A 114,106-nucleotide genomic window follows, 5' to 3' on the forward strand; every position below is an offset into this window, starting at 1 on the left:
AGGCAGTTTCCCACGACATTACTCACCCGTCCGCCACTCGTCAGCAAAGAAGCAAGCTTCTTCCTGTTACCGTTCGACTTGCATGTGTTAGGCCTGCCGCCAGCGTTCAATCTGAGCCATGATCAAACTCTTCAATTTAAAAGTTTGATGCTCAAAGAATTAAACTTCGTAATGAATTACGTGTTCACTCTTGAGACTTGGTATTCATTTATCGTCTTGCGACGTTAAGAATCCGTATCTTCGAGTGCCCACACAGATTGTCTGATAAATTGTTAAAGAGCAGTGCCGCTTCGCTTTTTCTCAGCGGCGCGGGGTGTGCATAATACGCTTTCCCGCTACAGAGTCAAGCATTTTTTTGCTTTTCTCTGCCGGAATTCTCAGGAGAATCCCGCTGACCCGGCGGCGTGTTTGCCGTTGTTCCGTGTCAGTGGTGGCGCATTATAGGGAGTTATTCTGAGCTGACAAGAGGAAATTTAAAATAATTTTCCGAATGCGCAACATTCAACCAAATCAGCCTGAAACTGCCAGTTTTTCGAGCGTTTTGAAGCCGTAACGCTGTAAAACGGGTAATAACTGTTCAGCTTCTGGCGTCATGGCCATGCAAAAGGCAATGTTCGCATCGGCAGATTTTGCCTCAGGAGCTTCATGTTCCAGCAGCCAGGCCGTTCGGCGGGCAATCGCTGCGCCAGAATCCACCAGCCGGGTTCCCTCTGGCAGCACCTTTAACAGTTCTTCTTGTAGTAGAGGAAAATGGGTGCAACCCAGAACAACGGTATCTGGCGGCTCTTTCATTCTTAACCACGGGCGCAGGATACGTTTTAGCGTATCCAGAGAGATTTCTTCGCCATGCAGCTTCGCTTCAGCCAGCTCAACCATTTCTGCCGAGCCCAGCATCTCTATCTGACATTCATTAGCGAAACGCGCAATTAGCTCGTGGGTATAAGAACGTTTTACCGTACCACGAGTTGCCAGCAATCCGACAATGCCATTAGCTGTCAGGCGTGCCGCTGGCTTAATTGCCGGAACGACACCGACAACCGGGAACGCAAACTTTTCGCGTAATGCAGGAAGTGAGACGGTACTGGCGGTGTTGCAAGCGACCACAGCCAGCGCAAGGGGATAACGCTCTTGCACTGCGGTGACAATTTCCACCACACGCTCAACAATAAACTCTTCGCTTTTTTCGCCATACGGGAAAGCGACGTTATCGAAAGCATAAATGTAATGGAGATCCGGTAAGAGATGCCGGATCTCGTCATAGACCGACAACCCACCGACGCCGGAGTCAAACACCAGCACGGTGGGACGTGGTTCAGAAGGTGTAGCTGCCAGACAAGGTGTATTCCCGTCCTGCAGTTTGGTAGCCATAGACTGTCTCATAATCTTTGTCGAACAGGTTGGCTATTTTACCACGAACTGTCAGGTGAGAGGTGACCGGATACGCAACCGCAAGATCCCACAAGCTCACACCGCCCATTTTAACGGTTTGATAAGGATAAGATGAGTAATCCTTATCATAGCGAGAGCCTAAATACTGATAAGTAATCCCCCAGTCGAAGTCATACAGCTGCCAATCGAGCTGGTATTTCACCTGCTGTTTAGCACGGCGTAACAACGGCGTGTCAGTAATCGCGTTACGGGCATCAACATAATCGTAACTCACAGTATGCGTCAGTGGTCCGGTATCAAAATTGGCGGTCGCCTCGACACCTTTAATCCGCGCTTTCCCTTCGTTGTAATATTTCAGGATATGGTCGTCATAATCGATTAAGTCACTAACGTCGTTACGATATCCGGAAATACGCCAGTTCACTCCTGCTGTTAAACCTTCAAACGCGCCTTCCCACTGTTTGCTTTTCTCAGGGTCCAGATCCGGATTACCGTAGAAGCCGTACAGTTGTCCAAGATTTGGTGCCTTATAAGATGTCCCATAGGAAGCGATAAAACGATAACCTTCGATGAACTCCCATCCGACGCTGGTTTGCCAGGTTCCATGACGACCAAACTGTGAGTTATCGTCGCTGCGTGCTGCGCCTTCAAAGGTAAAATCGCCAACTTGTTGCAGCCCGGTCAGATAGATGCCGGTATTACGTTGATCATATCCATCCTCAACGTAACCTGTACCCGGCGTCGTAGTCTGTTTCTGCCAGTCGACACCCGCGCCAATACTACCGTGACCAACGATGACATTGTTTGCCCACTGGACGGTGTATTGCTTCATCTCATCGAGCGTCGCCGACGAATCATAACGACCATAATGCGGATCGTAGTTGTAATCTTTGCTATGGCTATAGCTAGTAATGAGTTGTGATTTAATCAGTTCGCCGTTATAGCGCAGCCCGGCGTCCCAACTTTGACTATAGAGTTTACGGGTATCGACCAATGGTGAACCCGGAGAATAATACGCGTCATAATTGGTCCGATTATCATAGCCATAGCCACGTACAAAGCCGCTCCAGGCATCGGTAAAATTATGTTCCAGCGCACCATAAAGCGTTTTACTTAAGAAACCATCGTTATCAGGCTGCGCTTGCATTCCTGTATTGCCGTAAGCGACAACATCATAACCATGGGTATAAGCGTAATCGCCCAACAGAGTTACCCGTGTCTTATCCCCCAGTTGTTGCTGCGTAGAGACATCATAGTTCTGATAACTATGGCTTCCCCACCCCGCTGAAATTTCCGTTCCAGGTTCATCGCGCGTCGTGATGATATTCACCACCCCGCCTATTGCATCAGAACCATAAACGGCGGAACGCGGCCCACGGATATATTCGACACGCTGAACAAGTGCAATGGGGAATTGACTAAGATCGGCTGAACCACTCACCCCTGCCAGATTCAGGCGTACGCCATCAATTAACACCAACACATGACTGGCATTTGTGCCACGAATAAAAATAGAAGAAAGCTGACCTGAACCGCCGTTTTGGGTGATATCCACGCCCGGAAGACGGCGCAGCACATCATTAACCGAGGTCGACTGCCAGCGGTCGATATCCTGACGCGTCACAACGGTGGTTGGTGCAAGTACAGTGCTGCGCGGCTGTTCAAAACGGTTAGCAGTAACAACGAGAGTATCCGGGCTGATATCCTGTGCCCAAGCGGAAAAGGCTGTGACAGAACACGCCGTCAGCAGCGAAGCTTTTTTAATCATTGTAAAGCATCCACAATAGAAGAAGGATGCCGCAGGTTTCATCAATATTACGCGATGATGAGAACCAGATGCGACGTTGGCCGGCAGGTCTTCGGGCTTGGAGGGGTATCTGAAGATACAAAGAGATGATGACTTCCCACCGGATGGCAGTGTCCGCATAACGCAATCATCGCACCTTTCCTTACCGCTGCGCGTCAGCTCCAGATTCGCACTGGATTCCCTATTAACTCACAGGACCGGCAAGTGGATGCTACAGGTTGTAACAACTTACTGTCCAGACGTAGCTCACAAATAGGAATTCATCAAGATCTGGACATCTGATGAGCAATCCCTACAATCGCCGCGTACTTTAATTTTTCAGGATACATCATGACCCCCGAACACCTTCCAACAGAACAGTATGAAGCGCAGTTAGCCGAAAAAGTGGTACGTTTGCAAAGTATGATGGCACCGTTTTCTGACCTGGTTCCGGAAGTGTTTCGCTCGCCGGTCAGTCATTACCGGATGCGTGCGGAGTTCCGCATCTGGCACGATGGCGATGACCTATATCACATCATTTTCGATCAACAAACCAAAAGCCGTATCCGCGTGGATAGCTTCCCCGCCGCCAGTGAACTCATCAACCAGTTGATGACGGCGATGATTGCGGGTGTGCGTAATAATCCCGTTCTGCGCCACAAGTTGTTCCAGATTGATTACCTCACCACGCTGAGTAATCAGGCGGTGGTTTCCCTGCTGTACCATAAAAAGCTGGATGACGAATGGCGTCAGCAGGCGGAAGCCCTGCGCGATGCGTTGCGCGCGCAGAATCTGAATGTGCATCTGATTGGTCGGGCAACGAAAACCAAAATCGCGCTGGATCAGGATTACATCGATGAACGTCTGCCGGTCGCCGGAAAAGAGATGATCTACCGTCAGGTAGAAAACAGCTTTACCCAGCCAAACGCGGCGATGAATATTCAGATGCTGGAATGGGCGCTGGACGTAACCAAAGGCTCAAAAGGCGATTTACTGGAGCTATACTGCGGCAACGGTAACTTTTCATTAGCGCTGGCGCGTAATTTTGATCGGGTATTAGCCACCGAAATCGCCAAGCCGTCGGTCGCCGCCGCGCAATACAACATCGCAGCTAACCATATTGATAACGTACAAATTATTCGTATGGCGGCAGAAGAATTTACTCAGGCGATGAATGGTGTGCGCGAGTTTAACCGCCTGCAAGGGATCGACTTAAAGAGTTATCAGTGCGAAACCATTTTTGTCGACCCACCGCGCAGCGGTCTGGACAGTGAAACCGAGAAAATGGTGCAGGCGTATCCGCGTATTCTGTATATCTCCTGCAATCCGGAAACATTATGCAAGAATCTGGAAACATTAAGCCAGACGCACAAGGTTGAACGTCTGGCTCTGTTTGATCAATTCCCCTACACGCACCATATGGAGTGCGGCGTATTACTGACCGCGAAGTAAAACCCATGCCGGATGCGCCAGCATCCGGCATGATTCCGATTACTCAGCAACTTCCTGCTTACGGTTACGCATCTTCGCGCCAATCCAGAACACCATAATGACGGACAGCACAGCCGGGAAGAAGTTAGAACCGATATCCGGATATTCCGCACGAACCACAGTGCTATAAAGCAGAACGCCGAGAATAAAACAGGCAGCAGCCAGACCCGGCAAGCCGACCGGCATAGTGCGATTAAGATAACGTTGATGCAGGCAGTAAACCGTCAGCACCAGGGAAATAATCGGGAATACAGAAAATGGCACAATGGAGCTAAACAGCGCTGCGAAAGTACCATTAATCGATAAGCCAGCAACTAACGCCAGCAGCAGCGTACCTCTATCTTGATTTGCTTGTTTCATTACTCGTCCTTCACATTTCCCGGAATAATTGCGGTTTTCTCTTGTTCACGGCGATACCAGTAATAAGCCCCTTTCGAAATCATTCGCAGTTGCAGTACCAGTCGCTCTTCTAATTGCCGACGTTGTTCGACGCCGACATCCAACGCCTCGGCACCCGCGCTGAAGACAATCGTCACCATTGCTTCGGCTTGCGCTTCAGTAAACGCGCGAGGCATATGGTTTTCGAGTTCAAGATAGTCCGCAAGTTCCGCAATGAAGTGCTGAATTTCACGCGCAACGGCGGCACGAAACGCGGCGGAGGTGCCGGAGCGTTCCCGCAATAATAACCGGAAGGCGTTAGGATTATTACCGATGAACTCCATAAATGTGGATACCGAGGTACGGATCACACTCCCGCCTTTAGCGATACGCTGACGCGCCTGGCGCATAAGCTGACGCAGCATCAAACCACTCTCGTCAACCATGGTCAGACCCAGTTCGTCTACGTCGCGGAAATGCCGATAAAAAGAGGTGGGAGCAATGCCCGCTTCACGCGCCACTTCACGTAAACTCAGGCTGGCGAAGCTGCGTTCAGCACTTAATTGGCTAAATGCGGCCTCTACCAGCGAACGTCGGGTTTTTTCTTTTTGCTGCGCTCTTACGCCCATCACGATGTCTGAATCCTTGCCAAAAGTACTGCTGGCACTATACCAGAGAATGAACATACTGGATTGCTCCAGTGTTGTGAATGAACGGTAGCGCAATAAAACACATTTACTGCAACTCTTTAGCCGGTTCTTTTACAAACAGCAACGCCAGCATAGACAGCAATGTGCCCCCGCCCAGATACCACGCCGGAGCCGTCAGGCTATCCAGTAACACGATGGATTGCGTGGCGAAATATTGCGCAAAACCGCCGAAGATTGCTACGCCAATGCTATAAACCAACGCGAAGCCTAATGCCCGAATCCGTTTCGGCAACAGTTCGGAAATCAGCAACATTACCGGTACCCCACCAAGCGTGGTAAAGCTGACCATCACGAAAACGACCGTCAGCAACATGCCGGGACTGGGGTAATTCACCAACAGCCAGAACGAAGGCCAGCTACAGATCAGAACCATCACACGAGAGATTAAAATCAGTTTTTTACGCCCGACCGAATCACATAGCATCCCCACCAACAGCGCGCCCACAAACGTAATTACCCCCGCCAGTAACATCGCTGCATGAGAATAGTGTTGAGGCATTGCCAGATACTTCGCCGCCCAGGTGCCATAGTAAAAGAGGGAAATATAGGTTGCTACCGTGCTACCGATAGCGAGTAAAACGCCGTTAATGATAATCGCTTTATGTTGCAGGAGCAGAGAGAACGCGCTTTCGCTGGCAGCAGCTTTTTTATTGTGTACAGGTTCAGGTACGTCATTTTCCAGGCTCAGACGCAACCAGCAACCGATCGGTGCTAATAACACGCCAATAAAAAATGGCACACGCCAGCCCCATTCTGCCATTACGGTTTCTGAACCTGTGGCGAACGGTAGCCAAGTGCTCAGACCTAAAGCGACAACACCACCAAAGGTCGTTGCCAGCCCCTGGGTCGCCAGCGACCAACTGCTGTAAAAACCGCGACGATTTGCCGGAGCTGATTCAACCAGTAAAGACATTGAGGCGCCGACTTCACCACCTGCCGCAACACCCTGAATCAGACGCGCCAGTACCAGCGTCGCCGTTCCCCAATAGCCCGCCGTTGCATAGGTCGGCGCAATGCCAATCATCAACGTGCCGAGGCTCATCAGGGCAATGGTGAACACCATCGCGGGTTTGCGTCCGAAACGATCGGCCCAGGCCCCGACGATAATTCCACCAAGCGGGCGCATAAAAAAACTCACGCCAAACGTTGCAAATGCCAGTAACAGCGCGACATTGTGATCGGCACTGGGCGGGAAGAAAAGCGTACTGATATAGACCACAAAAAAGTTGTAAACGCCAAAATCAAAAAATTCGAGCGCATTGCCAAACGCCGAAGCAAAAATCACCCGCTTACCGCTAGGCTTTTTCTTCACAATCACGCTTCCATTTACGATCGCCGTCATTCCATGTTCCTTGCCAGAAAGTGTTGTTGTGTGTTGTTTTATTTATTGCAGCCAGGCTTCTACCAGTGCGCCCCAGTAGCTGCACGCCGGGACCAGACTTGCATCGTTGAAGTCGTAGCCCGGGTTATGCACCATGCAGGAACCTTCCCCGACATCGCCATTACCGAACAGCAAAAAAGCGCCTTTCGGCTGGGCTTCCAGCATGAAAGAGAAATCCTCACTGCCCATCAGGGGCTTGATGCCAAACTCGGCCCGATCTTCACCAAACGTTTTACACGCCACCTGCCAGGCGAAGCGCGCCATCTCCTCGTCATTCACTAATACCGGCGTACCGTTAACATGCGTAACCTCAGCCGTAGCGCCAAAGCTGACAGCCTGGGCTTGCGCCAGAGCCGGAATACGGGTCAGTAGAAGTTGTCGGGTATCGCGGCTAAGAGAGCGGACGCTGATTTTCATCTCAGCACTGTCAGGAATGACGTTAGCGGCCTCACCCGCAACAATGCTGCCAACGGTAATTACCGCCGCTTCCAGCGGATCGACATTGCGCGACACAATGCTTTGTAATGCAGTGGTGATATGTGCCGCGACCAGCACCGGATCGATGGCTTTGTGAGGAATTGCGCCATGCCCTCCACAGCCACGAACTGTGATGTGGAACTGATCCATTGACGCCATTAGCGCCCCTGGCTGGAAGAAAAACTTGCCAACCGGCAAGCCCGGCATGTTGTGCATCCCGAAAATGACATCGCAGGGGAAGTGGTCAAAAAGACCTTCTTTGACCATAATCTCGCCGCCGTTAATCATCTCTTCTGCGGGCTGGAAGATAAGACGTAACGTGCCGTTAAAACGACGAGTTTCGGCAAGATAACGTGCAGCTCCTAGTAATATCGTGGTATGGCCGTCATGCCCGCATGCGTGCATTAAACCGGGATGTTTACTGGCCCAGGGCTTGCCACTATTTTCATAAATTGGCAGCGCATCCATATCCGCCCGCAGGCCAATACTTTTCTCTCCGTCGCCCACTCTTAACGTGGCCACTATCCCCGTCGTCGCCAGTCCTTGCTCTACCTCATAGCCCCACTGGCGCAGCTTTTCCGCAACCAGAGCACTGGTTTTAAATTCCTGTAATCCCAGCTCCGGGTTTTCATGGATCTGATGGCGGATCTCGCGCAGTTCTTCCTCAAACCCACGAATGTAGTGTTCGATCATCGACTATTCCTTTATTCACTTATAAACAGGTTAATTAACGGATTTTATTGATGGTATAAATATAAATAAGGCATCAATATAAAATATTTATATGTTTGTTTTATAAGAATATTTAACATAGACAATAACAAAAAAGCACACTTCGGCAAGATAAAACTATCAGCCATAATAAAAAGCAATTAATAGTGAATAAATAAAATAAGAAGGAGGAAGACAAAGCAAAGGCCGCTCACGATATAGCCAGATAAATGACGGGGATCAATTGGCTTACCCGCGATAAAATGTTACCATTCTGTTGCTTTTATGTATAAGAACAGGTAAGCCCTACCATGCCACATTCCTACGATTACGATGCCATAGTAATAGGTTCCGGCCCCGGCGGCGAAGGCGCTGCAATGGGCCTGGTTAAGCAAGGTGCGCGCGTCGCAGTTATCGAGCGTTATCAAAATGTTGGCGGCGGTTGCACCCACTGGGGCACCATCCCGTCGAAAGCTCTCCGTCACGCTGTCAGCCGCATTATAGAATTCAATCAAAACCCACTTTACAGCGACCATTCCCGACTGCTCCGCTCTTCTTTTGCCGATATCCTTAACCATGCCGATAACGTGATTAATCAACAAACGCGCATGCGTCAGGGATTTTACGAACGTAATCACTGTGAAATATTGCAGGGGAACGCTCGCTTTGTTGACGAGCATACGTTGGCGCTGGACTGCCCGGACGGCACGGTCGAAACATTAACCGCAGAAAAATTTGTCATAGCCTGCGGCTCACGCCCTTATCATCCAGCAGACGTCGATTTCACCCATCCACGCATTTACGACAGCGACTCAATTCTTAGCATGCACCACGAACCGCGCCATGTACTTATTTACGGTGCTGGAGTGATCGGCTGTGAATATGCGTCGATCTTCCGCGGTATGGATGTAAAAGTAGATCTGATCAATACCCGCGATCGCCTGTTGGCGTTTCTCGATCAAGAGATGTCAGATTCGCTCTCCTATCACTTCTGGAACAGTGGCGTAGTGATTCGTCACAACGAAGAGTACGAGAAGATCGAAGGCTGTGACGACGGTGTGATCATGCATCTGAAGTCGGGCAAAAAACTGAAAGCCGACTGTCTGCTCTATGCCAACGGTCGCACCGGTAATACCGATTCGCTGGCGTTACAGAACATTGGGCTGGAAACTGACAGTCGCGGACAGCTGAAGGTCAACAGCATGTATCAGACCGCGCAGCCGCACGTTTACGCGGTGGGCGACGTGATTGGTTATCCAAGCCTGGCTTCAGCGGCCTATGACCAGGGGCGCATTGCCGCGCAGGCGCTGGTAAAAGGTGAAGCCACCGCGCACTTGATTGAAGATATCCCTACCGGTATTTACACCATCCCGGAAATCAGCTCCGTGGGCAAAACTGAACAGCAGCTGACCGCGATGAAAGTACCGTATGAAGTAGGCCGCGCCCAGTTTAAACATCTGGCGCGTGCACAAATCGTTGGCATGAACGTGGGTACGCTGAAAATTTTGTTCCATCGGGAAACAAAAGAGATTCTGGGGATCCATTGCTTTGGTGAGCGCGCTGCCGAAATTATTCATATCGGTCAGGCGATTATGGAACAGAAAGGTGGCGGCAACACCATTGAGTACTTCGTCAACACCACCTTTAACTACCCGACCATGGCGGAAGCCTATCGGGTAGCGGCATTAAACGGCTTAAACCGCCTGTTTTAACGCTTTATCGAAATGGCCATCCATTTTTGCGCGGATGGCCTCTGCCAGCTGCTCATAGCGGCTGCGCAGCGGTGAGCCAGGACGATAAACCAGGCCAATGGTACGGCGTGGTTCCGGCTTAATGCACGGCAGATAAACCACGCCATCGCGTTTGCGTTCTGGCGGTACAGCCAGCGCAGGCAATAAAGTGATCCCGCTACCTGCGGCTACCATGTTGCGCAGCGTCTCCAGACTGGTCGCGCGGAAGTGTGTATCTTCATCCGCTCCAGCTTCAAAGCAGAAGCCCATTGCCTGATCGCGCAGACAGTGACCATCTTCCAGCATCAGCAGTTTTTCCCCTGCCAGATCGGCCATCGGCACGCATTCGCGATTAGACCACGGGTGATCTTCATAGACTGCCAACAACATGGGTTCATCAAACAACGGTACTTCAATGAATGCTTCGCTCTCTTTCACCAGCGCGAGGATCACGCAGTCGAGTTTGCCACTGTCCAGTTGCGCCAGTAACTGATGGGTCTGCGCTTCATGCAGATACATTTCCAGCTTCGGAAAGGTCTGGTGCAGCATCGGGATGATATGCGGCAACAGGTAAGGCCCAACCGTAGGAATCAAACCAATATGCAGCGGCCCGGACATCGTCTCCCCCTGCTGGCTTGCCATCTCTTTAAGGACTTTCACCTCGCGCAGCACGGTACGCGCCTGATCCACCAGTAGCATTCCCGCCTGGGTGAATAACACTTTACGGCTGGTCCGCTCCAGCAACATCACGCCCAGCTCATCTTCCAGCTTACGAATTTGCCCGCTAAGCGTCGGCTGGCTAACGTGGCAGGAATCTGCCGCACGGCGAAAATGGCGGTGCTCGGCCAATGCCACCAGGTACTCAAGATCACGAATATTCATTATCCATCCTCCATCGCCACGATAGTTCATGGCGATAGGTAGCATAGCAACGAACGATTATCCCTATCAAGCATTGTGACTGATAATTGCGCACAGAAACGGAGCGGCACCTCTTTTAACCCTTGAAGTCACTGCCCGTTTCGAGAGTTTCTCAACTCGAATAACTAAAGCCAACGTGAACTTTTGCGGATCTCCAGGATCCGCTTTTTTTTGCCATAAAAAAGCCCGGCGATAAGCCAGGCTCAAATTTGTACATATAAATGTTCTTACCCCAACCGCGCCCTTGCAAAAGCAATCGCCTGGGCCACCTGCTGCGGTGAGACGCCGCCTTTTGCCGCACGCTTGTCGAGGCACGATTGTAGCGACAGAATCGGATAGACATCTTCGCCAATCACGTGGCTGAATTTCTGCAACTCACTGAGCGGCAGATCTTCCAGCGGTTTGCCCTGACGAATGGCTTCCACCACCGCTTCACCAACAATATGGTGCGCCTCGCGGAACGGTACGCCTTTCGCCACCAGGTAATCCGCCAGTTCAGTGGCGTTGGCGTAACCTTGCTGCGCCGCTTCCTGGCAACGCGGACGTTTCACCTGAATGCCGTCCAGCACCAGCGCCGCCATATGCAGGCAATCCAGCCAGGTATCGAGCGCGTCGAACAGACCTTCTTTGTCTTCCTGCATATCTTTGTTGTAAGCCAGCGGCAAACCTTTCAGCGTCATCATCATGCCGGTTAACGCGCCCTGCACACGACCGCATTTACCACGAATCAGCTCCAGCGCATCCGGGTTTTTCTTCTGCGGCATTAATGATGAACCGGAAGTCACGCGGTCAGAAAGCTCGACAAACCCCGCCTCGCCGGTATTAAAGAAAATCAGATCTTCAGCAAAACGCGACAGATGCACCATGCCAATAGCGGCAGCAGAAAGCAGTTCCAGCACATGATCACGGTCAGAAACGCTGTCGAGACTGTTACGGGTCGCCGAAGCAAAGCCCAGCCAGCCTGCTAACTGTTCACGGTCGATTTCATAGGCCGTTCCCGCCAGTGCGCCACAGCCTAACGGGCTGACATCCAGACGCTTAAGCGCGTCCTGCAAACGGCTTTCATCACGCGCCAGCATCTCAACGTAGGCCAGGCACCAGTGCGCGAAAGTCACCGGTTGAGCGCGTTGCAGGTGGGTGTAACCCGGCATCACCGCGTCCTGATTGTTCTGCGCGGTCTCGACCAGAGCGGATTGTAACTGCCGGTTAGCCGTCAGTAACTCGCTAACGGTATCTTTGCACCACAGTTTCAGGTCAGTCGCTACCTGATCATTACGGCTACGCCCGGTATGCAGTTTTTTGCCTAACTGGCCCACTTTGTCGATCAGTTTGCCTTCCACCCAGCTATGGATATCTTCGGCATCGCTTTCAAGGATTTGTTGTGGCCTGGCGCGAACATCTTCCAGCAGCACGTTCAGCGCCTCTTCCAGTTGCGCCTGCTCTTCTGCGGTTAACACGCCGACCGTTACCAGGGCTTTGGACCAGGCCACAGAGCCAACAATATCCTGCTCCGCCAGACGGTAATCAAAACGCAGTGAGTCGTTGAATTGTTTGAACCGCTGATCTGCTGCCTGGGTAAAACGCCCGCCCCAAAGTGCCATAACTCTGTTTCCTTATGTTGAAATTCAATGCCGGAAAGCGACGTCTCCGGCCAACAAAACTTAAGCTAAAATCCGCGTACCCATCGGCATACCGTTAAACAGTGCCGGAAGCTGTTCCGCATGACGCCAGGAGGCGATATCTACCGGACGGCCCAGCGTGCGCGCAGCATCCAGCGCCGCGTTCACTTTTACAATCATGCCGTCGGTAATAATGCCCTGCTCAATCAGTTGTTCCGCTTTCGCGGCGGTCATTTCGGCAATGCGTTGCCCTTTACCGTCGAGAATGCCGCTGACGTCGGAGAGCAAAATCAGATCTGCGCACAGCGTTGCCGCCAGCGCCGTCGCCGCCTGGTCGGCATTGACGTTCATCAGTTGCCCTTCGTCCGTTACGCCAATGGAGCTGACCACTGGCAGATAACCGTTTTCCAGCAACGTATTGATAAGCTTAGGCGAACCTGGCTGCGCCAGTCCAACATGGCCTAACTCTTCATCAAGCTGGGTCACTTTGACGCTGTCGCCGTCACCGAGAAACAAACCTACGGCCGCAATCTGATGTTTCTTCGCCCATGCCAGCAGGGTTTTATTTGCCGTTCCCGCCAGCGCTCCGGTGATAATGTCTATCTGATCCGCAGGCGTCACCCGCAGGCCGTTTTTCTTTTTCACCGGCAGATTCAGCCCTTTCATCAGCTCATCCACCACGCAGCCGCCGCCGTGGACAATCACTAGCGGACGCTGATGTGACTCACGATATTTCACCAGTGCGCTGAACAGCCGTTCCAGCGCCTCTTCGCTATCCAGCAGTACGCCGCCCAGCTTGATAATTAATGGATTCATCATTGCACCCTTAAATAAGAGACTGCGTTTGGGCATAGCCGAAACGAATATTGGCACACTGGATTGCCTGTGCCGCCGCGCCTTTCAGTAAGTTATCTTCGGTCGCCACAATAATCAGATGCTCGCCCTGAACGGCAAATCCGATATCGCAAAACGGCAGCCCGACGACATTTTTTAGTGCCGGAACGCCTTTGTCATACAGACGCACCAACGGTTTATGCGCATACGCCTGCTGTAATGTCTGCGCCACTTGCGCCTGACTCACGCCCGGTTTCAGGCGGCAGGTAATGGTTTCGAGAATACCGCGCGGGAAATTGCCCAGATGCGGGGTGAAGATGACGTCAGCACCGAGATGCGTAGCGATCTCCGGCTGGTGGCGATGGGTAAAGATGCCATACGGTTGCAGACTAACTTCACAAAAACTATTTGAAATCGCTGCCTTACGTCCTGCACCGCTCACGCCGCTGGTGGCGTTGATCACCGGCCACTGATTGAGGTCAAGAAGATCGGCATCAATCAACGGTTTCAGCGCCAACTGTGCCGCCGTCGGATAACAGCCTGGCACCGCAATCAAGTTCGCTTCTTTTAATTTATTACCGCACCACTCCGCCAGACCGTAGGCTGCCTGTTCCAGCAGTTCCGGGTATTGATGGGTAAAGCCGTAATATTTTTCATAGAAGGTGGCGTCGTTAACACGAAACGCGCCGGAAAGGTCGAACACCACGCAGCCCGCTTCAAGAAACTGCGGCGCTAAATCGTGGCTAACTTCATGGGCGGTGGCGAGAAACACCACGTCCACCCCTGGGCTAAACTCGCTGATATCCGACATCGGCTGCAACGGCAGATCAACGATGCCTTTTAGCTGCGGATGCAAATCGGAGATTAACTTTCCCGCATCATTGCTTTGCGCTGAAACAGTCAAAGCGGTTATGTTCATATGCGGATGGCGATTTACATAGGTCACTAGCTCTGCGCCAGCGTAGCCGCTGGCACCCACAATCAGCGTATTTAACATCGGGGCTATTCACCTTCTTATGTCTGGTTGCCAGGTTAAACGTAAAACATTCACCTTACGGCTGGTGGGTTTTATTACGCTCAACGTTAGTGTATTTTTATTCATAAATACTGCATGAATATTGATACTATCATGACCAGAGGTGTGTCAACAATGAAAAACAAATTACCGCCATTTATCGAGATTTACCGCGCTCTGATTGCCACACCTTCAATAAGCGCTACGGAAGAGGCACTCGATCAAAGCAATGCAGATTTAATCACTCTGCTGGCGGACTGGTTTAAAGATTTGGGCTTCAATGTGGAAGTGCAGCCTGTGCCAGGAACTCGCAACAAATTTAATATGCTGGCAAGTACCGGACAGGGGGCTGGCGGCTTGTTGCTGGCGGGGCATACCGATACGGTGCCATTTGATGACGGTCGCTGGACGCGCGATCCGTTTACACTGACGGAGCATGACGGCAAGCTTTACGGCTTAGGCACTGCCGACATGAAAGGCTTTTTTGCGTTTATCCTTGATGCGCTACGCGATGTCGACGTCACGAAACTGAAAAAACCGCTCTACATTCTGGCGACTGCCGATGAAGAAACCAGTATGGCCGGAGCGCGTTATTTTGCCGAAACTACCGCCCTGCGCCCGGATTGCGCCATCATTGGCGAACCGACGTCGCTGCAACCGGTACGCGCGCATAAAGGCCACATCTCAAATGCCATTCGCATTCTGGGTCAGTCGGGCCACTCCAGCGATCCGGCGCGCGGAGTTAACGCTATCGAACTGATGCACGACGCCATCGGCCATATTTTGCAGTTACGCGATAACCTGAAAGAACGTTATCACTACGAAGCGTTTACCGTGCCATACCCCACGCTCAACCTCGGGCATATTCACGGCGGCGACGCCTCTAACCGAATTTGCGCCTGCTGTGAGTTGCATATGGATATTCGACCGCTGCCGGGCATGACACTTAATGAACTTAATGGCCTACTCAACGACGCGCTGGCTCCGGTGAGCGAACGCTGGCCGGGTCGTCTGACGGTCGAAGAGTTGCACCCACCGATCCCAGGCTATGAATGCCCGCCAAATCATCAACTGGTTGAAGTGGTTGAGAAATTGCTCGGTGCAAAGACCGAAGTGGTTAACTACTGTACCGAAGCGCCGTTTATTCAAACGTTATGCCCGACGCTGGTTCTAGGGCCTGGCTCAATTAATCAGGCTCATCAGCCTGATGAATATCTGGAGACGCGGTTTATTAAACCCACCCGTGAATTGATTACCCAGGTGATTCACCATTTTTGCTGGCATTAAAACGTAGACCGGATAAGGCGCTCGCGCCGCATCCGGCACCGTTGCCAAACTCCGGTGCCACAATAATGTCGGATGCGATGCTTGCGCATCTTATCCGACCTACACCTTTGGTGTTATGTATGGCGATTTTTTAACATTCCCATAAGTTACGCTTATTTAAAACGTCGTGAATTTAATGGCGTAAATTCCTGCTATTTATTCGTTTGCTGAAGCGATTTCGCAGCATTTGACGTCACCGCTTTTACGTGGCTTTATAAAAGACGACGAAAAGCAAAGCCCGAGCATATTCGCGCCAATGCGACGTGAAGGATACAGGGCTATCAAACGATAAGATGGGTGTCTGGGGTCATATGAACGAACAATATTCCGCATTGCGTAGTAATGTCAGTATGCTCGGCAAAGTGCTGGGAGAAACCATCAAGGATGCGTTGGGAGAACACATTCTTGAACGCGTAGAAACTATCCGTAAGTTGTCCAAATCTTCACGCGCTGGCAATGATGCTAACCGCCAGGAGTTACTCACCACTTTACAAAATTTGTCGAACGACGAGCTGCTGCCCGTTGCGCGTGCGTTTAGTCAGTTCCTGAACCTGGCCAACACCGCCGAGCAATACCACAGCATTTCGCCGAAAGGCGAGGCTGCCAGCAATCCGGAAGTGATCGCCCGCACCCTGCGTAAACTGAAAAACCAGCCGGAACTGAGCGAAGACACCATCAAAAAAGCAGTGGAATCTCTGTCGCTGGAACTGGTCCTCACGGCTCATCCAACCGAAATTACCCGTCGTACACTGATCCACAAAATGGTGGAAGTGAACGCCTGCTTAAAGCAGCTCGATAACAAAGATATCGCCGACTACGAACACCACCAGCTGATGCGCCGCCTGCGCCAGTTGATTGCTCAGTCCTGGCATACTGATGAAATCCGTAAGCTGCGTCCAAGCCCGGTAGATGAAGCCAAATGGGGCTTTGCCGTAGTGGAAAACAGCCTGTGGCAAGGCGTACCAAATTACCTGCGCGAACTGAACGAACAACTGGAAGAGAATCTCGGCTACAAACTGCCCGTCGAATTTGTTCCGGTCCGTTTTACTTCGTGGATGGGCGGCGACCGCGACGGCAACCCGAACGTCACTGCCGATATCACCCGCCACGTCCTGCTGCTCAGCCGCTGGAAAGCCACCGATTTGTTCCTGAAAGATATTCAGGTTCTGGTTTCTGAACTGTCGATGGTTGAGGCCACCCCAGAACTGCTGGCGCTGGTTGGCGAAGAAGGTGCCGCAGAACCGTATCGCTATCTGATGAAAAACCTGCGTTCTCGCCTGATGGCGACACAGGCCTGGCTGGAGGCGCGTCTGAAAGGCGAAGAGCTGCCGAAGCCGGAAGGTCTGCTGACGCAGAATGAAGAACTGTGGGAACCGCTCTATGCTTGCTACCAGTCACTTCAGGCGTGTGGCATGGGTATTATCGCCAACGGCGATCTGCTCGACACCCTGCGCCGCGTGAAATGTTTCGGCGTACCGCTGGTGCGTATTGATATCCGTCAGGAGAGTACCCGCCATACCGAAGCGCTGGGCGAGCTGACCCGCTATCTCGGCATTGGCGATTACGAAAGCTGGTCAGAGGCCGACAAACAGGCGTTCCTGATCCGCGAACTGAACTCCAAACGTCCGCTGCTACCACGCAACTGGCAACCAAGCGCCGAAACGCGCGAAGTGCTCGATACCTGTCAGGTGATTGCCGAAGCGCCGCAAGGCTCTATTGCCGCCTACGTGATCTCGATGGCGAAAACGCCGTCCGACGTACTGGCCGTCCACCTGCTGCTGAAAGAAGCGGGTATTGGATTTGCGATGCCAGTCGCACCGCTGTTTGAAACTCTCGATGACCTGAACAACGCCAACGATGTCATGACCCAACTGCTAAATATCGACTGGTATCGCGGTCTGATTCAGGGCAAACAGATGGTGATGATTGGCTATTCCGACTCAGCAAAAGATGCGGGCGTGATGGCGGCCTCCTGGGCGCAATATCAGGCACAGGACGCGTTAATCAAAACCTGCGAAAAAGCGGGTATTGAACTGACGCTGTTCCACGGTCGCGGCGGTTCCATTGGTCGCGGCGGCGCACCTGCCCATGCGGCGCTGCTGTCGCAACCGCCGGGAAGCCTGAAAGGCGGCCTGCGCGTGACTGAACAGGGCGAGATGATCCGCTTCAAATACGGTCTGCCAGAAATCACCGTCAGCAGCCTGTCGCTGTACACCGGAGCGATTCTGGAAGCCAACCTGCTGCCACCGCCTGAGCCGAAAGAGAGCTGGCGTCACATTATGGATGAACTGTCGGTCATCTCCTGCGATGTCTACCGCGGATACGTGCGTGAAAACAAAGACTTTGTCCCTTACTTCCGCTCCGCTACGCCGGAACAGGAACTGGGTAAACTGCCGTTAGGTTCACGCCCAGCGAAACGTCGCCCAACCGGCGGCGTCGAGTCTCTGCGCGCCATTCCGTGGATTTTTGCCTGGACACAAAACCGCCTGATGCTCCCCGCCTGGCTGGGCGCGGGTACGGCGCTGCAAAAAGTGGTGGAAGATGGCAAACAGAGCGAACTGGAAGCCATGTGCCGCGACTGGCCGTTCTTCTCAACGCGTCTGGGTATGCTGGAAATGGTATTCGCCAAAGCAGATCTGTGGCTGGCGGAATACTATGACCAACGCCTGGTCGACAAAGCACTGTGGCCGTTAGGTAAAGAGTTACGCAATCTGCAAGAAGAAGACATCAAAGTGGTGCTGGCGATTGCCAACGACTCCCATCTGATGGCCGATCTACCGTGGATTGCCGAGTCTATTCAGCTACGAAATATATACACTGACCCGCTGAACGTACTGCAGGCAGAGTTGCTGCATCGTTCGCGCCAGGCTGAAAAAGAAGGCCAGGAGCCAGATCCCCGCGTCGAACAAGCGTTGATGGTCACTATTGCCGGAATTGCAGCTGGTATGCGTAATACTGGCTAACCCCCCTCCTCTATCAACCCTCGTGCAATAGCGCGAGGGTTTTCTGAAATACTTCTGTTCTAACACCTTCGTTTTCAATATATTTCTGTCTGCATTTCACCCAGATTCTGGATATCCCTTCAGATATCCTTAAGGTTTTGTCCTTACATTCGGCGCTATTATCCAAAACGGGTTCTTACTATGCATTCCACTGAAGTCCAGACTAAACCCATTTTTAGCTGGAAAGCCCTGGGTTGGGCACTACTCTACTTTTGGTTTTTCTCTACCCTGTTACAGGCCATTATTTACATCAGCGGCTACAGCGGCACCAACGGCATTCGCGACTCGCTGCTGTTCAGTTCGCTGTGGTTGATCCCGGTATTCCTCTTTCCGAAGCGGATTAAGATTATCGCAGCAGTAATCGGCGTAATGCTGTGGGCGGCGTCTCTGGCAGCGTTGTGCTACTACGTCATCTACGGTCAGGAGTTCTCGCAGAGCGTTCTGTTTGTGATGTTTGAAACCAACACCAACGAAGCCAGCGAGTATTTAAGCCAGTATTTCAGCCTGAAGATTGTGCTTATCGCGCTGGCCTATACGGCGGTGGCAATTTTGCTGTGGACGCGCCTGCGCCCGGTCTATATTCCAAAGCCGTGGCGTTATATCGTCTCTTTTGCCCTGCTTTATGGTTTGATTCTGCACCCTATCGCCATGAACACGTTTATCAAACACAAGCCGTTTGAGAAAACGTTGGATAATCTGGCATCTCGCATGGAACCTGCCGCGCCGTGGCAATTTCTGACCGGTTATTATCAGTATCGTCAACAACTGAACTCACTGACGAAGCTGCTGAATGAAAATAACGCATTACCGCCACTGGCTAATTTCAAAGACGAATCGGGTAACGAACCGCGCACCTTAGTGCTGGTGATTGGCGAATCGACCCAGCGTGGACGCATGAGCCTGTACGGCTATCCGCGTGAAACCACGCCGGAACTGGATGCGCTGCATAAAACCGATCCGAACCTGACGGTGTTCAATAACGTGGTCACATCGCGTCCGTACACCATTGAAATCCTGCAACAGGCGCTGACCTTTGCCAACGAAAAGAACCCGGACCTGTATCTGACACAGCCGTCGCTGATGAACATGATGAAACAGGCAGGTTATAAAACCTTCTGGATAACCAACCAGCAGACGATGACTGCCCGCAACACCATGCTGACGGTATTTTCGCGCCAGACCGACAAGCAGTACTACATGAACCAGCAACGTACGCAGAGTGCGCGTGAATACGACACCAACGTGCTGAAGCCGTTCCAGGAAGTGCTGAAGGACCCTGCGCCGAAGAAACTGATCATCGTTCATCTGCTGGGTACGCATATCAAATACAAATACCGTTACCCGGAAAATCAGGGCAAGTTTGATGGCGATACCGATCATGTTCCGCCAGGATTAAGCGCAGAAGAGCTGGAGTCATATAACGATTATGACAACGCTAACCTGTATAACGATCATGTGGTTGCCAGCCTGATTAAAGACTTTAAAGCAGCAGATCCGAACGGATTCCTGGTTTATTTCTCTGACCACGGTGAAGAGGTTTACGACACGCCGCCACACAAAACTCAGGGGCGTAACGAAGACAACCCGACGCGTCATATGTACACCATTCCGTTCCTGCTGTGGACGTCAGAAAAATGGCAGGCGACTCATCCGCGTGATTTCTCGCAGGATGTTGATCGCAAATACAGTCTGGCGGAACTGATCCACACCTGGTCAGATTTGGCGGGCTTATCTTACGACGGTTACGATCCAACCCGTTCAGTGGTGAATCCGCAGTTCAAAGAAACTACCCGCTGGATTGGTAACCCGTATAAGAAAAATGCGCTGATCGATTACGACACTCTGCCGTATGGCGATCAGGTGGGTAATCAGTAATTATCAGCCAGATGCTATTTGCCGGATGCGACGCTTGACGCGTCTTATCCGGCCTACAGATCGCGGCGGTAGGTCAGATAAAGCGTTTACGCCGCATCCGGCAATACAACTGCCGCAATGTTTACATCGAACGCCCCTCAGGCCACACTTTTCAGGTGGCCTTTTTTCATAATGCCAGTTACTGTTTTCCCGTCTACATACCTAAGGGAATAACATGTATCACGACGTCAGCTATCTGCTCTCCCGCCTGATAAACGGCCCGCTGTCGCTGCGCCAGATTTACTTTGCCAGCAGCAACGGCCCGGTGCCCGATCTTGCGTATCAGGTCGATTTTCCACGGCTGGAAATAGTGCTGGAAGGTGAGTTTGTTGATACCGGCGCTGGAGCAACGTTAGTTCCCGGCGATGTGCTGTACGTTCCCGCTGGCGGCTGGAATTTCCCACAATGGCAAGCCCCCGCCACCACTTTTAGTGTGCTGTTTGGCAAACAGCAACTCGGCTTCAGCGTCGTGCAATGGGATGGCAAGCAATATCAAAATCTGGCGAAGCAGCACGTCGCCCGACGCGGCCCGCGCATTGGTTCTTTTCTGCTACAAACGCTCAATGAAATGCAAATGCAGCCACAGGAGCAGCAAACGGCAAGGCTGATCGTCGCCAGCCTGCTTAGCCACTGCCGCGATTTGCTTGGCAGCCAAATCCAGACAGCCTCACGCAGCCAGGCACTATTCGAAGCTATTCGTGATTATATCGACGAACGCTATGCCTCCGCGCTTACCCGCGAATCTGTCGCACAGGCATTCTATATTTCGCCAAATTATCTCTCGCACCTGTTTCAAAAAACGGGGGCCATTGGTTTTAACGAATACCTGAATCACACGCGACTGGAGCACGCTAAGACGTTATTGAAAGGCTATGACCTGAAGGTAAAAGAAGTGGCGCACGCCTGCGGCTTTGTCGACAGCAACTACTTCTGCCGTCTGTTTCGTAAAAATACCGAACGCTCGCCGTCGGAATATCGTCGGCAGTACCACAGCCAACTGACAGAAAAACCGACTACTCCAGAATAAGATGGGTTTGCTGCGGCGCAGAAAGCACTTTACGCACCGCGCTCATCACCCGCTGCGGCTCACGCAGGAACGCGTAGATACTGCATTGCACGTAGCGACAATGTTCAAATCGCTCGGCACCAGCAAGCTCGATATCCGTAATCAACAGCGCAACATCCGCCCGGCGGATATCCTCGTCCGCTAAACGATTCTCCGTTCCCAGCGCGCCCTGGGTTTCAATGCTGACGCCCCACTTCTCTATCTGACATAATTTTTCCAGCCGTTCCGCCGCCATATAAGTATGCGCCACGCCGCTCACGCAGGCGGTTACTGCCACCAGGTATGCCATTTTAACCTCCCACGGTAACCTGAAATCCGGCCCGTTCTGCCATTTCGCGCATTGTTGCCACATCGGCTGACGACGGCGCTGAAACCTCTTTCATCGACCATGTTTTCCCCAGCAAGCGGTATTTCGGCTCGCCGTACTGATGAAACGGTAACAGATGGATCTGCCTGATATTCAGCGGGATCAGCACGTCCAGCGCCTGCTGCATATTCTCCCGGCTGAGCGTGAAACCGGGGATCAGCGGCAAACGCGGGATCACGTTGACCCCCTCACTCACCAGCAAACGCAAGTTCTCCAGCACGCGTGGCAGATTCATCTTCACCACATCCCGCGCCTGAGTCGCGTCCATAATTTTTAAATCGAACAACACTTCATCGCACAATTTCGCCAGCGGCAACAGTTTGCTGGCTGGCGCGTCTCCGGCAGTTTCGATGGCGCATGACACACCCCACAACCGCAGTCGCTGTAAAAAACGGGTAGCAAACTCCGCCTGCATTAATACTTCGCCGCCAGAAAGCGTGACGCCGCCGCCGGACGTGCGAAAGAAAACGTCATCTTTCATCACTTCCCGCTCCAGCGCGTCAAGGCTGATATCGCGACCAATCCGTTCAAACGCACCGGAGGGGCATTCATCCGCATCGCGCAAACATTTCGCGCAGTGCAGGCATTTCGCCTCTCTGCGCACCGTCTGGATTTTGCCGGAGATCGACTCCGGGTTAGCACACCACGGGCAAAGATGCGGACAGCCTTTAAAAAAGACCACCGTACGAATGCCCTCGCCGTCATTCAGCGAATAACGCTGAATGTTGAAAATGCGCGCCACATCATCGTGGCGCGTTTCTACAACGTTACAGCTGATGCGCAGTCCGGCGGATGATGTCATCCTGGATCTCCTTCGACAGTTCGACAAAGAAGGCGCTGTATCCGGCAACGCGTACCACCAGCCCCGCATAGTCCTGCGGGCGTAATTGGGCTTCACGTAACGTGTCGGCGTTCACTACGTTAAATTGAACATGCTGCAACTTAAGCTGGGTAAATGCCCGTAAGAAGTCGGCCAGTTTGCGTAATCCCGCTTCACCTTCCAGGGTCGCCGGAGTGAATTTCACGTTCAGCAACGTCCCGTTAGAAAGCAGCGTGTTATCGAGCTTACTGACTGACTTCAGTACCGCCGTTGGCCCTTGCCCGTCCTGACCCAGCATGGGTGACAAGCCGCCGTCTGCCAGCTGTTCCCCGGCAAAACGACCGTCTGGCGTCGCGCCAACCACCGATCCCAACGGGACGTGAGCAGAAACGGTATACGATCCCGGCGTGAAGTAGCCGCCGCGCGGGTTCTGGTATTTTTCCACTTCTTTGCAGTAATGGCGTAACAGTTCGGCGCTGATGTTATCCACCTCGTCGATATCATTACCGTATTTCTCGAAGCGGTTAATTAAGCGAGCGCGGACTTTTTCACCTTCTGGCGTTGCGAAGTTAGCTTTTAATACCGACAGCAATTCGTCAAAACTTAAACGCTGTTGTTCAAAAATCATCCCTTTCAACGCATGGAGAGAATCGCTCAGGTTGGCGATACCGATCCCCTGTACGCCGGAGAAGTTATAACGCGCGCCGCCATCGGTAATATCGCGGCCTTTCTCCAGACAATCGCTGATAAACGACGAGAGCAGCGGTACAGGTGCCCAGTCACGGTGACCGATATCGCAAATATTGCTGCCCTCAACCATCAGGGTGATGTAGTGGCTGATCTTGGCGCGGATCTGTTCCAGCAAACCTTCATAACTCAGCGCAGCATTGCCTTCATTTTCATGCAGGCAGATTTCCATCACTTTCAGCAGGTTAAACATCGCGATGTCATGCAAGCCGTAGGTTCTGCCGGGAATAGATAATTCCACACAGCCCACTACGGAATAGTCGCGCGCATCTTCCAGCGAAACGCCACGGTTGAGGAACGCTGGCACCACCACTTCATCGTTAAAGATTTGCGGAATACCTGTGCCGAGGCGAATGGTTTCTGCGGTTTTCATCAGGAACGGCGTGTCGATCAAGGCGTTAGTGCGCACGCCGAGGTTCGGTTGCGGTAATTGCACGCTTTGATAGGCGTCGAGACAGAGGAACGAAAGCACGTTCACCGCGCTACGTCCATTCTCGGTTAACCCGCCGAGCAGTGCGGTATAGCCGGTCGGGAAACCTGCGAAATAACGCGCGCTACTGGTGGAGCGCAACAGCACGATGTCGTTGCATTTCACCCATAAAGATTCGAGCAGTTCTTTCAGGAACGCCGGATCTTCGCCCTGGGTTAATGATGCCTGATAGAACGGCAACATATACTGGTCGAAGCGCCCCAACGATAGCGAACTGGCGTTGGATTCGTATTGCAGAATGATGTTCATGTACCAGAATAACTGGCACGCCTGCCAGAACGTCTGCGGCTTATGTTCGGCGTTATGGCGGGAGATCTCCGCAATGGTCAGTAACTCTTCGCGACGCTGAGCATCCGGGCAGTTTGCCGCCATCGTTTCCGCCAGTTCGGCGTAACGCAGAATGTGTTTCTGCGAGGCTTCGAGCAGTAACAGCGCTGCCTGATAAAAGTGATTCTCCGGCTGTTGCTGACAATGTTGCTGCATCTGCGCCACCAGCTCCCCCAGCCCGTGATTCAGCAGGCGCGGGTAATCAATAATAATGTGCCCCTGACCTTTATCCGTCTGGTTGATGCTGAAAATCTGCGTGCTGGTCGCGGCTTTTACTTCATCCGTCATCTGCCCGTTGATGAAATCTTTCATCGAACGTTTTTCCCAGTACGAGAACAACTCTTCGCGGTAGATACGTTTATCTTCTTCGCTAATGGCGAAACGGTCTTGCGGGCGCGTCGGGAATTGATCCAGCTCTTTCAGCAACCAATAAGGGTCCATTTCCGGCGACATAATCCCGGCGCGCGGTTTTACGGTGCGGTTACCGGCAATCAGTTCTTCATCACGAATCGAAATTTCAACATGTTCAAGGATATACGCTGTCGCTTTCGCCCGGCGCAATATCACTGGCTCGCCTTCGGTTTGCCGATGGCTGGCGGTATAAAGCAGCGCCCGCTCTAGCGAGATTTCACGGGTATTGGCAAACAGTGCAGTTTTGAGGCGAGAGATACGATTCGTCATGAGGAACTCCTGTGGGAAAGCGAACCCGCCCTTACGGGCGGGATAAGAACTTAAGCGGTTTGTGTCAGATGAGCTTCAATTTTGCTCATAATGGCGTCAGCGCGTTTAACCGCGTCGCTGATATTGACGCGCACGATGGTCTTGCCTGCAAAACGCTCTTCAAATTTGATGCCGATATCTTTGGTCAGAATCACCATATCGGCGCTCGCCACGTCTTCCGCAGTCAGTTCATTTTCCAGACCAATCGAACCCTGAGTTTCTACTTTTACTTCCCAGCCTTTCGCTTTCGCGGCACTTTCCAGCGCCTCTGCCGCCATATAGGTATGGGCAACACCTGAAGGACATGCGGTTACTGCAATAATTTTCGTCATGGCTCGTTCCTCAATTAATTAATTTCAAAATCCAGATCCAGGTCGTCTTCCTTCTCATCAGTCGAAGACCCATTTTTACGCGCCAGACTTTTCAGCACGTTAACGCAGATAGCCGTTGCTACAGCCCCAACAGCCACTGCCGCGATGTAACCCAACTTGCCTTCAACCACCGGCAGCACAATCAGACCACCCCAGCCTGCATAGCACTGCGCACCTACCATTGCAGCGGTCACCGTGCCACAGACAGTCCCCACCATAATGGAAGGAATGACACGCAACGGATCGGCGGCAGCGAAAGGAATCGCCCCTTCAGTGACGCCAACACAGCCCATTACCAGCGCCGCTTTACCGGTTTCGCGCTCTTCTGCGGAGAAATTTTTACGACCAATCAGCGTTGCCAGCCCCATGCCCAGCGGCGGAACACAGATCCCCACGGCAGCAATTGCCACCACGGTATAAACACCCTGAGCAACGCAAATCAGCATGAACGCATAGGCCACTTTGTTAACCGGGCCGCCCATATCGAACGCCAGCATCAGCCCCATGATCACCGCCAGCATCACCACGCTGCCTTGCTGCATCCCCTGAAGCCACTGAGTCAGGCTGTTGGTTAACGCACCGACAGGTTCCCCCAGCCCCCACATCATGACGCCAGCGGTAATCAGTGTGCCGACGATTGGAATGATGAAGATTGGCATCACCGAGCGCAGAACTTTATGCACCGGAATTTTCTTCAGGTAATGCACCACAATGCCGCCGATAATCCCGGCGATCAGCGCACCAAAGAAGCCCGCGCCAAAGCTGTTGCCAACCCAGGCACCGATAGCGCACGGGGCCAGCGCAGAACGTTCTGCAATGGAATAACCGATGTAAGCGGCGAGGAAAGGCACCATCAGCGTTAAACCCGCAACACCGATATCAAACAGTTTTTTCAGATTCGGATCGGCTACGGCATCCGGCACTGCACCTTTGCCATACAACATGACGGAAACCGCCAGCAAAATACCGCCCGATACCACGAAGGGAATCATGTGTGAAACGCCCGTCATTAAGTGCTGACGAGTGTTTTTCAGGATCTGTACCAACTCATTCATAAGTCGCTCCCAGGCTTACCCAAGCCTATGTCCATATTTTTTGATGGGAGAAACAATAGGCAATCGCAAGCAGGTCAAACAGTGGATAAAAAGGCCATTTACTGGACTTTTGTAATGTCAGTACAAAAATGCGATCCGCCTCATAACTTGCGTTAACTCGGAATCATGGCGGAATGGCGCGTCTTGTGAGACGCGTCGCAAATTGGCGGTTACATTACATTTGTCCAGCTTTTGGCAGATTTGTCACATGGCAGGTCGTTGCCATGCGCTCTTATCCTGTAAACAGAAAACCGTACCGGGAGAGAGGCAATGGCCCTGATTGTGGAATTTATTTGTGAGCTGCCTAACGGCGTACATGCGCGTCCGGCAAGCCACGTTGAAACGCTGTGTAATACTTTTTCATCTCAAATTGAGTGGCATAACCTGCGTACTGACCGTAAAGGCAACGCCAAAAGCGCCCTGGCGCTGATTGGCACCGATACACTGGTGGGCGATAACTGCCAGTTACTGATTTCCGGGGCTGACGAACAAGCAGCACACCAGCGCTTGAGCCAGTGGTTACGTGATGAATTCCCCCACTGCGACGCGCCGCTGGCAGAAGTTAAATCTGACGAGCTGGAGCCGCTGCCGGTTTCACTCACTAATTTGAATCCGCGCATTATTCGCGCCCGCACCGTATGTAGCGGTAGCGCAGGCGGCATTCTGACGCCAATATCTTCTTTAGATCTCAACGCGCTGGGTAATCTTCCCGCTGCCAAAGACGTCGACGCCGAGCAATCCGCACTGGAAAACGGCCTGACGCTGGTGATGAAAAACATTGAGTTTCGTCTGCTGGATAGCGACGGTGCCACCAGCGCGATTCTGGAAGCGCACCGATCACTGGCTGGCGATACTTCCCTGCGCGAACATTTACTGGCAGGCGTCAGTGCCGGATTAAGCTGCGCCGAAGCGATTGTCGCCAGTGCGAATCACTTTTGCGAAGAGTTCGCCCGTTCCAGCAGTAGCTACCTGCAAGAACGTGCGCTGGACGTACGCGACGTCTGCTTCCAGCTGCTTCAGCAAATCTACGGTGAACAACGCTTCCCGGCACCGGGCAAGCTGACGCAGCCCGCCATTTGTATGGCTGATGAACTGACCCCCAGCCAGTTCCTCGAACTGGATAAAAATCACCTCAAAGGTTTGTTACTGAAAAGCGGCGGCACTACGTCACATACGGTAATTCTTGCTCGTTCGTTCAACATTCCGACGCTGGTTGGTGTGGATATTGATGCCCTTACTCCATGGCAGCATCAAACGATTTATATCGACGGCAACGCCGGGGCAATTGTGGTTGAGCCAGGGGAAGCCGTAGCCCGTTATTATCAGCAAGAAGCCCGCGTACAGGACGCTCTGCGTGAGCAACAGCATGTCTGGCTGACCCAGCAAGCACGTACCGCTGACGGTATCCGTATCGAAGTCGCGGCGAACATCGCCCACTCCGTGGAAGCGCAGGCCGCATTTGGCAATGGCGCGGAAGGCGTTGGTTTGTTCCGTACTGAAATGCTCTATATGGATCGCACCAGCGCACCGGGCGAAAGCGAGCTGTACAACATTTTTTGTCAGGCGCTGGAGTCCGCCAACGGGCGCAGCATTATTGTGCGCACTATGGATATTGGCGGTGACAAACCCGTTGATTATCTGAACATTCCCGCAGAAGCTAACCCGTTCCTCGGTTATCGCGCGGTGCGTATTTATGAAGAATACGCCTCGCTGTTCACCACACAACTACGCTCGATCCTGCGCGCCTCTGCTCACGGCAGCCTGAAAATCATGATCCCGATGATCTCCTCAATGGAAGAGATCTTATGGGTGAAAGAAAAACTGGCAGAAGCCAAACAGCAGCTACGTAACGAACACATTCCGTTTGATGAGAAGATCCAGCTCGGCATTATGCTGGAAGTGCCGTCGGTGATGTTCATCATCGATCAATGCTGCGAAGAGATTGATTTCTTTAGTATCGGCAGTAATGACCTGACGCAATATCTTCTGGCGGTGGATCGCGATAACGCTAAGGTTACTCGTCACTACAACAGCCTGAATCCGGCATTCTTACGGGCGCTCGATTACGCTGTACAAGCAGTGCATCGCCAGGGCAAATGGATTGGTTTGTGCGGTGAACTGGGGGCGAAAGGTTCCGTGCTGCCGTTGCTGATTGGTTTAGGTCTGGATGAACTCAGCATGAGCGCCCCGTCAATTCCGGCAGCGAAAGCGCGAATGGCGCAGCTTGATAGCCGCGAATGCCGCCAGTTGCTCAACCAGGCAATGGCCTGCCGAACTTCGCTGGAAGTGGAACACCTGCTGGCGCAATTCCGTATGACGCAACAGGACGCACCGCTGGTCACCGCCGAATGCATCACGCTGGAAAGCGACTGGCGCAGCAAAGAAGAAGTGCTCAAAGGCATGACCGATAACCTGCTGCTGGCTGGCCGCTGCCGCTATCCGCGTAAACTGGAAGCCGACTTGTGGGCGCGCGAGGCCGTTTTCTCTACCGGTCTGGGCTTTAGTTTTGCCATTCCACACTGCAAATCAGAACACATTGAGCAATCCACCATCAGCGTGGCGCGTCTGCAAGCACCGGTGCGCTGGGGCGATGATGAAGCGCAATTCATCATTATGTTAACCCTGAACAAACACGCTGCGGGCGATCAGCATATGCGCATTTTCTCGCGCCTCGCTCGTCGCATCATGCACGAAGAATTCCGTAACGCGCTGGTTAACGCCGCCTCTGCCGACGCTATCGCCAGCCTGCTGCAACATGAACTGGAACTGTAAAAGGAAACATCATGGAACTGTATCTGGACACCGCTAACGTCGCAGAAGTCGAACGTCTGGCACGCATATTCCCCATTGCCGGGGTAACAACTAACCCGAGCATTATCGCTGCCAGCAAGGAGTCCATCTGGGAAGTGCTGCCGCGTTTGCAAAAAGCGATTGGTGATGAAGGCATTCTGTTTGCTCAGACCATGAGCCGCGACGCGCTGGGGATGGTGGAAGAAGCGAAGCGCCTGCGCGACGCCATTCCGGGCATCGTGGTGAAAATCCCGGTGACTTCCGAAGGTCTGGCTGCCATTAAGATGCTGAAAAAAGAGGGTATTACTACACTTGGCACCGCAGTGTACAGCGCCGCGCAAGGATTGCTGGCCGCGCTGGCAGGGGCAAAATACGTTGCTCCGTATGTTAACCGCGTAGACGCCCAGGGCGGAGACGGCATTCGTACGGTTCAGGAGCTGCAAGCGCTGTTAGAAATGCACGCGCCAGAAAGCATGGTGCTGGCTGCCAGCTTTAAAACACCACGTCAGGCGCTGGATTGTTTGTTGGCAGGATGTGAATCCATCACACTGCCCTTAGATGTAGCGCAACAAATGCTCAACACCCCTGCGGTAGAGTCAGCTATAGAGAAGTTCGAACACGACTGGAATGCCGCATTTGGCACTACTCATCTCTAAAGGAGCAATTATGGACCGCATTATTCAATCACCGGGTAAATACATCCAGGGCGCTGATGTCATTAATCGCCTGGGCGAATACCTGAAGCCGCTGGCAGAACGTTGGTTGGTTGTTGGCGATAAATTTGTATTAGGTTTTGCTCAGGCAACCGTCGAGCAAAGCTTTAAAGATGCCGGGCTGGTAGTAGAAATTGCGCCGTTTGGCGGTGAATGTTCGCAAAATGAGATCGACCGTCTGCGTGGCATCGCGGAGACTGCGCAGTGTGGCGCAATTCTCGGTATCGGTGGCGGAAAAACCCTCGATACTGCCAAAGCGCTGGCACATTTCATGGGTGTTCCGGTAGCGATCGCACCGACTATCGCCTCTACCGACGCACCGTGCAGCGCATTGTCTGTTATCTACACCGATGATGGTGAGTTTGACCGCTATCTGCTGCTGCCAAATAACCCGAATATGGTCATTGTCGATACTAAAATCGTCGCGGGCGCACCTGCGCGTCTGTTAGCAGCGGGTATCGGTGATGCGCTGGCGACCTGGTTTGAAGCGCGTGCCTGCTCTCGTAGCGGCGCAACCACGATGGCGGGCGGTAAGTGTACTCAGGCGGCGCTGGCGCTGGCTGAACTGTGCTACAACACCCTGCTGGAAGAAGGCGAAAAAGCGATGCTTGCCGCCGAACAGCATGTAGTGACTCCGGCGCTGGAGCGCGTGATTGAAGCGAACACCTATTTGAGCGGCGTTGGTTTTGAAAGCGGTGGTCTGGCGGCGGCTCATGCGGTGCATAACGGCCTGACCGCTATCCCGGATGCGCATCACTATTATCACGGTGAAAAAGTGGCATTCGGTACGCTGACGCAGCTGGTTCTGGAAAACGCGCCGGTTGAGGAAATCGAAACCGTAGCTGCACTTAGCCATGCGGTAGGTTTGCCAATAACTCTCGCTCAACTGGATATTAAAGAAGATGTCCCGGCGAAAATGCGAATTGTGGCAGAAGCGGCATGTGCAGAAGGTGAAACCATTCACAACATGCCTGGCGGCGCGACGCCAGATCAGGTTTACGCCGCACTGCTGGTAGCCGACCAGTACGGTCAACGTTTCCTGCAAGAGTGGGAATAACCTACTCCAAACTCCCGGCTTGTCCGGGAGTTTGAACGCAAAATTGCCTGATGCGCTACGCTTATCAGGCCTACGTAATCTCTGCAATATATTGAATTTGCGTGCTTTTGTAGGCCGAATAAGGCGTTCACGCCGCATCCGGCACTCTGTGCCAGTAATCTGAAACTCCCACGTTGATTGGGAGTTTTTCATCCGCTTCTGGACATTTTCTCCACAGAACAATCGTTAGCCCGGAAAGTCGAATCTGTGACTCTTATTTTCACGGATGAAACAGATGAAAGCTTCACTGGCGCTGGTCAGCCTGCTAACAGCATTTACCAGCCACTCCTTAAAATCTCCCGCCGTTCCACCAACCGTGGTACAAATCCAGGCCAACACCAACCTTGCCATCGCAGACAGTGCCAGACAGCAAATCGGCAGCACGCTATTTTACGATCCGGCGTATGTGCAGCTTACCTATCCTGGCGGTGATGTCCCGCAAGAACGCGGGGTATGTTCCGATGTGGTGATCCGCGCCTTGCGCAGCCAGAAGGTCGATTTGCAGAAACTGGTGCACGAAGATATGGCGAAGAATTTTGCCGATTATCCGCAAAAGTGGCAGTTAAAGCGCCCGGACAGCAACATCGATCACCGTCGGGTGCCTAATCTGGAAACCTGGTTTACCCGCCACGATAAAACACGCCCCACCAGCAAAAACGCCGGTGACTATCAAGCGGGTGATATTGTCTCCTGGCGACTGGACAACGGGCTGGCACATATTGGGGTGGTGTCAGATGGCTTCGCCCGCGACGGTACGCCGCTGGTGATACATAACATTGGCGCAGGCGCGCAGGAAGAAGACGTGCTGTTTAGCTGGCGAATGGTGGGGCATTATCGGTATTTTATTAAATAAGAGATCGCCCCACATGAAGAAAAAATTCAGATCCTTTTTACACTGACAGCTTCTTTTTTCTTACGGCTCACCAGCGCCAGTGCCAGCACAATCAGCACAATACCGCTACCCTCAACCGCGCCAGGATTCTCACCGAGCAGCCACCAGGAAAAGAGTACGCCGCAAACGGGAACGGCCAGTGTGCTTAAGCTGGCAATACTGGCAGGCAAGTTTTTCAATACAAACAACCATAAGCTCCACGCCAGCGCCGTCGCCAGAATCGCACTGTAGGCCAGCGCCCAGAACACGGTGGGTTGCCAGTCAATTTCACGTTGCGGCACCAGTAAAGCGACCACACTCATCACCAGCGCCGCATACAGCATCTGCCAGGATGTTAACGACAATAAATCCACGCGCGGATGACGGGCATACAGACGTTTAGCAACAATCGCGCTCGCCCCCCAACTAACACCGGAGAGGATTGCCAACATGGCACTTTTCATCGAAGAGAAATCGAGTTGCCACGGCTGCAACACCAAAAATAAGCCGAAAGCGGCAATCATAATCGCGAAATATTGCCCACGTCGCAGGCGTTCACCGAGAAACAACGCGGCGAAAATCACCACCCAGAACGGCATGGTATAGCTCAGGATCGCCACTTTCCCCGCTCCACCGCTGACCAGCGCCCACTGTGCCAGGCCAACCATCCCGCAGGTTTGTAACAGGGCAATGGCTAAGGTGTATTTAAACGGCGTCGGGCGCATTCCGCGACCACGTAACAAAAGAACGATGAATAAAACGAGAGCGCCGAAAATGCAGCGTAAGGCGGTGAAGTCGAAGGCACCGATGTAGCTGGTGACTTGCTTCATGAAAATCCAGCTATAACTCCAGATAAGTGTGAGCGCAACCAGGCCACTGATTGCCAGTGGGTTGCTCTTTCCTGCGGCAGACATGAGAGATCCAGTGTGTAGTTTTCCTGTGGACACTATACGCCGGTAAAGAAACTTCAGCGACTGCCTGAAAGGCAGTCGCTGAAGAAGGTCAGATTACAGCAGGTCGAAACGGTCGAGGTTCATCACTTTCACCCATGCTGCCACGAAGTCTTTTACAAATTTCTCGTGGGCATCGCTGCTGGCGTAAACTTCTGCCAGTGCACGCAGAACGGAGTTAGAACCAAATACCAGGTCCGCACGGCTGGCGGTGTATTTCACTTCACCCGTTTCACGATCACGGCCTTCGAACAGCTCTTTCGATTCGTCGGTCGCTTTCCACTTGTAGCGCATATCCAGCAAGTTCACAAAGAAGTCATTGCTCAATACGCCCACACGGTCAGTGAAGACACCGTTTTTGCTGCCATCGAAGTTGGCGCCCAGCACACGCATCCCGCCCACCAGCACAGTCATTTCTGGTGCAGTCAGCGTCAGTTGCTGCGCTTTATCGATCAGCAGTGATTCAGTGGTAGCCTCGCCCGACGCAGCGCGATAGTTACGGAAACCATCAGCAACAGGTTTGAGCAGCTCGAACATCTCGATATCCGTCTGATCCTGACGTGCATCTACGCGACCTGGTGTGAACGGAACACTGATGCTGATACCCGCAGCACTCGCCGCTTTTTCGACACCAACAACACCGGCGAGAACAATAATGTCAGCGAGTGAAGCCGTGTGTGAGGATTTATAGATCCCCTCCAGCACCGGCAATGCGCGTGCTGCTGCGGCATTAACCTCCCAGTCGCGCTGCGGAGCTAATGCCAGACGCGCACCGTTGGCACCGCCACGTTTATCCCCACCGCGGAAGGTGGAGGCAGAAGCCCAGGCAACAGAAACCAGCTCGCTCACAGAGAGACCAGACTCAGCAATCGCCGTCTTCAGGTTAAGGATATCTTCCTCGCTCGGGTTGAAGAACGCATGTGGCAGCGGATCTTGCCAGATCAGATCTTCTTTCGGCACTTCCGGTCCGATGTAACGAGATTTCGGCCCCATATCCCTGTGCGTCAGTTTGAACCACGCACGGGCAAAGGCTTCGTTGAACGCTTGCGGATCGTCAAGGAAGCGACGTGAAATCTTCTCAAACTCTGGATCAAAACGCAGCGTCAGGTCAGTGACCAACATCGTCGGCTTACGTTTCTTCGACGGATCGAACGGATCCGGGATAATTTCCGGTGCATCTACGGCTTCAAACTGGATGGCGCCTGCCGGGCTACGAGTCTGTACCCACTCATACTTGAACAGGTTTTCGAAGAAATAGTTGCTCCACTGGGTCGGCGTCTGGGTCCAGACCACTTCCAGACCTGACGTAATGGCATCGGCACCGACACCGGAACCAAAATCACTTTTCCAGCCTAAGCCCTGGTTTTCGATCGGGGCCGCTTCTGGATCAGGACCTACGTGCGTTGCCGGGCCTGCGCCGTGAGTTTTACCTAACGTATGACCACCCGCGATCAGCGCAACGGTTTCTTCGTCGTTCATCCCCATATTGCCAAATGTCGCGCGAATAGCTGCAGCCGCAGAAAGCGGTTCGCCACTGGCATTTGGTCCTTCCGGGTTAACGTAAATCAGCCCCATTTCGGTTGCTGCTAATGGGCGTTTTGCCAGTTCTTCCGGGTTACGGTGGGCAAGCCAGGTTTTTTCATCACCCCAGTTTACGTCGAGATCCGGTTCCCAGACGTCTTCACGACCGGCACCAAAACCGAAGGTACGGAAACCGGAGTTTTCCAGCGCCACGTTACCCGCGAGGATAAACAGGTCGGCCCAGGAGATTTTCTGACCATATTTTTGTTTGATTGGCCACAACAGACGACGCGCTTTATCCAGGCTGACGTTATCCGGCCAGGAGTTGAGCGGTGCAAAACGTTGCTGACCACGACCCGCGCCGCCGCGACCATCGATTGAACGGTAAGTCCCCGCGCCGTGCCAGGCCATACGAATAAACAGACCAGCGTAGCTGCCCCAGTCTGCTGGCCACCACGGTTGAGACTCTGTCAGCAGATCTTTCAGATCTTTTTTCAGGCCGTAGTAATCTAGCTTGCTAAATTCTTTGCGGTAGTCGAAGTCCTCACCCAGTGGGTTAGAACGGTTAGAATGTTGGTTTAACAGGTCAACACGGAGTTGTTTTGGCCACCAGTCATGAGTGGTTGTTCCCGCACCGGCGCTCTGGTCATGACCGCCATGATGGAACGGGCATTTTCCGGCTGCTGTTGTGTTATGGATATCGTCTGACGTGCTCATCAATATACTCCCTCTACAGTGTTACCCTTACGATACACAGCGTTAGAGAGAAGTTATAATTGAATTAATCCACGGATGCGATAGTTGGGATCTTACATATCATTAGTTAAAGAGATGTAGATCAAATTGATCTTAAATAAGCCTTTTTGATTATGTCCGATTACGGACAAATACCTTATAAAAAAGGGTTTTATCCCTGTTTTCTCTCTGTTCTTTTAAGGAATGAAGGAGAAAAAGCGAGTCAATAGTTTTACTTGTCTGCCCCCTCGCTTCGAGGAGGCATTTTGTGCTTTGTTTTAATTTTGTGATCACCGTGTGATTTTTACAGAAACCAAAGCACTTATAAACCAGGTCGAACACCCAGCGTATGGCAAATCGCGTAACTCATTTCAGCGCGGTTAAGCGTATAGAAGTGGAAATCTTTCACCCCTTCACGGCTTAAAATCTTCACCATATCCATCGCAATATTCGCACCCACCAGCTTGCGGGTTTCGGCGTCATCATCCAGACCATCAAACATTTGCGCCATCCACGCCGGAATGCGTACGTTGGTCATGTCAGCAAATTTCTTCGCCTGTTTAAAGTTAGAGACGGGCAAAATGCCAGGAATAATTTCCACATCGATACCCGCCGAAACACAACGATCGCGAAAACGCAGGTAGCTTTCGACATCAAAGAAGAATTGGGTAATCGCGCGATTGGCGCCGGCGTCCACTTTGCGTTTCAGGTTAAGCAAATCCGCCTGGGCGCTTTTTGCTTCCGGGTGAACCTCCGGATACGCCGCCACGGAGATATCGAAATCCGCGACGTCTTTTAATAGCGTCACCAGGTCAGAGGCATACATTTCCGGCTTACCGCTTCCCGGCGGCAGGTCGCCACGCAGCGCCACGATATGGCGAATACCGTTATTCCAGTAGTCGCGGGCGATGGTCCGCAGCTCGTCAGGCGTCGCATCAATGCAGGTGAGATGCGGTGCAGCCTCCAGACCCGTACGGTCTTTAATGCCTTTAATGATGCTGTGCGTACGGTCGCGCTCGCCGGAGTTTGCGCCATAGGTCACTGAAACAAATTTCGGTTTCAGGCTGCTAAGACGATCGATGGAGTTCCACAGGGTCTGCTCCATTTCACTGGTACGCGGCGGGAAAAATTCGAACGAAACATTAATCTGCCCCTGGACTTCGGCCAGGCTCTGATTCAGGGCATCCCGCTGGCTGGCGTGAAAAAAGCTCATACCTTACCTCATCAATCGCTTGTCGTTATATGTTGTGTTGTGAACATCTATCCATTTAGACGTCCAGATGTAAAGATGAAGGAAAAGCCGAGGGGCGTCAACCGAAAAATACCCGATGATGGTGAGGAATAATCAGTGAAGATGAATTTTCTTCATTTGAATGTGGGAGTAGATGGGTTCTCTCGCATTATCGCGCGCGAAGTAATGAATAAACGGATAAGCCATCGGCTTCAAATTTATTTAAATAAGAGTTAATTAATATGCTCGTCAGTGTTAGCTGGACACTTATTTAAATAAAACAAATAGATACCATAATTTGCATTCAATACTGCATGTTTATTATTTGAACTACTTCAAACTATTAACAATTTCTCCAAAATTATGTTGCAGAGCAATTATGCATCCCCCACGATAAGTAGAACGTTCTACTAGAACGTTCTACTTATACAAAAAAAGACTAATTCGCGCAGATTTATGCGCTATTCGGGGGAAATCAGCATGAATCTGATGTCGAGTTTCGTGAAGTCACTTTCTAAATTGTCGATGATTGGTCGCGCCCTAATGCTGCCAATTTCGCTTCTGCCTGCCGCTGGGCTGTTACTGGCGTTCGGAGATAAATTCCATTTGCCGTTGATGATGAATGCAGGCGGCATTATTTTTGATAACTTGCCGATGCTTTTTGCTATCGGTTCCGCCGTAGGGCTGGCTTCTGAATCGGGAATTGCGGCGTTATCCGCAGCCGTTTCCGTTTTTGTCACCAATATCACCATCAGCACCGTACTTAGCATCACGCCAGAAATGGCCGGGCAAGGCGGCAAATACGCGATGGTGGTGGGTATCCCCACATTGCAAATGGGCGTTTTTGGCGGCCTGATATGCGGGATTCTGGCAGCGTGGTGTTACAACCGTTTTCATACCATGCAATTGCCAGAATTCCTTGGTTTTTTCTCTGGAAAACGCTTTGTCGCTATCGCGACGGCTTTTCTCTCCTTCATTCTTGGTCTGTTACTGCCCTATGTCTGGCAACACATTCAGTCAGGAATCGATGCATTATCGGTTATCGTTAATGGTAACAACCAGGCGGCATCGACCTTTATTTTTGGTGTAACTGAACGGGCGCTCATTCCGCTTGGCCTGCACCACATCTGGTATCCGTCGTTTTGGTATTCTTTTGGGGATTACACTACCCATGCCGGGCAAATGATTCACGGCGATCAGACGATTTGGTTCAAGATGTTGGAAGAAGGGGTGAAATCATTTAGCAGCGACAGTTATCATGACGCCGGTAAATTTATGCAAGGCGAATTCCCCCTGATGCTGTTTGCCCTGCCTGCGGCGTGCCTGGCGATGTACCATGAAGCGCACACAAAGAATAAGAAAATTGCCGCCGGTATTCTGTTCTCTGCCGCATTAACCTGTTTCCTGACAGGTATTACAGAACCCGTTGAATTTACCTTTATTTTCGTGGCACCGGTACTGTACGTATTCAACGCGATAATGGCTGGCCTCTCCTATATGGCGATGTATCTGCTCCATGCCCACATTGCAAAATCCTTCTCGGCAGGGCTTATCGATTATATTTCGTTTGGCATCCTGCCATCCTTTAACGGCTACAAAACCAACTTCCTGAGCGCCATTATCGTCGGCGTGCCAATGGCGGTGATCTACTACTTCACCTTCCGCTTTGTTATTCGTCGTTTTGATGTAAAAACGCCTGGTCGCACCGAAACTACGGTTAGCGCTAATGATAAAACCGATGACGAACTGGCAACAGAAATCATCACGCTGCTTGGCGGTCAACAAAACATTAAATCGGTAGGCTCCTGCATCACGCGTTTACGTCTGGAAGTCTCTGATAAAGAAGCGGTGGATCAGGATGGTCTGAATAATATTGGCGCCCGTGGCGTGGTTTTTGTCGGCAATAACGGCATTCAGGTCATTTTTGGCGCGCGAGCGCAATTTATCGCGCAAACCATGTCGACGATGATCGGTAAATAGCCTTAAGATTACTCGATGTCAGAGGTTCTGGTCCCTGACCAGAACCTTCTTGCTATTTAAAGAATCAACGTTGTTCAGGGAGTGAGTTTGAAGAAAGTCAGCATAATTGATGTTGCCAAAAGAGCCGGTGTTTCCGTCTCTACCGTGTCGCTAGTGCTGCGCCAGAAAGGGAAAATCTCAGAGGCGACCATCGGGAAAGTTCATGCTGCTATTGACGAACTGGGCTACGTGCATAATGTTGCCGCCGCCAATTTACGTTCCCACACGTCAAATATTATCGGACTGATTTTACGTGATTTTAGCGATAGCTTTTCCATCAAAGTGATGGCCAGTATTGTTCAGGAACTGGAAGCCAGGGGCTATATGGTATTCCTTGGGCAACCACAGAACGAACATGAACATCTTGAACGTTGTTTACTTTCCTTCAAGCAACAAGGTGTTGCCGGAGTGATTTATCTGGCTTCCGATGCGCATCGTGAAACCCTCCCCACACTAATCCGCCAGTGTTCGCTTCCCCTTGTTGTCGCGTCACAAACGCCTATCAAAGATGAGTGCAACCTGGTGTTGCGTGACAACCAGCAGGCAGCAAGTCTTGCCACACGTTATTTAATTGAGCGCGGCCATCGTTACATTGCCTATCTCGGTGGCAGAGAAAGTGATCTTATTCGTCAGCAGCGACTGGTTGGTTTTCGCCAGACCCTGGCAAAATTTGGCATTGCTGGTCGTGACGAGTTCACGCCAGCCTGTGACGGTGACACCTGGGCTGCCAGCATGGCAACGCGCCAGCTGCTGGAAAATAACAACGCCATTACCGCCCTGCTCTGCCATTCGCCCGACGCTATGATTGGCGGCATCAACGGCATACATCAGGTGGGGCGCACCGTCGGGAAAGACGTCTTTCTGACCCAGCAGGTAGCGCTAATTGGTTTTGAAGATATGCTGCATATCAACCTGACCTCTCCTGTTTTCACCTATGTATCTTCCGCCAGTGAAGAAACCGGACGCCAGGCAGCGACCCTGATGATTCGCAAATTAAAAGACCCGGATTTGCAAACCCAAAGAATTGCGCTTTCCGGGCAACTGGTGGTGCGGGAATCGGCGTAATACAAATGCCGAATGAGATATACGTCGATATCATCATCCGGCAATAAGGTGTAAACCAACTCAATGCGTATGTTTACTTGATATCTTTCACTCGCATACCGTTGAGCTGTTCATCCGTGATGGTATTGCCCGCTTTGAAGTAATCAACCACGGCGTGATAAACGTAATAACCGCCCGTTGTGTTACGCGCTTTCCCTTCGGTAAAGGCGGTGAAACCATCTCCACCATCAGCAAGGAAACTTTGAGTAGCAATAGGGTAAACCGTCGCATCTTCAATCGGTTTGCCATTCAGAGTCAGTGAGATAACCCGCTGACCAACCGGCTTACTGCTGTCGTACTTCATTTCCAGGCCTTTCGATACCTGTAAAACGCCATTACTTAAACTTGCGCCGTGTTCCATCAAACTGCGTAATTGTTTACCCGTGAGATCCATCGTCACCAGTTCGTTGGGGAACGGGAAGGTACTGATGACACCGCCCATCGTAATCGCCCCTGCGGGGATCTCATTGCGAATACCGCCAGAGTTGGTTAAAGCCAATTGGGTGTTTTTACCCGCCGCTACCAGTAAAGCGTCAGCCGCCAGGTTCCCGAGGGATGCCGATTCACCATAGGCACGTTTTAATTCAACCGGCGATTGCGCCACCGTTTGTTGCACCACTTCATCAAGCTTTTTATTCCAGCCGTCAATCACCTGTTTCGTTTGTGGATCGGGCTTCCACTCGTCGGCGTAAATGGTTTTAAGCTCGAAGCTTTTCACCGTAAATTTATGCGGCTTCTCTTTGTAGTCGAGAACCAGTTTACCCACATCAATCCCGCCGCTGTCCGTCGAGAGGATCAGCGTATTGCCGACTTTAATCGGTTCCGGTGTACCCACATGCGCATGTCCGGTGATCAAAATATCCAGCCCTTTCACCTGACTTGCCGTCTGAATATCTTTATCCAACGCGCGACGCACATCCGTGCCTCCCATACTGGACTGGCGGGCCGGAACACCTTCGTGGATCAGGGCGACGGTCAAATCAACCTTGCCTTTGAGTTCATCGATATAACGTTGTAGCCATTTAATTTCATCGCGCGCCTCAATACCCACTCGCGTGGCAGCGGATACCGTGTCATTAAAGGCAAATACACCGTGCAAACCTATAACGCCAATTTTCACGCCGTCTTTTTCGATGATGGTATAGGGCTTATCCCAGAATGATTTACTGCTGTTCTGATAAAAAATATTGCCCTGCACAATAGGGAATTTTGCCTGACTCAACTGTAATAATGTGTTGTCCCAGCCGTGGTCAAATTCATGGTTGCCTATTGTGGCGACATCAAACGGCATGGTATTCATAATATCGATAATAGCTTTGCCTTTGGTCAGGCTGCTGATATAGGGCCCGGTAAAATAGTCACCCGCATCAAAAAACCATGTCGCTTTATTTTTTGCTTTTTCTTGTTTAACCAGCGTAGTGATATTTGCCCAGCCGCCAATATCTCGTTTACCGTCAGCAATCCACGGCACTTTATAAGGCTCTACATGTGCATGGAGATCGTTGGTATAAATGATAGTGACATCTTTGGCGCAAGCCCAGAACGGCAGTGTTAATGCGATACCCGCAGCAAGTATTTTAATTTTCATAAATAGTCCCTTTCAGTGATTTAAAGGATTGCTACATTACGTTCTGAAAGAGTTATTTATGTGAGAGTAATCACATCCACAAGGGAGCGTTGCCGGACAAAATCAACGACCTTGTGAAATCGTTGGTGATATATGTCGACTCTGTTTACGATTAATGCCTGCAAGTCGTTTGGTTGCCGTAATTTAGGACGGTCAACATCGACAGATTACAGCTGGCCTGACTATCGACTGGGTTATGCAGCATTGCACTGCCGGGCATGTGGAAGCTACCCACCGTTGTTTGACGAACAACAATTTCGTGACTGGTTGTCAGTTCACTTATCTACGTGGGCCTCTGAAAAGGGCCATTTCTGCCCGGTATGTTATGGCACAGAGACGATTTGTTATGGTCACAATCCACGAGGTTCGCAACGCATTCAATGCCGTAACTGCAAAAAGGTCTGGACGCCCAAACAATATCAGAAAGAAATAACGTCTCCAGAAATAATCGAAACGGTTGCTCTTCTGGTGCCATTTCAGGGAGCCAGCGGCGGGCAGAAACTGTATGTTTTAATGAGTTTCGATGCTATTCACGGAAATATTCTTCATCTCTCTACTAATTACACGCAGCATCAAGCGGGAGAAAGCCTGCATTACCGATTTAAAGGAAAAGCAGAATCAGAGCTATACGATAGCAATATCGTACACCGCGTTGATATGCGCGAAGCACAATTTCTACGCCGCAGTCAGTTTGATGAAATTCAGTATGGCAGCGCAGCGCTCAAGCGCAATGCCAAAGGCGCTATTCTGCGTCCGGTTATCACTGCACACGGGCATTTCAGAGTACTGAATATTTTATTCCCGACAGTTAAAACTCATGTTATTTCACACGAGTGTTTTTTAAGAGGCGCAATTATTACGGTCTGGGCTGATCTGTTTCGCCTACAGCAAGGTGAAATTTGGTTCATTGAAGAGGAAATAACTGACTGTACCAATAATATGCCCTGGCGTTTTCAGGGAACAACTTATCACGGCTGGTGGAAAAATCAGTGGCAACTCTGGGAGCAGGGAAAAAATCGTAAAATGGTATGTGCATTAACGGGCGGAAAGAGTAGCAAAGCTGAAATGCTCTCTTTGGCAACCAGCAGAGAATTTATCCACTGGCTACATAAACAAGCAGTATTTACTCACAGCACCCCGCTTTCCGCAGGGCGCGTTACGCAAATACTGCTTTCTCTGGCTCAGGATTACAACAACTGCGCCAGACGGTTGATATCCGACTGAATCGCCCCGGCGGTGACATCACGCCCTGCGCCTGGTCCGCGGATCACCAGCGGATTATCGCGATACCAGCGGCTTTCGATGGCAAAGACGTTATCGCACGGCAGCAAAGAAGCCAGTGGATGATCTTCCCGCACCGCTTCCACGCCCACACGCGCTTTGCCATTGGCATCGAAACGCGCCACGTAGCGCAGCACCAGCCCCATTTCGCGGGCCGCTTCCAGCCGTTGCACCATCTGCTCGTTAAGTTCATCGCCATTTTCAAAGAAATGGTCGATGCTGCCGCCTTCGCAATGGGCAGGCACCAGCGACTCCACGCGTACCTGGTCCGGTTCAATGTTGTAACCCGCTTCACGCGCCAGAATCACCAGCTTGCGCATCACGTCTTTGCCAGAGAGATCGTCACGCGGGTCAGGTTCGGTTAAGCCCTGCTGCCAGGCCTGATCCACCAGCTCGGTAAATGGCACGCTACCGTCGAATTGCAGGAACAGCCAGGAGAGCGTGCCGGAGAAGATCCCGCTGATCGACAAAATGGTATCGCCGCTGTCGATCAGATCGCGCACGGTATGGTTGATCGGCAAGCCCGCACCAACGGTGGCGTTGTATAGCCAGTGACGCCCGGTTTTTTCGAAGGCGTCGTGGATCTGGCGATATTTGTTGCTGTCGCTTGCTCCCGCCAGTTTGTTGGCACTGATGACGTGGAAACCGTGGCTGGCGAAATCGAGATATTGATCGGCCAGCTGCTGGCTGGCGGTAACGTCCAGCACCACTAAATCATCATACGGATGGGCGCACATCCACAGGAACAGCGACTCTTCATCCTGCTCGACGGCTTCGTCGTTGAAGAAGGCTAACGCGCGGCTGGCGTCCAGGCCTTCGTAGCTCAACAGGCTGCGGCGGCTGTCCACCACACCTGCCAGCACAAATTCAAAGCCGGTACGTGCCGAGAGCGTACTCTGCTCACGGGCGAACAGTTCCAGCCAGCGGGAACCGATATTGCCCTTGCCGAACAAGACCAGGCCGATGCGTTTTTCTGCGCGGAAGACGGACTGATGCAGGCCCTGAATCAGGCTTTCGGTCGGTCCGGTGCGCAGTACTGCTACCAGGCTGATGCCGTCATCGGACTGCCAGGTAAATTCGACCGGCTGGCCTTTCAGCTGCTGCCAGAAGCGGTGGCAATGCAGCGGGTTACGGGTGACGCCTGCCCCGACCATCGCCACCAGCGCCAGCCCCTGACGCAGGCGCAGTTCACCAGGTAATCCCGCTTCGTCGAGGATTTTCAGTGCACTGTCAGCGACTTCTGAGGTGTAGCAAAATTGCAGCAACTGGCGATCGTTATGCACGCCAACCGCCAGTGGACGCACTTGCGCGCGTTTCAGGATTTGGTCGATCTCTTTATGCGCCAGTTTGAAATCCTGACTGGTAGGCACCTGAAACTCAATTAAACAGACATCATCGTGGCTGGTGACAATACGCGCGCCAGTACCGGAAGCCAGCACGCGTTCAATGCGCGTGGAGCCTTGATCCGGCGTGTAGCTACAGCGCAGTTGCAGGTCGATTTCACTACCGGATACAGGCTGTAAAGTACGGGCATGAAGAACGGGAGCCGCCAGACGCGCCAGTTCGCTGGCTTCATCCAGACGCAGCAACGGCAGCAGGCAGGCATCTTTCACTTTACGCGGGTCGGCACTGTATACCCCGGCGACGTCGCTCCAGATGGTTACGCGAGAAACGCCCGCCAGCGCACCGATTTGTGTCGCGGAATAGTCGGAACCGTTACGCCCCAGCAGCACCGTTTCACCGGCGTTGTTACGGCTGATAAACCCGGTCACCACCAGACGTTTGCCCGGATGTTGTACCAGTAGCTGTTGCAGCAGCGGGTAAGAAAGCCCTTCATCAACCTGCGGCTGCGCGGCGCGTTCAGCGCGTAAAAACTCGCGGGCATCAAGCCAGGCCGCAGGCAGCCCTTGTTGATTAAGCACCGCAGACATCAGGCGCGCCGACCACACTTCCCCGTGGCCCACCACTTCTGCATACACCGCATCGGTGATACCGCTGTCGAGCAACGCCGCCAGGCGTTCCAGATCGCTGACAAAAGCGCTAATGAGGCTATCGGCTTCTTCGGCGGGTAACAAGCCGCTAATCAGATCGCACTGATAGCGACGCAGCGTTTGTTGAACCTGATGCGCAGAGAGACGATCGGTCTGGCTTAGTTTCAACCAGTTAATCAACTGGTTAGTGGTGCTACCGGCGGCGGAAACCACCATCATATCGTCAGGCTGAGAGTACTCCGCCATAATGCCCGCGACACGCAAATAACACTTCACATCAGCCAGACTACTGCCACCAAATTTATGCAGTTGACGACCTTTCGCCCCTGCCTGCGCAATCACACTCATTTTTACCCCTTGTTTGCAGCCCGGAAGCCATTTTCCAGGTCGGCAATTAAATCTTCGCCATCTTCAATACCGGTGGAGATACGCAGCAGCGTCTCGGAGATCCCGGCGGCAGCACGCGCTTCTGGCGCCATGCCTGCATGTGTCATGGTTGCGGCGTGAGAGATTAAACTTTCCACTCCCCCTAATGATTCCGCCAGCGTAAACAACGACAGCCCGCCCAGGAAACGACGCAGCGTCTGCTCATCGCCATCCAGTTCAAAACTCAACATTGCGCCAAAGCCTTTTTGCTGGCGCGCGGCAATTTCATGCCCCTGATTTTCCGGCAGCGACGGGTGATACAGTTTTTTCACCAACGGCTGGGTTTGCAGATATTTCACAATCGCCTGCGCGTTGCGCTGGGCCAGCTCCATACGCGGCACCAGCGTTCGCAACCCGCGCAGTAGCAGATAGCTGTCAAACGCGCCGCCCGTCACGCCAATATTGTTTGCCCACCAGGCCAGTTCGGTGACAACGTCCGGGTCTTTAGCAATCACCACGCCAGCCACCACATCTGAGTGACCGTTCAGATATTTCGTACATGAATGCAACACCAGATCGGCACCCAATGCCAGCGGATTTTGCAATGCCGGGCTTAAGAAGGTGTTATCCACCACGCTCACCGCCCCGACTTCCCTTGCCAGATGGCAGATTTTCGCAATATCCACGACGCGTAACAATGGATTACTTGGGCTTTCTACCAGCACCAGTTTAGGTTTTTCTGCCAGTGCCGCCCGCAATGCCTGCTCATCGCCTTGATCAACAAACAACACGCGATAGCAACCGCGTTTCGCCAGGCTGTCGAACAGGCGATAGCTGCCGCCGTAGCAGTCGTGCGGCGCAACCAGCAGATCGCCGGGTTTCAAAAAGACGGTAGTCACCAGGTGGATCGCGGACATGCCAGTATTAGTAAGCACCGCGCCAGCACCACCTTCCAGTTCTGCCAGCGCCCGCTGAACCACATCGCGCGTTGGGTTGCCGCGACGCGAGTAATCATGCGCGCGCGGTTCGTTAAATCCGGTAAAGTTATAGGTGCTGGAAAGATGGATCGGTGGGACAACGCAACCATACTGTTCGTCGTCATTTAACCCGCTACGCACTGCGATGGTGGCCTGTTTACGCGTCATGTGATGAAGTTCCCTGGGCTTTGTCGGTGAAATGTCAGCCACCAGAGTAAACATTGTGTTAATGGACGTCAATACATCTGGACATCTAAACTTCTTTGCGTATAGATTGAGCAATTCCCCAATAACCGTTAAAATTACATGCATTATCACGCCGACAGGTGCATTACACGATGTCACGGTAGCGCCTGTACGGTAAACTATGCGGGTTTATGGCCATTACCCACATTAATTGTGTGGTCTGGTTTCAATTTATTGACGAAGAGGATTAAGTATCTCATGGCTGAATGGAGCGGCGAATATATCAGCCCATACGCTGAGCACGGCAAGAAGAGTGAACAAGTCAAAAAGATTACGGTTTCCATTCCTCTTAAGGTGTTAAAAATCCTCACCGATGAACGCACGCGTCGTCAGGTGAACAACCTGCGTCACGCTACCAACAGCGAACTGCTGTGCGAAGCGTTTCTGCATGCCTTTACCGGGCAACCTCTGCCGGATGATGCCGACCTGCGTAAAGAGCGCAGCGACGAAATTCCGGAAGCGGCAAAAGAGATCATGCGTGAGATGGGGATTAACCCGGAGACGTGGGAATACTAATGCGGAAAAGAGCGGCGCGGAGTGGAATCGCCTGATGCGCTACGCTTATCAGGCCTACGTCATATTGCAATTTATTGAATTTGCACGAACTTGTAGGCCAGATAAGGCGTTCACGCCGCATCCGGCATAAACAACGAGCACGTTGTCTGCGACCCACCGCTTTTTATACATGGACGTTTAACTATGAAAAACAGGCTGCTGATCCTCAGCCTGCTGGTTTCTGTACCTGCCTTTGCCTGGCAACCACAAACCGGCGACATCATCTTTCAGATCTCTCGCTCATCGCAAAGTAAAGCGATCCAACTGGCAACTCATTCCGATTACAGCCACACCGGTATGCTGGTGATACGCAACAAAAAGCATCGGTGATGAAAGTAAGCGAGTGGGCCAATCACATCGTGGCTGGCCCTAAAACTTAGCTTTTTTGGGTCTGAAGCTCTGGTTGATACGTCTCAGCATCATTTTGACGTTGTTTTTCCATAGCGATCGCACCAAAGTGCGTTAACGTACAGAAAATGATGCAACAGATAACACCAGCAAGCAGAAGATAAAAACCACCATCCCAACCAACCTCATCGACCATAATACCAAACAGGCTTGTACCAAGCGTCGCTCCAAGAATATAGCTCATGAAACCACGCAAACCGACAGCGGAGCCCACGGCAAAACTGGGAACAATTTCCATGGTCTGAACAGAGGCCAGGAACTGCGGAACATAGATAAGGCAGCCCACGCAAGCAGCGAAAATAGTAATAGAGAGTAGAGAATCGCTTTTCCAGTAGCCCAACAGGCAGAAGAAAATCAATACCATACTGATAATCGCTGGCGGCATACGGCGACCATGAAATAATTTATCACTCAACCAGCCAGCAAATAATGTCGTTGGAATAGCCGCCCATTCGAAGATTAAAAATGCCGTACTCATTTCGGTCTTCGTAAAATGCTTCACGCTTAACAGATAAATAGGTAACCAGCTGATAATTCCGAAACGCACCATATAGACAAAAACATCAACGAAAGAGACAAACCAGGCATTCTTATTTTTAAGCACATAGGTACAAAAAATTTGCCAGGCAGTCATATCTTCCGGCGCACGATCATCTTTTGCTTTAATGCTGACGTCGTCCGGAACGATTTCGTTTAATGGCGGCAAACCTTCACTTACCGGTGAACCTTTACCTGACATCAGTACCACGATAGCAATGACAACAGAGACAATCGCTGGAATAACATATGTTGCTATTTTCCAGTGTTCAGTCCCCAGCACAGCAAATGCACCGCCAACAATCGGAGCAACAATACCGCCACCCACGTTGTGCGAAATATTCCAGACCGCACCGACGATGCCCCGTTCTTTACGAGGAAACCAGTTAGCGATCGTAATAAATGACGGGCCAACACCCATTCCCTGAAAGAAACCATTCAGAATGACAAGTCCTGCAAACATCCAGAATGCGAAACTAAAACCAAGTGCCACGTTAACGAGAGCACAAAGTATTAAACCCACTGCCATATATACTTTGGGATTAGCTTTATCCGCCAGACTGCTCATTATCCCTTTACTAATACCGTAGGCGATCAGCATACAACTGCTTAACAGCCCTATTTGCGTCGCAGAAAGATTAAGCTCTTGTTTTAAATACGGTGTAGAGAGAACAAAGTTATTCCTGACAATGTAATACGAAAGATAACCGATAAATACGCTGAATAACGCCTGCATACGGTAACGATTATAGGTACTTTTCACTTCACTTTCAGGAACCTTATGTGTTGCCACTTTAGGTTTCAATAAAGAAAGCATATATCACCTTCCAGTTCATAGTGTTGTTTAATCAAATAATAATATTCATAGCAATGCTCATTACTACTCTCTGAAGAGTATTTAAAAAGCCTTTGCTTAGTGAGTTTTGAAGATAGTGAAGCAAGAGAGTTTAAGTTACAATACAGGGCAAATGAGTCAAAACTGACTCAAAAAAACAAATCCCATGCTCCATTTCTTTCCCATATTTGATTTTGGAAAATGCAACATGGCTATTATTTAAACCTTAACGTGTTACAACAGGCCCAATTTAAAAAAAATTAGTTTTATTAAAATTTTCATTTTTTGAGTTCAATCACATATTTTGCCTCTATAATCGGGATCATTGAAGATACTTGTTCTTGTTATGCCTGAGAACCATGCTGCACAACATGAAAACCTTCATCACCGCACAACAAAAAACAGAGTCTGAACACCTTCAGGATACCCGTCGTAACACGCGGATTTGTAATCGAATTAAAGCCTTTTTTATGGTTTCTGAAGACTGGAACTCCGTCATGATTACTGAGGCGCTAAGTCTGCATCAGGCCACCGCAGATGACCCTATTCACGATAGTGCTTGTTATTACCATCCTCAACGGGTAAAAAAATGGGCTGAAGCCGCCAATAACAAATTTCATTTTTTACTGCTATACAGTCAGAACCTGAATCTGAGAGCGAAAATGTGGAAATTAATTAATGAGCATTTCCGTAACAGTCACTTGCGGATATAGTAATGCTGGTTGCTTGCCAAATTAATGATAATTTACAAATACAAAAACACATGGCTTGAAGTTCGTTGCTTATGTTAACTAATGGATAACAACATGGATTACAGCCCAGGAATTTATCTCTTATTAATGGGATTTTTGACATGATTCGCATTATACAAAGAGCGCTAATCTGTTGGATTTTATATATCAGCGTTGCCTCAGCGCATGAATTAGTGATTGCTACAACGCTTTCTTCGGAAGCGACAGAGCACATTATCAGTCAATGGCAAAAGCAACCACAGGCAACCAAAATCCGTACGCTCAACCGAACCAGTGCATCTATTGAGCGCCTGCTGGAAAATCCATTGGGTGAAAATATTGATCTGGTACTGAGTTCATCCCCTATGTTGCTACAGCGGTTACAAAGTAAAAATCTGCTCCAGCCATTTAATAATCAAATAGAAACAAGTAGAAAGTTAGTACCGGAATCCATTCGTTCAACCACCGTTGCTGTTGCCATATCGGGCTACGGCATTCTTATCAATGTGGCGCATCTGGAAGACAAAAAAGAGCCTGTGCCAACGTCATGGCAGGAATTAAGTAAGTCGCGTTATCAAGGAACGCTATTAATGAGCAGTCCTTCTCGTTCAGATACTACTCATCTGATGATTGAAGATCTTCTGCAACAACAAGGATGGAGTAGCGGTTGGAGTACACTACTGAAAATAGGCGGTAATCTCGCCACCATTTCATCACGTAGCTTCGGCGTAGCAAATAAGATCAGCACAGGATTGGGGGACGCTGGTCCGGTAATCGACAATTACGCTAACGTACTGCTTAATAATTCAACTTTACGTTTCAGCTATTTCCCCAACTCGCGCGCAGCGCCTATGTTTATTGCCATTACAGAAGGCAGTAATCATCCACAAGAGGCAGGACGTTTTATTGATTTTTTGTTGAATCCGGAAGGCCAGCAAGCACTGAGCGATTCTGATTCAGGGAAGTATCCGGTATATTCTCTGCCCTCCGGCACTCCACTCGCTGACCAACAAATGCGGTTATTTGCATCTCCTTCGCTTGATTACCCGTTGATAATGCAACGCCAAAAGCTCGTGCAATTGTTATTTGATTATGCGATTACTTTTCGCCTTACCGAGCTTCAGAAAAGTTGGAAAGCATTATATGCCGCAGAACATCGGCTTAAGCGGACATTGCCAGAGGTGCGCGCACTATTAACCGCGGTTCCCATTACCCCGCAACAGTCTGTTAATCCTACATATCTACAGCAATTCGAGCTGCAATCAGGTTTTCGTGAAGCCCAGATTATGGCATGGCAGCAGTTTTTCCTGCAGCAGCAGCAATTAGTGAATTCACAACTTGAGTCATTAAAGTGAAACAACTACATACTATCGGGACGAGCTTGCGTCTCGCCTTTGTTTTTAGTGCCGTTCTTACGCTATTCGTTAGTGTAGTTAGCCTTTATTCCTGGCATGAACAAAATTCCCAGGTTCGCTACGCACTTGACGATTATTTCCCACGAATTCAGGCGTCATTTCTTTTTGAAGAAAACCTTACGGCATTGGTAAATGAATTCAATGAGCTACAACAGACAACCAACACCGATAGCCGCCTTCAGGTAAGAGAGCAAATTGAACAACGGCTACAAAAAATTCAGTCAATTAATCCCCATCTTGATTCAGTACATCAAAGTGCGCTTAACCAACAGGTCGCCAGTAGTCGCAAATTGCTTGGCAATCTCGATAAGGCATTGAATGAACACAATAAGGAAAACGGAAAACTCGACGTTATATCGTCAAGAGTCAACTGGTTGCATGACGATTTCAATAATGAACTCAACTCCCTGACTCAGGATTTAAGTTGGCAACAATCATCATTGCTTAATCAACTCAGCCAACGGAAAGATCTTCACGAAAACCAGGGGTTGCAAAATGCACTGCAATCTATTCAAAACGAGTTACAGCTCGTTTTCGAACTCTCACATATAGAAACTGAAATCGTCAGTACCTTAAAGGAGATGCTTAACACGCATAACAATGATACTGAGTCGTTAAGACAACATATTCAATACCTGGATTTTTTGAAGCATAGCATTGACGAAAATGTGCGGTCGTTAGCTTCTTATTCCAGCACTATTACATTACACCAGACAGTTTATTCCCTGTGGGAACTGGGTACACAGCAAAATTATCTACCCGGAACTCTGGCCGCCTGGCAGCAGGCTCAACAGACCCTTATGAATACCATCAGGGATAAAGAGCGTGTTTTTACGCAAATACGCGGCCAATTAGAAACGCAACTGGGTAATAGCCATCAACAGCTACAAACTTTCAATCTGCGATTAGAAAAAATAATGCAAATCAGTGGACTACTGATTTTTGCCGCTATGGTGACGGCCTTACTGTTCGTTATTCTGGTGAATTATTTCTACATTCGACCAAGGATGATCCGCCGTTTTCGCTTACTGAATGATGCCGTCGTCAAATTAAGTAACGGTGAACTCGATGCAGATATTCCAGTCTCCGGCAATGATGAGCTTGGTAGAATTGCCAACCTACTCCGCCAGACGATAGAGCAAATTAATCAGCAGCAACGTCAACTGGGGCAGGAAATCTGTGATCGAATCGCGACAGAAAAAAATCTGCGAACCGCACAAAGTGAATTGATCCAAACCGCCAAACTGGCCGTAGTTGGGCAGACAATGACAACACTGGCACATGAAATCAATCAACCGCTTAATGCATTATCTATGTACCTGTTCAGCGCCAATCGCGCTATAGAGCAACAAGACGCTGGTTTGGCGAAAAACTATATCGTTACGATGCGATCGCTGGTTGAGCGTATGGATAATATCGTTAAACGACTGCGAAACTTCGCCCGCCGACGCGATAGTGAACTCGTAGGGGGAGCAATTAATTTACAGCAGGTAATTTATTCATCCTGGGAGCTTCTGGCATTAAAACATCGACCACTGAAAGCATCTCTTCACTACCCGGATAATTTTCCTGCCGTTTATGGCGACGATGTTTTGATTCAACAAGTTTTAGTTAATTTATTTACGAATGCCCTGGAAGCCAGTCAGGAAAAACCGCCCACAATAACCATTAACTTTGAAGAAGAAGACACCACGTTAACGCTCTATATTGCTGATAATGGAAAAGGCTGGCCAGTGCTTCTGGCTGATCGACTATTAACACCGTTTACGACTGACAAAGCTGTAGGTTTAGGTATTGGTCTTTCGATTAGTCATTCTATTATGCGTCAGTGCCAGGGAGAGCTATATATTGCGTCTACCCTCGACCGCCATGCGTTGGTTATTCTATGTTTCAGGAAACTTTAAGCATGACAGATACAACTCCAACAATACTGCTCATTGATGACGACAATGATGTTCTGCAAGCCTACAGTTCTCTCTTACAGCAAGAGGGCTATGCAGTATGTACCTGTAGCAACCCTTCAGAAGCGCTGCAATTGCTGCAAGATACCTGGGAAGGAATCGTGGTATGCGACGTTTGCATGCCGGATATTTCAGGCATTATGCTGCTGGAAAAAATAATGCTGATTGATCCTAATCTTCCCATTCTGATGATCACCGGCCACGGCGATGTCCCAATGGCCGTTGAAGCGGTAAAAAAAGGCGCGTGGGATTTCCTGCAAAAACCGATTAATCCGGAACAATTTTTATCGCTTATCGAGAAAGCGCTGGCAGAGCGTGAAGATTATCTGGAACAAAAAAAATGGCGACGAGCGCAATTTAATCGGCACTTAATTGGTAACAGTGGCTGGGTTCGTCAGACGCGTCAGCAGCTTGAAACTCTGGCAGAAACCGATCTTCCCGTCTGTTTTTACGGCGAACCTGGAACCGGCAGAACATTAGCCGCCCATTATCTTCACCAATTTAGTTCTCGCAAGGAAAGGCCTTTAATTGAACGCACACTCAGCGCTAATAGTCAGCAACCGCTGGAAGAATGGGTGGAAGAAGCAAAAGGTGGCACGCTGTTATTAAAAGAACTTGAATATTTAACGCAAGAAAATCAGCGTCTCTTGATTCAACTCCAGGAACGCCCACAGGATCGATCGTTTCGTCTGATTGTTGTTAATCAAAGCCCTCTGGCTGCACTTGCCGCCACACAAAAAATTATTCCCGCATTGTATTTTCTTTTTTCACTTAGCCACATCGAATGCCCACCGCTAAGTCAACGCCCGGGGGATATTGAGCCTATTTTTCACCATTATCTGACTCTCACCTGTAAACGATTAAATCGCCAACAACCGCTGCTGGGGAAAACGTTTTATAAGCGACTGATGGCGCGAACCTGGCCCGGTAATATCATTGAATTAATAAATGCAGCAGAATTGGTGGCTGTGGGTGTTTTAATGCTGGACGATTCAGTCAGTTTGCAGATGATGGATGCAGATCCAACACCACTTGATGAACGTGTAGAAAGCTATGAAAGACAAATAATTATTGATGCACTCAACTTCTTCCAGGGACGTATCAACGACGTTGCCGATTACTTTCAGATCCCCAGAAAAAAGCTGTATTTGCGCATGAAAAAATACGGTATTGATAAAATGGATTTTCGCGATGTAAAGGAAAGATAAAGATCCAATACGTTATCCTGCTAATGAAAGTTTTCAGGCACAAAAAAAGCGCCGTTCGGCGCTTTTTTCGGAAATCCGGTCTTATTTGCTGCCCGGGATGTTGAAACGCTTGTTGAAGCGGTCAACACGGCCACCGGTAGCAACATCACGCTGTTTGCCAGTGAAGAACGGGTGGCACTTGCTGCACACGTCGAGGTTCAGGTCATGACCAACGGTGGAGCGGATTTTCATTACGTTACCGCAAGAGCAGCTAGCAGTAATTTCTTCGTATTTCGGGTGAATATCTTTTTTCATGGGAAAACCTCGGTTTAAGGCCGCGTCGCTCTTCCAGCCCTAACGCCAGACACCACGCGATGTTTAAAGTATAGTTTCAATACGATCATTTCGTATCAAAGGCGCCGAATCATACAGAAATTAACCAGCGTATGCAAACTGATCCGCACTCCTCTACCGCAATGTGTATACTGTTCCACCGAATTTCAAGTCAGGATGATGCTATGCCCGTTGCCCACGTTGCCTTGCCCGTTCCGCTTCCCCGCACCTTTGACTATCTCCTGCCAGAAGGCATGACGGTTAAAGCCGGGTGTCGCGTGCGCGTGCCGTTTGGCAAACAGCAGGAGCGCATCGGGATTGTCGTGTCAGTTAGCGACGTCAGCGAGTTGCCGCTCAACGAACTGAAAACCGTAGTAGAAGTGCTGGACAGTGAACCCGTTTATTCCAGTTCCGTTTGGCGCTTACTGCTTTGGGCGGCGGATTACTATCATCATCCAATTGGCGATGTATTGTTTCATGCCTTGCCTATTTTACTGCGCCAGGGGCGGCCTGCAGCGAACGCGCCCATGTGGTACTGGTTTGCTACCGAACAAGGCCAGGCGGTGGATATCAACAGCCTGAAACGTTCGCCTAAGCAACAACAGGCGCTGGCGGCGTTGCGACAAGGGAAAATCTGGCGTGACCAGGTAGCGGAACTTGAATTTAACGATGCCGCACTACAGGCGCTGCGCAAAAAAGGTCTTTGCGAGCTGGCAAGCGAAACGCCGGAATTTAGCGACTGGCGAACGAACTATGCTGTTACTGGCGAACGTCTACGGCTGAATACCGAACAAGCCACCGCCGTTGGCGCAATTCATAGCGCGGCGGATACTTTTTCTGCCTGGCTGCTGGCGGGCGTTACCGGCTCCGGGAAAACGGAAGTTTATCTAAGCGTACTGGAAAACGTGCTCGCTCAGGGCAAGCAGGCGCTGGTGATGGTGCCGGAAATCGGCCTGACACCCCAAACGATCGCCCGTTTTCGTGAACGGTTTAATGCGCCAGTGGAAGTTCTGCATTCCGGCCTGAATGACAGTGAGCGCCTTTCGGCCTGGCTGAAAGCGAAAAATGGCGAGGCGGCGATTGTAATTGGCACCCGTTCCGCACTGTTTACACCGTTTAAAAATCTCGGTGTGATTGTTATCGATGAAGAGCACGACAGTTCCTACAAGCAGCAGGAAGGCTGGCGCTATCATGCCCGCGACCTGGCGGTATATCGCGCGCACAGCGAGCAAATACCGATAATTCTCGGCTCGGCAACACCCGCACTGGAAACGCTATGCAACGTGCAGCAGAAAAAATACCGCCTGCTGCGCCTGACACGTCGGGCGGGTAATGCGCGTCCGGCAATTCAACATGTACTGGATTTAAAAGGTCAGAAGGTGCAGGCGGGGCTGGCTCCGGCGTTAATCACCCGTATGCGCCAGCATTTGCAGGCCGATAACCAGGTCATTCTCTTTCTTAACCGCCGTGGTTTTGCGCCTGCACTGCTGTGCCACGACTGCGGCTGGATTGCCGAATGTCCACGTTGCGATCACTACTACACGTTGCATCAGGCGCAGCAGCATTTGCGCTGCCATCATTGCGACAGTCAGCGTCCAGTACCGCGCCAGTGTCCGTCCTGCGGCTCTACCCATCTGGTGCCGGTGGGTCTGGGAACAGAACAACTTGAACAGACGTTAGCGCCGCTTTTCCCTGGTGTAGCCATTTCACGTATCGACCGCGATACCACCAGCCGTAAAGGCGCGCTGGAGCAGCAACTGGCAGAAGTGCATCGCGGCGGCGCGCGAATTTTGATTGGCACGCAAATGCTGGCGAAAGGTCACCATTTCCCGGATGTAACGCTGGTTGCATTACTGGACGTGGACGGCGCGCTGTTTTCTGCCGATTTTCGCTCGGCGGAGCGTTTTGCCCAGCTATACACCCAGGTGGCAGGCCGTGCCGGACGCGCAGGTAAACAAGGCGAAGTGGTGCTGCAAACGCACCATCCGGAACATCCTCTCTTACAAACCTTGCTGTATAAAGGTTATGACGCTTTTGCGGAACAGGCGTTGGCCGAGCGGCGAATGATGCAACTGCCGCCGTGGACCAGCCATGTGATTGTGCGCGCGGAAGATCATAACAATCAGCACGCGCCGCTGTTCCTGCAACAGTTGCGAAATCTCATCCTCTCCAGTCCGCTGGCGGATGACAAACTGTGGGTTCTCGGCCCGGTTCCGGCACTGGCACCCAAACGTGGCGGTCGCTGGCGCTGGCAGATCCTGCTACAACACCCTTCCCGCGTGCGTTTACAGCACATCATTAACGGTACGCTGGCGCTTATTAATACCATACCGGATTCACGAAAAGTGAAATGGGTGCTGGATGTCGATCCTATTGAGGGTTAAACCGCTAACGATGCGAGGCGGATCGAAAAATTAAATATTCATCACACTTTTCATGAAAATTCTGTAACCGTTTTCACGCGCTATCTGCTAAAAATGTTGCCGATATGAAGTAAACACGGATGTAGTACGCCTGACGTGCCAGGCGAGGAGTGAGTGTGAAAGTGAAGAAGCAGGAAACTGCCGCAACCATGAAAGACGTTGCCCTGAAGGCAAAAGTCTCTACAGCGACCGTCTCCCGAGCATTAATGAATCCAGATAAAGTCTCCCAGGCCACCCGTAATCTGGTTGAAAAAGCGGCCCGGGAAGTGGGTTATTTTCCGCAGCCACTGGGGCGTAACGCTAAGCGTAATGAATCCCGAACGATTCTGGTGATTGTCCCGGATATCTGCGACCCCTTCTTTAGCGAAATTATTCGCGGTATCGAAGTCACGGCGGCAAGTCATGGATATCTGGTACTGATTGGCGACTGCGCACACCAAAATCAGCAGGAAAAGACCTTTATCGACTTGATCATCACCAAACAAATTGATGGCATGTTGCTGCTGGGTTCAAGGCTGCCGTTTGATGCAAGCATAGAGGAACAACGTAATCTGCCGCCGATGGTGATGGCGAACGAATTCGCACCAGAGCTGGAACTGCCTACGGTTCATATCGACAACCTGACCGCTGCCTTTGATGCCGTAAATTATCTGTATGAACAAGGGCATAAACTGATTGGCTGTATTGCCGGCCCCGAAGAGATGCCATTGTGTCACTACCGTCTACAAGGCTACGTTCAGGCACTGCGTCGCTGCGGCATTATGGTTGAGCCGCAATATATCGCCCGGGGCGACTTCACCTTCGAAGCCGGAAGTAAAGCCATGCAACAGCTGCTCGACCTTCCGCAACCGCCAACTGCCGTCTTCTGTCATAGCGATGTAATGGCGCTCGGCGCACTTTCTCAGGTGAAACGCCAGGGGCTGAAAGTCCCTGACGACCTTTCCATAATCGGTTTTGACAACATCGACCTGACGCAATTTTGCGATCCGCCGCTGACAACCATTGCACAGCCGCGCTACGAAATTGGTCGGGAAGCTATGCTGTTACTGCTTGATCAAATGCAGGGGCAAACGGTCGGAAGCGGCTCACGTTTAATGGACTGCGAGCTTATTATCCGGGGATCGACGCGCACGTTATCTTAAAGTAAACCTTTAAGGCTTCCGTGACTGGTCAAAGGCCCGCCGCTTAAGTAACATGGCGGGCTGACGAACGAATAAATACAGCGAAACGATAGTGGCACAACGAGATTATGTACGCCGCAGCCAACCGGCACCTTCGCGGCGAAAAAAGAGCACCTCACGGAAAAAGCAACGAAATATGCCTGCGGTTTCTCCCGCAATGGTCGCTATTGCTGCAGCCGTTCTTGTGACCTTTATCGGGGGTCTGTACTTCATTACGCACCACAAGAAAGAAGAGTCTGAGACGCTGCAAAGCCAGAAAGTGACCGGAAACGGACTACCTCCGAAACCGGAAGAACGTTGGCGCTACATTAAAGAGCTGGAAAGTCGCCAGCCGGGCGTGCGTGCGCCAACAGAACCGTCTGCTGGCGGCGAAGTGAAAACGCCGGATCAGCTGACTCCGGAGCAGCGCCAGCTTCTTGAACAAATGCAGGCTGATATGCGTCAGCAACCAACGCAGCTTGCCGAAGTCCCGTGGAATGAGCAGACGCCGGAACAGCGCCAGCAAACGCTGCAACGCCAGCGTCAGGCGCAGCAGTTAGCGGAACAGCAACGTCTGGCTCAGCAGTCGCGTACGACCGAGCAAAGCTGGCAGCAACAGACACGTACGTCGCAAGCCGCGCCGGTACAGGCGCAACCGCGCCAGTCTAAACCGGCTTCTACCCAGCAACCGTACCAGGATCTGCTGCAAACGCCTGCGCATACAACCTCGCAGCCGAAGCCACAGCAGGCCGCACCAGTAGCACGCGCGGCTGAAGCGCCGAAACCAACAGCGGAGAAGAAAGATGAACGTCGCTGGATGGTTCAGTGCGGTTCATTTAAAGGTGCTGAACAGGCTGAGACTGTACGTGCGCAGTTGGCTTTCGAAGGCTTTGACTCGAAAATTACCACCAACAATGGCTGGAATCGTGTGGTCATCGGGCCGGTGAAAGGCAAAGAGAACGCTGACAACACCCTCAATCGTTTGAAGATGGCAGGCCATACAAACTGCATTCGGCTCGCCACCGGGGGTTGAAACCCTCAAAATCTCCCCCATCTATACTTGCATTATGCCCCGCACAATTGTGCGGGGCTTGAATTCTGTATTCCTAACCAAGGGGTCTGCTCGTGACAACTATAGTAAGCGTACGCCGTAATGGCCACGTAGTAATCGCCGGTGATGGTCAGGCCACACTGGGTAACACCGTAATGAAAGGCAACGTTAAAAAAGTTCGCCGCCTGTATAACGATAAAGTGATCGCAGGCTTTGCCGGCGGCACGGCGGATGCCTTCACGTTGTTCGAACTGTTTGAACGTAAACTGGAAATGCATCAGGGCCATCTGGTTAAAGCGGCAGTTGAGCTGGCAAAAGACTGGCGTACCGATCGCATGTTGCGCAAACTTGAAGCATTGTTGGCGGTCGCGGACGAAACTGCATCGCTGATCATCACCGGTAACGGTGACGTGGTACAGCCAGAAAACGATCTTATTGCTATCGGCTCAGGCGGCCCTTACGCCCAGGCTGCGGCACGCGCTCTGTTAGAAAACACAGAACTTAGCGCCCGTGAAATTGCTGAAAAGGCGTTGGATATTGCAGGCGATATTTGCATCTATACCAACCATTTCCATACCATCGAAGAATTAAGCTACAAAGCGTAAGGATCTCCCATGTCTGAAATGACCCCACGCGAAATCGTCAGCGAACTTGATAAGCACATTATCGGCCAGGATAACGCTAAGCGTTCCGTGGCGATTGCACTGCGTAACCGCTGGCGCCGCATGCAGCTCAACGAAGAGTTGCGCCATGAAGTGACCCCGAAAAACATTCTGATGATCGGCCCGACCGGCGTCGGTAAAACTGAAATCGCCCGTCGTCTGGCTAAGCTGGCGAATGCGCCGTTCATCAAAGTTGAAGCAACCAAATTCACCGAAGTCGGTTATGTAGGTAAAGAAGTCGATTCTATTATCCGCGACCTGACCGATGCCGCAGTGAAAATGGTGCGTGTACAAGCTATCGAGAAAAACCGTTATCGCGCTGAAGAACTGGCAGAAGAACGTATTCTCGACGTGCTGATCCCACCGGCTAAAAACAACTGGGGACAGACCGAGCAGCAGCAGGAACCTTCCGCTGCCCGTCAGGCATTCCGCAAAAAACTGCGTGAAGGCCAACTCGATGACAAAGAAATCGAGATCGATCTTGCCGCAGCACCGATGGGCGTTGAAATTATGGCGCCTCCGGGAATGGAAGAGATGACCAGTCAGCTGCAGTCTATGTTCCAGAACCTGGGCGGTCAGAAGCAAAAAGCGCGTAAGCTGAAAATCAAAGACGCCATGAAGCTGCTGATTGAAGAAGAAGCGGCGAAACTGGTCAATCCGGAAGAATTGAAGCAAGACGCTATCGACGCCGTAGAACAGCACGGGATCGTGTTCATCGACGAAATCGACAAGATCTGTAAGCGCGGCGAATCCTCCGGCCCGGACGTTTCTCGTGAAGGCGTTCAGCGTGACCTGCTGCCGCTGGTAGAAGGTTGCACCGTTTCCACCAAACACGGGATGGTCAAAACTGACCACATTCTGTTCATCGCTTCTGGCGCATTCCAGGTTGCGAAACCGTCTGACCTGATCCCAGAACTGCAAGGTCGTCTGCCGATCCGCGTTGAGCTGCAGGCCCTGACCACCAGCGACTTTGAGCGTATTCTGACCGAGCCGAATGCCTCTATCACCGTGCAGTACAAAGCACTGATGGCGACCGAAGGCGTGAATATTGAGTTCACCGACTCCGGTATCAAACGCATTGCAGAAGCGGCATGGCAGGTAAACGAATCTACCGAAAACATCGGTGCGCGTCGTTTACATACCGTTCTGGAGCGTTTGATGGAAGAGATTTCCTACGACGCCAGCGATTTAAGCGGTCAAACCATCACTATTGACGCAGATTATGTGAGCAAACATCTGGATGCGTTGGTGGCAGATGAAGATCTGAGCCGTTTTATCCTATAATCGCGTTCAATCATTTTCATCATTGTTTGATGGGGCTGAAAGGCCCCATTTTTATTGGCGCGTATTATGACTGAACAACAAATTAGCCGAACTCAGGCGTGGCTGGAAAGTTTACGACCTAAAACCCTCCCCCTCGCCTTTGCTGCAATTATCGTCGGGACGGCGCTGGCATGGTGGCAAGGTCACTTCGATCCGCTGGTCGCTCTGCTGGCACTCATTACCGCCGGGCTATTACAGATCCTCTCTAACCTCGCCAATGACTACGGTGATGCTGTCAAAGGTAGTGACAAACCTGATCGTATTGGACCGCTGCGCGGCATGCAAAAAGGGGTCATTACCCAGCAAGAGATGAAACGGGCGCTCATTATTACCGTCGTGCTCATTTGCCTCTCTGGACTGGCGCTGGTCGCGGTGGCGTGTCATAACCTGGCTGATTTTGTCGGCTTCCTGATTCTTGGTGGGTTATCAATTATCGCCGCTATCACCTATACCGTGGGCAATCGTCCTTATGGTTATATCGGCCTGGGTGATATTTCCGTACTGGTGTTCTTTGGCTGGTTGAGTGTGATGGGCAGCTGGTATTTGCAGGCGCATACGCTGATTCCGGCGCTGATCCTTCCGGCAACGGCCTGTGGTCTGCTGGCAACGGCGGTGCTCAACATTAACAATCTGCGCGATATCAATAGCGACCGCGAGAATGGCAAAAACACACTGGTAGTGCGCTTAGGTGAAGTGAACGCCCGTCGTTACCATGCTTGCCTGCTGATGGGCTCGCTGGCGTGCCTGGCGCTGTTTAATCTCTTTTCACTGCATAGCCTGTGGGGTTGGCTGTTCCTGCTGGCAGCACCGTTGCTGGTAAAGCAAGCCCGTTATGTGATGCGTGAAATGGACCCGGTGGCGATGCGTCCGATGCTGGAACGCACCGTCAAAGGAGCATTACTAACTAACCTGCTGTTTGTTTTGGGAATATTCTTAAGCCAGTGGGCTACATAACTGACAAATATCAATTAACAATTGATGATTTTGCCAACAACCCACATAGCGCGATATACTGAAAATTCTCGCAGCAACTGAATGTTAAGCCTATGAAATACGATACTTCCGAGCTTTGTGACATCTATCAAGAAGATGTCAACGTCGTGGAACCGCTGTTCTCCAACTTTGGTGGACGGGCGTCGTTTGGCGGACAAATCATCACGGTAAAATGTTTCGAGGACAACGGGTTGCTGTACGATCTGCTCGAACAGAATGGCCGTGGTCGTGTCCTTGTCGTCGATGGCGGTGGTTCTGTTCGTCGCGCACTGGTCGATGCTGAACTGGCGCGTCTGGCAGTACAAAATGAATGGGAAGGCCTGGTCATTTACGGCGCGGTGCGTCAGGTAGATGATCTGGAAGAACTGGACATCGGCATCCAGGCGATGGCGGCAATTCCGGTTGGTGCCGCTGGCGAAGGCATTGGCGAAAGCGATGTCCGCGTCAATTTTGGCGGCGTCACCTTCTTCTCCGGCGACCATCTCTATGCCGACAATACCGGGATTATTCTTTCTGAAGATCCGCTGGATATTGAATAACTCTCTGCCATGCGTTAAAAGGGGAATTAAATTCCCCTTTTTTATACATGGACGTATTCATGCAAAATATTATTCTTTTAATTTTATATTTATTTCTTATAGCCGTTAACCATTTCCGCTACAAATTCCTTTTATCTGGCAACACCGGTGAAATGATTTTATATTTTGCTAACGTATTTTTTAACCCACTTGCCCTATCATTTATTATCGCCACAATCATCTGCATAACGATAAAAAAAAGAAGCAGCCGCAGCTTTATTCGCGGTACTTGTTGGTTAATGGGATTATTTCTTATCTATAGCAGCTATACGGTGTGGGAACGACACAGCACATGGGATTATACTTTCTCGGGGCCAGGTATCACCGTCACGGTTCCGAGCAAACAGTGGGTTGCCAATATAGTAAAACAAGGACCAACCCTGGTAACTCGGGATGCCCATGCTATTTTAGCTATTGTTGCCTTCTCACAAAATGAACTCGGTGTACATTCAATCGAGGAACTTACCGCGACTCAAAACGGAACTGCAGAAATGCATGTTTGTGATGTTCAGGGATTTGCCTGCGCTTATCAGGAAGGAGTGCAAACAATGAGTGATGGCAAAGTAAGACATGCTATTTTCATGACTCTACTGGATAACACTAATTTGATACAACTGGTCGCAGCCATCGACCAAGATTATTTGGACGAATATCAAGAAGAAGTAATGAAAATGATGCTTTCTGCCCGTCAATGATCTGATGTGCATGTTAATAATAAGGGATTGATATGAGATACGTTATCTTATTAATATTATGGATAATAACTGTTTTTCTTAGTCATCTTCAGCACAGTAACTTGCTTGCTGGAGACCCTGGCATGGTTGGCGAGTATTTCGGTTCAGTACTTCTGGGACCGTTATTACTTCCCGTGCTTGTGTCGGGTATTCTGTGCACATTCGCTAAAAAAACGCGTAACTTCGCCAGCTTTACTCGCGGGTGCTGCTGGGTATTAGGAGTACTACTTTTATCCAACGTCGGCAATACGTTTCGTATGTTCACCCCGTGGCAATATACGTTTGAGAATGCCGCTATTTCCGTGACTGTCCCGAACCGACACTGGAATACGGTTTCCATTAGTACTGATAAAACCATTGATATAAGAAGTGAAGATAATAGCGTCTTTATTTCTGCTTTCCGCCTGCCCGCAGGGCGTAGCGCCGATGACTCGCTGGAAGAGTTAAAGAATATGCAGCGAGACAATCTCAAGGATCAATACAATGAAGAAACTTTCCAGTTTCATGACTGTAATGCCAAACATTTCACCTGCAAATATCAGGACGTGTTGATAAATTTTGATGGTCAGCAGAAGAGAACCATCAGTGTTTATCTTGAAGATACCCCCAGGGCTGTGGGGCTCATTGCATTAATGAAACCAGATACGGCAGATAAATATCGCCAACAGGCGATGGAGATTATGCTGTCTGCTAAAAATGCACAGAAGTAAAAAAATAAGGCGCCTTGCGGCGCCTCTGCGTGGAAGAGATTAAACCTCTTCCATACGACCCAGCAGGGCCTGCAGACGTTCCTGCCAGCCGTTCTGCTGTTCTTTCAGATGGTTGTTCTCACGCTCCAGCTCTTCGCGCTGATGCTGGGCATTTTGAACTTCCTGCGACAGTGAGTTGTTTTTTTCTTTCAGCTCTTCGATTTCCATCTGCAACAGAGTGATGGTATCAATCGCCTGCTGTACTTTTGCTTCCAGTTTCTCAAACACTTCTAATGACATTGTCATACCTCTCCTGAATTGCAAGGCGTTGATGGATAAAAATCCTCGTCCCGATTACCGGTGACGCCTTAATAAATACGAGCGCATTTTAGTTAGCTCCGATTGTATGAAGCCGCGCCATCGCTGTCCAGCGGCACGCCTTGTAGATTACGGTTTGCCACACTTTTCATCCTTCTCCTGGTGACATAATCCACACCAATCGAAAATGTTAACAAAATTGTTGCACGAATGATCTAACAAACATGCATCATGTATAAACAGATGAAATAAATAGCGCGATAACGCTCATTTTATGACGAAGCACACACATTTTAAGTTCGATATTTCTCGTTTTCGCTCGTTAACGATAAGTTTACAGCATGCCTACAAGCATCGTGGAGGTCCGTGACTTTCACGCATACAACAAACATTAACTCTTCAGGATCCGATTATGAGTCAAACATCAACCTTGAAAGGCCAGTGCATTGCTGAATTCCTCGGTACCGGGTTGTTGATTTTTTTCGGTGTCGGTTGCGTTGCTGCACTTAAAGTCGCTGGCGCGTCTTTTGGTCAGTGGGAAATCAGTGTTATTTGGGGGCTGGGGGTGGCGATGGCCATCTATCTAACCGCAGGGGTTTCCGGCGCACATCTTAATCCAGCTGTCACCATTGCGTTGTGGCTGTTTGCCTGTTTCGACAAGCGCAAGGTTATTCCTTATATCGTTTCACAAGTCGCCGGAGCTTTCTGCGCTGCGGCATTAGTTTACGGGCTTTACTACAATTTATTCTTCGACTTCGAGCAGACCCATCATATTGTTCGCGGAAGCGTCGAAAGTGTTGATCTGGCGGGTACTTTCTCTACTTATCCTAATCCTCATATCAATTTTGTGCAGGCCTTCGCAGTTGAGATGGTGATTACCGCTATTCTGATGGGGCTGATCCTGGCGTTAACGGACGATGGTAACGGCGTACCGCGCGGCCCTTTGGCTCCCTTGCTGATTGGTCTACTGATTGCGGTCATTGGCGCATCTATGGGTCCATTAACGGGCTTTGCCATGAACCCAGCACGTGATATCGGTCCGAAAGCCTTTGCCTGGCTGGCGGGCTGGGGCAATGTCGCCTTTACCGGCGGCAGAGACATTCCTTACTTCCTGGTGCCGCTTTTTGGCCCTATCGTTGGCGCGATTGTAGGTGCATTCGCCTACCGCAAACTGATTGGTCGCCATTTGCCTTGCGATATCTGTGTTGTGGAAGAAAAGGAGATCACAACTCCTTCAGAACAAAAAGCTTCGCTGTAATGTGACTACGGGACAATTAAACATGACTGAAAAAAAATATATCGTTGCGCTCGACCAGGGCACCACCAGCTCCCGCGCAGTCGTGATGGATCACGATGCCAATATCATTAGCGTGTCACAGCGCGAATTTGAGCAAATTTACCCAAAACCAGGCTGGGTAGAACACGACCCAATGGAAATCTGGGCCACCCAAAGCTCCACACTGGTAGAAGTGCTGGCGAAAGCAGATATTAATTCCGATCAAATTGCAGCTATCGGTATTACGAACCAGCGTGAAACCACCATCGTCTGGGAAAAAGAAACCGGCAAGCCTATCTATAACGCTATTGTCTGGCAGTGCCGTCGTACCGCCGAGATCTGTGAGCATCTCAAGCGTGACGGCATGGAAGAGTACATTCGTAACAACACCGGTCTGGTGATTGACCCGTACTTCTCTGGCACCAAAGTGAAGTGGATCCTCGACCATGTGGAAGGTTCCCGCGAGCGTGCACGCCGTGGTGAACTGCTGTTTGGTACGGTTGATACCTGGCTTATCTGGAAAATGACTCAGGGCCGCGTTCACGTCACTGATTACACTAATGCGTCTCGTACCATGTTGTTCAACATCCATACTCTGGACTGGGACGACAAAATGCTCGACGCGCTGGATATCCCGCGTGAGATGCTGCCAGAAGTACGTCGTTCTTCCGAAGTGTACGGTCAGACCAACATTGGCGGCAAAGGCGGCACGCGTATTCCGATCGCCGGGATTGCGGGCGACCAGCAAGCGGCACTCTTCGGCCAGTTGTGCGTGAAAGAAGGGATGGCGAAGAATACCTACGGTACCGGCTGCTTTATGCTGATGAACACCGGCGAGAAAGCGGTGAAATCAGAAAACGGTCTGCTGACCACCATCGCCTGCGGCCCGAGCGGAGAAGTAAACTATGCGCTGGAAGGTGCGGTGTTTATGGCGGGCGCATCCATTCAGTGGCTGCGCGATGAGATGAAGCTGATTAACGACGCCTACGATTCCGAATACTTTGCCAACAAAGTACAAAACACCAACGGTGTGTATGTGGTTCCGGCATTTACCGGGCTGGGTGCGCCCTACTGGGATCCGTATGCGCGCGGGGCCATTTTCGGCTTAACGCGTGGGGTGAACGCCAACCACATCATCCGTGCGACGCTGGAGTCTATTGCTTATCAGACGCGTGACGTACTGGAAGCGATGCAGGCCGACTCCGGTATTCGTCTGCACGCACTGCGCGTGGACGGCGGCGCGGTGGCGAATAACTTCCTGATGCAGTTCCAGTCCGATATTCTCGGCACGCGCGTTGAGCGCCCGGAAGTTCGCGAAGTGACTGCGTTGGGTGCGGCCTATCTTGCTGGTCTGGCGGTTGGCTTCTGGCAGAATCTCGACGAGCTGCAAGAGAAAGCGGTGATTGAACGCGAGTTCCGTCCTGGCATCGAAACTACCGAGCGTAATTACCGTTACGCTGGCTGGAAAAAAGCGGTCAAACGCGCGATGGCCTGGGAAGAACACGACGAGTAATGTCAGGCACCTGAACCGATTGCCTGATGCTGATCGCCTGATGCGACGCTTACGCGTCTTATCAGGCCTACGAGCCGGATACATATCCGGCATGTCGCAGACTCTGAAATCGTGCGGGGGCAACCCCCGCACACATCAATAATCCGCTCCCTCCCCTGTGCTACACTTCGCGCCATTCCTTACTGCTTAGAGTTTGCTATGAGACGAGAACTTGCCATCGAATTTTCCCGCGTCACTGAATCTGCGGCGCTGGCTGGCTACAAATGGTTAGGACGCGGCGATAAAAATACCGCTGACGGCGCAGCGGTTAACGCCATGCGCATTATGCTCAACCAGGTCAACATTGACGGCACCATCGTCATTGGTGAAGGTGAAATCGACGAAGCACCGATGCTCTACATTGGTGAAAAAGTCGGTACTGGTCGCGGTGATGCAGTGGATATTGCTGTTGATCCGATTGAAGGCACGCGCATGACGGCGATGGGCCAGGCTAACGCGCTGGCGGTGCTGGCAGTAGGCGATAAAGGCTGCTTCCTCAACGCGCCAGATATGTATATGGAAAAGCTGATCGTCGGACCGGGAGCCAAGGGCGCCATTGATCTGAATCTGCCGTTGGCGGATAACCTGCGCAATGTTGCCGCTGCGCTCGGCAAACCATTGAGTGAACTGACGGTAACGATTCTGGCGAAACCGCGCCACGATGCCGTTATCGCAGAAATGCAGCAACTCGGCGTGCGCGTGTTTGCTATTCCGGATGGTGACGTTGCGGCCTCAATTCTCACCTGTATGCCAGACAGCGAAGTTGACGTGCTTTACGGCATTGGCGGCGCGCCGGAAGGCGTGGTTTCTGCGGCGGTGATTCGGGCGTTAGATGGCGATATGAATGGCCGTCTGCTGGCGCGTCATGACGTTAAAGGCGACAACGCAGAAAATCGCCGCATTGGTGAACAGGAACTGGCACGCTGCAAAGCAATGGGCATCGAAGCGGGTAAAGTGTTACGTCTGGGCGATATGGCGCGCAGCGATAACGTCATCTTTTCCGCAACCGGTATCACCAAGGGCGATCTACTGGAAGGTATTAGCCGCAAAGGCAATATCGCCACCACCGAAACGCTGCTGATCCGTGGTAAGTCACGCACTATTCGTCGCATTCAGTCGATTCACTATCTGGATCGTAAAGACCCGGATATGCAGGTGCACATTCTCTGAGTGATTTGATCGATTGAGCCTTCCAGTCCTTCGGGACTGGAATTTTTTTGTTCGGAGAACGAAGATAAGGCAAGTCAATCAAAACAGGAGAAAAACATGGCTGATTGGGTAACAGGCAAAGTCACTAAAGTGCAGAACTGGACCGACGCCCTGTTTAGTCTCACCGTTCACGCTCCCGTGCTTCCGTTTACCGCCGGGCAATTCACTAAACTTGGCCTTGAAATTGACGGCGAACGCGTCCAGCGCGCTTACTCCTACGTTAACTCGCCCGACAATCCCGATCTGGAGTTTTACCTGGTCACCGTCCCCGATGGCAAATTAAGCCCGCGACTGGCGGCGCTAAAACCGGGTGACGAAGTGCAAGTGGTTAGCGAGGCGGCTGGCTTCTTTGTACTGGATGAAGTGCCGGACTGCGAAACACTGTGGATGCTGGCAACCGGTACAGCGATTGGCCCTTATTTATCAATTCTGCAATTGGGCAAAGATTTAGATCGCTTCAAAAACCTGGTGCTGGTTCACGCCGCACGATATGCCGCCGACTTAAGCTATCTGCCGCTGATGCAAGAACTGGAAAAACGCTACGAAGGGAAACTGCGCATTCAGACGGTGGTCAGTCGGGAAACGGCTGCGGGTTCGCTCACCGGGCGAATACCGGCGTTAATTGAAAGCGGTGAACTGGAAAACGCGGTTGGCCTGGCAATGGATAAAGAAACCAGTCATGTGATGCTGTGTGGTAATCCGCAAATGGTGCGCGATACGCAACAGCTGCTAAAAGAAACCCGGCAGATGACGAAACATTTACGTCGTCGACCGGGCCACATGACAGCGGAGCATTATTGGTAAGCGGTTACTTATCGATAAACGGCACGATGAGCAGGTCCGCATTCAACTTATTGATCATCCCGCGGTATGCTGGCATCAAACGGTTGATAAATGAGTGGTGATGACCACAGACAAGGAGGTCGCACTGCTCTTGTTGGATAATTTCCAGCAGTGTTTCCGGCATTTCTCCGCGCTCAATACGCAGTTTGGTTTTTGGCCACTGAATATTTTTCGTCAGTTTATACAGCTTGTTATCTGACTTATCTTTCAACAGTTGAAGAATATCTTCTGTTGCAGGGAAGTAAATGCCCGGATACAACTCGCTTAAGCCATCATCAATATGAATCAATGTCAGGTGAGCGTCATTATGTCTGGCGAGATCCAGGGCTTTGTTCACCAGTAAGGCATCTTCTTCATTTCCGGAAATTGCCACGCCAATGTGTTTATAAGCCATGTTTAACTCCTTCTAAAGCGACTCCATCAAGCTAACGAACGCAGGGATAACTCAAAAATAATCATCTCGGCCTGGCATGAGAAGGTGAAGGCCGCATCAAGCTCAACTTGCCCCTCCAGATCCTTAATCTTATAGGCCACACTGGCCCCTTCATCCGCAGAGGATGCAGTGGCGGCAAGCTCTTTCAGTTTGGTCATAAAGGACTCTGCTTCTTCGCGGGTGGCAAAAAAGCGCGAAAACTTACTGGTACAGTTGTCGTTATCAATCACCGTACCGATATCAATCGCACATCCTTTAGTACTGCATTTATCTACGACATCTTTCATAGGGCACCTCTGTATATTCGCCTCTCTGTCGATTACGACTTAAGAATAATGCGCCGTTAAGAGAAGAACAAACAAGTAATGATCTTATGGATTACCATTTTTTTTGATATTGCTTAAGGTGAGGAAATGAGGAGGATTTTCCGGGCATTGTCATTTCCTGCGTGGAAATAACAATCCCGGAAAAAAATAGCAAGAAGAGATATATTAAAGGTTAATTACTTGATTTATTGTCGGCTTTATACTTCACATCCAGAGTATCTTTGCCAAATTTATTTTCGCCCTGCGTACCGACAAATGCGCCAAGATCAATAAGCATCATCACCAGAATCAACGTCGGGACAAAACGCCCCACCGTCCATTGCCAGACGCCCGGTAAAATCGCCCAATTACCCGCCAGCAGCATCCACGCTACAATCATTAAAAATGCCCATGCGCCGGAACGCCCGCGATCGTGCAGTCGTTTGACCGTTACTGCCGCTGTCGGCCAAAGTAAGCACACCAGGCAAAACGCGGCGGTCTGGATATCGAGTAAGTTTTTACCTGCCAGTGAGAAAAGCACCAGCATGCCAACGAACCAGAGGCCAATCCAAATCCAGAAATCACGGCGCCCAATACGCCCTTTAAACGAGAATAACCATTGCTGTATGGTCATGTAAGTTCCTTGATGGTTGTCTTTTCCAGGATTCTACCCTTTTGACAAGGGAGACAGATATCGTTTTAATCGGAGCCAGTCATAACAAAAGGTACTGTCGATGAAGCCAGGGTTTACGCTGTTTTTTCTCTTATGTTCTGCATCAGCCGTTAGCACAACGGTGCATGCACAAACACCAGGTACGGCGACCACTGCGCCCTATCTGCTTGCTGGCGCCCCTACCTTCGATCTCTCCATCAGCCAGTTTCGAGAAAACTTTAACAGCCAGAACCCCAACCTGCCACTGAACGAGTTTCGCGCCATCGACAGCAGCCCCGACAAAGCCAATCTGACTCGCGCCGCCAGTAAAATTAACGAGAACTTGTATGCCTCTACGGCGCTGGAGCGTGGCACTTTAAAAATCAAAAGCATTCAAATTACCTGGCTACCAATCCAGGGACCAGAGCAAAAAGCCGCCAAAGCAAAAGCTCATGAATACATGGCGGCGGTGATCCGCACACTCACCCCGCTGATGACCAAAACACAAAGCCAGAAAAAGCTACAGTCGCTCCTTACTGCGGGGAAAAACAAACGTTATTACACAGAGACAGAAGGCGCACTGCGCTATGTTGTCGCGGACAACGGCGAAAAGGGACTGACCTTCGCTGTTGAACCGATTAAGCTGGCGCTATCTGAATCGCTTGAAGGGTTGAATAAATGACAAAAAGCAAAGCCTTTCCAGTGATGAATCTCTATACTGTTTCACAGACCTGCTGCCCCGCGGGGCGGCCATCTTCCTTTATTCGCTTATAAGCGTGGAGAATTAAAATGCGACATCCTTTAGTGATGGGTAACTGGAAACTGAACGGCAGCCGCCACATGGTTCACGAGCTGGTTTCTAACCTGCGTAAAGAGCTGGCAGGCGTTGATGGCTGTGGCGTTGCAATCGCGCCACCAGAAATGTACATCGATATGGCGAAGCGTGAAGCTGAAGGCAGCCACATCATGCTGGGTGCGCAGAACGTGGACCTGAACCTGTCCGGCGCATTCACTGGTGAAACCTCTGCTGCTATGCTGAAAGACATCGGCGCACAGTACATCATCATCGGTCACTCTGAACGTCGTACTTACCACAAAGAGTCTGACGAACTGATCGCGAAAAAATTCGCGGTGCTGAAAGAGCAGGGTCTGACTCCGGTTCTGTGCATCGGTGAAACCGAAGCTGAAAACGAAGCGGGCAAAACTGAAGAAGTTTGCGCACGTCAGATCGACGCGGTACTGAAAACTCAGGGTGCTGCGGCATTCGAAGGTGCGGTAATCGCTTACGAACCAGTATGGGCAATCGGTACTGGCAAATCTGCAACTCCGGCGCAGGCACAGGCTGTTCACAAATTTATCCGTGACCACATCGCTAAAGTTGACGCTAACATCGCTGAACAAGTGATCATCCAGTACGGCGGTTCTGTAAACGCGTCTAACGCCGCAGAACTGTTCGCTCAGCCGGACATCGACGGCGCGCTGGTTGGCGGTGCTTCTCTGAAAGCTGACGCCTTTGCAGTGATCGTTAAAGCTGCAGAAGCGGCTAAACAGGCTTAAGTCTGACTGGTGCCGGATATCGCATCCGGCACTTAGCTTTCCTCAACAACTCCTCGCTTTAACGCAAAATCTCACACTGATGATCCTGAAGTTCCTCGGCTGAAGCACGATTCAGCGTCAGCAGATTGCGCTGCGTCGCCAGCAATACAAACGAGTTATCACTCTGTCGCACCATTGCCAGCGCGTAACTGCCCATATGTTCCCGTGCCTCTGGTACTTCTTCTGCCAGCATCATAAACGGACTACGTTTCACCAACTCGCTTTCAGTTACCCTACGTGCCAGGTATTCATGTCCACGCAGCCCACCGGGCAGCGGTAACCAACGGGTGCTGATATTCGCCAGATTATTATCCAGTTGTTCGCGCACATCAGGACGAATACAAGAGATATGGATATGAAAATGGTTTTGCGTGCGCCCGGTACGGGAGTTAATCGCCAGAGATACCGCGCGATCGGGGACTGGCTGGCCGTATTTTTTGCTCATAAAATCACGCGCCTGCCAGGCTAACCAGAAGAAATTAGGCGTTGAAGGATCGGTTAACAATGGACTTTCAGTGCCGTTAATACGATACGTTGGCATCAACAAATATTGCAGAGGACCGTTGAGGTCTTTTAAAACCACATATCCGGCATTGGGTTTGACTTCCGCACATGGCGAAGGGTTTTGGTTTTGCTGCTGGTTGGGTAAACATTGCTCAAGGGCAATCTGGCGCAACGTGTCCGACTCTTCACCGGTCAATTTCCAGTAACCAATGCCTGCAGCAGCAACAGCGATAACCATCATCGCTAAAAAAAGAAGACCTGCTTTTTTCATCTTTTTTTCCCTGTACCTCAAAGAGATGCAAGGGTAACGCAAAATCGTGACAAATAAAAAACCCGGTCGCGAGATGCCACCGGGTCTGATTGCCTTCAACAAAATTAACGTTTGCTGATTTGGTCAAACGTACCGCCGTTAGAGAAATGCTCTTTTTGCGCTTTCGTCCAGCCACCGAACTCTTCATCAATGGTGAATAACTTCAGCTTCGGAAAGGCATTTTCATATTTTTTCGCTACCTGAGGATCGCGCGGACGATAGTAGTTTTTAGCCGCAATCTCCTGGCCTTCTGGCGAGTAGAGATAGTTCAGGTAAGCTTCCGCCACCTCTTTAGTGCCTTTTTTCTCTACCACTTTATCGACAACTGACACCGTAGGCTCTGCGAGAATAGACTCGCTCGGCGTGACGATTTCGAATTTATCTTTCCCCAGTTCATTCGCCGCCAGCAGAGCTTCGTTTTCCCAGGCAATCAGTACGTCGCCAATGCCGCGCTCAACAAAGGTATTCGTTGAACCGCGCGCGCCGGAATCCAGTACTTCGACGTTTTTATACAACGACTGCACGAATTCCTGCGCTTTTGCCTGATCGTTGTTGTTGTGATGCAGGGCGTATCCCCAGGCTGCCAGGTAGTTCCAGCGTGCACCACCAGAACTTTTCGGGTTCGGGGTGATCACCGAAACACCTGGCTTAATCAAATCGTTCCAGTCGTGAATCTGCTTCGGATTCCCCTTACGCACCAGGAAGACAATGGTAGAAGTATAAGGTGCGGAGTTATCCGGCAGACGCTTGATCCACTCTTTATCGATACGACCACGTTCAGCAATGGCATCCACGTCATAGGCTAGCGCCAGCGTGACGACATCAGCTTCTATACCATTGATTACCGACGTCGCCTGTTTACCCGAACCGCCGTGCGACTGGCGAATCACCACGTTATCGCCGGTTTGCTGTTTCCAGTGGGCGCTGAAGGCTTTGTTGTACTGCTCGTACAGTTCGCGCGTTGGATCATACGAAACGTTAAGAAGCTGAATATCCTTTGCCATAACGCTGGTCGCTGCCAGTAATAAAGTTAACCCTACGCCCCACTTGTTCATCGCCCGGCTCTCTTATGTTGTGTTGTGATGAACAAAGCGTGCCAGAAAGGGATTCAAACATTAAAGAATAAAAAAAGATTGGCTATAACTTGCGGGTATATATGGGGGAGTTAAAAAGGCGGAAGAAATCCGCCTCATATTGCTGACAAAGTGCGCTTTGTTCATGCCGGATGCAGCTTATCCGACCTACAAAAGCTTGCAAACTCAATAGATTGCAGAATTCATGTAGGCCTGATAAGCGAAGCGCATCAGGCATTTTTGCCTCTGTCATCGGTTTCAGGCTAAAGAAATCTGCCTTTTTCCGAAATCATTAATACAGTTTTTTCGCGCAGTCCAGCCAGTCACCTTTGAACGGACGCTTCATGTTTTCGATAGCATCGATGATGTCGTGGTGAACCAGCTGTTCGTTCTGGATACCTACGCAACGACCGCCGTAACCTGCCAGCAGCAGATCGATAGCGTAAGCGCCCATACGGGAAGCCAGAATACGATCGTAAGGCACCGGAGAACCACCGCGCTGGATGTGGCCCAGCACAGTTGCGCGGGTTTCACGGCCAGTTTCTTTTTCGATGAAGTGTGCCAGCTCGTCGACGTCACACATATGTTCAGTGATCGCCACAATCGCGTGTTTTTTACCTTTCGCGATACCGGCTTTGATTTCGTTTACCAGATCGTCACGGCTGAATTCAACTTCCGGAACCACAACGAATTCACAGCCACCAGCAATAGCCGCAGCCAGAGTCAGATCGCCACAGTAGCGGCCCATCACTTCCACCACGGAAATACGTTGGTGAGAAGAAGAGGTGTCACGCAGACGGTCGATAGCTTCAACAACGGTGCTCAATGCCGTGAAGAAACCAATGGTGTAGTCAGTACCTTTGATGTCGTTGTCGATGGTGCCCGGCAGGCCGATGCACGGGAAGCCCATTTCGGTCAGACGCATTGCCCCCATGTAGGAACCGTCACCGCCGATAACCACCAGCGCGTCGATACCACGTTTTTTCAGGTTTTCGATAGCCACGGCGCGGATGTTCTCGTCGCGGAATTCCGGGAAGCGCGCAGAACCGAGGAATGTACCACCACGGTTGATCATGTCAGACACGCTGTAACGGTCTAGCTGTACCATACGGTCTTCATACAGACCCAGATAGCCGTCATAAATACCCATTACTTCCAGACCTTCTGTCAGCGCAGAACGAACAACCCCGCGAATTGCGGCGTTCATGCCTGGCGCATCACCGCCGCTTGTCAACACACCGATTTTCTTAATCATGACTACCTCTGAACTTTGGAATGCAAAATGAAATCTGTTGCCGGAAGTCTTCTTGCACATCGAAGTGATCCAACGAATGTACAAATAGTATAACAATCACTTCCTGCTGAATTGATTCAGGTCAGGCCAAATGGCGGTATTTTATACACAAAATGCGGGTCTGGCTCTCTTTTGTACGGATTATGAAAGCGTAGACCGTTTACTCTCCCTGGGTACGACGGAACAAGGATCTTGATGGATAATCACATCTGAACCTGGAAAACGCCGTAAAATAGCCTGCTCTACCTGATCCGCCACCATATGTGCCTGAACCAAAGGCAGAGAGTCTTCCATTTCCAAATGAATCTGAATAAAGCGGGTCGGCCCTGACTGCCGCGTGCGAAGATCGTGAGCGCCGCTAACTCCCGGCCAGGAAGTCACGATATCAATAATTTCCTGTCGTTCGCCATCGGGCAGCGCGCGATCCAATAATGACTGGACCGCCTCATACCCCATGCGTAACGCGCTATATAAAATATAGATGCCGATTCCCAAAGCAAACAGGGCATCAGCACGATGCCAGCCGTACCAGGACAATCCCAGCGCCAGCAAAATCGCGCCGTTCATCATAACATCAGACTGATAATGTAGCATATCTGCCCGCACTGCCTGGCTTTGCGTCCGGCGAACGACCCAACGCTGAAACGAGACAAGAATAATCGTACAAATTAGCGCCACAATAGTCACGATAACCCCAACACCCGGGTCTTTCATCGGTGTCGGAGAAACCAAATGCTGAATACCGGTCAAAAACAGGAACAGCGCGGAGCCGGAGATAAACATACTTTGCGCCAGCGCGGCGAGCGATTCAGCTTTACCGTGACCAAAGGAGTGATTATCGTCGGCAGGTTGTAGTGAGTAACGCACGACCAATAAGTTAGTTAATGACGCACCGATATCCACCAGCGAATCCACCAGCGCAGCGAGAATACTCACTGAGCCGGTATACCACCATGCAAAAATTTTAATCAGTAATAATAGCGAAGCCATCGCCGTTGCAGCAATCGCCGCCCGACTAACCAGCTGCCCATAAGATTGATTCATAAATACTCCCGCTATCAACTGACGGTAGTATAACGGATGCAAATCATCTGCAATGCATCAAGTAACAGGCAAATTGCGGATAAAAAAAACCCCCACATCATGTGGGGGAAGACAGGGATGGTGTCACAAAAAAGCACCTAACCTGATGATATAAATGGATTTATGTCAACCACTGTCCACATAGCGTCCACATCGACCATAAATAAGCCCCTCAACGGAGGGGCTATTTTTGTGATCACATCCACATAATTTGCTGCCCTGACGGCAACGGGTGCGGCCTTACGGCGTGGACTTCTCCCGGCTTCACGATGTATCGCTGTACCGACTCATAAGTGATGAACGTGGCGCTGCAATTCACGTTCTGACACTGGTGATAACGCTCTTTTGTCGTGTCAGTGATATAGCGGCTTGTACGCGCATGTGCGGCATGCTGGCATAAAGGACAATGAAACATCGCGAGCACCTCTTCCGGTTTTTTTAATGGTGCCATTTTAGTTAATTTATCCTTATAAAACAAACAGATAAAAACAAAACATCACTCATCATCTTCTGTTTCATACTCCACATCAGAAAGCCTGACCTCAAGCTCTAAGGACGTCGTGAAGCCGCTATTATTCAGAAAATGTGTCACCTTAGTGATTGTCCAGTCCTGCTCGTCTATGACGCGCTTAAAGCCTGACACTTTGACCGGTGTTTCCGTGTAAATATCTGCCCGACCGGTAGCCAGGCTGATGGAGAACTCCGCAACGCCCCGTTGCAGTTTATCCCACTTCGCCTGAGCGGCACGCATGGCCTGCGCTTTTGTGGCATATACCGTGGTCAGGGCAAAAACGTTGTCAGCCTCACCGGCCATGTATTCACCTTCGCGCGCTTCCGGTACTTTTGGCGCTTTCTTCTGCGTGACCGGTTTCGCTTTCGGGTGCTCCAGTGCGCGCAGGTGTTTCTCTTTCTTTTTGCGTTTCAGTTTTACCTTCTGCTTTTGCGGCTTCGGGTCTTTGGTATGTAACCACTTTGCCGTTACGCCGGTGTAAGCTCCACGGTCAGCAATCGCAAAATGATGACGGTCGCCGTCGCTGCGGGTGAGGGTAATCTGCGGGATTTTTTTACCGCTGGCCGTCACCCCCTGCCCCGCTTTGAGAAACAGCAGTTTTCCCATTTTTACCGACACCTCACCGCCGTTGCGTTCAGCAAGGCGGGTCAGGAATTTCGCATCAGACTCCTGCGACTGGTCGATGTGCGGAATTTTAATTCCGGCCAGTGACGGAGCGACACTGGCTTCCAGCCTGTTACGGGAGGCTATCGCTTCAACAATCGCACCGAGCGTGGTGTCATGCCAGGAGCCTTCCCGGCGGGTATTGAGCGTCCCGCGAAAATCTGCACTCCGGGCGCGGATGGTGACCACATCCGGCGCGCCCCGGTGTTCTATCTCATCAACGGTGAATTTCCCTTTGCATACCAGGGCAAAACCTTTCCAGCCGATATACACCGTCAGGACAGCGCCACGAACCGGCAGCCCGACCTGCCCGTCGGCATCGTTCAGTTCAATATCAAGCTGGTCAGCCTCAAAGCCCCGGTTATCCGTCAGGGTCATGCTCATCAGACGGTCGCTGATATTACCGGTAATATCCCTGCTGTCGAGCATCAGCATGTAATCCGGCGTCAGCGTACTGCCTGCATCAAATGTCAGCGCATCCAGCATTATCCCGCCCCCGTCATACCCGTGAATCTGGTCGCCATACTGCCAGCCTTACCGATGAGCGATTCCGCCTGTTTACCGATATCGCCATAAAGCGCGGCCAGTGATTCATCAACGCGGGTGAGCGACAGCGTAAAATCAATTTTCCGGGGTGTGCCGTCTGCAAAGAAAATACTCCCTGTTTCACTCACCTTGCTGATGACATACATGCCGTAAATCATGCCGGTGCCATCCAGCAACGGCCACGCCCGACCTTCCTCTGCCATCAGCCTGAGCGTGGTCATCGTCAGCTTTCCGCCGGTCAGTTCGGGATAAAGCACACCGGCCAGCGTCATGTTTTCCTCACCAACACCGAGAAACTGGTAGGCATCCCGTTTACCGATACGGGAATTTGACGGCCAGCGATAATCTGATTCACGCTGCATGGTCTGGTGTGGCAACGTCTGGCGCATAAAAACAAGCATACCTAACGCGAGCATCATTTTTCGTCACCTCCTTAACCGTCATACATCATGCTGGCACGGGCGCGCGCACGTTTATCCCGCTCGTATTTTTCGAGCGCATCCTGTAACTGGCGGTCAAGCTGTGTCCCCGGCGCAGTACCCCCCGTCAGGCTGATGTGATATTCGTTTTTACTCTGGTCTACATAAGAGCGGCCAGCCGGTGCCGTGACCGGCTGATAAGCCTGATAACCTGCATAAGAGCTGGTCGCCGGAATATAACCACCGCTGCCATACGTGGCGGCTTGAGTTCTGGCGGCGGTCTGGTCAAGTGTGTCTGACTCTTTGTTGATGACACCGAGTTTTTCCAGTACCCAGTCAATACCGCTGCGCAGTTTGTTGAACGCATTAAGCGGCAGCATCAGCGCGTCAGCCAGTGCCTGCCCGAACATGACGCCCGTGTCACGGCAACGGTTCAGCGCGTCCTGAGTGGCTTTGACCGGGGCAATCAGGTTTTTAAACCACTGCCACGCGGCCTGTAACTTTTCGCCCAGCCAGTCAAACACCGGCTTCAGTGGCGTGAACAGTTCCCCCACCGGCGCAAATGCCGCTTTCAGCCCTTCCACCACACCGCCAAAGAATGCGCTGACAGGCTCCCAGTATTTACGGATAAGTAACGCCCCGGCGACAATGGCGGCCACCACGGCCACAACCGGCCAGCTAATCGCCCCGATGGCCGTCATAACAGCACTGCCAACCGTCGTGAAGATTGCACCCATTGCGCCTGCTGCCGCGATGATGGCATTGATGCCGGTGATAACCGGCCAGGCTACGAGGCCAATGGCACCGATGACACCAATCAGTGCCAGTGCACCACCGACAATGATGCCGATGGTTGACGCCAGTGATTTGTTTTTCTGGATCCAGCCGTCGAGTTTTAACACATACTTTGTGGCCGTCTGCGTGAGCTTACGCAGTGCGCCTTCCTGCTGGTCAAACAGGTCAGTCCCCACAGACTCATAAGCGGACTGAAACTCCTTAAAGTCACCGCCGAGGTTGTCCTGCATGATTTTAACCAGCTCTGCGGTCTTTCCGTCTGAGGCTTTAAACGCAGCGGTCAGTTTGTCCAGCTTTCCGGTTGAGGCGGCAGTCATCAGCACGGCGGCGGCTGAACTGGCCTCCTCCCCGAAAATGGTTTTCATATATTCAGCCTGCTGGGCAGTACCGAGCCGGTTTTTCTCAAAACTGGCCTGCATTTCTTTCAGAATGGTAAATATTGGTCGGGTGTTTCCCTTGCTGTCTGAAGTTTTCACTCCAAGCTCTTTCAGTGCATCCCATGCTTTTCCCGTCGGTGCCTGCAGGCGGCTTAACACGGCACGACTTCCCGTCCCCGCCATTGAGCCTGTGATTTTTGCATCATGCAGCGCCCCGACCATTGCGGCGGTTTCTTCAATGCTGACACCGGCATTTTTTGCCACAGGTGCGGCATAGGTCAGCGCATCGCTCATACCGTCAAAATCGGCGGCGGTTTTGTTCATCGTCATGGAGAGAACATCCCCGATATGAGCGACCTTATCGTTTGAAAGCTGAAAGGCAGATTTCATCCCCATCAGCAGGGCGGCGTTTTCTTCCATCGTGCGGCGGTTCGCCAGCGCCATATTCAGCGTGACCGGAGTTGCCGCCTGAATGGCATCAACATCCCCACCGGCTTTCGCAATAATAATCTGCGCACCGGCTGCATCATCCGCCGAGGCGGCGGTATTATCGCCGAGCTGGCGCGCCTGCTTGCGGAGCGCGGCCATTTCGGCGGAGTCTTTTGCCACACCCAGCACGGCCTGCAATTCTGAGTTTTTCTGCGCAAACTCATAACCGGGCATCAGCAGCTTAACTCCGGCCATCGTTCCCGCAGCCGCAATCCCCACACCGGCAGCGCCCACTGAGGCCATATTTCCAGCCAGTTCCTTTCCGGCCTGATAACGCTGTTTGACTGCGTTAAGTTTTGCCTGTTGTGCACTGACACGCGCCAGCGCGTCACGCTGACGGTTAAGCTGTGCGGTGGTCTCACTGATACGGTTTTTCAGTCCCTGCTCATCATGTGCAAGATTGCGGGTATTAATTCCCACAGCGGCCAGTTCCCGCTGCTGGCGCTTAACGGAATCCGTCAGGCGGTTATATTTCGCCTGTAAGTCCTCCGCCGCACGCTTTGCGGATTCCAGCACTTTCGCCTGAGCACGGGTCGGACGTTCGGTGTTTTTAAACTGTGTGGCAAGGGCTTCGGCTTCCTGCCGAGCCTTTTCAAGTGCATGACCAGTCACGGCGAGCTGTGCACTGGTCTTGCGGAATCCCTCAATACGGGATGCGTGACCGTTCAGCTCGCGCAGTGATTTTTGTGTTTCCCGGATATCCCCCGACAGCGACTTGCTCGCTGTGCGGATGGATTTAAACGGGCGGGATGCCTGGTCAACAGCCCTGAGCAATACCTGTAATTTTACATTGTTACTCATTCGTGTTTCCGCTTCGCCGGAGCGCCTTTTCGCGCCATGTGATGAGTTCGGTCAGGCTCATGGGATACAGTTCTGATGGCGGCCAGTGAAATATCACTGCCACATCCGCCATCAGGTCATCGACCGACAGATTTTTCGGGAACGTCACTGCACCGAGTTCGGCGACAAAAAACCGACCACCTTACCGGCCAGCGCCACAAGGTCAGGCAGTTCCAGCGCGGCGACTTCCTGCTCGGTCAGCATCGGTGCCGTCATGCGCGGCAGCACCTTAATCAGTGCATCGACTTCGGAGTTTGCGACCGCTGCCAGACTGACACCGCGCAGCGTCCCGGCATTAGGTTTCATCAGCGTGACCTGTTCGATAACCTGCTCACCACGCTTGACCGGATTGTCCAGGGTAATCACATTTTCTTTGTTCATGGTTTTCTCACTTCTGAATCAGGGTTAACCGGTCAGCCAGGCTGACCGGATGAAAATCACAGGCCGATATTGCGGCGGTGTTGCTCCAGCCGGTCGACGCCGTTCACCTTCTCAATCATGTTGATGGTGTCAATTTCGACCAGCTCCTTACCGTCCATCGTCAGCCGGAAATAGGTGCAGACCACGGAGATTTTCGACTCGGTGTCTTCTCCCTGTTTACCCTCGCCGGTGTCGATTTCTTTCTGACGGCCACGCATGACCACTTCGACGGCCACCGTTTCGCCGGTATCGTCACGCTGGTAAGAGCCTGCAAAACGAATCGGCACGGCATCCACACCGGTTGCGGCGTAAAGTTCCCAGATAACCGAATCCGGGAAGCCCCCGAGCGACCACTCCATTGACAGCGCATCGTCATCAAGGCCGAGGTCTACCGGTGCGCTGCCGTTCATCCCCGCACCGCGATAGTTTTCGAGCTTACGGGTCAGTTTTGGCAGCGTGACGGACTTCGCGACGCCCTGATAGCTGTAGCCGTTCAGAAAGACGTTCATTAACTTGAGTTTGCGCGGCATTGCCATCGGTCAGGCTCCTTAATTGCTGTTAACCGAGGTGACCAGATTTGCCAGGTATTTATCGGTAATACGCTGGCGCAGGGTCAGGTTTTCAAGAGGAGGCACCGGGGTATAGTCGTAGTCGATATACAGTTTTCCGGCCTTGAGGGTTTCCGCATCGTTGGATTCTTCGCTGAACCAGCAGGTCGCATCCACGATATAGCCGTTTGTTTTCAGCTCACGGAATTTGGCATTGATACCGTCAACGATGTCGCGAATCAGCGTTGCGGTGATGGGCTTGTCCACCGCCCACATGTGCGCCTCAGCCATCGTGTCGGCCAGCACCTGCGCGGTGCGGGTGTAGTTTTCAAAGAGGAACAGCGGGTCATCAGAGCAGGTACGGTTACCCCAGAATCGGAAACCGTCGCGGCGAATCAGCGTAGTGACGCCTGACTCGTTAAGCAGGTCAGCATCAGTGCCGGACTCCTGCAAATCCCAGAATACAGATGCGCTGATGCCGGTAACACCGTTTACCCCGACGTTGGACAGCGTTTTATGCCAGCCCTGCTCCTGGTCGATTTTAGCGCGCAGACCCAGCGCACGGGCGGTGGCATACGCGGTGGCGGTGGTGCTGGTGACCGTATCCCATGCGAGGAAATCCGGCCAGATGACCATCAGCTCACGCTGGCTGAAATTCTGGCGGTAGGCTTTCACCTCGGAAATGGTTTTACAGCCCCATGCGCTGATATACCCGAAAGCGCGCAGCTTCTGACAGACAGATGCCAGTGCAACAGCCACCTCTTTGGTGTCCAGTCCCGGTACGCCGAGAATACGCGGTTTAACACCGGTTACCGACTCCGCCGCCAGCAGGGCTTTCAGTCCGGTGTACTGACCGTTTTCGTCGGTGGTGCCGATGATATTGGAAACGGTCTGCGCGAGTTTCGTTTCTTCGTCTTCGCCGGTGCCGTCTTCCACGCGCACGACAACGGTGACTGGTTTTGACTGGTCAGCGATGGCCTGCAATGACGCCGCCAGCGTGCCTTTTTTACCTGCCTTTGCAATTGCGCTCTGCACATTGGTAATCAGCACCGGTTTATTGAGGGGGAAGGTTTCCGCATCCGCATCGCTGGCCGTACAGACCATGCCGACAATGGCAGTGGATACGGTGGAAATGACGCGGGTGCCGTCGTTAATCTCCAGCACCTGCACGCCGTGATGATAATCACTCATCCGTTTAACTCCGTGGTTAATGGGTGAGTGGTATTTTCAGTTGTGCAGGGCAAGAGACGCTATTTGACCTGGCTGGTCAGTGGATGAAACAACAGATAAAGAAAAGAGTGGCAATCAGCCCACCTGTCTTTATCTGTACTTACTCAGTTTCCAACTGAAAATTTATATAGCCAGAACACTAGACTATGAATCACTCGCAGAGCGTTTTAACCAGTGTTACGTCCACAGGCTGAACTCACAGTGAAAAGCAAATAGGGGATATTTTCCTCGTTTAAATGTTCAGTCAGGTCATTGCAAAAATCATGCACCACTGGAGTTAACCAGAGCCAAGATATAATCTCTTAGCTCTATTTACATTTAGGTACATTATTTTTGTTTTTTTGGTGGCCTTGAGTGTTTTTCCGGTAATTTTTCTACGATTTTAAAAATGTTATTATCTTTTAGTACTGTTCGCATTACAAAGCTTTCTATAACAGCCAAAAGCGATTTAAATTCATCTTCGTTCGGTGCCCATGCCCTATGTGCAGCTGAGTTGCCAGCTTCAGTTACAATTTTAAGTTGCTCTTTTTCTTTTTCCCCGATAAAACCTTCATCTTTGAGAATATCAACTTTCTGGCTTAATGTATATCCAGGGTGAATATCCAGAACCTCAACGGTTCTGTCAAAAATAGTTCTAAGCCCAATTGCCGCCAAAATGAATGATTTATTTTGAAATGCGATATACATTTCGTTCATTATTACATATAGCTGATAATCTTTGCTTAGCACCTCACCAAACCAATCAGGTCTAATTTCTTCCTGCTCTTGAGTAGGATATATTGATATATGTTCGTTATATATCATAAAATCATGCCCCGACCCATCTCTTTCTATGTCGTAATCTTCACTGTGACGGGACTTTATATATGTAAATACTCCATCACACCCCATACACTCTAATAAATTATATTCACTCTCAGCCCAAAAGTAGTCATCCCCATCATTTTTACTCCACTCTCTTTTTGTATGACCTATTGTGAGACAATTTTTTTCACCTTTACAGTATGGGCAAGGCGCTTTAATTTTTTCCATGATAATTATTTTCCGCTTGAGTTAACATCGATACAGCATACATGCAAATAGGTTACAAATGATAACTTGACTGTATGTTTTACCACAATAATGTTTATGTGAAGTAGTTACAAGCATCCCTTTTTCTTTTACCGTAGATTATTTGCATTTATTAACACTGAGTTGGGGCATAATTTCCGCATTTGGCACAGGGCAGACCGCCAGATTGGGTTCTACACTGTGCTATAGATGCGTAACCCCACACCAGATCTAATACGATTTATTGTGGCATTTCCGGCCATTCTATATCCGGAGCATTTTCCGGCTGAACGCGATTCAGTAGCACACGGTATTTTTTCCAGTGTGTCAGGCTTAACTTTTCTTCCTCGGTAGCCATATCTAAATCGACAGCATCCTGCAGCGTGGCAATAATTTCACCTGCATATGCAATCAGCTCTTTCTTCTGAGAGTCAGCCGCTCTGACAAGCGCATCACGCTCTGCATTCTCATCATTCACCCACGCATTTCCGTCCCATTTCTGATAATCCCCATCCGGGGAAATGGCTGTCACGTCTGGAGGTAATGCGCCAAGTTCAGAAATATAAATGGCTGCTCCCGTTTTCGTTTCGTAGACAGTCTTTCCGCGATGATCTTCCATCAACTCCCATTTCATTTCATCTGCATTGAAAACGGCTGCATAACCAGCCGGTATATCAGGCGGCGCAATATCTGTACTGTTTGCAGGCAGACCTGTATACGGTGGAATATACGCGTCACTTTCCCCAATAAATTCATTGGTTCCATCAAGTAAATTAAATACGCGGATAGTTTGTGCTTCTGCACTCATTCTGAAAGCCATTATGCAAGCCTCACAATATAGTTAAATGCGATGTTTTTGACGGTGTTTTCTGTATTACCTGTAGCATTAACGGTAATAGAGTGCCCGTGTGAGCCAATAGCAACCGTGTGTGAATGTGCACCAATACCAACCGTATGATTATGTGCACCAATATCTACCGTGTGGGCATGATTCCCGGCAGCTCCTGATGTGCCATTAAACGATGGGTTGTCAAAGCCTGTTTTACCGGTTTCACCATTAGTATTGGCATTCCCTCTGTAAATGGTATGTGTATGGTTACCAGTGGTATTAGTGGTTTTTGTTCCGTAGTTAAACGTACTGACTGTCTTCGTCCCGTAATCAAACGAACTGGTTGTTTTCGTTCCCAAATCCGTATTTGACGCACTGGCACTGTGAGTATGCGATTTAATCCCGTCCTGTTCCTGTGACAATACGGCACGCCCACTGGCGGGTTTGCCCTTGATTGTCCAGCCGCGCATATCAGGAATAACACCAGAAGGATAGGCTATAGCCAGTTTCGGATATGCTGCCTTATCAAACGTCTGCCCCTGCATGATTGCATAGCCTGCAGGTGGTGTATCTGATGGCCACGGCAGCGGAACACCAGGCGGAAACGCTTCAATATTTGCCGAGCCGTCAAATTTTACGCCGTTAATTGTCCTTGCCGTTTTCAGCTTTGTTGCTGTAGCCGCATTGCCGGACAGTTCACCAGAAAGGCCTGCACTGAATGTCTGTTTTGCCTCCCATGTCTGGGCTTCGTCGATAATTGGTAGCCGACGAATATTGAAGCTACGCTCCCCAGGATTGCCATATAAGCGGACTGTAAAAAAACGATAGTTGGTTTTGTTTGAAGTGCTGCGCCATACCTGCATTGAACGGGCGACACCTCCGCCTTCACTGGGGCCAACAGTGATATTTATCAGGTTAGTATCAATGACGCCCCATTCCATCCCATCGGGAATATTGGTCATATCTGAAAGCCTGACAGTTATCATGCTGCCCGGTATAAAGTCGTAGGTCTGCCAGTCCAGACTGGATAACCTGTCGGTAACACCGCCGACACCTAATTTAGTGAGTAATGATTTTGAGTTGTATACTTCCGCCCATTCCCCCCAGTCAGTTTCACCGCTGGCGCGGGTTCGCTGAAATGTCCGGTTTTTATAGGCATCCGTTGCTGAAACAGTCGTATATGTCTGGATATACGATTCAATATCACAACGTTTTTTCACCTCAACTATTGAGCCAACAGCAAGATCTTTAGAGTCGGTGACAGGTGCATTTGTGGCCTGTTTCGTGACGCTATAAATACCAGGCTTTAAAAGGTCATCAAGATCCCCTGAATAAGTCCATCCCGTGGACTGATACCCAACAGCAATCCAGTCCTCCCATTGTGGATTTTCTGCATCCCATGAGGCTGTCAGTCCGCGAATGTACATAGTCCCACTACGGGTGGTATAACGTTGCATCCTCCCATACAGACCGCCTTCAAAGACTTCCAGAATACCCTGTCCAAAACTCCCTTCCTCCGGGAAATGACGGTCAAATGAGGCTATTGATGTACTACTATTGCGCCATATTCCCAGGTGTTCCGCACCACCTAAAGAATTCAGGTCAATTGACGTGCTTAATGGGCGAGTCCCGCTTGTAATAACTCTCCATGCACTCCATACAGGACTGACAGGGTTCCATTCTGCATCAAGCATCCGAATGTAAATATTACCGGTTCGGGTGGTGTAGCGTTGTGTGCAGTGAAAGCGACCAGCATTGAATACTTCCAGAACCCCATTGCCTTTATCTTCAGGGTAACCAGACTCTGGTTTTGCAGTGGATTGTGACGGACATGACCACGTTCCAAGATATTTTTCTTCTGGGCCATAGGAATCAAGATTGTCAGTGGTTGGAATCATTCCATTGTGTTTCATAAACGTCAGGCTGGTAACGCCAATATTGTCCAGAAAAGCGCCCTTATCTGGAATATCGCCACCGTTCTGGTCTTTCTGCAGACGTTTCTCAGCATTGTCATAGGCTGCTTTTACTGCCTTTGGCGTTGCTGCCAGCTTTTCACTGGTGCTGTTTGTTGCACTGCTTAACTGAGTAAAACCTTTTTCTGTCAGCGTGGCGTCAGGATGGCGGCGGGACTGCTCATGCTCTGCGATTTTGTCATCGACGTAATCCTGCGTCGCCATCACTGTGCTGGCATCAATACTCAGCTCAACAGACGCCACGTTACTGACAATAATGACCATGCGGCAGGTCTGCGCACGCCCGGAGCCTTCAGCCAGTTCAGGCTTATAGCTTTCTGCCATGTTAGCGACCGCAATCAGTGTTCCGGCATCATCATACAGACCAAGTTCACGCATCCAGAAGCCGCCCACTTCTGGCGGTACAACCAGTTCAGCCACGATATAGTTTTTATTCTTGTTATCCACGCTGACTTTATTCAGAGCGTGACGCCAGACCTCATGCACCAGTTTCGTCTGACCGGCATCCGGCACCGGCAATTTGCCATTACCGTCACCCACGGCCATTGCAGACAGGTTTACTTTTTTCCCGCCGGGGACAGTGGCGGCTGCCAGCTTTGCGGCTCCGGCAGTAGTGATAACGGTTTTAAATTTCGTGCTCATTGTTTCTCACTTATCCGGGATAAACAGTAATAACATCACCATCACAGACCACACCGCCTGTATACAGATAGCCGGGAATGTCCTGGATAATGTTCAGACCGATAAGGTGGCGACTTGCGGGTTTGGCATCGGCAATCAGCCGTTCCATTTCCAGATACATCTCCTCCGTGATGCCGCTTTCCAGTACGCCGATATCAAGGCGGAAGGTTCCGGGCGGGTCGTTTGTCTCCCACCATTCCTTTACGTTAATGAGATAGCCGAGCGGCTCCACCACACGCCGGATTGCGCCGACAGTGCCTTTATGACAATGAATGAAATAGGCATCGCGGATAACGGCGCGTTTTGTCGCTTCCGGCCACTTTTCATCCCAGCGGTCAACCGAAAATGACCACGCCAGCCACGGCAGTAGATTTGCCGGGCAGGTGTCCGGGTTCCACAGCTCACGAATACTGACCGGCGTTTTTTCAATTTCCGCACAGGCTTTTGCGGCGGCGACTTCAAGCGGTGATGAGCCAGTCGGCAGCAGTCGCGAATCACTCATCCGAGCCTCCGGTCACGACGCTGTATTCGGTGCAGAAAGACGCCTGCGTACTGTTGAGCACAATGTCGGCCAGTGGTGCGGCCAGCTCGACACGCTGCACGCCTTCCACATGCAAAGCGGCATAAATGGCAGACAGACGGATGTCGCGCCCCAGCCGGTGCTGTGCCGTGATGTACGCTTCCAGTTTTTTCACGGCAGCAGCGCGGATGGGTTCGCTTTCGGGACCAGGGTAAAGGTAAAGCGTGGCGTTTATCTGGTATTCAACAATGGCGGCAGACTGCACGGTCACGCGGTCGGCCACCGGCCTGACGTCCTCGCCATTAAGGGCGTTACGCACCACCGCCAGCAGGTCTTCGGATGCCACACCGTTATTTTCACGTGACAGCACAGAGATGGTGACGCAGGCCGGAGACGGACTGGTGACAGAGATATCCGCGACACGCCCATCGGCACTGCGACCATGATACTGATAGGCTCCCACCGACCCGGCGACGCTTAAACCTTCAAACGCCTGCTGAATACGCAGACGATAATCGGTGTCAGACTCCATCACTGCCGGTGTCGGCGGGATGGTCGAATCATCTGCCGGGGTGATAGTCAGGCGCGTGGTGTTGTAATTGGCACCAATCACATCAAGGTCATTACCGGCTGCACAGGCCAGCATCACCGCCCGTGCAGCCTCATTCACACGCTGACGCCAGATAAGCTCACGATAAGCATTTTCCTCCAGCAGTTTGACGAGAGGCTCAGATTCCAGCGCCAGGGTACGGGCGACCGCCTCCTGCTGGTCTTCCGGGTAAAGGGAAATCAGTGTCGCCTTGCGTTCAGCGAGAATGGTTTCAAAGTCCAGCTCCTCGACCACATCCGGTGCGGGTAGCTGGTTCAGGTCGATAATCGGCATGGTTTCAACTCACAGGGATGGTTAACGAAAGTGGCTGGCCGGTGTCGTTGTGCTGGCCGGTTAACGTGACCGTCATTCGACCGTCAAAACTGCGCGCCGTAGTGACGGATGACAGGGTGACGCGGGGTTCCCATTTCAGCACGGCCATGTAACAGGCGACCTTAATCTGCAACTCAAGCGCCGGGGTCTGCGGCTGGTCAATCATTGACGCCAGCAACGAGCCGTAATCACGACGCATCACCCGTGAGCCGACCGGTGTGCGCAGGATATCGCCGATACTCTGGCTGATATGCTCAAGGTCAGTGACAGTCAGGCCATCACTGCGATTCATTCCGAGATAACGCGCTGTCATAGAGGACTCCCGGTTGTGCCGCCGCTGTCGCCGGGGTGTTTATGGGTATGCAGTACCTTACCGTTTGATGAGAGTTCACCGCCGGTGTGTTCAATGTTGCCGCGCATCGTCCCGCCCTTCTGCACTTTCAGCGTGCCGGTAATCAGCCTGTTGGTGCAGACCACCTCCGGTGTGTCCAGGGTGATGCGGGTTGATGCTTTCACCATGACCACCGGCACCGTGGCAGTAACAGAATCAGAAGCCGTCACGCTGGCCGTTTTAATTCCGCTTACCGTGAGTGCACTGGTTTCGGGTTCATACTCAATCACCGCCCCGTCAGGGAAACGGATATGCAGGGCATCAGCCGACGCAGACGGCGCGGGGTTATCGCCGGAATAAATCCCCGGCAGAACAAACGCCGTGTCAAGTTCACCACCCACGGCCAGAATCAGCACCTGTTCCCCCACGGAAGGTGCCCACCATGTGCGCGAACGTCCTGCGCGATGGGTCAGCCACTGAAGCCAGTCGGTGCACATGCCGCCGGTCTGCACACGGCAGCGACCGGCGTTAAGGTCGGTTTCGACGATAATGCCGGTGCGGATCATGTTGCGCAGTGCGCGCGCGAGTTCCTGAATATTTGCGAGAGTGTTCATAACGGGAAGGATGCCGCCGGGTCATACCGGCGGCAATGTGACGATGAGGTGTCGGGAATGGCACAACTAACGGTCGAGGTGAGCCAGAATAATCTCTTCAATCATCTGCACATCCTCACCGGTAAAGCCGAGCAGAGGACGCGCCGGATAATCAATTTTCTTACCGTCTTTCCGGGTTTCTTCCGACAGACCGAACTGATGCACACTGGCGATTTTCGGTGACTTCCCGCCGTAAAATTCCATTGATGCCTGTTCCGGGCTGGCGCGGATATGCAAAAAACGGCTGGTGATAAGTTTCGCAAACATTTTTCGCTTAACGCGACCGGTCTTTTTTCTGGCGCTCTGCTGCTGGCGTGGCGCATAGGGTGTGCCGTCCGGGGCTTTCTGTGCCATCACCCGACGCTGCTGACTCTGCCGCAGACGTTTCGCCAGTTCGGCACTCAGTCGCCGACGCCCTGACGGTGACAGCGATTCAATCAGTCCGGTCAGCCGGTCTTCAAAACGCTTAAACTCATTCATCCCACTTGCTCACCAGTTCGCCATTGATATACAGCTCCATCGGGCGGGTAACCGGCTCCGGCGGCGGGGGTTCCGGGATATTCTTCACATGCAGTGCGCCGTCCACCTCACTGACCAGTGTGCGCTCGGTCAGCATCAGGCTGATGCTGATATCAAAACTGCTGTCATTGTTGATGTCTGCATAAAACGTGAAGCCCTTTTTCTGGCCTGCGTCGGTGGTCATGATGTCGGGCTGATTTTCCCGCAGCCACGCCAGCACCGGCACGATGAGCAGGTCAAAATCACCGGTAAAGTCGGTCACAATGACATTGAGCGTGTAACGCTTTTCGAATGACAGCGACGTCGCCAGTGTGGAGGCAATACTCCCGTTATCCACGAATATCCGCAGCATATCGGGGTTAGTTTTCAGCACCGTGACGGCATCAGTCAGCGCCCTGCGCAGGCTGTCGGGTTTGAGCATCATTTTCGTCCTGACAGTGTTTAATCATTTTTATCTGGCTGGCACACCGTGCCAGCGCGTTCTCAAGCTGCCGGATATCGGCACTTAAATCGCCGTTCGTCTGCGGGTCACTGCCCGGCATCGGGCAAAGGCTCACTTTCGGGCAGGCGTTGGGGACAATCACTGGCGTCAGTGCAGGCGGGGCGCTGGTGCAACCGGCGCACAGCATCAGGCAGGTCAGCACCGTACCAGTGGCGAAAATCTTCGTTTTCATTGAGTAACCTCGTAATGGTTTTCTCGCGCTGTGCTTCACGCTTCGCGGCGTTCTCCAGCTCCTGACGCAGTGCAACCTGCGCCAGCTCGTTTTTGTCTGCCCTGGTGAGCGCAACATGAAGCTGGTTTTTCAGCATGGTGATGGTCGTCTGCTGCCCGCTGGCGACATTGTTTGCCCTGTCCAGTGAGGTGCGCAGGCTGGCGTTTTTATGCTTCGCCAGAAACAGACCCGCCACCGCCAGCGATAACAACACAACCATCACAATCATCAGCTTTGACATGGTTCCCGCCCCTCAAAACGCTGACGGCAGGCCGTACGTATCAGCCGGAAGAACACCGATACCACGAGATAAATCAGCGCGGTAAAAATCCACCCGGCAGCGACCAGCGAGATAAACGTCGCCACCATCACTACCAGAGCCACCGCCCGTCTGCGCCACGGCACCGGCTGCAAAAACAGCGACGTGACAATCTTCACGGCCAGCGATTCCGGCGGCAGCCCCCGCCCGTAGCGTTCCAGTACATACTCTGTGGCATACACGCCGACACCGCCGGCAACCACACAGATAACCGTCGCCAGAATCGCCCAGGCGGCGACAAAATTGACGGCCACGCTCTGCGGGTAAATCAGGGACAGTGCCAGCATCAGCGCCAGCGACACGTTCAGCATCAGTGAAAGGGATAATTTCTTCATGGTGTTTACTCCGTTTAAGCCGGTACGCCGCCAGCGGTACGCCAGACGGTGACCAGTTTTTCCAGTGAATGCTCACGCTGACCGTAACCGGCACCCGGCAGGGACGCCCAGATATTGCGACAGCGTGAAATGGCGCGCTCAATGCGTCCCGCCCGGATGTCATCCAGTGCACCGCGTTCGCGGATCAACTGAATGGCGAGTCTGTCCTGTGACAACGGACTGAAATCCGGCAGGGCAAGCTGTTTGCGGTAGTGCGGCCAGAACAGATAAAGCTGCTGATAGCGACCGGAGGCCGTGGATTTTTCACCGCGACGGTTAAACACCTTCGCCGGTCGGCCATGTGCGAACGGGTGGTCACTGTAGTCGGTGAAAATTTCCGGCTTTCCGTCCAGTCCGGTGACTATCACGTCATAGCCCCGGTTTTTCGTCAGCGGATGGTTCGCCGTCCCTTCGGACACGGCCAGCATGTCGAGAAAGGCGGCGATATTCTGATGCGTGTTAATTACCGGCATTACTGTTTCCCCCTGCCCTTAAAGCGGCGCTGAATGGCAATCTCAATCACCTGATAACCGGCGATACCCAGCATGGAGCCGATGCCGCACACCGCAGGCAGTGACAGGTCAGGAAACTGCACCAGAACAACACCGGCAACCATCGAGACAAAACCACCGAGCAACATGCGCCCGATAAACAGACGCGGGGTGATGGGTTCACCACCGGCAAGCACCTTGCCGACAACAATCAGCACCCCAATCATGAAAAGCGACAGGACGCTTTTTTCTTCTGCTGTCATGCGTTACTCCCACAGATTGACAGTTTCAGCCACGGGCGCGGTCTGAACGTCGGGCAGTTCGACGGCGGTGCCGTGTGGCAGCACCGCACCCAGTTCAGCCAGTCCCGGATTTGCGGCGAGCACGGCTTCAACCACGCCCTCAGTGCGCCCGTAATACCGGACACAAATGGCGTCGAGCGTGTCGCCCTGTAGCGCAAAGGTCTTCATCAGATTTGACTCACGATGCAGCGCGGCTTGTCCTGGATACGCGCCACCGCCCAGCGCATATCCCGCCACAGTTCATCAATGGTGCTGTCAATGCTGTCGGCCTTCTTGTCGCCTTTCGCACTGGCATCCACGCCGCGATAACGCTCATAAAGCGACGCGGTCGCCATCGCACACACGGCGCGCTCGTAGTAAAAAACTTTGATGCTTTCACCGTCGATGTCGTCCGCCGGGACGTCCGCCAGACGCGTAAAACCGGCAGCAATTTTCTGTTCGCGGTACTCGTACAGCTCCGCATTCGTTTCAGCCATGCCTGACTTGATGGCCTCACGCAGACGGGCGGGGGCGACGGTCTGCTCAAGGCGCATACGTTCCCGGACGCGCTTCGGGTCGATATCGGGAAAAAAGAACGTGTTTTTAATCACCGGCTCGTCGCCTGCCGGTTGCGGGATGACCACCGTACCCTCACCGGATACAGGAGCCTCCTTTCGCGGAATAATCAGCGTCATCATGACTACCTCTGAAAAGTCGGGCGGTGGACGCCGGTGCAGTGTCAGGTGATTCACCGTCACTGACCGGCGTGCCGCCCTGGCGCGGGGCGCATTCGGTTGTTAACTGGCTTTCTTTTTCGGGCGTCCACGTTTTGCCGGGGTCACGCTCCGGGTCTTACGCCGGGCGCGGGTGACCGCTTTTGGCTGCGGCTCCGGCTTCGGTTTCAGCTCCCGCTCCAGTCGTTCAATCTCTTTTTTGACGCCTGCCTGACAGTCGAGCTGTGTCGCACGTTGCAGGTGCGCCAGCGCACCTCCGGCATCACCAGCGTCACGCAGAAACAGACCGGTGATTTTGTGCAGCTTTGCGCGCACTTCATCAGGCATGTCAGCCGTGGCGGTCAGTTCGAGGGTGTCCGTCAGCAGGCGGGTGTCCACAGACTCACCGGCAGCGTGAGCGCGCATGGCCGCAAGCGCCACTTCCTCGGTGAACATGTACGGCGGGGTGCGGCGGTGTTTACCCGGCATGGTCAGACCGTACTTCAGGGCATAACGGGCAATCTCCAGCGCACCGGCAATATCGCCGGTATCCAGACGCCACAGCATGACCGTCATCAGAATGTCATCCTGTGCACCTTTGCCCTGCTCCAGCACGCCGTTCACCCACGGCAACCAGAACGGCAGCAGTTCGCGCTTTTTCGCGGCCTTAAGCTCTTTTGAATAAATCGCTTTCAGTGTGCGCTGGTCTGCGGCCAGCTTGACCAGCATCTGCTCATAGACAGTTGCATGTCGCAGCGGGGCGGCTTCCCGCTGCGCGGTCATCGCTGCCGAGACCCGCATCATGTGGCGCTGTGCGGGACTCGTCATCGGTTACGCTCCCGGCTCTGCGGTCGCCTTAGCCGGTGTGGAAAAATCACCGACCTTAATTTTTTCCACCAGACAACCGGCGGCGTAGTCTTCCACCACGTAATCAATGTTCATTGACTCGTAGTTCTCCACGCGGTCGAGTTTCGGGTTTTCCACAATCACGCGGCGATGGCTGTCATCCATGTAGTAGATGGACAGGTTTTCCAGCTTCGTGATGAGCATCGCATCCGCCGGGAAGTACGGAACACGTACCGCGGGCAGATTACCGATGCGTTTCTGGCTGATGATGACGTCAGCGGCCAGCATTTCGCTGTTGTCCTGCTCCTTGTTGACGATGGGAAAATACTTGTCCGCCAGTAGCTGACGTCCCACAATCACCACAAGGTCAGGGTCTTCCTGATACCACGGCTCAATCAGGTTGTTGGTCGCATCCATCACCAGTGCATCAAGGCTGGCATAATCACCGCCCTTACCCACGCGGATGACCTCAGAGGTGGTGTGACCTTCCTCGTCAGTGACCTTGCTCATCACGCGCGCCGGGGCTTCATTGCGGTATTTCTGCAGCCAGCCGACCGCCACATCCTGCAGCATCGGATTGCTGCTGCGGTCAGAGGTTTCGGCACGCTTCACGCCGTTAAAACCGGCCATGATGAAATCAAGGGACTGGCGTTTGATAATGGCGTTACGGATACGGAGCTGGAAATCCTGATAACGCGCCCACAGGTCCAGCGTTTTGTAGCGGATATAAAAATCGAAGTTAATCTGGTCGCATTCGTACTTGTTTGACGCCAGCTTCGAGAAGTCCTTCGGCTGACGCTCGGTGCCACCGGCGGTGTCGGTGGTGCTGGCGATGGAGCCGGTGACACCAATACCAATTTTTTCCCCTTTCATTTCGCTGACCGGCACAATGTTGATGCGGGTCAGAAAATCAGAGGACTCCTGCATGGTGTTCATCAGGGTCTGGGTGACCGACGGTTCAACGGTGAATTTTTTCGACACATCACCGGCGTCGATGCCGTTCAGTTCGGCAACACGGGACAGGTAGGCATTAAATTTAAAGCGGGTTTCCTGGCGCATATTTGTTCCTGAAATTAAGGGTTAATCGTGAAGGTTTTCCCGGACTGACTGACGACGGTCAGCAGTTCGTCATCAGGGCGTCACCGCCACCGCCGGTGGCCTTGCTGCGGCGCTGCTGGGTCAGACTTTCGGTGTGGTCGAGACTGTTTTTCAGGCGGGTGAATGCCTGGCTGGTTTCATCCGCCCTGTCAGTCACATCCTGCTTAAGTGCGGAAAAGGCGTTTTCCATCTCAGCGAGGCGCTGCTCAGTGGCGCTCAGTTTTTCCTGCACATGTTCAGCAACAGCGGTCACCGCTTCATGCACGTCATTCAGACGGGCGTCATCGCTGGCCTGTTTGCGGCCAAAAATGGATTTCACCTTTTCGGTCAGGGCGGTGAACACGGTTTCAGGCAGGTCTTCAAATTCCAGCTCAACGGGCGTTGCCACTGAAATCAGGTTTTCAGGGCTTAATTTGAAGCGGTTCAGAGGGTTGTGTTTTGCCGTGCGGCAGAATTCCAGGTATTCCGTGCCGAGGCTTGCCGGGTCATCGGTGACGGCCAGACCCACCAGATAACATTTGCCGGTGTTGGCAAAGTTCGGCTGAATTTCCATTGAGGTGTAGACCTTCTGCGCGGCCTTGTTCATCGCGATAAGGTCATCGGTCGGGGTGATTTTTGCAAACAGCGCCCATTTGCCTTTCAGCGCCGAATCATCGTCAATCTTTTCGGCCTTCAGTTCGACCACATCGCCATAACGTTTAAAAATACCGTCAGGCAGGATGCCGCGCAGATGTTCCAGGTTAATACGGCAACCATAGACACGCGGGTCAAAGGTTTCGGCCATTTCCTGAATATCCTGCGCACTGATGACACGCCCGTCACAGGTGTCACCCTCAACGCCGATACGAAAGAATTTTGAGACTTTTTTTGCCATTGTCAGGAGTCCTGAATAGTGATTAGAGGAGTCACATGTCGGCATCAGTTTCCCGACGATGCGCATCCTCCGCCATCAGTCCCGGATGGCTTATCACTGACACAACAGCACCTTAGCGAATCGCGGGGCGCGACTAAGTAGCCTTGCCGTGTATTCATCACGGCGAGGTATTCATGACCATCACCACAGACACCACTCTTTTACACGACCCGCGTCGTCAGGCGGCGCTGCTGTACTGGCAGGGATTTTCCGTGCCGCAGATTGCCGCCATGTTGCAGATGAAACGCCCGACAGTGCAGAGCTGGAAACAGCGCGACGGCTGGGACAACGTTGCCCCCATCAGCCGTGTCGAAATGAGCCTGGAAGCGCGGCTGACCCAGCTCATCATCAAACCGCAGAAAACCGGCGGTGACTTCAAGGAAATTGACCTGCTGGGACGCCAGATTGAACGACTGGCACGGGTAAATCGCTACAGCCAGACCGGCAACGAGGCAGACCTTAATCCGAACGTCGCTAACCGCAACAAAGGCGGGCGGCGCAAACCGAAAAAGAATTTTTTCAGTGACGAGGCCATCGAAAAGCTGGAGCAGATTTTCTTTGAGCAGTCTTTCGAATATCAGTTGCACTGGTATCGTGCCGGGCTTGAGCACCGCATCCGCGATATCCTGAAATCCCGCCAGATTGGCGCGACGTTTTATTTTTCCCGCGAGGCGCTGCTGCGCGCCCTGAAAACCGGTCATAACCAGATTTTTCTGTCGGCCAGTAAAACGCAGGCGTATGTGTTCCGTGAATACATCATCGCCTTTGCCCGTCTGGTTGACGTTGACCTGACCGGTGACCCGATTGTCCTGGGCAATAACGGCGCAAAACTGATTTTTCTCGGCACCAACTCCAACACCGCACAGAGCCATAACGGCGACCTGTACGTCGATGAGATTTTCTGGATCCCGAATTTTCAGGTACTGCGTAAAGTGGCATCAGGTATGGCCTCACAGAGTCACCTGCGCTCGACCTATTTCTCCACCCCGTCCACGCTGGCGCACGACGCCTACCCGTTCTGGTCGGGTGAACTGTTTAACCGGGGACGCGCCAGCGCCGCCGAACGCGTGGAAATCGACGTCAGTCATAACGCCCTTGCCGGTGGGCTTCTCTGTGCGGACGGCCAGTGGCGGCAGATTGTCACCATTGAGGACGCCCTGAAAGGTGGCTGCACGCTGTTCGACATTGAGCAGCTCAAACGCGAAAACAGCGCCGACGATTTTAAAAACCTGTTCATGTGTGAATTTGTTGACGACAAGGCGTCGGTGTTCCCGTTCGAGGAGCTGCAACGCTGCATGGTCGACACGCTGGAAGAATGGGAAGACTACGCGCCGTTTGCCGCAAATCCGTTCGGCTCCCGCCCGGTATGGATTGGTTACGACCCGTCACACCGTGGCGACAGCGCCGGATGCGTGGTGCTGGCACCGCCGGTGGTGGCCGGTGGCAAATTCAGGATACTTGAGCGTCACCAGTGGAAAGGCATGGACTTTGCCACCCAGGCTGAATCCATCCGCAAACTCACCGAAAAATATAACGTCGAATACATCGGTATTGATGCCACCGGCCTCGGTGTCGGCGTGTTCCAGCTCGTGCGCTCGTTCTATCCCGCCGCGCGCGATATCCGCTACACACCGGAAATGAAAACCGCAATGGTGCTCAAGGCAAAAGACGTTATCCGTCGTGGCTGTCTGGAATATGACGTCAGCGCCACCGACATCACCAGCTCGTTTATGGCTATCCGCAAGACCATGACCAGCAGCGGACGCAGCGCCACCTATGAGGCCAGCCGCAGCGAGGAAGCCAGCCACGCCGACCTCGCCTGGGCGACCATGCACGCCCTGTTAAATGAGCCACTCACCGCCGGTATCAGCACCCCGCTGACATCCACCATTCTGGAGTTTTACTGATGAGCAAGAAAAAAGGGAAAACACCGCAACCTGCGGCAAAAACAATGACCGCCAGCGCCCCGAAAATGGAGGCATTCACCTTCGGTGAGCCGGTACCGGTACTCGACCGGCGTGACATTCTGGATTACGTCGAATGCATCAGTAACGGCAGATGGTATGAGCCACCGGTCAGCTTTACCGGTCTGGCAAAAAGCCTGCGTGCTGCCGTACATCACAGCTCACCGATTTACGTTAAACGCAATATTCTGGCCTCGACATTTATCCCGCATCCGTGGCTTTCCCAGCAGGATTTCAGCCGCTTTGTGCTGGATTTTCTGGTGTTCGGTAATGCGTTTCTGGAAAAGCGTTACAGCACCACCGGTAAGGTCATCAGACTGGAAACCTCACCGGCAAAATATACCCGCCGTGGTGTGGAAGAGGATGTTTACTGGTGGGTGCCGTCCTTCAACGAGCCGACACCTTTCACGCCCGGCTCCGTGTTTCACCTGCTGGAGCCGGATATTAATCAGGAGCTGTACGGCCTGCCGGAATATCTCAGCGCCCTTAACTCTGCCTGGCTGAATGAGTCGGCCACGCTGTTCCGCCGCAAGTATTACGAAAACGGCGCACATGCCGGATACATCATGTACGTCACCGATGCCGTGCAGGATCGCAACGATATCGAAATGCTTCGCGAAAACATGGTTAAGTCGAAAGGCCGCAATAACTTTAAAAACCTGTTTCTCTATGCCCCACAGGGGAAAGCCGACGGCATTAAAATTATCCCGCTCAGTGAAGTGGCAACGAAAGACGATTTTTTTAATATCAAAAAAGCCAGCGCCGCAGACCTGCTGGACGCGCACCGCATCCCCTTTCAGTTGATGGGTGGCAAGCCGGAGAACGTCGGGTCACTGGGAGATATTGAGAAAGTGGCAAAGGTCTTTGTCCGCAATGAGCTTATCCCGCTACAGGACAGGATTCGGGAAATAAACGGCTGGCTCGGTCAGGAGGTCATCCGCTTTAAAAACTACTCACTGGACACTGACAACGGCTGAACATCGCCGCCTGCGGGCGGCTTTTTTACACCCCGTCATCACGCCCTCACACGCTCACCACCGCACAAAACATCCCGCAGACCCACCAACGCCCCGGCGCACAATCCAAACGCCGTCACGACGCGCTCAGACGCTGAAAAAATAAAATCAGCACCACCGCCAGCGCGCAGTGCTTTCCCCGCCTCGCCCGCCCGCTTCATGGGTCGGTTTTAATGCAGGTGCATGACATGATTTCTCCGCGCCGACACTGGCACGGAGCACTCTTAACAGATAAACAATAATCATGCATTCTAATGCAGCAACATAAAAGTTTATAATTTCCTCAACAATTTCCCATTGTTCTTATCAAAGGATATCATTGTATAGTCATACCCTTCTAATGCCTCTTTTAAGACATTTTCATCTTCTGATGTAGCAAAAATGATCTGCCCTTGTCCTTTTGTTGTTTCTGCAGCATCTTTAAGTAACTCGGCAAAACTTACTTTATTTGCTTCTTGTTGACGAGGCTCATCAAACACAATCAATCCAGGGTGATTTGTTTGAAATTTAGAACCAACAACAAATAAACTTATTAAATAACCCCAAATGATTCTTATTCCATCACTAGCTGATGTGTCAAAACCTATATCATATCCTTCCCTAGTAGGTAAGTAATTATCTTCTGATATTGACACAAGTTTAGAATCAAAACTTGTAAAATTATATTTTTCTAATCGTGCAACGACTTCTTTATTAAGAAATTTTAACTTATCGGCATCATTACGCGACAAGAAATTATCTGGCAATCCTTTTCTTTTCGCGATAAGCTTTTTATATCTACGGTGTAATGAATCCAACTCCAGTCTAATGTCCAATATACTTTTAATGCCATCGTTAATGGCATTAATTTTATTCTCAATGTTTATTTTACGTCTCAGAAACTCCTCCTGAACAACCATTGAGGGATATTTTGACTCCCTTAATGCATTAATATCAACTCTAATCTTGGCTATTTCCCCCTCTAAATCACTCCTCTCAACATCTTTAAGCTTTAATTGCTTTTCACTATCCGACAGAACAAACTCAAATGCTTTTACTTGCTCTTTAATAAAGTTCAAACTATCTTCATATGTCATCAGATTTTCTTGCGATGAAAAACTTAGCAAATTATCATTATAACTTGCACCACAAGTCGGACAAATATTTGACATTAAATCTGTTGACTTATACGCATCCGAAGATGATATTTTCTTTAAATCTTCATACTTCCTTTTATCTTCCAACAGATTATACAATCTGTTTTTGGTCGCCTGAATTTGATATTGAATATAACTTCTATGCTCACAAATCTCTTTAATCTTTAATTCCAGAGAGTTAATTTCATCATTTTTTTGACCTAATAACTTAACCACTGATAATTGTAAAGTTTGTTCTTCTTGCTCACCAAGAGTGTCAAACTTAATTTCTTGCAACTCTTTTTCCAGTTCATTACGAACATCAACAATAGATCTAACGACACTACCATTTTTAATAATCAAATCTATCTTATAATGATCAAATTTTGCCACTGGTTGTTCAGGAATCCCTGTGACAACTGACGACAATTTAGAAGCAATAACTTCTGCATTGTGTTTAATTAACTTCCAATCATGATAAATAATATCAAGCTCATTTCTTAACGAACTACGCAATAAAATATTATCATTAACATCAAGAGACATTAAAAATTCTAGAGCTCTTTTCTTTGGCTCTTTAATTCCAAATTGTGTTGGTACAGTCGCCATAATTGACGACCATCCTTTTTTTTGCTCAACATACCATGCAGGGAAAAGTACGGATGGATAAAGAATAGTGTCCTTCCCATTATGGTTTGGAACATTTGGCAAACTCCAACCTATAAAATCAGCTAACCACTTATAGAAACCACGTTCCCTTTCAGTATCGCCCTCTCTATGTAAAAAATAAGTACCACTCTTACTTTTTACATTATTCTTCTCATCTATATAAATAACATTATTATTATCGTGACCGATAATATTCCTTTTCAAAGATGCTTCTATTCCCTTATGATTCTTTATTTTTAGCAAAACATAAGATGATATTACACTAACTTCAACATTATCTTTTGTCGTTAGTGCTCTAGTCAAAGATGGAGGGAATGGGATTTTTCCAGAACCGACACCTAATGCCTTTTCCATCCCAAGTGCATATGCAATCCCATTCATGCAAGTTGATTTACCATGAGAATTCTCAACTCTTAATAAAAACAAGCCATTTGAAAAAGGTATACTAACACCATAACGCCCATCCGAAGTATTTGCTACTAACTCCAATGAAATAATTTCCAACGACATATTAACCCACCTGAAATATTTTATTAATGTTAGTTTCGGACAGTCCAGCCTTATGTTTATTTAGCACCAACCTTTCTTCTTTGAACACATCAAGAGAAAGCAATTTCTCAGCGACCTTAAGCCCCTTTTCATTTATTTTGAACGCTCGTTCATTTCTCAAAATAAAATCCTCTGCTAATAATAGCTGTATTGCTCTATCTAAAGTTGGATCCAATCTTACTTCAGGCTTTAAACCTTCTTTGTTTAAAAGCCAGAATTCAAACATTGCTTCATTATTCTCTGACTTTAACATCCAATTAATTAAATGAAGTTTTTTTAAAGAACAGCAACCAGCTCTCCCTGTGACAAGGAATATTATCAGCAACAAACTGCAACGCCACAATGGTCTCATATCACATGGCAAATGTTCAGGTCGTTTATTAAACGTAAACGGCCTTCCTATTATTTCATCTATCGTTATATGCATTTGCTTTTCCATTCTAAAAATCTAAAGGGCATCTTATAAGCCAATCAGAAATAACTCCCCATGTTATCTTATCCAAGTCAGCCTGTTTAAGCGTACTAACTTCCTCTTCAATACATTTCTTTAACAAAGCGATTTCATCTTTCATTATATCTGATGGTTTCGCATCTGATGAAGTAAGAAGAAAGAGACCTACCAAATTACGTTCTCTATGTTGAACACAGTTATAGATAATTTCATAGATATCAACCCAGTCTCTCTTCAAAGCATCCAGCAAGTTTTGATAATCAAGATATTTTTGTATTAAAAACTCTCTATATAAACCCTGCCTAGATACATCATCATTTATCTTAGGTAATTTTAAATTTAGCTTATCTAAAAAAGATGTATTTTCACTAATAAAGTTAGCAGCATTCTCAGCCGTCGCATCATTTATATTAAAGCTTAATTGATAGTTATTTTTGCGAAGAAAGAACGCTTCTTCTATATAATTTCGATCTGTTTGCACTACTATTTGAAAATCATCAGCAACGTAAGAAATCCCTAACTCTCTTACTTTTAATGATTTTTTTGTGCAATATTGACTTAATTTCGCCGATTTATTATATGGTGTAGCTAATATCCAGCGGCTAATTTTTAATGTGCCAAAAAGCTCCTCTAATTCTTTAATGTTATCCTGAGAAAACTTTTTTATATCAGTATAAATCTTTTTTTGTTGCGCTTTATAAAGCTTATCAATATCACTCGACTGCTCAGGCAAGTAACACTGAAAAACATGACCACTCAGAGTGTAACACTCCAGCCCAAAGTCGCCTCCATGCTCATCTGGCAAGTCACAACAGTTAGCAGGCTTATAATGTAGCCAAACAATATTTTTGAAATATGATTCCCACGCTTTTGGGTCACTATAAGGATCGTTATACATCGCCAAGCCCATAAATCAATTTTTTGTAGTATAACTTCTTACACATCAAAGAGTAAATCCACCTAGTTTGCAAATTATCAACCTACAAGAGTGTTTCGGTGTGCAGATTTTTCATATTTAGATTACCACCTCGAAAATGCTTCCCACGCCTTCTGAACATGGTAATGAAATTCTTTTGCGCCATAGTTCACAATTGCACCACGCGCCAGCGCCTCAAGCTCCCATCGCTGCGGCCTGATACCGTTCTGAGCAAGGTCTACACGGATACGGGTAATTTGCAATCGTTCCGACCGGGTCAGCCTGGCTGATGGCGCTATTTCATGCGGTTTTAACGGGCTTCCGTTTCTTTGCTGACGATTTGGTGTTCTCAGTCCGTGTTTTAATGCACCTCTGAGCGCCCTCACGACCTCCGGGTCATTCCATTCGATAACACCGTCATCAACCAGATTAAGCACTGCTGCGGCGTGCTCAGAAGGTGTGGGAGCCGGTAACGAAGTATCACCACCGGTGACCTTTCCACAGTTATTGACAGGACTCCGAGGCGCGGCGATGCCGCTTTTTAAAGTCAAAGGCTCAACGACCGGCACTTTCGGAACAATGCGCCAGTCCGTCGTTCTGGTGATATGAATATGACGCGCGCCGAGATGCGGCGCGTAAATGCCGACCACTCTCTCGACTTCTTCCTCGTACTCGTTAACTTCATCCGACGGACTACGGGCGACCCTGACAGTCTGACAATCGCGCGGGACATTTGCCCCACCCTGCGCGCTGATATACAGCGCAAAATCACCACTGTCTGCGGCGGCGCGTGCAGCCTCGACACGCTCGTCAAACTCATCAGCAATGCTGACGCCGCGAGGCAATTTGCGTAGTTCACGGTAAGCCCCCATTGTCGGCAGGCCAACCGTTTTAAATTGCGGAATGCGCCACGTTGACGCCCATGTGGTAACAGCCGCAGCAGTATCTTTCAGCGGCCTGCCGGTGTCGTTATCGAGCTGCCCATCCAGTGCATAGCCGTCGATATTTTTTGAGATGTATTTCGCGATATACCCCGCAGCACCGCCCCGGTTAAGGTGTTTTGCCTGAAAACGGTTTCGCGCGGCTCCTCTTTCGTCGCCATCCTCTTTGAGCGCATAGCGACGCATGATTTCGATAATCTGGTTACGCTGGCGTGGATTACAAAAAAGCATCATATGCCAGTGCGGCGTTCCGTCGTGGTGTGGCTCGACGACACGCAAACCGTAGACCTGTAAATCATTATCCTTGAATGCCGTGCGCATCAGGCTCCAGATACGGCAGAGATAACGCTGCGCATCCTTTGGATTAAATGCCTCATCGTTCCAGCCGTGATTAAGCTGAACGGTTTTACTTTCGCCTTTTCCGACCTGACGTGTCGGGTGATACTTTGACGGCGCGGTCAGCGTGATAAACATCCCCACATCACCCTCTGCGGCGGCGTAACGCTCAATACCGGCAATGGTGTTCATCAGCTCCATCCGGCGAATTTCTGGATTAGAAATACTGCCCATCACCTTACTGATAAGGTCGATGCGCTCGCCGGTTTCCCTGTTTTCGAGGTCGCACGATTTAAGAAATTCCAGATTTGCCTGGCGGCGTGCACGCACATCACGAATGGCATGTTTACTGGCATAAGGAGAACGGTCTTTATTGACCTCCCCGACAGCAATCAGTAACGCCTCATGCCAGCGCATACGCTGGCCTTTAAGCTGACTAATCCACCACTCATCGTTAAACAGACGGGCAATGGCAGAATATGCCTGCCTCGTGGTCATCTGTCCTTTACGGTATTTTTTCCAGTAGAGAGGGGAAATATTGAAAGCACGTGCAGCGCCAGCAACATGACCATACAGGTGAGCCTGCGCCTCATCCGTAAACAGTGATTCTTTTTCGCCATGCGCATCCACCCAGGCATCGCTGAGTTCCTCATACATCATGAAAAGCTGCGATGAGATACGGGCAGCAAACTTTTTCAGCTCCTTGTCATTCATTCCCGGCAGGCGCGCATAGTGGTCACGCTCTGCCAGAAACAGCAACGACGCGTCGGTGTTCATTTCATGGCGCTGATTCACACGCTCAATGCGCGGCCATAAACGACGCTGAAAAGTGGATGTGAGGAAATAAAACCCGTGCACCGGGCTTTTATTGCGCCGGATGTAGTCATAGCGTGAAGTAAACAGCGAACGCAAAAAGTAAGGCAGGCGGTTAATCGTGGATAAAACACCTTGCACCTGACGCATCTCGTCACGTGTAAGGGGTCTTTCGCGCCCGACAGCCTCGCGTGGCGCGTTCCATGCATAAGCACCGGAAAACGTCTTACCGGTGCCTGCGGTAAATGCTGACGGAGGGACAAAACGCCCGGAGGCTTTAACGGCCATATGAGCCAAAAGCCTCTGAACAACGCCTGCTGAGTTGCTCAACCTGCGCGTTTAAATCAGCAAAAGACTTTGCGCTTCCGGTCAGAATATCGTGATGCATCAGGCCGGAAACGAGCTGGCTTAATTTCGGGTAATAACCAACCACCGCCAGCCATTCCTGACCGGCGTTTTTACCGCTTTCAGCTCTCTTTTTCTCGTGGAGAATAAACTGAAAGCTGTCACTGGTAACGACATAACGTTCGCCAATTTCAATACGAATACTCATGCCATTCTCCGGTAATGCTTGTTTTTTGCTTCAAAGACTGACTGGCAGGAAACACAACGCGTGGCTGACGGATAAGCTGCACGACGGGCAGCAGGTATTGGCGCGTCACACTCTTCGCAAACCAGCGCAGAAGCACCGCAATGTTTTACCCTTGCCGCGTTAATCTGGCGCTCCAGTAATTCAGCCTGTTGTTCCTGAATAAAATCTACGTTGTCCGGCATTACCAGTTCCTTTTGTCGTTAAGGTTTTTAAATTCATCAGCGCAATAGCTGGCGATTTCTGTCGTTAATTTCGTCAGTTCATCCACGGAGGAGATTTGCTTGTGAAACACAGCGCGTTTAACAAGTAAATTGACCACATCAGACAGGAGGTTTAATTCGTTCTGATAAATCGCGATAACAGACTCAGTTATTTCGCGTTTTTCTTTATCAAGACCAAGTTGAATAAGAGACAAATCGCCATTTTTCATAACGGCGATTTTTAAGGCGTTATTCAGTAATACAACTGAACGAGAACAGGACATCAAAGCACCTCCCCGCGAGACAATCCGATATTGTGAAATTTTTCCGACTCCTGACTGAGCAGCTCGACTATCTCCACGCGGGATAACTCCGCCTTTGTGATGTGGCGAATCATGGCATCAAGATGAGAAGAAAAGCGCGTCGCAGCGTCGGCCTGTGCTTCGGTTCTGGCCTGTTGCAGCAGTAATGCGTATTTACCGCACTGATTTTCAGAAACTGTATGCATAACTTTCTCCAGGCAAAAAGAAGCCCCGCACGATTAAGTGCGTTAAAAACTCTGGTTAATTACTTAATGCAGATATTGCTCTGGTTTTACCGACGTCAGAATTGTCGGTGCATACTCAAACAGACTGAATAATTCACGTAATGCACGGAATAAAGCATCACGCCAGTAACATGACTCTTCATTAATTCGCCAGTATGGCTGGTTGAATTCTTTTTCAGTCAATCCGGCATGCATAAATAAAGTACGGCGCTGACTGACTGTTAAAAAACTAATATATGCATACTCACTTGCACCGACCTGACGACGTTTTGAGAATGCCCCACGCAATTCATCAATTGCACATACCAGTCGTTCACGTTCGACGTCGTTCATTTCTTCAAAACGCATCGTTGCGTGACGCTGTTTTAACTGCGCATGAAAGCAAACTGTTAGCCGTTCGCGCTCCATCATCTGATTATAATAATCACATGTATCCTGCCAGCGAGGAACGGCAAGATGCTTACCAATTATCCGGCGCATAGCTGCTGGCTGTTTTTCAACGAGATTGAGCGTCATCACTGTCATTTCCATACCCTCCGGCTTTTCAGAAAGGTCAGAGCCTTTTTTAACGGACTCTGTTTTTTGGTGCGGATAATGATTCCCTTACGCCCCTTACCGTGGGTGATGGTGAAGTCAATCGCCCTTGGGCTTTCGTTACGCAATAACTGAGCAATACAACGAGGTTCCGGCATAACTCCTCCTGAAACAGAGCCGGTTTTTAGCCATGTCCGGCACATGGTCTTGTGGTAAGATCGAATCGCCAAAAACAACCAACCACAAAAGGTGTAAAAATGGACAAAAAAACTGTTACTGTATTTCCAGACAAAATCACTATCGATGGTATTGTCAGTGAGGGTAAGATGAGACTACTCGCACACCTTCATACCGACTTAAACCTAAAAAGCGATAATGTTCTTGCAATTAGTATTCAACTCGAGCAATTAAAAAATCTTCATGCTACTATCGGCGAATACTTAGAGCTGAATAAAGAAAAATAATTTCAATCTACTTTGCGCCATGAGTATTTTTGCATTCCTGGCGCATATTTTTCTACAGCATTAATAATACTCAGCGCATCAAATTCGCTATAACCTTTTTCGTCACCCGATAACTTTGATACTCCGTAGTACACATGACCGATAAACCTGTCATTTTCATAACAAGCTCTACAGTATAGAGTCACATAGTTGCGTAATGGGGTTAGCTCGCAACCAATAATAGAAAGATCACCAAAACGCAAAATCTCAAATTTACTTGATTTGCTTCTTTTTGTTTTAGTTGGGGCATGTTGATTCTGGCTGATTAACGCAAATGACTCTTGTAAATTATTTATAATCTCATTACGTTCATCTCTTTTGTTATTTTCCAGCCTGACACATCCACATTTAATTAAATGCGTCAAAGTCTCAATTTCTGCAGCTCTTACAGGTAAAGCCAGAAAATTAACTTCTTCTTCTAATTTTTTCGCTTCAATTTCTATGTCATCAACTATGGCTGATACGTTAGATTGCCCTTCAATCGACAAAAGTCTCGTGCGCAGCTCGATGATCAACGATTGAATTTTTTTAGCTGCCGTGTTTCCTACTATAGTGTTCATAACATGCCCTCACACCATACGCCCTAATTTCGACTTGCTATAACTAATGCGGTTCTTCCAGTCATGCCATTCTGTCGGAGCTTCATCGACTAGTTGAGCTGCATATTTGTCCCACTCACGACGATTAATCCATAACTCAGCATTCCCCCCTGGCTTCAGTGGGTCTGTCATATAGAACGCAGGGAGCTTGCCTGCTCTCGCCATTTCTGCTACAGCGCGTGGTGTCTTACCTATGTAAAGAGCAAAACCCTCTTTCGACAGCAAATCTGAAGGCACAGCAGCCAATTTAACTGAATGACGTTTTGCTTTTGTAAGAACTGAGACTTCTTGTCTTGTCTCGTCAGAAATTTCAGATCCGACATTCATTTTGCTATTCTCCTAATTGGCTCCACAAACTAAAGCTAGTTAGAGTTGGCTAGAGTTAGGTGTGGAATATCACAACGGATTAAAAATAAGAGATCTGATTCATTATGTCAATTGAGATTCGTGAGAAACTTAAACTTATTCGTGAGTCTGAACGCCTCAAGAAGAAGGAAGTAGCTGAAATGACAGGTATTAATTACGTTACCTATGTGGGGTACGAAAATGGGAAATCATCCATTTCACATGACGCGGTAGTGCGACTTCTGAAACACCCAAGATTCCGTAAATATCGTGACTGGTTCATGTTTGATGAGACAGATCCCGCTGCCGGACAAATAGCCCCGGCGCTCGCACACATTGGGCAAGACTCAACAACCTTGCACCACTCAGACCAAAAGACTGGCTGACGATTTATTCAGCATATGTGTGCAGTAAATGTACGAAAGAAAATTGCATTAATTTTCAAGTAGTAGAAGTAAACAGCGTCATCGGAGGGCTTTATGTCTATTAAAAAGCTCGATGATGGTCGTTATGAAGTGGACGTCAGACCGCAGGGTGCAGATGGAAAACGTATCAGGCGGAAATTTAAAACTAAGGGTGAAGCTCAAGCATTCGAACGTCATGTCCTGGTTAACTACCACAACAAAGAGTGGTTGGAGAAGCCAGCCGACCGCCGAACTCTTACAGAGTTGTTAGGCAGATGGTGGATATATCACGGAAAATCACATGAGCGTGGAGATATTGAACGGGGGCGTTTGACGACAATAATCGCCAAATTTGCAGAAATGGGAGTGTCCAGAGCTGACCAGCTAACAAAGAAAACGATAACTGATTATCGCGTTGTAATGATGAACGATGGTCTTAAACCAGCCAGCGTAAATCGGCATCTGGCAATAATGAGCGGGATGTTCACCAAGTTAATTGACGCCGGTGAATACCACTCTCACAACCCGTTCCGTGAGGTTAAGCGGTTACGTGAAGCTGTTACGGAAATGGCTTTTTTGTCCAGTGAAGAGATTACGCGGCTGTTATCCATGCTTGATGGTGATGAATTAAATGCAACTCTGGTCTGCCTTTCTACTGGTGGACGCTGGAGTGAAGTGTCAAATTTAAAAGCTGAACACATCATTAACCAGATGGTTACGTTTATGAAAACTAAAAACGGAAAGCGCAGGACAATTCCCGTGTCGCAGGACCTGATTAAACGGATCAAGACCAAAAATTCAGGCAGGCTTTTTAATGCCAGTTACTACAAAGTGCGCAACGCTCTCAGGGAAGTAAAACCCGATTTACCTGACGGACAGGCAGTGCATGTTTTGAGGCATACATTTGCCACACATTTTATAATGAATGGAGGTAACATAATCACATTGCAGCGCATCCTGGGTCATTCTAACATTCAGCAAACTATGACCTACGCACACTTTGCACCGGATTTCTTACAAGATGCTGTGACTCTTAACCCGGTGTCAGGAATGTCCATAATGCGTCCATAAACCAGAGTTAACTAGAGCCAATTGAAGCGATATGAGTAATTTAACTAATTGTAATACAACAGAAAATACCGCTGCGGCGGGGGCTACCAAGTCAGTTATTGGTCGCATTCACTCCTTTGAATCCTGTGGAACCGTAGACGGCCCGGGTATTCGCTTTATCACCTTTTTCCAGGGCTGCCTGATGCGCTGCCTGTATTGCCATAACCGCGACACCTGGGACACGCATGGCGGCAAAGAAGTTACCGTTGAAGATTTAATGAAAGAGGTGGTGACCTATCGCCACTTTATGAATGCTTCAGGCGGTGGCGTTACCGCATCCGGCGGTGAAGCAATCCTGCAAGCTGAATTTGTTCGTGACTGGTTCCGCGCCTGCAAAAAAGAAGGCATTCATACCTGCCTGGATACCAACGGCTTTGTTCGTCGTTACGATCCAGTGATTGATGAACTGCTGGAAGTGACCGATCTGGTAATGCTCGATCTCAAACAGATGAATGACGAGATCCACCAGAATCTGGTCGGCGTTTCCAATCATCGTACGCTGGAGTTCGCCAAATATCTGGCGAACAAAAATGTGAAGGTCTGGATCCGCTACGTTGTTGTCCCAGGCTGGTCTGACGATGACGATTCAGCGCATCGCCTCGGTGAATTTACCCGTGATATGGGCAACGTTGAGAAAATCGAGCTTCTCCCCTACCACGAGCTGGGCAAACACAAATGGGTGGCGATGGGTGAAGAATACAAACTTGATGGTGTTAAACCACCGAAGAAAGAGACCATGGAACGCGTGAAAGGTATTCTTGAGCAATATGGTCATAAAGTAATGTTCTAATTTCCCCGTAAAGCGGCAACTTTATTGAGTTGCCGCTTTGTTATTCCTCGCTTCATTCTGCAGAACTAACCACAATGATTAGTTCGTATTCGCTTTACGAGCCAATAGCGGGAATATCAACCCCAACCCCACCAGCACAAATGGTGTAGCGATATTCAGCGCTAGCTGGAAGGTCCACTCTGCAGTGAAGGCTTCCATTTTCGGGAAGATCCCCGTCAAACAGGCAAAAGCAGTAAAGGCAAAACACCAAATCCCGACAGTCATCGCCAGAGACTTATTACGAATAAAGACATATTCCGGTTTATATTTCTGCGCCAGGCGAACTACTGCAATAAACGCCACGAACACCCACAAATAACGCAGTGGCATCACTACTGAGTTCAAATTGAGCAGCCATTTGTAGAGATTATTCATGTCACCAATACCCAGTGTTGGCAGCATAATCAGAATCGCCACCAGCACCAGGGTCAGTAGATAACCATTAACCGGTGTACCTGAATCATTGGTCCGGCACAATCTGGCAGGAATATATTTACTATCCGCATCACCTAATAACACTTTCAGAGGAGCATCGATGGAGAACACCAGAGCGGCGACTTGTCCTAGGGTATTTGCAATGGCGTAAATCACCATTAGGGTATTCCCCATGTTGTAATACTCGCCCAGCTTCTGAAAAGCGTAATACTGACCGTTAGTCATTAAGTCATCAGGAATATTACGCGAGTCAAACATCATCCCCATTGCGAGAGAGCCCAGAATGGCACAAACCGCAACCATCACCGCCAGGCATAGCATCCCTTTTGGAAATTCTTTTCCTGGGTTGCGCGTTTGATTAACGTAGGGAGAAATCTTCTCTGCACCGCCAACCGCGAAAACCAGCATTGAAATAGTGGTAATGTAGGTAAAATCGATATGGGGAATGAACGTTTCCCAGGTAATGTTCGTGGTCGCAATATGCACTTCAGTAATCGCAGGCGCGGTTACTGCCATCGCCACATACAGGAGCGACATGATAAACATCGCAATCCCTGCCACAGAACCGACGATTTTCAGCGATTTCATACCACGTGAAGCGATCCACATAAAGAAGACAAACAGCACCAGCGTTAACCCCTGTAACGCTACGACTGAATATTCTTTGATTAACGAACCGTCACCTTTCATCGCCCAGCCGAGCGCAATCAGAATGGCCTGTGGTTTTTGTGCCAGATAGGGTATATGCACCACCCAATAGGTCCACGCGGCAAGATAAGCCAGTCCGGGGCCCATTGTGTGTTTAATCCAGGTACTGACTCCGCCTTTCCCATCTTTAAAAGTCGACCCCAACTGACCGACAATCAATGCATATGGTGTAAAATAGAGCGCAAATATAAACAGCCATGAAAAAACAACGACCAACCCCTGGTTGGCATAATTATTAACAACATTGCCAAATCCCCAAACCGTAATAAAAGACATCAGTGCAATGTTGTACCAGCGCAACTGTTTTTCCTGAACGTTCCCAGCCATAGATCGATCCTTCGCTATTTTTTTAATAGATATCTGTAAAACGAGGGATTATGCGCGGCTAATAAGAAGTACGAAAATAGCGGAATGAAAAATTATAACCTGCTGCACAATTTATTTTTCCATAAATGAAATTTGGTAAAAGCAAGTTGTATAGAGGAAACAAAAAAAACAGAGTGCGATACAGCATGTTCACACTCTGCACTAATTCATTTACACATGAGCGACAGGTTTGGGTGTATGACCGGCGTTACGCAGCAGCATCAACAAGTAGATAAATGACACACTGGCAATCATAATAAATAACAGTTTATCGGAAAAATTCTGCATCAGTATGGCGGTAAAAGACGGACCAAGCAGACTACCGACTGTATAACTCAACAGTAAAGCCTGATTCATCGCCACCAGTTGATGATGTTCAACCTTCTCACAAGCCCAGGCCATCGCTACTGGATACAGCGTGAACCCCGCAGCACCAAGAATAAACAATGAAGGCGCCATCGCGGCCTGGCTTAACATTGCAATACTACCAAGAATGACAACAAAAACCTGAACGCGCAGTACCAGTAGACGACCAAATTTATCCGCCAGACGCCCAATAGGCCACTGCCCAAGGATTCCTGCGCTGACCAGTACAGCCATCCAGAAACCGATGCTGGCGTTATTGATCCCCTGATGGTTAAGATACAATGGCATCAGACCATACAGAGAACCCAGGACAATCCCGGAGATAATACAGCCATTGACCCCAAGCCGTGCCTGACGGAGTTTAAGCATTGATGTAATCGGCGTAGCCGGATGTTTTTCCGTTTGCTGATTCAGAATACGAGTAAACAACAACGGTAAGATGCCTGCCAGTATCAAACCCGTTGCCCACGGTAACACGGCCATCAGCTCAGTCGACACTTTGCTGACCAGTAACTGGCCTAAAAACGTCCCCACGTAATAAACCATCATATACGCAGCAAGCAGCCGCCCACGGTTACGGGACGTCCCACTGCACATCAGCGCGCTTTCAACCACGACCCAAATCATTGCGCAACCAACGCCTGCAACGAAACGCCAGGCAAGCCAGCTCCAGAAGCCAATCATAAGGCCAAGCCCGGCACATCCAGCCGCAAAAATAAACGACGCCAGATAGTAACTACGATTAAACCCAAATCGTTTAATGACATACCCTGTTAGCAGGGTACCAACGAGGTTACCTGTAAAATATGACGAGCTGACAACGCCGACCTGCCATGTGGGCAAGTGTTCCTGAGCGAGCCATAGAGGCACGAGCGTATTCAGCACCGCAATCGCCAAAGTCAACAAAAGCAGGCCAGACAGCAAGAGCATGACAGGCCGGGTATACGTGGACATGAATTAAAACCGTGAGGAAGTTCAAATTTCATGCGCATCATGCCACCAACCAAAACATTGTCAATGGGGGAAAATACGTACATAACGCAGCGGCTGTATTATCGATTTATATTACTCATTCATAACACTAATAACGAAAAGATAATCAGTCTCATCTAATTGTTTTTATTGATCTAACATAAAGTTCATATGGTTAGTTCAGTCGAAAAATTTCATGGTCACAGCAAACCTGAATTTCCCGTCTATGCTTTCAGGGCAACGCATCGCGTCTGAACGATTTCAGGCGTACCACTGACTCTCAAAAGGAGAAGAGAATGACCAAACCGTATGTTCGTCTCGATAAAAATGATGCTGCTGTTTTGTTAGTTGATCACCAGGCTGGTTTGCTTTCCCTTGTGCGGGATATTGACCCCGACAAATTCAAAAATAACGTGCTGGCGCTGGGTGACTTAGCAAAATATTTCAATCTCCCCACCATTCTCACCACCAGTTTTGAAACCGGCCCTAACGGCCCATTAGTCCCCGAGCTGAAAGCACAGTTTCCGGATGCGCC

112 protein-coding genes, 1 rRNA gene, 1 pseudogene and 1 riboswitch (1 of these 115 cut by a window edge) are annotated in these 114,106 nt (G+C 50.6%); of the genes and pseudogenes, 41 read left to right on the top strand and 73 right to left on the bottom strand.

Annotated elements, in window-relative coordinates; all coding sequences use genetic code 11:
• The 3 genes from AACU94_RS15480 to btuB all read right to left on the bottom strand — a co-directional run.
• Nucleotides 1–138, bottom strand: a 16S ribosomal RNA gene (locus tag AACU94_RS15480); the annotation flags it as partial.
• Nucleotides 139–510: 372 nt separating this feature from the next.
• Nucleotides 511–1,368 (bottom strand): glutamate racemase, encoded by an 858-nt coding sequence (gene murI / locus AACU94_RS15485; protein WP_135488441.1) that lies wholly within the window; start codon nt 1,366–1,368, stop codon nt 511–513.
• Nucleotides 1,313–3,157 carry a TonB-dependent vitamin B12 receptor BtuB gene (btuB, locus tag AACU94_RS15490; protein WP_135488442.1) on the bottom strand — a complete coding sequence of 615 codons (1,845 nt, stop codon included), beginning with the start codon at nt 3,155–3,157 and terminating at the stop codon, nt 1,313–1,315. Before btuB ends, murI begins: the two co-directional genes overlap by 56 nt.
• A gap of 65 nt (nt 3,158–3,222) precedes the next feature.
• A riboswitch (cobalamin riboswitch) is annotated at nt 3,223–3,413 on the bottom strand.
• Nucleotides 3,414–3,526: 113 nt separating this feature from the next.
• On the opposite strand from btuB, the gene trmA reads away from it, so the two are divergent.
• Nucleotides 3,527–4,627: a tRNA (uridine(54)-C5)-methyltransferase TrmA gene (trmA, locus tag AACU94_RS15495; RefSeq protein ID WP_000187026.1), complete on the top strand. Its 1,101-nt coding sequence runs from the start codon at nt 3,527–3,529 to the stop codon at nt 4,625–4,627.
• 39 nt (nt 4,628–4,666) lie between these two features.
• Here the strand turns inward: trmA and AACU94_RS15500 are convergent, their stop codons facing one another.
• From AACU94_RS15500 to AACU94_RS15515, 4 genes are all read right to left on the bottom strand, one after another.
• Nucleotides 4,667–5,026 (bottom strand): YijD family membrane protein, encoded by a 360-nt coding sequence (locus tag AACU94_RS15500; protein WP_000806411.1) that lies wholly within the window; start codon nt 5,024–5,026, stop codon nt 4,667–4,669.
• Nucleotides 5,026–5,676, bottom strand: coding sequence for an HTH-type transcriptional repressor FabR (fabR, locus tag AACU94_RS15505; RefSeq protein ID WP_001309117.1), 651 nt, complete (start codon nt 5,674–5,676; stop codon nt 5,026–5,028). Before fabR ends, AACU94_RS15500 begins: the two co-directional genes overlap by 1 nt.
• Before the next feature lie 103 nt (nt 5,677–5,779).
• On the bottom strand, nt 5,780–7,096 hold the full coding sequence (locus AACU94_RS15510) for a citrate-proton symporter (RefSeq protein ID WP_131161585.1): 1,317 nt from the start codon (nt 7,094–7,096) through the stop codon (nt 5,780–5,782).
• Nucleotides 7,097–7,138: 42 nt separating this feature from the next.
• Nucleotides 7,139–8,305, bottom strand: a complete 1,167-nt coding sequence (locus tag AACU94_RS15515) for a M20 aminoacylase family protein (RefSeq protein WP_135488443.1) — start codon at nt 8,303–8,305, stop codon at nt 7,139–7,141.
• A 329-nt stretch (nt 8,306–8,634) separates the two neighbouring features.
• Between AACU94_RS15515 and sthA the strand changes: the two genes are divergently transcribed.
• Nucleotides 8,635–10,035 (top strand): Si-specific NAD(P)(+) transhydrogenase, encoded by a 1,401-nt coding sequence (sthA, locus tag AACU94_RS15520; protein ID WP_001120822.1) that lies wholly within the window; start codon nt 8,635–8,637, stop codon nt 10,033–10,035.
• Here sthA and oxyR read toward each other — a convergent pair.
• From oxyR to argC, 4 genes are all read right to left on the bottom strand, one after another.
• Nucleotides 10,018–10,935 carry a DNA-binding transcriptional regulator OxyR gene (oxyR, locus tag AACU94_RS15525; RefSeq protein ID WP_130206544.1) on the bottom strand — a complete coding sequence of 306 codons (918 nt, stop codon included), beginning with the start codon at nt 10,933–10,935 and terminating at the stop codon, nt 10,018–10,020. The genes sthA and oxyR overlap by 18 nt on opposite strands.
• A gap of 266 nt (nt 10,936–11,201) precedes the next feature.
• A complete protein-coding gene (gene argH / locus AACU94_RS15530) occupies nt 11,202–12,575 on the bottom strand; it encodes an argininosuccinate lyase (protein WP_130222322.1) in 1,374 nt (457 codons plus the stop codon).
• Between the two features lie 60 nt (nt 12,576–12,635).
• Nucleotides 12,636–13,412 (bottom strand): acetylglutamate kinase, encoded by a 777-nt coding sequence (gene argB / locus AACU94_RS15535; RefSeq protein ID WP_130258322.1) that lies wholly within the window; start codon nt 13,410–13,412, stop codon nt 12,636–12,638.
• A gap of 7 nt (nt 13,413–13,419) precedes the next feature.
• The gene (gene argC, locus AACU94_RS15540) at nt 13,420–14,424 is read right to left on the bottom strand and encodes an N-acetyl-gamma-glutamyl-phosphate reductase (RefSeq protein ID WP_135488444.1); all 1,005 of its coding nucleotides are present in this window, start codon (nt 14,422–14,424) and stop codon (nt 13,420–13,422) included.
• Nucleotides 14,425–14,577: 153 nt separating this feature from the next.
• Here argC and argE point away from each other — a divergent pair, with 153 nt between their 5' ends.
• The 4 genes from argE to AACU94_RS15560 all read left to right on the top strand — a co-directional run bounded on the left by argE (nt 14,578) and on the right by AACU94_RS15560 (nt 21,711).
• Nucleotides 14,578–15,729: an acetylornithine deacetylase gene (argE, locus tag AACU94_RS15545; protein ID WP_130258324.1), complete on the top strand. Its 1,152-nt coding sequence runs from the start codon at nt 14,578–14,580 to the stop codon at nt 15,727–15,729.
• A 350-nt stretch (nt 15,730–16,079) separates the two neighbouring features.
• Nucleotides 16,080–18,731: a phosphoenolpyruvate carboxylase gene (gene ppc, locus AACU94_RS15550; protein WP_135488445.1), complete on the top strand. Its 2,652-nt coding sequence runs from the start codon at nt 16,080–16,082 to the stop codon at nt 18,729–18,731.
• A 180-nt stretch (nt 18,732–18,911) separates the two neighbouring features.
• Nucleotides 18,912–20,645, top strand: a complete 1,734-nt coding sequence (locus AACU94_RS15555; RefSeq protein ID WP_135488446.1) for a phosphoethanolamine transferase CptA — start codon at nt 18,912–18,914, stop codon at nt 20,643–20,645.
• Between the two features lie 214 nt (nt 20,646–20,859).
• Nucleotides 20,860–21,711: an AraC family transcriptional regulator gene (locus AACU94_RS15560; RefSeq protein WP_000274636.1), complete on the top strand. Its 852-nt coding sequence runs from the start codon at nt 20,860–20,862 to the stop codon at nt 21,709–21,711.
• On the opposite strand, the gene AACU94_RS15565 is transcribed toward AACU94_RS15560, so the two are convergent.
• The 5 genes from AACU94_RS15565 to AACU94_RS15585 are packed head-to-tail and all read right to left on the bottom strand — an operon-like array spanning nt 21,698 to nt 26,647.
• Complete coding sequence (locus AACU94_RS15565) at nt 21,698–22,039, bottom strand: PTS fructose-like transporter subunit IIB (RefSeq protein WP_032304250.1); 342 nt, start codon at nt 22,037–22,039, stop codon at nt 21,698–21,700. The two genes, AACU94_RS15560 and AACU94_RS15565, sit on opposite strands and share 14 nt — an antisense overlap.
• Before the next feature lies 1 nt (nt 22,040).
• Nucleotides 22,041–22,919 (bottom strand): [formate-C-acetyltransferase]-activating enzyme, encoded by an 879-nt coding sequence (locus tag AACU94_RS15570; RefSeq protein ID WP_135488447.1) that lies wholly within the window; start codon nt 22,917–22,919, stop codon nt 22,041–22,043.
• A complete protein-coding gene (locus tag AACU94_RS15575; RefSeq protein WP_135488448.1) occupies nt 22,885–25,182 on the bottom strand; it encodes a formate C-acetyltransferase in 2,298 nt (765 codons plus the stop codon). Before AACU94_RS15575 ends, AACU94_RS15570 begins: the two co-directional genes overlap by 35 nt.
• A gap of 50 nt (nt 25,183–25,232) precedes the next feature.
• Nucleotides 25,233–25,553: a PTS fructose-like transporter subunit IIB gene (locus AACU94_RS15580; RefSeq protein WP_130215305.1), complete on the bottom strand. Its 321-nt coding sequence runs from the start codon at nt 25,551–25,553 to the stop codon at nt 25,233–25,235.
• 14 nt (nt 25,554–25,567) lie between these two features.
• A complete protein-coding gene (locus AACU94_RS15585) occupies nt 25,568–26,647 on the bottom strand; it encodes a PTS fructose transporter subunit EIIC (protein WP_130215303.1) in 1,080 nt (359 codons plus the stop codon).
• 309 nt (nt 26,648–26,956) lie between these two features.
• On the opposite strand from AACU94_RS15585, the gene ptsP reads away from it, so the two are divergent.
• The 4 genes from ptsP to AACU94_RS15605 all read left to right on the top strand — a co-directional run bounded on the left by ptsP (nt 26,957) and on the right by AACU94_RS15605 (nt 32,138).
• Nucleotides 26,957–29,458: a phosphoenolpyruvate--protein phosphotransferase gene (gene ptsP, locus AACU94_RS15590; RefSeq protein WP_135488449.1), complete on the top strand. Its 2,502-nt coding sequence runs from the start codon at nt 26,957–26,959 to the stop codon at nt 29,456–29,458.
• 11 nt (nt 29,459–29,469) lie between these two features.
• Nucleotides 29,470–30,132, top strand: coding sequence for a fructose-6-phosphate aldolase (fsa, locus tag AACU94_RS15595; protein WP_135488450.1), 663 nt, complete (start codon nt 29,470–29,472; stop codon nt 30,130–30,132).
• 10 nt (nt 30,133–30,142) lie between these two features.
• The gene (gldA, locus tag AACU94_RS15600; protein ID WP_130206574.1) at nt 30,143–31,246 is read left to right on the top strand and encodes a bifunctional L-1,2-propanediol dehydrogenase/glycerol dehydrogenase; all 1,104 of its coding nucleotides are present in this window, start codon (nt 30,143–30,145) and stop codon (nt 31,244–31,246) included.
• A 274-nt stretch (nt 31,247–31,520) separates the two neighbouring features.
• Entirely contained in the window at nt 31,521–32,138 is a 618-nt protein-coding gene (locus AACU94_RS15605) for a DUF1287 domain-containing protein (RefSeq protein WP_135488451.1), read from the top strand.
• 26 nt (nt 32,139–32,164) lie between these two features.
• On the opposite strand, the gene yijE is transcribed toward AACU94_RS15605, so the two are convergent.
• The 3 genes from yijE to metF form a co-directional block, all read right to left on the bottom strand.
• Nucleotides 32,165–33,070, bottom strand: coding sequence for a cystine transporter YijE (yijE, locus tag AACU94_RS15610; RefSeq protein ID WP_135488452.1), 906 nt, complete (start codon nt 33,068–33,070; stop codon nt 32,165–32,167).
• Between the two features lie 93 nt (nt 33,071–33,163).
• Nucleotides 33,164–35,344, bottom strand: coding sequence for a catalase/peroxidase HPI (katG, locus tag AACU94_RS15615; RefSeq protein WP_135488453.1), 2,181 nt, complete (start codon nt 35,342–35,344; stop codon nt 33,164–33,166).
• 340 nt (nt 35,345–35,684) lie between these two features.
• A complete protein-coding gene (gene metF, locus AACU94_RS15620; protein ID WP_130206580.1) occupies nt 35,685–36,575 on the bottom strand; it encodes a methylenetetrahydrofolate reductase in 891 nt (296 codons plus the stop codon).
• Nucleotides 36,576–37,073: 498 nt separating this feature from the next.
• On the opposite strand from metF, the gene AACU94_RS15625 reads away from it, so the two are divergent.
• Together AACU94_RS15625 and malI are read left to right on the top strand one after the other, a co-directional pair.
• Nucleotides 37,074–38,573, top strand: a complete 1,500-nt coding sequence (locus tag AACU94_RS15625) for a PTS transporter subunit EIIC (RefSeq protein ID WP_135488454.1) — start codon at nt 37,074–37,076, stop codon at nt 38,571–38,573.
• Between the two features lie 87 nt (nt 38,574–38,660).
• Complete coding sequence (gene malI, locus AACU94_RS15630) at nt 38,661–39,677, top strand: Mal regulon transcriptional regulator MalI (RefSeq protein WP_130215286.1); 1,017 nt, start codon at nt 38,661–38,663, stop codon at nt 39,675–39,677.
• A 73-nt stretch (nt 39,678–39,750) separates the two neighbouring features.
• Here the strand turns inward: malI and AACU94_RS15635 are convergent, their stop codons facing one another.
• Entirely contained in the window at nt 39,751–41,304 is a 1,554-nt protein-coding gene (locus AACU94_RS15635) for a bifunctional metallophosphatase/5'-nucleotidase (protein ID WP_130215284.1), read from the bottom strand.
• A 132-nt stretch (nt 41,305–41,436) separates the two neighbouring features.
• Here AACU94_RS15635 and AACU94_RS15640 point away from each other — a divergent pair, with 132 nt between their 5' ends.
• On the top strand, nt 41,437–42,567 hold the full coding sequence (locus AACU94_RS15640) for a cytoplasmic protein (RefSeq protein ID WP_135488455.1): 1,131 nt from the start codon (nt 41,437–41,439) through the stop codon (nt 42,565–42,567).
• Here the strand turns inward: AACU94_RS15640 and metL are convergent.
• Complete coding sequence (gene metL / locus AACU94_RS15645) at nt 42,531–44,963, bottom strand: bifunctional aspartate kinase/homoserine dehydrogenase II (protein ID WP_135488456.1); 2,433 nt, start codon at nt 44,961–44,963, stop codon at nt 42,531–42,533. The two genes, AACU94_RS15640 and metL, sit on opposite strands and share 37 nt — an antisense overlap.
• A 2-nt stretch (nt 44,964–44,965) precedes the next feature.
• Entirely contained in the window at nt 44,966–46,126 is a 1,161-nt protein-coding gene (metB, locus tag AACU94_RS15650; protein ID WP_001295694.1) for a cystathionine gamma-synthase, read from the bottom strand.
• Nucleotides 46,127–46,402: 276 nt separating this feature from the next.
• Here metB and metJ point away from each other — a divergent pair, with 276 nt between their 5' ends.
• Both metJ and AACU94_RS15660 read left to right on the top strand, forming a co-directional pair.
• Nucleotides 46,403–46,720, top strand: a complete 318-nt coding sequence (gene metJ, locus AACU94_RS15655; RefSeq protein WP_000852812.1) for a met regulon transcriptional regulator MetJ — start codon at nt 46,403–46,405, stop codon at nt 46,718–46,720.
• 183 nt (nt 46,721–46,903) lie between these two features.
• Nucleotides 46,904–47,080 (top strand): annotated as a pseudogene (locus AACU94_RS15660) (YiiX/YebB-like N1pC/P60 family cysteine hydrolase); the annotation flags it as partial.
• A gap of 55 nt (nt 47,081–47,135) precedes the next feature.
• On the opposite strand, the gene pgtP reads toward AACU94_RS15660, so the two are convergent.
• On the bottom strand, nt 47,136–48,521 hold the full coding sequence (pgtP, locus tag AACU94_RS15665; RefSeq protein WP_130206592.1) for a phosphoglycerate transporter PgtP: 1,386 nt from the start codon (nt 48,519–48,521) through the stop codon (nt 47,136–47,138).
• 377 nt (nt 48,522–48,898) lie between these two features.
• On the opposite strand from pgtP, the gene AACU94_RS15670 reads away from it, so the two are divergent.
• From AACU94_RS15670 to pgtA, 4 genes are all read left to right on the top strand, one after another.
• Nucleotides 48,899–49,252: a hypothetical protein gene (locus AACU94_RS15670; protein WP_167856171.1), complete on the top strand. Its 354-nt coding sequence runs from the start codon at nt 48,899–48,901 to the stop codon at nt 49,250–49,252.
• 140 nt (nt 49,253–49,392) lie between these two features.
• Nucleotides 49,393–50,625 (top strand): ABC transporter substrate-binding protein, encoded by a 1,233-nt coding sequence (locus AACU94_RS15675; RefSeq protein ID WP_135488457.1) that lies wholly within the window; start codon nt 49,393–49,395, stop codon nt 50,623–50,625.
• Nucleotides 50,622–52,589, top strand: coding sequence for a two-component system sensor histidine kinase PgtB (pgtB, locus tag AACU94_RS15680; protein WP_130258340.1), 1,968 nt, complete (start codon nt 50,622–50,624; stop codon nt 52,587–52,589). Before AACU94_RS15675 ends, pgtB begins: the two co-directional genes overlap by 4 nt.
• Before the next feature lie 2 nt (nt 52,590–52,591).
• Nucleotides 52,592–53,854: a two-component system response regulator PgtA gene (gene pgtA / locus AACU94_RS15685; protein ID WP_135488482.1), complete on the top strand. Its 1,263-nt coding sequence runs from the start codon at nt 52,592–52,594 to the stop codon at nt 53,852–53,854.
• An 81-nt stretch (nt 53,855–53,935) separates the two neighbouring features.
• Here pgtA and rpmE read toward each other — a convergent pair whose 3' ends face one another.
• Nucleotides 53,936–54,148, bottom strand: coding sequence for a 50S ribosomal protein L31 (gene rpmE, locus AACU94_RS15690; protein WP_000710769.1), 213 nt, complete (start codon nt 54,146–54,148; stop codon nt 53,936–53,938).
• A gap of 203 nt (nt 54,149–54,351) precedes the next feature.
• Here rpmE and priA point away from each other — a divergent pair, with 203 nt between their 5' ends.
• The 9 genes from priA to AACU94_RS15735 all read left to right on the top strand — a co-directional run bounded on the left by priA (nt 54,352) and on the right by AACU94_RS15735 (nt 63,800).
• A complete protein-coding gene (priA, locus tag AACU94_RS15695) occupies nt 54,352–56,550 on the top strand; it encodes a primosomal protein N' (RefSeq protein ID WP_130215270.1) in 2,199 nt (732 codons plus the stop codon).
• 155 nt (nt 56,551–56,705) lie between these two features.
• Nucleotides 56,706–57,731 carry a DNA-binding transcriptional regulator CytR gene (gene cytR / locus AACU94_RS15700; protein WP_135488458.1) on the top strand — a complete coding sequence of 342 codons (1,026 nt, stop codon included), beginning with the start codon at nt 56,706–56,708 and terminating at the stop codon, nt 57,729–57,731.
• A 91-nt stretch (nt 57,732–57,822) separates the two neighbouring features.
• Nucleotides 57,823–58,782, top strand: coding sequence for a cell division protein FtsN (gene ftsN / locus AACU94_RS15705; protein ID WP_130215266.1), 960 nt, complete (start codon nt 57,823–57,825; stop codon nt 58,780–58,782).
• A 92-nt stretch (nt 58,783–58,874) separates the two neighbouring features.
• Nucleotides 58,875–59,405 (top strand): ATP-dependent protease subunit HslV, encoded by a 531-nt coding sequence (hslV, locus tag AACU94_RS15710; RefSeq protein WP_000208242.1) that lies wholly within the window; start codon nt 58,875–58,877, stop codon nt 59,403–59,405.
• A gap of 9 nt (nt 59,406–59,414) precedes the next feature.
• Complete coding sequence (hslU, locus tag AACU94_RS15715) at nt 59,415–60,746, top strand: HslU--HslV peptidase ATPase subunit (protein ID WP_001293348.1); 1,332 nt, start codon at nt 59,415–59,417, stop codon at nt 60,744–60,746.
• Nucleotides 60,747–60,812: 66 nt separating this feature from the next.
• Complete coding sequence (gene menA / locus AACU94_RS15720) at nt 60,813–61,739, top strand: 1,4-dihydroxy-2-naphthoate polyprenyltransferase (RefSeq protein WP_130222368.1); 927 nt, start codon at nt 60,813–60,815, stop codon at nt 61,737–61,739.
• Nucleotides 61,740–61,831: 92 nt separating this feature from the next.
• On the top strand, nt 61,832–62,317 hold the full coding sequence (gene rraA, locus AACU94_RS15725; RefSeq protein WP_000872908.1) for a ribonuclease E activity regulator RraA: 486 nt from the start codon (nt 61,832–61,834) through the stop codon (nt 62,315–62,317).
• Between the two features lie 59 nt (nt 62,318–62,376).
• Entirely contained in the window at nt 62,377–63,051 is a 675-nt protein-coding gene (locus tag AACU94_RS15730) for a hypothetical protein (protein ID WP_135488459.1), read from the top strand.
• Between the two features lie 122 nt (nt 63,052–63,173).
• Nucleotides 63,174–63,800 carry a hypothetical protein gene (locus AACU94_RS15735; protein ID WP_130222541.1) on the top strand — a complete coding sequence of 209 codons (627 nt, stop codon included), beginning with the start codon at nt 63,174–63,176 and terminating at the stop codon, nt 63,798–63,800.
• Nucleotides 63,801–63,839: 39 nt separating this feature from the next.
• On the opposite strand, the gene zapB is transcribed toward AACU94_RS15735, so the two are convergent.
• Nucleotides 63,840–64,085: a septal ring assembly protein ZapB gene (gene zapB, locus AACU94_RS15740; RefSeq protein ID WP_001296623.1), complete on the bottom strand. Its 246-nt coding sequence runs from the start codon at nt 64,083–64,085 to the stop codon at nt 63,840–63,842.
• Between the two features lie 424 nt (nt 64,086–64,509).
• Here zapB and glpF point away from each other — a divergent pair, with 424 nt between their 5' ends.
• The 4 genes from glpF to fpr all read left to right on the top strand — a co-directional run bounded on the left by glpF (nt 64,510) and on the right by fpr (nt 68,938).
• Entirely contained in the window at nt 64,510–65,355 is an 846-nt protein-coding gene (glpF, locus tag AACU94_RS15745; RefSeq protein ID WP_130206614.1) for a glycerol uptake facilitator protein GlpF, read from the top strand.
• 22 nt (nt 65,356–65,377) lie between these two features.
• Nucleotides 65,378–66,886, top strand: a complete 1,509-nt coding sequence (gene glpK, locus AACU94_RS15750) for a glycerol kinase GlpK (RefSeq protein ID WP_130215262.1) — start codon at nt 65,378–65,380, stop codon at nt 66,884–66,886.
• Nucleotides 66,887–67,084: 198 nt separating this feature from the next.
• Nucleotides 67,085–68,095, top strand: a complete 1,011-nt coding sequence (gene glpX / locus AACU94_RS15755) for a class II fructose-bisphosphatase (RefSeq protein ID WP_130206618.1) — start codon at nt 67,085–67,087, stop codon at nt 68,093–68,095.
• A gap of 96 nt (nt 68,096–68,191) precedes the next feature.
• Nucleotides 68,192–68,938, top strand: a complete 747-nt coding sequence (gene fpr / locus AACU94_RS15760) for a ferredoxin--NADP(+) reductase (protein WP_130258344.1) — start codon at nt 68,192–68,194, stop codon at nt 68,936–68,938.
• Nucleotides 68,939–68,942: 4 nt separating this feature from the next.
• Here the strand turns inward: fpr and uspD are convergent, their stop codons facing one another.
• The 3 genes from uspD to AACU94_RS15775 all read right to left on the bottom strand — a co-directional run bounded on the left by uspD (nt 68,943) and on the right by AACU94_RS15775 (nt 70,349).
• The gene (gene uspD / locus AACU94_RS15765; protein ID WP_135488460.1) at nt 68,943–69,371 is read right to left on the bottom strand and encodes a universal stress protein UspD; all 429 of its coding nucleotides are present in this window, start codon (nt 69,369–69,371) and stop codon (nt 68,943–68,945) included.
• A gap of 26 nt (nt 69,372–69,397) precedes the next feature.
• Nucleotides 69,398–69,697, bottom strand: a complete 300-nt coding sequence (locus AACU94_RS15770; RefSeq protein ID WP_032204720.1) for a DUF406 domain-containing protein — start codon at nt 69,695–69,697, stop codon at nt 69,398–69,400.
• A gap of 211 nt (nt 69,698–69,908) precedes the next feature.
• Complete coding sequence (locus tag AACU94_RS15775) at nt 69,909–70,349, bottom strand: DUF805 domain-containing protein (protein ID WP_064530283.1); 441 nt, start codon at nt 70,347–70,349, stop codon at nt 69,909–69,911.
• A gap of 100 nt (nt 70,350–70,449) precedes the next feature.
• Here AACU94_RS15775 and AACU94_RS15780 point away from each other — a divergent pair, with 100 nt between their 5' ends.
• Entirely contained in the window at nt 70,450–71,049 is a 600-nt protein-coding gene (locus AACU94_RS15780) for a YiiQ family protein (RefSeq protein WP_130206624.1), read from the top strand.
• A gap of 107 nt (nt 71,050–71,156) precedes the next feature.
• On the top strand, nt 71,157–71,924 hold the full coding sequence (gene tpiA / locus AACU94_RS15785; RefSeq protein ID WP_130206626.1) for a triose-phosphate isomerase: 768 nt from the start codon (nt 71,157–71,159) through the stop codon (nt 71,922–71,924).
• A gap of 58 nt (nt 71,925–71,982) precedes the next feature.
• On the opposite strand, the gene cdh is transcribed toward tpiA, so the two are convergent.
• The 31 genes from cdh to AACU94_RS15940 form a co-directional block, all read right to left on the bottom strand.
• Nucleotides 71,983–72,738 carry a CDP-diacylglycerol diphosphatase gene (gene cdh / locus AACU94_RS15790; protein WP_130215256.1) on the bottom strand — a complete coding sequence of 252 codons (756 nt, stop codon included), beginning with the start codon at nt 72,736–72,738 and terminating at the stop codon, nt 71,983–71,985.
• Nucleotides 72,739–72,842: 104 nt separating this feature from the next.
• The gene (sbp, locus tag AACU94_RS15795; protein ID WP_130215254.1) at nt 72,843–73,832 is read right to left on the bottom strand and encodes a sulfate/thiosulfate ABC transporter substrate-binding protein Sbp; all 990 of its coding nucleotides are present in this window, start codon (nt 73,830–73,832) and stop codon (nt 72,843–72,845) included.
• Nucleotides 73,833–74,142: 310 nt separating this feature from the next.
• Nucleotides 74,143–75,105, bottom strand: coding sequence for a 6-phosphofructokinase (pfkA, locus tag AACU94_RS15800; protein ID WP_032185626.1), 963 nt, complete (start codon nt 75,103–75,105; stop codon nt 74,143–74,145).
• 180 nt (nt 75,106–75,285) lie between these two features.
• Complete coding sequence (gene fieF, locus AACU94_RS15805) at nt 75,286–76,188, bottom strand: CDF family cation-efflux transporter FieF (protein WP_064530279.1); 903 nt, start codon at nt 76,186–76,188, stop codon at nt 75,286–75,288.
• Nucleotides 76,189–76,423: 235 nt separating this feature from the next.
• A complete protein-coding gene (ogrK, locus tag AACU94_RS15810; protein ID WP_000468308.1) occupies nt 76,424–76,642 on the bottom strand; it encodes a prophage transcriptional regulator OgrK in 219 nt (72 codons plus the stop codon).
• 81 nt (nt 76,643–76,723) lie between these two features.
• On the bottom strand, nt 76,724–77,887 hold the full coding sequence (locus AACU94_RS15815; protein ID WP_135488461.1) for a phage late control D family protein: 1,164 nt from the start codon (nt 77,885–77,887) through the stop codon (nt 76,724–76,726).
• Nucleotides 77,887–78,366 carry a phage tail protein gene (locus tag AACU94_RS15820; RefSeq protein ID WP_135488462.1) on the bottom strand — a complete coding sequence of 160 codons (480 nt, stop codon included), beginning with the start codon at nt 78,364–78,366 and terminating at the stop codon, nt 77,887–77,889. Before AACU94_RS15820 ends, AACU94_RS15815 begins: the two co-directional genes overlap by 1 nt.
• Nucleotides 78,367–78,380: 14 nt before the next feature.
• Nucleotides 78,381–80,828 carry a phage tail tape measure protein gene (locus AACU94_RS15825; RefSeq protein WP_135488463.1) on the bottom strand — a complete coding sequence of 816 codons (2,448 nt, stop codon included), beginning with the start codon at nt 80,826–80,828 and terminating at the stop codon, nt 78,381–78,383.
• On the bottom strand, nt 80,821–80,976 hold the full coding sequence (locus AACU94_RS15830) for a GpE family phage tail protein (RefSeq protein ID WP_000143830.1): 156 nt from the start codon (nt 80,974–80,976) through the stop codon (nt 80,821–80,823). Before AACU94_RS15830 ends, AACU94_RS15825 begins: the two co-directional genes overlap by 8 nt.
• A complete protein-coding gene (locus AACU94_RS15835) occupies nt 80,973–81,248 on the bottom strand; it encodes a phage tail assembly protein (protein ID WP_001031303.1) in 276 nt (91 codons plus the stop codon). Before AACU94_RS15835 ends, AACU94_RS15830 begins: the two co-directional genes overlap by 4 nt.
• Before the next feature lie 56 nt (nt 81,249–81,304).
• Nucleotides 81,305–81,823, bottom strand: a complete 519-nt coding sequence (locus AACU94_RS15840; protein WP_001251408.1) for a phage major tail tube protein — start codon at nt 81,821–81,823, stop codon at nt 81,305–81,307.
• Nucleotides 81,824–81,835: 12 nt separating this feature from the next.
• The gene (locus AACU94_RS15845; RefSeq protein ID WP_001286727.1) at nt 81,836–83,026 is read right to left on the bottom strand and encodes a phage tail sheath protein; all 1,191 of its coding nucleotides are present in this window, start codon (nt 83,024–83,026) and stop codon (nt 81,836–81,838) included.
• A 366-nt stretch (nt 83,027–83,392) separates the two neighbouring features.
• Nucleotides 83,393–84,097, bottom strand: a complete 705-nt coding sequence (locus tag AACU94_RS15850; RefSeq protein WP_135488464.1) for a DUF4145 domain-containing protein — start codon at nt 84,095–84,097, stop codon at nt 83,393–83,395.
• 259 nt (nt 84,098–84,356) lie between these two features.
• Nucleotides 84,357–84,935, bottom strand: coding sequence for a tail fiber assembly protein (locus tag AACU94_RS15855; protein WP_038809054.1), 579 nt, complete (start codon nt 84,933–84,935; stop codon nt 84,357–84,359).
• Complete coding sequence (locus AACU94_RS15860; RefSeq protein WP_135488465.1) at nt 84,935–87,559, bottom strand: phage tail-collar fiber domain-containing protein; 2,625 nt, start codon at nt 87,557–87,559, stop codon at nt 84,935–84,937. The genes AACU94_RS15855 and AACU94_RS15860 overlap by 1 nt, the downstream gene beginning before the upstream one ends.
• A gap of 10 nt (nt 87,560–87,569) precedes the next feature.
• Nucleotides 87,570–88,100, bottom strand: coding sequence for a phage tail protein I (locus AACU94_RS15865; RefSeq protein WP_001576666.1), 531 nt, complete (start codon nt 88,098–88,100; stop codon nt 87,570–87,572).
• Nucleotides 88,093–89,001 carry a baseplate assembly protein gene (locus tag AACU94_RS15870; protein WP_135488466.1) on the bottom strand — a complete coding sequence of 303 codons (909 nt, stop codon included), beginning with the start codon at nt 88,999–89,001 and terminating at the stop codon, nt 88,093–88,095. Before AACU94_RS15870 ends, AACU94_RS15865 begins: the two co-directional genes overlap by 8 nt.
• Nucleotides 89,002–89,005: 4 nt before the next feature.
• The gene (locus tag AACU94_RS15875; RefSeq protein WP_000127163.1) at nt 89,006–89,353 is read right to left on the bottom strand and encodes a GPW/gp25 family protein; all 348 of its coding nucleotides are present in this window, start codon (nt 89,351–89,353) and stop codon (nt 89,006–89,008) included.
• Nucleotides 89,350–89,985 (bottom strand): phage baseplate assembly protein V, encoded by a 636-nt coding sequence (locus AACU94_RS15880; protein WP_001576664.1) that lies wholly within the window; start codon nt 89,983–89,985, stop codon nt 89,350–89,352. Before AACU94_RS15880 ends, AACU94_RS15875 begins: the two co-directional genes overlap by 4 nt.
• A gap of 66 nt (nt 89,986–90,051) precedes the next feature.
• The gene (locus AACU94_RS15885; RefSeq protein ID WP_001001786.1) at nt 90,052–90,504 is read right to left on the bottom strand and encodes a phage virion morphogenesis protein; all 453 of its coding nucleotides are present in this window, start codon (nt 90,502–90,504) and stop codon (nt 90,052–90,054) included.
• On the bottom strand, nt 90,497–90,964 hold the full coding sequence (locus tag AACU94_RS15890) for a phage tail protein (protein ID WP_000917151.1): 468 nt from the start codon (nt 90,962–90,964) through the stop codon (nt 90,497–90,499). Before AACU94_RS15890 ends, AACU94_RS15885 begins: the two co-directional genes overlap by 8 nt.
• The gene (lysC, locus tag AACU94_RS15895; protein ID WP_171875677.1) at nt 90,927–91,172 is read right to left on the bottom strand and encodes an Rz1-like lysis system protein LysC; all 246 of its coding nucleotides are present in this window, start codon (nt 91,170–91,172) and stop codon (nt 90,927–90,929) included. Before lysC ends, AACU94_RS15890 begins: the two co-directional genes overlap by 38 nt.
• On the bottom strand, nt 91,072–91,497 hold the full coding sequence (gene lysB, locus AACU94_RS15900; RefSeq protein ID WP_135488467.1) for an Rz-like lysis system protein LysB: 426 nt from the start codon (nt 91,495–91,497) through the stop codon (nt 91,072–91,074). The genes lysC and lysB overlap by 101 nt, the downstream gene beginning before the upstream one ends.
• Nucleotides 91,485–91,910, bottom strand: a complete 426-nt coding sequence (locus AACU94_RS15905) for a DNZ54_00345 family protein (protein WP_050868992.1) — start codon at nt 91,908–91,910, stop codon at nt 91,485–91,487. The genes lysB and AACU94_RS15905 overlap by 13 nt, the downstream gene beginning before the upstream one ends.
• A 14-nt stretch (nt 91,911–91,924) precedes the next feature.
• Entirely contained in the window at nt 91,925–92,422 is a 498-nt protein-coding gene (locus tag AACU94_RS15910) for a glycoside hydrolase family 24 protein (RefSeq protein WP_001144101.1), read from the bottom strand.
• Nucleotides 92,422–92,703 carry a phage holin family protein gene (locus AACU94_RS15915; RefSeq protein WP_000123124.1) on the bottom strand — a complete coding sequence of 94 codons (282 nt, stop codon included), beginning with the start codon at nt 92,701–92,703 and terminating at the stop codon, nt 92,422–92,424. Before AACU94_RS15915 ends, AACU94_RS15910 begins: the two co-directional genes overlap by 1 nt.
• 3 nt (nt 92,704–92,706) lie before the next feature.
• Nucleotides 92,707–92,910, bottom strand: coding sequence for a tail protein X (locus AACU94_RS15920; RefSeq protein WP_000846399.1), 204 nt, complete (start codon nt 92,908–92,910; stop codon nt 92,707–92,709).
• On the bottom strand, nt 92,910–93,419 hold the full coding sequence (locus AACU94_RS15925) for a head completion/stabilization protein (RefSeq protein ID WP_000988633.1): 510 nt from the start codon (nt 93,417–93,419) through the stop codon (nt 92,910–92,912). Before AACU94_RS15925 ends, AACU94_RS15920 begins: the two co-directional genes overlap by 1 nt.
• Before the next feature lie 99 nt (nt 93,420–93,518).
• The gene (locus tag AACU94_RS15930; protein ID WP_135488468.1) at nt 93,519–94,262 is read right to left on the bottom strand and encodes a phage terminase small subunit; all 744 of its coding nucleotides are present in this window, start codon (nt 94,260–94,262) and stop codon (nt 93,519–93,521) included.
• Nucleotides 94,263–94,265: 3 nt separating this feature from the next.
• Nucleotides 94,266–95,339, bottom strand: a complete 1,074-nt coding sequence (locus AACU94_RS15935; RefSeq protein ID WP_001248555.1) for a phage major capsid protein, P2 family — start codon at nt 95,337–95,339, stop codon at nt 94,266–94,268.
• A 58-nt stretch (nt 95,340–95,397) separates the two neighbouring features.
• Entirely contained in the window at nt 95,398–96,252 is an 855-nt protein-coding gene (locus AACU94_RS15940) for a GPO family capsid scaffolding protein (RefSeq protein WP_001085969.1), read from the bottom strand.
• Nucleotides 96,253–96,425: 173 nt separating this feature from the next.
• Here AACU94_RS15940 and AACU94_RS15945 point away from each other — a divergent pair, with 173 nt between their 5' ends.
• Both AACU94_RS15945 and AACU94_RS15950 read left to right on the top strand, forming a co-directional pair.
• On the top strand, nt 96,426–98,198 hold the full coding sequence (locus AACU94_RS15945) for a terminase ATPase subunit family protein (protein ID WP_001744545.1): 1,773 nt from the start codon (nt 96,426–96,428) through the stop codon (nt 98,196–98,198).
• On the top strand, nt 98,198–99,232 hold the full coding sequence (locus tag AACU94_RS15950; RefSeq protein ID WP_001620981.1) for a phage portal protein: 1,035 nt from the start codon (nt 98,198–98,200) through the stop codon (nt 99,230–99,232). The genes AACU94_RS15945 and AACU94_RS15950 overlap by 1 nt, the downstream gene beginning before the upstream one ends.
• A gap of 311 nt (nt 99,233–99,543) precedes the next feature.
• On the opposite strand, the gene AACU94_RS15955 is transcribed toward AACU94_RS15950, so the two are convergent.
• The 10 genes from AACU94_RS15955 to AACU94_RS16000 all read right to left on the bottom strand — a co-directional run bounded on the left by AACU94_RS15955 (nt 99,544) and on the right by AACU94_RS16000 (nt 107,092).
• Nucleotides 99,544–101,565: a hypothetical protein gene (locus AACU94_RS15955; protein WP_000051061.1), complete on the bottom strand. Its 2,022-nt coding sequence runs from the start codon at nt 101,563–101,565 to the stop codon at nt 99,544–99,546.
• Nucleotide 101,566: 1 nt separating this feature from the next.
• Nucleotides 101,567–102,031: a hypothetical protein gene (locus AACU94_RS15960; protein WP_000548273.1), complete on the bottom strand. Its 465-nt coding sequence runs from the start codon at nt 102,029–102,031 to the stop codon at nt 101,567–101,569.
• A gap of 13 nt (nt 102,032–102,044) precedes the next feature.
• Nucleotides 102,045–102,953, bottom strand: coding sequence for a hypothetical protein (locus tag AACU94_RS15965; RefSeq protein ID WP_024174129.1), 909 nt, complete (start codon nt 102,951–102,953; stop codon nt 102,045–102,047).
• 122 nt (nt 102,954–103,075) lie between these two features.
• Complete coding sequence (locus AACU94_RS15970; RefSeq protein WP_135488469.1) at nt 103,076–105,349, bottom strand: replication endonuclease; 2,274 nt, start codon at nt 105,347–105,349, stop codon at nt 103,076–103,078.
• On the bottom strand, nt 105,339–105,614 hold the full coding sequence (locus AACU94_RS15975; RefSeq protein ID WP_000027667.1) for a DUF5405 family protein: 276 nt from the start codon (nt 105,612–105,614) through the stop codon (nt 105,339–105,341). The genes AACU94_RS15970 and AACU94_RS15975 overlap by 11 nt, the downstream gene beginning before the upstream one ends.
• Nucleotides 105,611–105,835, bottom strand: coding sequence for a TraR/DksA family transcriptional regulator (locus AACU94_RS15980; protein WP_001113263.1), 225 nt, complete (start codon nt 105,833–105,835; stop codon nt 105,611–105,613). Before AACU94_RS15980 ends, AACU94_RS15975 begins: the two co-directional genes overlap by 4 nt.
• Entirely contained in the window at nt 105,835–106,137 is a 303-nt protein-coding gene (locus AACU94_RS15985; RefSeq protein WP_001277958.1) for a DUF5405 family protein, read from the bottom strand. The genes AACU94_RS15980 and AACU94_RS15985 overlap by 1 nt, the downstream gene beginning before the upstream one ends.
• On the bottom strand, nt 106,137–106,361 hold the full coding sequence (locus AACU94_RS15990; RefSeq protein ID WP_000557703.1) for a DUF2732 family protein: 225 nt from the start codon (nt 106,359–106,361) through the stop codon (nt 106,137–106,139). The genes AACU94_RS15985 and AACU94_RS15990 overlap by 1 nt, the downstream gene beginning before the upstream one ends.
• A 63-nt stretch (nt 106,362–106,424) precedes the next feature.
• Nucleotides 106,425–106,925 (bottom strand): hypothetical protein, encoded by a 501-nt coding sequence (locus AACU94_RS15995; protein ID WP_000217670.1) that lies wholly within the window; start codon nt 106,923–106,925, stop codon nt 106,425–106,427.
• A complete protein-coding gene (locus tag AACU94_RS16000) occupies nt 106,922–107,092 on the bottom strand; it encodes a hypothetical protein (protein ID WP_165381236.1) in 171 nt (56 codons plus the stop codon). The genes AACU94_RS15995 and AACU94_RS16000 overlap by 4 nt, the downstream gene beginning before the upstream one ends.
• Nucleotides 107,093–107,191: 99 nt before the next feature.
• Here AACU94_RS16000 and AACU94_RS16005 point away from each other — a divergent pair, with 99 nt between their 5' ends.
• Nucleotides 107,192–107,398: a hypothetical protein gene (locus tag AACU94_RS16005; protein WP_024240189.1), complete on the top strand. Its 207-nt coding sequence runs from the start codon at nt 107,192–107,194 to the stop codon at nt 107,396–107,398.
• Nucleotides 107,399–107,400: 2 nt separating this feature from the next.
• Here AACU94_RS16005 and AACU94_RS16010 read toward each other — a convergent pair whose 3' ends face one another.
• Nucleotides 107,401–107,997, bottom strand: coding sequence for a hypothetical protein (locus AACU94_RS16010; protein ID WP_024240190.1), 597 nt, complete (start codon nt 107,995–107,997; stop codon nt 107,401–107,403).
• 9 nt (nt 107,998–108,006) lie between these two features.
• Nucleotides 108,007–108,363, bottom strand: a complete 357-nt coding sequence (locus tag AACU94_RS16015; RefSeq protein WP_033811826.1) for a Cox family DNA-binding protein — start codon at nt 108,361–108,363, stop codon at nt 108,007–108,009.
• Nucleotides 108,364–108,467: 104 nt separating this feature from the next.
• On the opposite strand from AACU94_RS16015, the gene AACU94_RS16020 reads away from it, so the two are divergent.
• The 3 genes from AACU94_RS16020 (at nt 108,468) to pflA (ending at nt 110,685) form a co-directional block, all read left to right on the top strand.
• A complete protein-coding gene (locus tag AACU94_RS16020; protein WP_024224642.1) occupies nt 108,468–108,767 on the top strand; it encodes a helix-turn-helix transcriptional regulator in 300 nt (99 codons plus the stop codon).
• A 93-nt stretch (nt 108,768–108,860) separates the two neighbouring features.
• A complete protein-coding gene (locus tag AACU94_RS16025) occupies nt 108,861–109,856 on the top strand; it encodes a phage integrase (protein WP_000023391.1) in 996 nt (331 codons plus the stop codon).
• A 31-nt stretch (nt 109,857–109,887) separates the two neighbouring features.
• On the top strand, nt 109,888–110,685 hold the full coding sequence (pflA, locus tag AACU94_RS16030; protein WP_000067977.1) for a pyruvate formate lyase 1-activating protein: 798 nt from the start codon (nt 109,888–109,890) through the stop codon (nt 110,683–110,685).
• Nucleotides 110,686–110,763: 78 nt separating this feature from the next.
• Here pflA and AACU94_RS16035 read toward each other — a convergent pair whose 3' ends face one another.
• Together AACU94_RS16035 and AACU94_RS16040 are read right to left on the bottom strand one after the other, a co-directional pair.
• Complete coding sequence (locus AACU94_RS16035) at nt 110,764–112,194, bottom strand: APC family permease (protein WP_130260772.1); 1,431 nt, start codon at nt 112,192–112,194, stop codon at nt 110,764–110,766.
• Between the two features lie 210 nt (nt 112,195–112,404).
• On the bottom strand, nt 112,405–113,553 hold the full coding sequence (locus AACU94_RS16040; protein ID WP_130215689.1) for an MFS transporter: 1,149 nt from the start codon (nt 113,551–113,553) through the stop codon (nt 112,405–112,407).
• A gap of 314 nt (nt 113,554–113,867) precedes the next feature.
• Between AACU94_RS16040 and ycaC the strand changes: the two genes are divergently transcribed.
• Nucleotides 113,868–114,106: the start of an isochorismate family cysteine hydrolase YcaC gene (ycaC, locus tag AACU94_RS16045; RefSeq protein ID WP_012133028.1), read on the top strand. The gene runs 388 nt beyond the window's last position; the window shows 239 of its 627 coding nt (coding positions 1–239); its start codon is at nt 113,868–113,870; its stop codon lies off the right edge, out of view.

This window comes from Escherichia sp. E4702 (assembly GCF_963883545.1).
Taxonomy (GTDB): Bacteria; Pseudomonadota; Gammaproteobacteria; order Enterobacterales; family Enterobacteriaceae; genus Escherichia.

What these genes read in the sequence shown, in the direction of transcription:
- murI (WP_135488441.1), bottom strand. Translation starts at nt 1,368, where the DNA reads ATGGCTACCAAACTGCAGGACGGGAATACACCTTGTCTGGCAGCTACA.
- btuB (WP_135488442.1), bottom strand. Translation starts at nt 3,157, where the DNA reads ATGATTAAAAAAGCTTCGCTGCTGACGGCGTGTTCTGTCACAGCCTTT.
- trmA (WP_000187026.1), top strand. Translation starts at nt 3,527, where the DNA reads ATGACCCCCGAACACCTTCCAACAGAACAGTATGAAGCGCAGTTAGCC.
- AACU94_RS15500 (WP_000806411.1), bottom strand. Translation starts at nt 5,026, where the DNA reads ATGAAACAAGCAAATCAAGATAGAGGTACGCTGCTGCTGGCGTTAGTT.
- AACU94_RS15510 (WP_131161585.1), bottom strand. Translation starts at nt 7,096, where the DNA reads ATGACGGCGATCGTAAATGGAAGCGTGATTGTGAAGAAAAAGCCTAGC.
- AACU94_RS15515 (WP_135488443.1), bottom strand. Translation starts at nt 8,305, where the DNA reads ATGATCGAACACTACATTCGTGGGTTTGAGGAAGAACTGCGCGAGATC.
- sthA (WP_001120822.1), top strand. Translation starts at nt 8,635, where the DNA reads ATGCCACATTCCTACGATTACGATGCCATAGTAATAGGTTCCGGCCCC.
- oxyR (WP_130206544.1), bottom strand. Translation starts at nt 10,935, where the DNA reads ATGAATATTCGTGATCTTGAGTACCTGGTGGCATTGGCCGAGCACCGC.
- argH (WP_130222322.1), bottom strand. Translation starts at nt 12,575, where the DNA reads ATGGCACTTTGGGGCGGGCGTTTTACCCAGGCAGCAGATCAGCGGTTC.
- argB (WP_130258322.1), bottom strand. Translation starts at nt 13,412, where the DNA reads ATGATGAATCCATTAATTATCAAGCTGGGCGGCGTACTGCTGGATAGC.
- argC (WP_135488444.1), bottom strand. Translation starts at nt 14,424, where the DNA reads ATGTTAAATACGCTGATTGTGGGTGCCAGCGGCTACGCTGGCGCAGAG.
- argE (WP_130258324.1), top strand. Translation starts at nt 14,578, where the DNA reads ATGAAAAACAAATTACCGCCATTTATCGAGATTTACCGCGCTCTGATT.
- ppc (WP_135488445.1), top strand. Translation starts at nt 16,080, where the DNA reads ATGAACGAACAATATTCCGCATTGCGTAGTAATGTCAGTATGCTCGGC.
- AACU94_RS15555 (WP_135488446.1), top strand. Translation starts at nt 18,912, where the DNA reads ATGCATTCCACTGAAGTCCAGACTAAACCCATTTTTAGCTGGAAAGCC.
- AACU94_RS15560 (WP_000274636.1), top strand. Translation starts at nt 20,860, where the DNA reads ATGTATCACGACGTCAGCTATCTGCTCTCCCGCCTGATAAACGGCCCG.
- AACU94_RS15565 (WP_032304250.1), bottom strand. Translation starts at nt 22,039, where the DNA reads ATGGCATACCTGGTGGCAGTAACCGCCTGCGTGAGCGGCGTGGCGCAT.
- AACU94_RS15570 (WP_135488447.1), bottom strand. Translation starts at nt 22,919, where the DNA reads ATGACATCATCCGCCGGACTGCGCATCAGCTGTAACGTTGTAGAAACG.
- AACU94_RS15575 (WP_135488448.1), bottom strand. Translation starts at nt 25,182, where the DNA reads ATGACGAATCGTATCTCTCGCCTCAAAACTGCACTGTTTGCCAATACC.
- AACU94_RS15580 (WP_130215305.1), bottom strand. Translation starts at nt 25,553, where the DNA reads ATGACGAAAATTATTGCAGTAACCGCATGTCCTTCAGGTGTTGCCCAT.
- AACU94_RS15585 (WP_130215303.1), bottom strand. Translation starts at nt 26,647, where the DNA reads ATGAATGAGTTGGTACAGATCCTGAAAAACACTCGTCAGCACTTAATG.
- ptsP (WP_135488449.1), top strand. Translation starts at nt 26,957, where the DNA reads ATGGCCCTGATTGTGGAATTTATTTGTGAGCTGCCTAACGGCGTACAT.
- fsa (WP_135488450.1), top strand. Translation starts at nt 29,470, where the DNA reads ATGGAACTGTATCTGGACACCGCTAACGTCGCAGAAGTCGAACGTCTG.
- gldA (WP_130206574.1), top strand. Translation starts at nt 30,143, where the DNA reads ATGGACCGCATTATTCAATCACCGGGTAAATACATCCAGGGCGCTGAT.
- AACU94_RS15605 (WP_135488451.1), top strand. Translation starts at nt 31,521, where the DNA reads ATGAAAGCTTCACTGGCGCTGGTCAGCCTGCTAACAGCATTTACCAGC.
- yijE (WP_135488452.1), bottom strand. Translation starts at nt 33,070, where the DNA reads ATGTCTGCCGCAGGAAAGAGCAACCCACTGGCAATCAGTGGCCTGGTT.
- katG (WP_135488453.1), bottom strand. Translation starts at nt 35,344, where the DNA reads ATGAGCACGTCAGACGATATCCATAACACAACAGCAGCCGGAAAATGC.
- metF (WP_130206580.1), bottom strand. Translation starts at nt 36,575, where the DNA reads ATGAGCTTTTTTCACGCCAGCCAGCGGGATGCCCTGAATCAGAGCCTG.
- AACU94_RS15625 (WP_135488454.1), top strand. Translation starts at nt 37,074, where the DNA reads ATGAATCTGATGTCGAGTTTCGTGAAGTCACTTTCTAAATTGTCGATG.
- AACU94_RS15635 (WP_130215284.1), bottom strand. Translation starts at nt 41,304, where the DNA reads ATGAAAATTAAAATACTTGCTGCGGGTATCGCATTAACACTGCCGTTC.
- AACU94_RS15640 (WP_135488455.1), top strand. Translation starts at nt 41,437, where the DNA reads ATGTCGACTCTGTTTACGATTAATGCCTGCAAGTCGTTTGGTTGCCGT.
- metL (WP_135488456.1), bottom strand. Translation starts at nt 44,963, where the DNA reads ATGAGTGTGATTGCGCAGGCAGGGGCGAAAGGTCGTCAACTGCATAAA.
- metB (WP_001295694.1), bottom strand. Translation starts at nt 46,126, where the DNA reads ATGACGCGTAAACAGGCCACCATCGCAGTGCGTAGCGGGTTAAATGAC.
- metJ (WP_000852812.1), top strand. Translation starts at nt 46,403, where the DNA reads ATGGCTGAATGGAGCGGCGAATATATCAGCCCATACGCTGAGCACGGC.
- pgtP (WP_130206592.1), bottom strand. Translation starts at nt 48,521, where the DNA reads ATGCTTTCTTTATTGAAACCTAAAGTGGCAACACATAAGGTTCCTGAA.
- AACU94_RS15670 (WP_167856171.1), top strand. Translation starts at nt 48,899, where the DNA reads ATGCTGCACAACATGAAAACCTTCATCACCGCACAACAAAAAACAGAG.
- AACU94_RS15675 (WP_135488457.1), top strand. Translation starts at nt 49,393, where the DNA reads ATGATTCGCATTATACAAAGAGCGCTAATCTGTTGGATTTTATATATC.
- pgtA (WP_135488482.1), top strand. Translation starts at nt 52,592, where the DNA reads ATGACAGATACAACTCCAACAATACTGCTCATTGATGACGACAATGAT.
- rpmE (WP_000710769.1), bottom strand. Translation starts at nt 54,148, where the DNA reads ATGAAAAAAGATATTCACCCGAAATACGAAGAAATTACTGCTAGCTGC.
- priA (WP_130215270.1), top strand. Translation starts at nt 54,352, where the DNA reads ATGCCCGTTGCCCACGTTGCCTTGCCCGTTCCGCTTCCCCGCACCTTT.
- hslU (WP_001293348.1), top strand. Translation starts at nt 59,415, where the DNA reads ATGTCTGAAATGACCCCACGCGAAATCGTCAGCGAACTTGATAAGCAC.
- menA (WP_130222368.1), top strand. Translation starts at nt 60,813, where the DNA reads ATGACTGAACAACAAATTAGCCGAACTCAGGCGTGGCTGGAAAGTTTA.
- rraA (WP_000872908.1), top strand. Translation starts at nt 61,832, where the DNA reads ATGAAATACGATACTTCCGAGCTTTGTGACATCTATCAAGAAGATGTC.
- AACU94_RS15730 (WP_135488459.1), top strand. Translation starts at nt 62,377, where the DNA reads ATGCAAAATATTATTCTTTTAATTTTATATTTATTTCTTATAGCCGTT.
- AACU94_RS15735 (WP_130222541.1), top strand. Translation starts at nt 63,174, where the DNA reads ATGGTTGGCGAGTATTTCGGTTCAGTACTTCTGGGACCGTTATTACTT.
- zapB (WP_001296623.1), bottom strand. Translation starts at nt 64,085, where the DNA reads ATGACAATGTCATTAGAAGTGTTTGAGAAACTGGAAGCAAAAGTACAG.
- glpF (WP_130206614.1), top strand. Translation starts at nt 64,510, where the DNA reads ATGAGTCAAACATCAACCTTGAAAGGCCAGTGCATTGCTGAATTCCTC.
- glpK (WP_130215262.1), top strand. Translation starts at nt 65,378, where the DNA reads ATGACTGAAAAAAAATATATCGTTGCGCTCGACCAGGGCACCACCAGC.
- glpX (WP_130206618.1), top strand. Translation starts at nt 67,085, where the DNA reads ATGAGACGAGAACTTGCCATCGAATTTTCCCGCGTCACTGAATCTGCG.
- fpr (WP_130258344.1), top strand. Translation starts at nt 68,192, where the DNA reads ATGGCTGATTGGGTAACAGGCAAAGTCACTAAAGTGCAGAACTGGACC.
- uspD (WP_135488460.1), bottom strand. Translation starts at nt 69,371, where the DNA reads ATGGCTTATAAACACATTGGCGTGGCAATTTCCGGAAATGAAGAAGAT.
- AACU94_RS15770 (WP_032204720.1), bottom strand. Translation starts at nt 69,697, where the DNA reads ATGAAAGATGTCGTAGATAAATGCAGTACTAAAGGATGTGCGATTGAT.
- AACU94_RS15775 (WP_064530283.1), bottom strand. Translation starts at nt 70,349, where the DNA reads ATGACCATACAGCAATGGTTATTCTCGTTTAAAGGGCGTATTGGGCGC.
- AACU94_RS15780 (WP_130206624.1), top strand. Translation starts at nt 70,450, where the DNA reads ATGAAGCCAGGGTTTACGCTGTTTTTTCTCTTATGTTCTGCATCAGCC.
- tpiA (WP_130206626.1), top strand. Translation starts at nt 71,157, where the DNA reads ATGCGACATCCTTTAGTGATGGGTAACTGGAAACTGAACGGCAGCCGC.
- cdh (WP_130215256.1), bottom strand. Translation starts at nt 72,738, where the DNA reads ATGAAAAAAGCAGGTCTTCTTTTTTTAGCGATGATGGTTATCGCTGTT.
- sbp (WP_130215254.1), bottom strand. Translation starts at nt 73,832, where the DNA reads ATGAACAAGTGGGGCGTAGGGTTAACTTTATTACTGGCAGCGACCAGC.
- pfkA (WP_032185626.1), bottom strand. Translation starts at nt 75,105, where the DNA reads ATGATTAAGAAAATCGGTGTGTTGACAAGCGGCGGTGATGCGCCAGGC.
- fieF (WP_064530279.1), bottom strand. Translation starts at nt 76,188, where the DNA reads ATGAATCAATCTTATGGGCAGCTGGTTAGTCGGGCGGCGATTGCTGCA.
- ogrK (WP_000468308.1), bottom strand. Translation starts at nt 76,642, where the DNA reads ATGTTTCATTGTCCTTTATGCCAGCATGCCGCACATGCGCGTACAAGC.
- AACU94_RS15815 (WP_135488461.1), bottom strand. Translation starts at nt 77,887, where the DNA reads ATGCTGGATGCGCTGACATTTGATGCAGGCAGTACGCTGACGCCGGAT.
- AACU94_RS15820 (WP_135488462.1), bottom strand. Translation starts at nt 78,366, where the DNA reads ATGATGCTCGCGTTAGGTATGCTTGTTTTTATGCGCCAGACGTTGCCA.
- AACU94_RS15825 (WP_135488463.1), bottom strand. Translation starts at nt 80,828, where the DNA reads ATGAGTAACAATGTAAAATTACAGGTATTGCTCAGGGCTGTTGACCAG.
- AACU94_RS15835 (WP_001031303.1), bottom strand. Translation starts at nt 81,248, where the DNA reads ATGAACAAAGAAAATGTGATTACCCTGGACAATCCGGTCAAGCGTGGT.
- AACU94_RS15840 (WP_001251408.1), bottom strand. Translation starts at nt 81,823, where the DNA reads ATGGCAATGCCGCGCAAACTCAAGTTAATGAACGTCTTTCTGAACGGC.
- AACU94_RS15845 (WP_001286727.1), bottom strand. Translation starts at nt 83,026, where the DNA reads ATGAGTGATTATCATCACGGCGTGCAGGTGCTGGAGATTAACGACGGC.
- AACU94_RS15850 (WP_135488464.1), bottom strand. Translation starts at nt 84,097, where the DNA reads ATGGAAAAAATTAAAGCGCCTTGCCCATACTGTAAAGGTGAAAAAAAT.
- AACU94_RS15855 (WP_038809054.1), bottom strand. Translation starts at nt 84,935, where the DNA reads ATGGCTTTCAGAATGAGTGCAGAAGCACAAACTATCCGCGTATTTAAT.
- AACU94_RS15860 (WP_135488465.1), bottom strand. Translation starts at nt 87,559, where the DNA reads ATGAGCACGAAATTTAAAACCGTTATCACTACTGCCGGAGCCGCAAAG.
- AACU94_RS15865 (WP_001576666.1), bottom strand. Translation starts at nt 88,100, where the DNA reads ATGAGTGATTCGCGACTGCTGCCGACTGGCTCATCACCGCTTGAAGTC.
- AACU94_RS15870 (WP_135488466.1), bottom strand. Translation starts at nt 89,001, where the DNA reads ATGCCGATTATCGACCTGAACCAGCTACCCGCACCGGATGTGGTCGAG.
- AACU94_RS15875 (WP_000127163.1), bottom strand. Translation starts at nt 89,353, where the DNA reads ATGACAGCGCGTTATCTCGGAATGAATCGCAGTGATGGCCTGACTGTC.
- AACU94_RS15880 (WP_001576664.1), bottom strand. Translation starts at nt 89,985, where the DNA reads ATGAACACTCTCGCAAATATTCAGGAACTCGCGCGCGCACTGCGCAAC.
- AACU94_RS15885 (WP_001001786.1), bottom strand. Translation starts at nt 90,504, where the DNA reads ATGAATGAGTTTAAGCGTTTTGAAGACCGGCTGACCGGACTGATTGAA.
- AACU94_RS15890 (WP_000917151.1), bottom strand. Translation starts at nt 90,964, where the DNA reads ATGCTCAAACCCGACAGCCTGCGCAGGGCGCTGACTGATGCCGTCACG.
- lysC (WP_171875677.1), bottom strand. Translation starts at nt 91,172, where the DNA reads ATGCTGTGCGCCGGTTGCACCAGCGCCCCGCCTGCACTGACGCCAGTG.
- lysB (WP_135488467.1), bottom strand. Translation starts at nt 91,497, where the DNA reads ATGTCAAAGCTGATGATTGTGATGGTTGTGTTGTTATCGCTGGCGGTG.
- AACU94_RS15905 (WP_050868992.1), bottom strand. Translation starts at nt 91,910, where the DNA reads ATGAAGAAATTATCCCTTTCACTGATGCTGAACGTGTCGCTGGCGCTG.
- AACU94_RS15910 (WP_001144101.1), bottom strand. Translation starts at nt 92,422, where the DNA reads ATGCCGGTAATTAACACGCATCAGAATATCGCCGCCTTTCTCGACATG.
- AACU94_RS15915 (WP_000123124.1), bottom strand. Translation starts at nt 92,703, where the DNA reads ATGACAGCAGAAGAAAAAAGCGTCCTGTCGCTTTTCATGATTGGGGTG.
- AACU94_RS15920 (WP_000846399.1), bottom strand. Translation starts at nt 92,910, where the DNA reads ATGAAGACCTTTGCGCTACAGGGCGACACGCTCGACGCCATTTGTGTC.
- AACU94_RS15925 (WP_000988633.1), bottom strand. Translation starts at nt 93,419, where the DNA reads ATGATGACGCTGATTATTCCGCGAAAGGAGGCTCCTGTATCCGGTGAG.
- AACU94_RS15930 (WP_135488468.1), bottom strand. Translation starts at nt 94,262, where the DNA reads ATGACGAGTCCCGCACAGCGCCACATGATGCGGGTCTCGGCAGCGATG.
- AACU94_RS15935 (WP_001248555.1), bottom strand. Translation starts at nt 95,339, where the DNA reads ATGCGCCAGGAAACCCGCTTTAAATTTAATGCCTACCTGTCCCGTGTT.
- AACU94_RS15940 (WP_001085969.1), bottom strand. Translation starts at nt 96,252, where the DNA reads ATGGCAAAAAAAGTCTCAAAATTCTTTCGTATCGGCGTTGAGGGTGAC.
- AACU94_RS15945 (WP_001744545.1), top strand. Translation starts at nt 96,426, where the DNA reads ATGACCATCACCACAGACACCACTCTTTTACACGACCCGCGTCGTCAG.
- AACU94_RS15950 (WP_001620981.1), top strand. Translation starts at nt 98,198, where the DNA reads ATGAGCAAGAAAAAAGGGAAAACACCGCAACCTGCGGCAAAAACAATG.
- AACU94_RS15955 (WP_000051061.1), bottom strand. Translation starts at nt 101,565, where the DNA reads ATGTCGTTGGAAATTATTTCATTGGAGTTAGTAGCAAATACTTCGGAT.
- AACU94_RS15960 (WP_000548273.1), bottom strand. Translation starts at nt 102,031, where the DNA reads ATGCATATAACGATAGATGAAATAATAGGAAGGCCGTTTACGTTTAAT.
- AACU94_RS15965 (WP_024174129.1), bottom strand. Translation starts at nt 102,953, where the DNA reads ATGTATAACGATCCTTATAGTGACCCAAAAGCGTGGGAATCATATTTC.
- AACU94_RS15970 (WP_135488469.1), bottom strand. Translation starts at nt 105,349, where the DNA reads ATGGCCGTTAAAGCCTCCGGGCGTTTTGTCCCTCCGTCAGCATTTACC.
- AACU94_RS15975 (WP_000027667.1), bottom strand. Translation starts at nt 105,614, where the DNA reads ATGAGTATTCGTATTGAAATTGGCGAACGTTATGTCGTTACCAGTGAC.
- AACU94_RS15980 (WP_001113263.1), bottom strand. Translation starts at nt 105,835, where the DNA reads ATGCCGGACAACGTAGATTTTATTCAGGAACAACAGGCTGAATTACTG.
- AACU94_RS15985 (WP_001277958.1), bottom strand. Translation starts at nt 106,137, where the DNA reads ATGTCCTGTTCTCGTTCAGTTGTATTACTGAATAACGCCTTAAAAATC.
- AACU94_RS15990 (WP_000557703.1), bottom strand. Translation starts at nt 106,361, where the DNA reads ATGCATACAGTTTCTGAAAATCAGTGCGGTAAATACGCATTACTGCTG.
- AACU94_RS15995 (WP_000217670.1), bottom strand. Translation starts at nt 106,925, where the DNA reads ATGACAGTGATGACGCTCAATCTCGTTGAAAAACAGCCAGCAGCTATG.
- AACU94_RS16000 (WP_165381236.1), bottom strand. Translation starts at nt 107,092, where the DNA reads ATGCCGGAACCTCGTTGTATTGCTCAGTTATTGCGTAACGAAAGCCCA.
- AACU94_RS16005 (WP_024240189.1), top strand. Translation starts at nt 107,192, where the DNA reads ATGGACAAAAAAACTGTTACTGTATTTCCAGACAAAATCACTATCGAT.
- AACU94_RS16010 (WP_024240190.1), bottom strand. Translation starts at nt 107,997, where the DNA reads ATGAACACTATAGTAGGAAACACGGCAGCTAAAAAAATTCAATCGTTG.
- AACU94_RS16015 (WP_033811826.1), bottom strand. Translation starts at nt 108,363, where the DNA reads ATGAATGTCGGATCTGAAATTTCTGACGAGACAAGACAAGAAGTCTCA.
- AACU94_RS16020 (WP_024224642.1), top strand. Translation starts at nt 108,468, where the DNA reads ATGTCAATTGAGATTCGTGAGAAACTTAAACTTATTCGTGAGTCTGAA.
- AACU94_RS16025 (WP_000023391.1), top strand. Translation starts at nt 108,861, where the DNA reads ATGTCTATTAAAAAGCTCGATGATGGTCGTTATGAAGTGGACGTCAGA.
- pflA (WP_000067977.1), top strand. Translation starts at nt 109,888, where the DNA reads ATGAGTAATTTAACTAATTGTAATACAACAGAAAATACCGCTGCGGCG.
- AACU94_RS16035 (WP_130260772.1), bottom strand. Translation starts at nt 112,194, where the DNA reads ATGGCTGGGAACGTTCAGGAAAAACAGTTGCGCTGGTACAACATTGCA.
- AACU94_RS16040 (WP_130215689.1), bottom strand. Translation starts at nt 113,553, where the DNA reads ATGTCCACGTATACCCGGCCTGTCATGCTCTTGCTGTCTGGCCTGCTT.